Raw genomic sequence first — 115,343 nt, forward strand, 5'->3', positions numbered from 1 at the left:
GCGCTCGCGATTCACCGCGTTCGCGACCGGCGATGCCGCATACCTTCTGCGGTCGTGGCATCCAACGACCAGGCCCGCCGAGCTGGAGTTCGACTCGGAGACCCGCTGGATCAGGCTCGACATCATCGAGACCACCGCCGGCGGGCCGTTCGACTCGGACGGCGTCGTCGCGTTCGAGGCGTTCTACCGAGAAGGCGCCACTCGCGGATCGATGCGGGAGCGCAGCCGGTTCGTCCGCGAGAACGCCGGCGGGAAGAGGGCGTGGATGTACGTGAGCGGTACATTGGAATCGTGAACGCCAGCCCCGAGCACCAGCGCATCCTTCTCGACGTCGCAGACCTCGATCGACGCCTTCAGCAGGCCGAGCGACAGCGAACCGCTCCCGCCCAGGGCGCGCGCATCAACGAGCTCGCCAAGGAACGCCAGGAACAGCTCCGTGAGCTGACCGCGCTGACAGGCGCGCGTGACGACATCCGCACCGAGCTGACCAGACTCGAGTCCGACGTCAAGGTCACCGAGCAGCGCAGGACAAGGGATGCCGACCGCCTCGCGAGCTCCACGAACCCCAAGGATGCCCAGGCCCTCGAGCACGAGCTCGCCAGCCTCGCGCGGCGCATCAGCGATCTCGAGGACGCCGAGCTCGACGTCATGGGTCGACTGGAGGATGCCGAGGCTGCAGTCGCCACGCAGCAGGCGCTCATCGATACGACGACCGCCGAGGGGCAGCAGCTCACGGCTGAGGCGAAGGCGCAGATCGCGGCGGCGACCACCGAGATCGAGCACCTCACGCGCGACCGCGATGCCGTGACCGCCGACGTCCCCGCTGACCTGCTCGCCGAGTACACCCGTCGCGCTTCGCGCGGCATCGGCGTCGGACTGCTGCGCCGCGGCACGTGCGAGGGCTGCCGCATGATGCTCTCCGGCACGCATCTCAACGAGGTCCGGCAGGCCGCACCGGATGCCGTCGTCTCGTGCCCCGAGTGCGGTGCGATCCTCGTGCGCACCGACGAATCAGGGCTGTGAGCATCAGGCCGGCAGCCGATTCCCGGATCCTGCTGGCCGAGATCGGCTCGGCCGTCATCGCGGTGCGCCTCGCGCCGGACGGCGCTGCGCTCGAGACGACGGACGTCCCGGCAGCAGAGGTCGCCGAGTGGGTCGGACGGGTCGAGGTGCGAGAGCACCCCCGGTGGGTGATCCGCAGCGCGCGGGAGCTCTATCCGCCGCTTCTGATGGCGGGCGTCCAGCTCACGAAAACGCACGATCTGCTGCTGTGCCACGCGATCCTCCGCGACACCGACGTGGTCGCGCGCCCGCTCGCACCCTCGCCTGAATGGCTGCCGCACGAGCCGGCGGCCGGCGAACCCGCGCTGTTCGACGCCGACGATCGGAGCACACCGGAATCCGTCGACGAGCTCCTCGAGCAGTACCAGGCGCAGCAGCGGGTCATCGACTCCGACCGCACAGGGCGGCTCGCGCTGCTGTGCGCCGCCGAATCCGCAGGTGGACTCGTCGCCGAGGAGATGCGGGCCGGCGGGCTTCCATGGGATGCGGCCGAGCACGAACGCATTCTGACCGAGGTGCTCGGTGCCCGCCCGTCCGGCGGCGGGATGCCGGCGCACATGGCCACTTACGCCGACGCCGTGCGGTTCCACCTCGGTGATCCGGGCCTCCACCTCGACAGCCACGTCAAGCTTCTCCGTGCCCTGCATCGGGTCGGTGTCAACGTCGAGTCGACCAGCCAGCGGGAGCTCAGCGAGATCTCGCACCCGGTCATCGCACCTCTGCTCGCCTACAAGAAGCTCTCGCGGCTCATGAGCGCGAACGGCTGGGCGTGGCTGACGGAGTGGGTGCGAGAGGGGCGGTTCCGTCCCGTGTACATCCCCGGTGGCGTCGTCACGGGGCGATGGGCATCCTCGGGAGGGGGAGCGCTGCAGGTGCCCCGGATGCTGCGACCGGCCGTGCGCGCAGACCCAGGGTGGATGCTCGTCGTCGCCGACGTGGCCCAGCTCGAACCGCGGATGCTGGCTGCGATGGCATCGGACAAGTCCATGGCCGAGGCGGCGAGGGGTCAGGACCTCTACGCCGGGGTCGTCGCGTCCGGTGCGGTGGCTACGCGTGAAGAGGCGAAGTACGCGGTGCTCGGGGCGATGTACGGGGCCACCACGGGTGACAGCGGCCGTCTCGTGCCCCGCCTGCGCAAAGTGTATCCGCGGGCGATGCATCGTGTCGACGAGGCTGCTCGCCTGGGCGAGGACGGTGGAGTGGTCTCGACCTGGCTCGGCCGGTCATCTCCCAAGCCGGACGCCGACTGGCGGGCTCAACAGGCCGCGGCGACGGGAGCGGACGTCGACCCCGCCGACGTCAAGCGCGCACGGGCCAGAGCACGCGACCGCGGACGCTTCACGCGCAATTTCGTCGTCCAGGGGACCGCCGCCGAGTGGGCGCTCATCTGGCTCGCCGAGATCCGTCATCGTCTGCGACAGCTTCCGGAGGCGGAGACACCGGCACCGGCATCCGGTCCGTTCGCCCGGCACGCGCATCTGGCGTTCTTCCTGCACGACGAGGTGATCCTGCATGTGCCGGCGGAGCAGGCGGATGCCGCGGCATCCGCCGTGCGCGAGGCGGCGGCGGTCGCGACGCGCCGCCTGTTCGGGACGTTCCCGATCGATGTGCCGCTCGACCTCCGCATCGTGCACACGGCCGAGAAATAGAGCGCCGAGAAGTAGACTGAACGTGCGAATGGGGCGGCCGGACGGTCGCGTTGCGGGCGACCGCACCGAGGAACGTCCGGGCTCCGCAGGGCAGGACGGTGGGTAACGCCCACCCGGAGTGATCCGCGAGAAAGTGCCACAGAGAGCAGACCGCCGCACGTGCTTCGGCGCGTGGGGTAAGGGTGAAAGGGTGGAGTAAGAGACCACCGGGGGCCGTGGTGACACGGCCTGCCAGGTAAACCTCGTCCGGAGCAAGGTCAGACAGAGGATGATGACGCGGCTCGCCGAGTCCTCGGGTAGACCGCTGGAGCGGCACGGCAACGTGTCGCCGAGAGAGATGGCCGTCGAAGGGAGTCCTCGAGAGAGGCCCCGGAACAGAACCCGGCGTACAGGCCGCCCCATTCGCACCACGACGGGCTCAGCAACCGACTGGTCGCTGAGCCCGTCGACCTGTCAGTCGGCCGCGAGCGACGCCGCGCCGATGATGCCGGACGAGTTGCGGTGGATGGCCGGAATGATCGGGGTGTCGAGCTCGAGCAGCGGGATGAACTTCTCCGGGTGCTTCGATACGCCGCCGCCGACGACGAGCAGGTCGGGGCTGAACAGGAACTCGACGAGCTTGTAGAACACCTGCAGGCGAGCCGACCAGTCCTCCCAACTGAGGTTCTCGCGCTCCATCGCCGAGTACGCGCACCACTTCTCGATCGACGCGTCACCGATCGTGGTGCCGTCGTAGAGCAGGTGGCCGAGCTCGGTGTTCGGCAGCAGGACGCCGTCGTAGAGGAATGCGGAGCCGATGCCGGTGCCGAGCGTGGTCATGATCGTGAGCCCGTCGGTGTCGCGGGCCGCTCCGTGGCGCGACTCCGCGATGCCGGCGGCATCCGCGTCGTTGACGAAGGTGATGTCGCGGCCGAGGCCGTCCTCGAAGAACTTCTCGGCCTCGAAGCCGACCCACTCCTTCGAGACGTTGGCAGCCGAGAGGGTGCGACCGCGCTTGACGATGGCGGGGAACGCCACTCCGAGCGGGAGATCGGAGTCGCGGACGCCGAGGGTATCGAGCACTTCGTGCACGGCCTTCAGCACGTCTTCAGGCGACGCGCCCTTCGGGGTGTCGACGCGGATGCGATCCGACTCGAGCGTGCCCTTCTTGAGGTTGACGATTCCTGCCTTGATGCCTGTGCCGCCGATGTCGACGCCGATCGCTTTTGCCATGCGCAATAGCCTAGCGAGAGCGGGTGTCGCCATTAGGATCGTGACAAAGCCTTTACGAAGGGATACGCCATGTCTCGGGGAGAAGATTCGTACATGTCAAGCGGCGAGCGCAAGTACTGGTACAACACGACCTCGGGCGAGGTCGAGTACGGGTACATCTCACCGTCCGTCGATCGTGTCGGGCCCTTCGACACCGCCGAGGCGGCCTCGAACGCGTTGCAGACGCTGCGCGAGCGCTCGGAGGCCTGGGCGGTCGAGGAGCGGATCGACGACGACTGGCGCAGGGCCAGTGACGTGGATGGGAAGTAGCGGCCTCATATGAGCATGGACAAGCAGCGGGACTTCGTGCTCCGCACAATCGAGGAGCGCGGCGTCAAGTTCGTCCGACTCTGGTTCACCGACGTCATCGGAACACTCAAGTCCGTCGCGATCGCCCCTGCCGAGGTCGAGGGCGCCTTCGCCGAGGGCATCGGCTTCGACGGCTCGGCGATCGAGGGACTCACCCGCACGTACGAGTCCGATCTGCTCGCCCAGCCCGACCCCACGACATTCCAGATCCTGCCGTGGCGCGGCGAGATCGATCCGACGGCCCGCATGTTCTGCGACCTGACCACGCCCGACGGCCAGCCCGCCGTCGCCGACCCGCGCAACGTGCTCAAGCGCACGCTCGCGAAGGCCGCGGATGCCGGGTTCACGTTCTACACGCACCCCGAGATCGAGTTCTACTTGCTGAAGTCGTCTGTGATCGGGCCCGAGGGGCCGGTACCGGTCGACTCGGCCGGGTACTTCGACAACGTGCCGGGCGGCACGGCGCACGATTTCCGTCGGCGCTCGGTGCGGATGCTCGAGGATCTGGGCATCTCCGTCGAGTACAGTCACCACGAGGGCGGCCCCGGTCAGAACGAGATCGACCTCCGCTACGCCGATGCGCTGACGACGGCGGACAACGTCATGACGTTCCGCACGGTCGTCAAGGAGGTCGCGATCGAGCAGGGCGTGTACGCCACGTTCATGCCGAAGCCGATGAGCGATCAACCAGGCAGCGGCATGCACACGCACATGTCTCTGTTCGAGGGCGACCAGAACGCGTTCTGGGAAGAGGGGGCCAAGTACCAGCTCTCCAAGGTCGGCCGTCACTTCATCGCCGGCCTCCTGCGGCACGCCCACGAGATCTCCGCCGTCACCAACCAGTTCGTGAACTCGTACAAGCGGCTGTGGGGCGGCGACGAGGCGCCGAGCTTCGTCACGTGGGGGCACGCGAATCGGTCCGCCCTCGTCCGCGTGCCGATGTACAAGCCGAACAAGAGCCAGTCGTCCCGCGTCGAGTACCGGGCACTGGACTCGGCGGCGAACCCGTACCTCGCCTACGCCCTCCTGCTGGCCGCGGGCCTGAAGGGCATCGAGAACGAGTACGAGCTGCCCGCAGAGGCCGAGAACAACGTGTGGTCGCTGAGCGATGCCGAGCGCCGCGCGCTCGGATACTCGTCGCTGCCGGCCAGCCTCGACCACGCGCTCGAGTTCATGGAGGGGTCAGAGCTCGTCGCCGAGACCCTGGGCGAGCAGGTCTTCAACTACGTGCTGCTGAACAAGCGCAAGGAGTGGGAGGCGTACCGGGGTCAGGTCACGCCGTTCGAGTTGAAGAGCAACCTCGAGCTGCTCTGATCGGATGGCTCGATCAGAATCTGCCCTGTCGCGGTCGGCGCTGGCGCGACTCGGGTTCACGGGTCTGAGCACGGGAGCCGCGGACGTCGACGAGCTCTCATCGCTGCTCGGGATCGACGGTGCCGAGCTCCTGGACGGCGCGGTCGCTGCTGATCCTGACGCGGCCGTCGAGCGGATGCTGCGGATCGCGAGACGTGATGCGACCGTGCTCCGCTCGCTCCTCGGTGACAGGGAGACCCGCACGATCGTGTGGCGCGTGCTCGGCGCTTCCAACGGACTGGCCGACTTCTTCTACCGCCATCCGGCGGAGCTCGCGATCCTCGCCGACATCGGCCCGCTGGTCCCCAGCGCACCGACGCTCCGAGAGCGGATGCTCTCAGCCGTCGAGGCTGTGGACGGCGTGGCGAGCTCCGGGGGCGAGGAGGCATGGGTGGCCCTGCGGATCGCCTACCGACGCTCGCTCGCCGAGATCGCCGCGATCGATCTGACGACCCCCGAGCCGGCATCGCGGATCGCCGCGATCTCCGCGGCGCTCGCCGATGCGGCCGGGGCCGCGCTCGAGGCGTCCCTCGCGGTCGCGCGGGCCCGCGTGTCTTCGTCCTTCCCCGCCGAGGACGTCGCGTCGGCCCGACTGGCGATCATCGGCATGGGCAAGTCCGGGGCGCGAGAGCTCAACTACGTCAGCGACGTCGACGTCATCTTCGTCGGCGGCACGGCCGATGAGGAGAAGCTCGACGAAGGGCGTGCGATAGACATCGCCACCCGGCTCGCACGGGAGACGATCCAGGGCATCTCCGGCATCGAGGTGGAGCCCGCGTTGTGGGAGGTCGACGCGAACCTGCGCCCGGAGGGCAAGCAGGGAGCGCTTGTGCGCTCGCTGGGCTCGCATCTGGCCTACTACGACCGCTGGGCGAAGAGCTGGGAGTTCCAGGCGCTGCTGAAGGCGCGCCCCATCGCCGGCGATGAGGCGCTCGGCACGGCGTACCTCGAGGCCGTGCAGCCGAAGATCTGGTCCAGCGCCGCTCGGGAGAACTTCGTGGACAGCGTCCAGCGCATGCGCGAGCGCGTGACGGAGCACGTCGACCCCGAGGACGCGCCGTACCAGCTCAAACTCGGCGTCGGGGGACTCCGCGACATCGAGTTCACCGTGCAGCTGCTGCAGCTCGTGCACGGTCTCACCGATCCGAGTCTCCGCACCCGCGGCACGCTGGAGAGCCTCGATGCGCTCGTCGCCGGCGGCTACATCGGACGTGCGGATGCCGCAGCCTTCGCCGCCGACTACCGCACGCTGCGCCTCATGGAGCATCGCCTGCAGCTGAAGGACCTGTCCCGCACCCACCTCATGCCGCGGACCCAGGATGGCCAGCGCGAGCTGGCAAGGGCGAGCGGCCTGGCCGACTCCGCCGAGGGCGTCTGGGGCCTCTGGGAGCGCGTGCGGCGGGAGGTGCGCGACATCCACACACGGCTGTTCTACCGGCCCCTGCTGAGCGCCGTGGCAGGCCTCCCGGAGGAGGAGCGGACGCTGTCCACCGAGCAGGCGCACGACCGCCTCTCCGCGATCGGGTTCCGCGACCCGGCCGGCGCACTGCGTCACATCGGTGCGCTCACATCCGGCATCAGCCGCAAGGTCACCATCCAGCGTCACCTCATGCCCATCATGGTCCGCTGGTTCGCCGACGGCAGCGACCCGGACTACGGACTGCTCGCCTTCCGCCGGATCAGCGAGCGCCTCGGCGACACGTCCTGGTTCCTGCGGATGCTGCGCGACTCGTCCGGCGCGGCGGAGAGCCTGACGATGCTGCTGTCGTCGTCGCGCTACATCGGCGAGCTCCTCGAGGGCATCCCCGAATCCGTGGCCTGGCTCGATCGAGCCGAGCGCCTGCGCCCTCGGAGCCCTGAGCAGCTCGACGAGGAGGCCAGGGCGATCCAGACCAGGCACGGCTCCGTCGGCTCCGCCCTGAAGGCGGTGCGGGCGCTCCGCCGTCGCGAACTGTTGCGAACCGCCATGGGCGGCGTGCTCGACGTCGTCACGATCGAGGAGGTCGCCGCATCGCTCACCGCGATCACGGATGCGACGATCCAAGCGGCGCTCCGCGCCGTTCGCCGCGAGGTCGTGCCCCCCGAGGACGAAGCGTTCGAGTTCGCGATCATCGGCATGGGCCGGTTCGGCGGCGCCGAGCTCGGGTTCGGATCGGACGCCGACATCCTGTACGTCTACGACCCGGGCGGCATAGACCCGGATCGGGCGCAGCAGCTGGCGCGCCAGATCGTCGCCGGGCTGCGCGAGCACCTGACCGACAACAAGGTGCCGCTGGATCTGGATGCGGACCTCCGCCCAGAGGGCCGAAACGGCGCCGTGGTGCGCTCTCTGACCGCGTACACCGAGTACTACCGGCGCTGGTCGGTCTCCTGGGAGGCGCAGGCGCTGCTGCGAGCTCGGGGCGTCGCCGGGACCACGAGGCTCCTCGAGCGGTTCATGGCGATGGCGGACAGCATCCGCTACCCGGAAGAGGTCGATGAACAGGGCCTGCGCGAGATCAAGCGGATCAAGGCGCGCGTCGAAGGGGAGCGGCTGCCGCAGGGAGCCGATCCGCACCGTCATCTGAAGCTGGGTCCAGGCGGGCTCAGCGACGTGGAGTGGCTCGTGCAGCTCATCCAGTTGCAGCACGCGCACCGGGTGCCGGGGCTCCGGACGACGTCGACGCTGGATGCTCTGCAGGCAGCCGTGGACGCCGATCTCGTGGAAGCCGACGATGCTGAACTGCTGCATGATGCCTGGCGGCTCGCGAGCAGGCTCCGCTCGGCGATCACGCTGCGCACCGGGAAGACCAGCGACGAGCTGCCATGGGATCGACGGGAGCTCGACGCGCTGGGGCGCCTCCTCGGGTATCCGGAGCGCTCAGCGAGCGCCGTCGAGGAGGACTACCTCGGAACGACACGCCGCGCACGGCGCGTGTTCGAGCAGCTGTTCTACGGTTGACGTCATGACTGCGACTTCGTACGGCATCATCTGGAACCCGTCCAAGATCGACGGGGACGTTCTGCGGCCTTCCGTGGAGGAGCACCTGGCTGCTGACGCTGCCGACGCAGACGTGCGGTGGTGGGAGACCACGGCCGACGACCCCGGCCGTGGGATGGCGCTGGAGGCCGTCGAGGCCGGCTGCACGACGGTGATCGCCGTCGGCGGCGACGGCACCGTCCGTGCGGTCGCTGAGGCTCTCGCGGGGACGGACGTCGCGCTCGGCATCGTTCCGCAGGGCACGGGCAATCTGCTCGCCCGCAACCTCGAGGTGCCGCTGGACAACGTCCCCGCAGCTCTGCGACGGATCAACGAGGGGGAGTCACGGCGCATCGACCTCGGGTGGGTGCGCATCGACGACGACGAGCGCGCGTTCGCGGTGATGGTCGGGTTCGGCGTCGATGCGCAGATGCTCGTGGAGACCGATGACGACCTGAAGGCTCGAGCCGGATGGCTCGCCTACGTCGAGGCGATGGGTCGGGCGATGGCCGGTACCGAGATGACCGACATCACCGTCGCCCTCGATGACGAGGAGCCGAGGGAACTCCGCGGTCACACGATGCTCATCGGCAACTGCGGCATGGTGCAGGGCGGTCTGCGGCTGCTTCCGGACGCGAAGCTCGACGACGGACTGCTCGACCTGCTGCTGGTGAGCGCCGACGGCGCCGTGCAGTGGCTGGACACCGTGCGGTCGGTGGTGTGGGAGAACGGCATACGGCGGCTGCTCACCCGCGGTGAGAAGGCGGTGAGCACGGACTCGACGCGGTTCCATTCCGCCGAGCGCGTGCGGGTCGAGCTCGCGAGTCCCCTCGAGTTCGAGGTGGACGGCGAGGAGGTCGGCACCGTGTCATCGTTCGAGGTGCGCGTTCAGGCCGGCGCGCTGCGCGTGCTCTGAGCGCCGCTCAGTCCGCGGGACGGGTGAGGTGGTCGAGCACCAGCTCGCCCGTCGCGTTCGTCGCGTGCATCATCTCCTCAAGGCGCTGAGGATCGATCGCCGGAGCCTCCTCGTCGTCGAACGAGAACAGCAGGGGCACTGAAGGGTGGATCCACGCAGTCATGCGCTTGTCGGGGCCGCCGTCGATCGGTGACCACGTCATCATGAAGCTCTCCTGGCGACGCAGCTTCGTCGCGATGATCACCTTGAGATGAGCAAGGGTCTCGTCCTCGATGTGGATGGGACCCGCGGTGTTGTCGTACTTCAGTCTTCCCATGTTGAAAGGGTATCCCGAGCCCTGCTGACGAGGGAACGCCGGCCCTCACCTTGGGTGAGGGCCGGCGTCACTCTCGGCGTTCGAGGATCAGACCCCGAAGTACAGCTCGTACTCGAACGGGTGCGGGCGCTGGGCGATCGGCAGGATCTCGTTCTCGATCTTGTAGGAGATCCAGGTCTCGATGAGCTCCTCGGTGAACACACCGCCCTCGAGGAGGAACTGGTGGTCATCGCGCAGCGCGTCGAGCGAGTCCAGCAGCGAGTTGGGCACCTGCGGGATGTTCTTCGCCTCCTCAGGCGGCAGCTCGTAGAGGTCCTTGTCGACCGGCTCGTGCGGCTCGATGCGGTTCTTGATGCCGTCCAGGCCAGCCATCAGCTGCGCTGCGAAGGCCAGGTACGGGTTTCCGGAGGCGTCGGGAGCGCGGAACTCGATGCGCTTGGCCTTCGGGTTGGAGCCCGTGATCGGGATGCGGATCGCGGCAGAGCGGTTGCCGGCCGAGTAGACGAGGTTGACGGGGGCCTCGAAGCCCTTGACCAGGCGGTGGTAGCTGTTCAGCGTCGGGTTCGTGAACGCGAGCACAGCGGGGGCGTGCTTGAGCAGGCCGCCGATGTACCAGCGGGCGATGTCGCTGAGCTGGCCGTAGCCGGCCTCGTCGTAGAACAGCGGCTTGCCGTCGTTCCACAGGGACTGGTGGGTGTGCATGCCGGAGCCGTTGTCGCCGTAGAGCGGCTTGGGCATGAAGGTCGCGACCTTGCCCCACTCCTCGCAGGTGTTCTTGACGATGTACTTGAACTTCAGGATGTCGTCCGCCGAGTGCACCATGGTGTCGAAGCGGTAGTTGATCTCCTGCTGGCCGGCGGTTCCGACCTCGTGGTGCGAGCGCTCGAGCACGAAGCCGGCGTCGATCAGTCGCAGGGTGATGTCGTCGCGGAGGTCGGCCGTCTTGTCGACGGGGGAGACGGGGAAGTAGCCGCCCTTGTACGGGGTCTTGTTGGCGAGGTTTCCGCCTTCCTCCTCGCGGCCGGTGTTCCACGCGGCCTCCTCGGAGTCGACCTTGTAGAAGCTCTCGCCGGATGTGACCGAGTAGCGCACGTCGTCGAAGATGTAGAACTCCGCCTCGGGGGCGAAGAATGCGGTGTCGGCGATGCCGGTCGACGCCAGGTACTTCTCGGCCTTCTTGGCGACCTGACGCGGGTCCTTCGAGTAGATCTCGCCGGTGCGCGGGTTGTAGATGTCGAAGATCATCACGAGGGTGCTCGCCTCGCGGAACGGGTCGACGTACGCCGTCGTCACGTCGGGGATGAGCTGCATGTCGGACTCGTGGATGCTGGCGAACCCTCGGATGGAGGATCCGTCGAAGAGCTGCCCATCGGTGAAGAACGCCTCGTCAACGGTCGATGCGGGGATGTTGAAGTGCTGCTGCACCCCCGGCAGATCGGTGAAACGGATGTCAAGGAACTTGACGTCGTTCTCCTTGATGTAGCTCAGCACCTCGGACGAATCGGTGAACATGTATCACTCCTGGATGACGCGGATCGGGGCCTTGAGGCCTTCCTGAACAGTAGGGCGAGGGGATTTCCCTCCCGTGTCCGCTTTGTTTCCGCCATGTTACAGACCGCCGGTAGGATCGAGTTGTGGCAGACGCGGTGAACACCTATCCAGGAGAGCGCCTCGGCTACCCCGCGGCGGGGCCGGGCAGCACTGCCCGTGTCGGTCGTCGGATCGGCGCTCTGGCCATCGACTGGGCCGCCGCCGTCGTGCTCTCGATCGCGTTCTTCCAATACGACTCGCTGGCCACACTGGTGATCTTCGTCGTCGTGCAGATCCTCTTCATCCCGACGATCGGCGGAAGCCCCGGTCATCGCATCCTCGGCATGCGCGTCGTCCAGGTCAACGGCGCCTGGGTCGGCCTGTGGCGACCCATCGTGCGCACCGTGCTGCTCGCCGTGGTGATCCCCGCCGTCATCTGGGATCCCGACCAGCGAGGCCTCCACGACAAGGCTGCGGGCACGGCGCTGATCAGGGCCTGAACGGTCTCTGAGCCTGTCGAAGGTCAGCCGCGCCCGCGATTGCGGCGGCGCGTCTCCTTCGGTGCTCGTCCCCCCAGGAACGAGCGGGCAGGATCCACGATGAAGCCTCGTCGCAGCGCCTCGCGACCGATCAGCATCCGGAAGCCCATCTCATCCCTGTTGCTCAGCGTCACCTCCGACACCACGAGCTGGTCGACGAGACGGATCGCCAGCAGCACGACAAGTCGCTGCTGCGTATGGCCCGACGAACTGCGCACCTCGCGCCGATCATGGACCGGGCACTCGACGATCGTGGCATCCGCGTCGGTGTCCTGCCACGGGTTGACCCTGAACCGCACCCACGCCTCGTCCTCGCGGTCGAATTCGACGACGTCGAAGGCGTGCAGCGAAGACGTGCGGGCACCGGTGTCGATCTTGGCCTTGATCCAGTCCACACCGGCATCGGGCAGGCTCACCCATTCACGCCACCCCGTAAGAGTGTTTGAATGAGATGTCCTAACCACGCGATACATCTTGGCAGGAAAACTACGTGAAGCTCGCCGTTCTCTCCCGTGCCCCTCAGGCGTATTCGACCCAGCGGCTGCGTGCTGCAGCGATTCAGCGCGGACACGACGTGAAGGTGCTCAACACTCTGAAGTTCGCGATCGATCTCACAGCCGATGAGCCCGATCTGCACTTCCGGGGCAGACCGCTCAGCGACTACGACGCGATCCTGCCCAGGATCGGCAGCTCGATCACCTACTTCGGCACCGCCGTGGTGCGTCAGTTCGAGCAGATGGACGTCTACACGCCCAATACGGCCAACGGCATCTCCAGCGCGCGCGACAAGCTGCGCGCGAGCCAGATCCTGTCGCGACACAACATCGCGATGCCGGCGACCGCGTTCGTGCGCAACCGGGCGGACGTCCGCCCGGCGATCGAACGGGTCGGCGGAGCACCGGTCGTCATCAAGCTCCTCGAGGGCACGCAGGGCATCGGCGTGATCCTCGCGCCCCAGGTCAAGGTGGCTGAGGCCATCATCGAGACGCTGCATTCGACGAAGCAGAACGTGCTCATCCAGAAGTTCATCTCCGAGAGCCGTGGACGCGACATCCGCGCTCTCGTCGTCGGCGACCGCGTCGTCGCAGCCATGCGACGCGTCGCCGCCGGGGATGAGTTCCGCTCGAACGTGCACCGCGGCGGCAGCGTCGAGCCGGTGCAGCTCGACCCGGCGTACGAGGAGGTCGCCGTCCGCTCCGCGCAGATCATGGGCCTGCGCGTCGCCGGTGTCGACATGCTCGAGGGCGATGACGGACCGCTGGTGATGGAGGTGAACTCGTCACCGGGGCTGCAGGGCATCGAGCAGGCGACGAAGCTCGACGTCGCGGGCGCGATCATCGACTACATCGCCGGGCAGGTCTCCTTCCCCGAGATCGACGTCCGCCAGCGGCTGACCGTCTCCACGGGCTACGGGGTCGCCGAGCTGAGTGTGCACAGCGCCGTGGAGCTCGTCGGAAAGACCCTGGGGGAGTCGGGCCTCTGGGAGCGCGACATCACCGTTCTGACGCTGCACCGCGGTGTGAGCGTCATCCCCAACCCTCGTAAGCACGTCGTGCTCGAAGCCGACGATCGTCTGCTGTGCTTCGGCAAGCTGGACGAGATGCGGTCGATGATCCCCGAGCGCCGGCGCCGACGGGCGAAGGTGCGCAGGCTCCCCAAGCAGCCCTTGAACTGACCGCTAGCGCGGACGCTGGGCGCGGACCTTGGTCGGGTCGATGCCCTTGGGGATCGGCAGTGAGCTCACGGACTGCGAGACGGAGTCGATGCGACGGATGACTGCGGCCATCGTCGTCTTGTCGATGGCGGTGGGAAGCTTCTTGATCGTCTTCGAGAGGTCGGCGATCGTGACGTCGTCGTCGCCGTGACCGACGTAGTAGACGTTGACGGGAACGCCGTTGGCGACGCGCTGAGCCTTGGAGCGCTCCTCGTTGATGAGCCGGGTGAGGCGACCTCGTGCGCCCTCGCCCACGACGACGATCCCACCGCGACCGATCGCGCGGTAGACGGCCTCCTGCGTCTTCGGGTTTATGCCGACCGGGGTCTCCGAGGCCTGCCACTTGCGTCCGAGGCTCGTGCTGAGGATGTGACCCGTCGCGCCGGGCATGCCGTCGATCTTCTTGTACATCGCCGTCGTCGACAGGCGGGTCATGAGGAAGAGCGAGCCGAGCACGCCGAGCATGAGACCCGTGATGGCCCAGAGGATGAGCGACCAGATCTGGAACGGCGGGATCAGGTAGCCGACGACGAGCCCGATGAGGATGCCGCCGATGAGGATCCCGATCTGCGCCCAGGGCAGCCACGGGTAGACCTCACGTGTGAACCGGAAGAGGGACTTGATCTGGGAGAAGAACCCAGGACGCTTTTCGGGTTCGGGAGCACGCTTAGCCATGCGTACCAGGATACCGAGTCCGGCGCGCCCCGATGCGCGCGTTCGCGGGCGGCGCACTCGCTCTGCACATCGATGCCGCGTCGCAGGCTGTGCACATTCGCGTCCGACGCAGCGCGGGCGATGGCGTCAGTGCGGTTCGATGATGCGATGACTGAGATGGATGCCGATGTCGATCGCGGTGCTCTGGTGCCGGGATCCCACCGTCTGATCCGTGCTGTCGGCAGTGCGGAGGGCCCGTTCAGCGGCGCGTTGGTCGGCCACGATGACGGGGTCGCGGTCTGCATCGACGTCGCCGACCTCGTCGACTGGCGTGGATGGGCGCACTCCGGGGATGAGCACGTGTGCGGCGTTCTCGACGTGCGACGACGGGCAGACGGGCACGATGCCCTCCTGCCGTGGTGCACGCAACAGGTGGAGAAATTCCTCGGACGACGGCGGGGCGCGGACGAACCGCTGTCGGCCGGAGAGCTCGGCACACTTGTCGTGAGTCTGCTCCGCGGCATTCGTGAGCTCGGCGACAGCGCGTCGGACAACTGCGGCCAGTGGTGGCTCACGGGCGACGGGCGGCCGCTGTTCGTGATCGGCGACGGCGGGAGCGCACGTGCCCACACCGCCGGCCTCATCGGCCGGATCGGCGATCACACATCCGACCGCCCGACGATGAGGGTGCTCGAGGAGATCGCCTCGGCTCTCAGGGAGCGACGGCACCATGTCGACGACGATGCGCGTTGGGAGCAGGCGCTGCTCACGATCGCCGCCCCGCGGGCACTGCGTCTGGATGTGTTCGCCCCGGAGAGAGTCGCCGATCTCGCCTCGCGTCGCTCGGCTCGTGCGACCCCGGATGCTGCGTCGCGAGTGCGTATGCGCCGGTCAGTCGAGCGCGCCGAGCCGGACTCATTCTGGGCAGCGCTGCGAGCAGCGCCCGCAGCAGTCGTCGCGCGGGTCGTGGCGCTGCGCGACCGGAGCGAGCGGGCCAGGGGCGAGCGGGTTCGGCGTGAACGTGGCCCAGATGGGCGGACCCGCGCGGCGGCGGCGAAGGCAGGATCGGCTCGAGGGGCGCCCCGGCGCTCGCACCGGCGTCCGCTGATCCTCGCCGGGTCGCTCGTGGCCGTCATCCTCGCCGTGGGACTGTTGTGGCCACAGGGCGACGATGCCGATCCTGCGGAGGCCGCCCAGCTCACGATTCCAGCCTCGGAGACGCACGACCAGGAGACCGTGGGCGACGCCGGCGCCGTGGAAGATCCGGGGGAGAAGCCCGTCGAGACTCCAGCGCCGGCCGAGACCACCCCGCCCGCTGAAGACGGCCTGTCGGCTGTACCGGCCCTTCTCGACGTGATCGCCGAATGCACAGAAGCGGCGGCCCCCGACTGCCCCGCGGCTCTCGTGGACGGACTCGTCGCACCCGACAGCGGCCTGGCGACGCGTGGAGCTCAGGCGAGCGTGGCAACGCTCGTCGACGACTACGGAGATGTCGCCGTGATCAAGCTCGTCTCAGCCGATGACGATTCCGGCGAGAGCTCGACCGCGCAGATGCTCGTGCTCGAGCGCAGGGAAGAGAAATGGCTGGTGCGCGACGTCTACGACGTCGCGCACCAGCCGGATTGAGCGGTGTCTGAACTCAGGCGCCCAGGTTGCCGGCGAAGTTCGCCGCTTCGAGGCGGGCCTTGACCGCGCCGAGGAAGCGCGCGGCGTCCGCGCCGTCCACGATGCGGTGGTCGTACGAGATCGCCAGGTAGACGTACGAACGGATGGCGATGGCATCCACACCGTCGACGGTCACGACGCCGGGGCGCTTGAAGACCGTACCGGTGCCGAGGATCGCCGACTGCGGCAGGAACACCAGCGGGGTGTCGAACAGGGCACCGCGCGAGCCCGTGTTCGTCACGGTGAACGTGCCACCGGCGAGCTCGTCGGGCTTCAGCTTGTTGTCGCGCGTGCGGGCGGCGAGGTCCGCGATCTCGTGAGCGAGCTGAGCGAGGTTCTTCGTCGCCGCGTCGCGGACGACAGGGGTCAGGAGTCCGCGCTCGGTGTCGACGGCGATCGAGATGTTCTCAGTCGCCGGGTAGACGATGTTCTCGCCGTCGACTGTCGCGTTGATGACCGGGAACGCCTGCAGCGCCTCGGCGGCGGCCAGGGTGAAGAACGGCAGGAAGGAAAGCTTGTCGCCGGTCTTCTTCTGGAAATCGTCCTTGACGCTGTTGCGGTAGTTCGCCAGAGCGGTGACATCGACCTCGACGAACGTGGTCAGTTGCGCCGTCTGCTGCATCGAGGCGACTGCGCGCTCAGCGACGACCTTGCGCAGACGCGACATCTTCTGCGTGGTGCCGCGCAGCGGCGAGATCTCGAGCGGAGCCGGGGCCGGAGCAGCCGCGGCTGCAGCCGGGGCCGCGCCCTTCGACTCGGCGGCCTTGAGCACGTCCTCCTTGCGGATGCGCCCGCCGACACCGGATCCGGTGACCGTCGACAGATCGACACCCTGCTGCGAGGCGAGGCGACGCACGAGCGGGGTCACGTAGAGCGAACCCTTGTCGTCGCCGGCCTTGTCCTCGGCGGTCGGCTCGGCTGCGGGGGCAGTCTGTGCCGGAGCGGCCTGTGCTGGAGCGGCCTGCGGGGCCGGAGCGGCCGGTGCCGGAGCGGCCGGTGCCGGAGCCTCGGCAGCCGGAGCCTCAGCGGCCGGTGCCGGCTCAGCGGCCGGTGCCGGTGCCTCGGCGGCAGGCGCTGCGGGAGCCGCACCGGAGCCGACGCGAGCCAGGACGCCGCCGACCTCGACGGTCTCGTCTTCGCCCGCGACGATCTCCTGAAGGATGCCGGCGACCGGCGAAGGGATCTCGGTGTCGACCTTATCGGTCGAGATCTCGAGCAGCGGCTCGTCGACGGCGACCTCGTCGCCGACCTGCTTCAGCCAGCGGGTGACGGTGCCCTCTGTGACGCTCTCGCCGAGTTCGGGGAGACGGATGTCGGTGGCGTCGCCGGCGGCAGCGGCGGGTGCCGCCTCAGCAGCGGGTGCCTCTGCGGTCGGTGCGGGCTCGGCCGGTGCCTCCTGCGCGGGGGCGGCCTCCTCAGCGGGGGCGGCCTCAGCAGGGGCCTCGGCGGGGGCGGATTCCGCTGCCGCTGGGGCATCCGATGCCGGCGCTGCGCCGCTGCCGTCGCCGATGCGCGCGAGCAGCGCGCCGACCTCGACGGTCTCGTCCTCGGCGACGAGGATCTCCTCGATGACGCCGCTGACCGGCGAGGGGATCTCGGTGTCGACCTTGTCGGTCGAGATCTCGAGCAGGCCTTCATCCGCCTGAACGGTGTCTCCGACCTGCTTCAGCCAGCGGGTGACCGTACCCTCTGTGACGCTCTCACCGAGAGCGGGGAGGACCACGGATGTGCTCATGACGGAGTCTCCTTCAAGAATGTTTATGACGTATTCAGCTTAGTGACCCTGACACCGGTTGGTGTTCAGAGGGCGTGCAATGGTTTTCCGGCGAGTGCGAGGAATGCCTCGCCGAGAGCCTCGCTCTGCGTCGGATGCGCGTGGATGAGCGGGGCGATGTCCTCAGGGTGAGCTTCCCACGCCACCGCGAGCTGCCCCTCGGTGATGAGCTCGCCGACACGATCTCCGAGCAGGTGCACACCGAGGACGGGACCGTCCTTCAGGCGGACGACCTTGACCAGACCCGTCGTGCCGATGATCTCGCTCTTGCCGTTGCCCGCGAGGTTGTACTCGTACGCGACGACAGCCTCTGCGCCGTGCTCGCTCACGGCCGCCTCCTCCGAGACGCCGACGGACGCGACCTCTGGGTTGCAGTACGTGATCTTCGGGATCTGCGATTCGGGGATCGGCGCGGGGGAGAGTCCGGCGATCCGCTCGGCCACGGCGATGCCCTGCAGGAATCCGCGGTGAGCGAGCTGGAGCCCAGGGACGATGTCGCCCACGGCCCAGAGACCGGGGACGCCGGTGCGCAGCTCGTCGTCGACGGTGACGAAGCCGCGATCGAGCGTGACCCCGGCTTCCTCGAAGCCGAGGTCGGCCGTCGCGGGGCCCCGGCCGACGGCCACCAGCAGGTAGTCGCCGGTGAACGTCTTGCCGTCCTCGAGCGTCACGGTGACGCTCGCGTCATCCTGCGTCGCGGTCTGGAAGCGGGTTCCGAGCGAGTACTGGATGCCGCGACGGCGGAACGCGCGTTCGAGTCCCTTGCTCAGCGCGATGTCCTCGTTGGGCACCAGGTGCGGCAGCGCCTCGATGATCGTGACCTCTGCGCCGAACGAGCGCCACACGCTGGCGAACTCCACGCCGATGACGCCGCCGCCGAGCACGAGAACGCGCTCTGGTACCTCGTCGAGCGCGAGCGCCTGCTCACTGGTGAGAATGCGTTCCCCGATGTCGAGACCGGGCAGTGAGCGGCTGTACGAGCCCGTCGCGAGAACGACATCAGTGCCGGCGTAGACATCGTCGCCGACGGACACCGTGCGGTCGGCGTTCAATCGACCGGTACCGGCGACCGTCGTGATCCCGCGGGCCTTGATCAGACCCTCGAGACCCTTGAACTTCTTCGCGACGATGTTCTCGCGGTACGTCCGGACCCCGGCGGCATCCACGCCGTCGAATGTCGCGCCGATGCCTACGGACGCGGCATCACGTACGTGATCGGCGACCTCCGCTGCATGCAGGAGTGCCTTGGTCGGGATGCACCCTCGGTGCAGGCACGTGCCCCCGACCTTGTCCTTCTCGATCAGGGCGACGCTCTTGCCGAGTTCGGCGGCTCGAAGAGCTGCGGCGTACCCGCCGCTGCCTCCGCCGAGAACGACGATGTCGAAGGTGTGCGTGGTCATCGAGCCTCCTTGGCGCGTGCTTCAGCGAACGCGACGAGTGAGCGGACGGTCGCGCCGGTAGCGCCCTTGTCCGTGAATCCGTACGGGGAACCGCCGTTCTCGGACGAGCCGGCGATGTCCAGGTGCACCCAGGGGATGCGAGGCGCGTCGTCCGCGTCGCCGTCGCGTCCGACGAAACGCTGCAGGAAGAGCCCCGCGAACATCGATCCGCCCGCACGGTCGCCCATGTTGGCGTTGATCATGTCGGCTATCGGGGAGTCGAGCGAGTCCTCCATGTACTCCGGCAGGGGGAGCGCCCAGGCGAGCTCATCCGCAGACTCGGCCGCAGTCAGGTACTCGGCCACCGCGTCGTCGTCGCCCATCACTCCGGTGTGGCGGTGGCCGAGGGCGACGAGGATCGCGCCGGTGAGAGTGGCGACATCGAAGATCACGTCGGGCTTCTCTCGGCTGGCGGCGACGAGGCCGTCGGCTAGGACGAGTCGTCCCTCGGCATCCGTGTTGAGCACCTCGACGGTCTGGCCGTCCAGCATCCGGAGCACGTCGCCGGGGCGGATCGCGCTGCCCGAGGGCATGTTGTCGGTGATGCACATCCACGCCGTGACGCGGACGGGGAGTCGCAGCTCCGCGATCGCACGGAGGGTCGCGAGGACGGTCGCGGATCCTGCCATGTCGAACTTCATGCCCACCATGGATGCCGCCGGCTTGAGCGAGAGACCGCCTGTGTCGAAGGTGATTCCCTTGCCGACCAGCGCGATGTGGGCCGCGGCTTCTGCGGGGGCGTAGTCGAGGTGGACGACGCGCGGCGGACGGTCGGACCCCTGCGCGACGCCGAGCACGCCGCCGAAGCCCTGTTCGGCCAGTGCTTCTTCGTCGAGCACCTCGACGGCGACGTCGAGATCGGCGACGGCATCAACGGCGCTCTGCGCCAGGTCTGCCGGGCTCTGCCACTCGGCGGGCACCGAGACGAGGTCCTTGATCAGGGCGAGGGCTTCCCCGAGGACCCTGGCGCGCTCGATGTCCGCATCGCCGACGGTCGTGCTGTGGATCGTGACGGCATCGGCACGGCTCTTGCCGGGCTTGGCGCGGTACCCCTCGAAGCGGTATCCGCCGTACGCGGCGCCCTCTGCGGCAGCGGCGGCGTGCTCCTCCAGCGGACCGGCCGCGGCCAATGCCACGTTCGCGAAGCCCGTCAGGGAGCGGAGGGCGACGCCTGCGGCGTCACGCACCGCAGCGGCGTCTGCTGTCTTGCCCGCACCGACGACGGCGAACGGCAGATCGGTGACGTCCGGCGCGTGCACGCGGGTGAACGACGAGGTGCCGCCGGTGAATCCGACGGCGGTGAGCACGTCCTTCAATCCGGAGTATGCGTCCAGCGCATCGGGGAACGCCTCGAGATCCGGGACGACGAGCACTGCGGCGTCGGCAGCGCTCCCTGGGAATGGATTATCGGTGTGCGAGAGCGCAGGAAGCGTCATGGTTCCATCCTAGGCATCGAGTGCCCCGCGAGCCTCAGCCCGTGTTCGCTCTGAGCAAGACCGAGCCGCGCCCCCGGTCCGCTCCGGCTCGTAGCATGGAGTCATGCCCGTCTCCGGAGAGCTGTACGAACGCGTCGTAGGCGCACCCGCCGTCCCGCACGGGCTGCCTCTTGTGATCCTGCTGACGGGGTTCACGGATGCCGGCAGTGCAGTGTCGGGGCTGATCGATCACCTTCGCGACGTCGCCGACCCGCAGCCCATCGCGGTCTACGACAACGATGTGCTGCTCGATTACCGCGCGCGCCGGCCGATCTTCGTGTTCGAGCAGGACCACCTGACCGAGTACCGCCCTGCCAGACTCGAGTTGTCTGTCGCGCACGACGCGCTGGGGCAGCAATTCCTCCTGCTCTCCGGCTACGAGCCGGACTTCGCCTGGAACGCTTTCGCGCAGTCCGTCCTCGACTTCGCCGACGAATTCGCCGTGTCGGGTGTGAGCTGGGTGCATTCGATCGCGATGCCTGTTCCGCACACGCGCCCCATCAGCACGACGGTGAGCGGCAATCGCAAGGAGATCACCGCGAGCCTGTCGGTGTGGCGCCCTCGGACGCAGGTGCCCGGAACCGCAGGGCACCTGCTCGAGTACCGATTCGCCGAACGAGGCGACCGCATCGTCGGTTTCGTTCTGCTCGTTCCGCACTACCTGGCAGAGACCGAGAACCCCGAGGCGGTGATCGCCGCGGCAGATCGCGTGATGGGTGCGACGGGTCTCGTCCTCGCGCTCGACGATCTTCGCGAGAGCCGCGACGAGTTCCTCGCCAAGGTCGAGGAGCAGGTCGCGGGCAATGATGAGCTGCGTCAGATGGTGCACACGCTCGAGAACCGTTATGACGCGTACATGGCTGGGCGCGATCCGGAGGACACCGACCGGTTCGATGAAGGCGGCTTCGACGAGCGGGACCTCCCCAGCGCGGACGAGCTGGCGGCCGAGCTCGAGCGCTATCTCGCGACTCGTCCTCCAGGTGACGACGACAAGCGCTCGCGCTCCTGACGCGACTTTCGGCCGGATGCATCCGACCGTTCATTCGTGTGCGATACTGGTAATCCGACCCGTTGTCAATGGTTCGCGCTCGCGCTGCGGACTTGACAAGGGTCTTACTAGTGTCCGAAATGTCCCGGGGCTGCGCGCCCGCCCCGTGAAAGGCGAAACGTGACTCCTGCCGCGACCAAGAACTCCCGGACGAAGAAGACGACCGAACCTGAAGCAGAGGTCGTCGAGACCGAAGCCGTCACTGCTGCGGCGAAGAAGCCGGCTGCGAAGAAGGCTCCTGCTGCGAAGAAGGCTCCCGCAGCCAAGAAGGCTCCCGCTCGCCGCAAGAAGGCCGACGACATCGTCGATCAGGCTCAGGCCGAGGCGGACGTCGTCCCCGAGGATTCCGAGGAAGACGACAAGAAGCCGGCCTTCACCGAGCCGCTGCCCACCGGCGCGATCGTCCTCACGTCCAAGGACGAGGACGACGTCCCCGTCTACTCGACGCAGATCACCGGTGCGACTGCCGACCCGGTCAAGGACTACCTGAAGCAGATCGGAAAGGTCGCGCTTCTGAACGCGGCCGAAGAGGTCGAGCTCGCGATGCGCATCGAGGCCGGTCTGTTCGCCGAGGAGAAGCTGTCGGCGATGTCCGCTGCCGAGAAGACCGGCCAGCTGGGACTCGACCTGCAGTGGGTCGCCCGCGACGGTCAGCGCGCCAAGAGCCACCTGCTCGGCGCGAACCTCCGCCTCGTCGTCTCACTCGCCAAGCGCTACACCGGTCGTGGCATGCAGTTCCTGGACCTGATCCAGGAGGGCAACCTCGGCCTCATCCGCGCCGTCGAGAAGTTCGATTACACCAAGGGCTTCAAGTTCTCGACGTACGCCACGTGGTGGATCCGTCAGGCGATCACCCGTGCCATGGCCGACCAGGCCCGCACGATCCGCATCCCGGTGCACATGGTCGAGGTCATCAACAAGCTCGCACGCGTTCAGCGGCAGATGCTTCAGGACCTGGGACGCGAACCCACTCCTGAGGAGCTCAGCCGCGAGCTCGACATGACCCCTGAGAAGGTCGTCGAGGTGCAGAAGTACGGTCGCGAGCCCATCTCGCTGCACACCCCGCTCGGCGAGGACGGCGACAGCGAGTTCGGTGACCTCATCGAGGACACCGAGGCGGTCGTTCCGGCCGATGCTGTCGGATTCACCATGCTGCAGCGTCAGCTCGAGCAGCTGCTCGACTCGTTGTCCGAGCGCGAAGCAGGCGTCATCCGCATGCGCTTCGGCCTCGGCGACGGCCAGCCCAAGACTCTCGACCAGATCGGCGACACGTTCGGCGTCACGCGCGAGCGCATCCGCCAGATCGAGTCGAAGACGATGGCGAAGCTGCGCCACCCGAGCCGCTCGCAGTCGCTGCGGGACTACCTCGAGTGATGCAGGCGAGCGACGGTAAGGCGAATGAGGGCAAGGCGCTCGAGACGGACGTCGACGGCACGAGCTACGCCCGCATTCCGCTGAAGACCAAGGTCGTCATGCCCGAGGACGACCTGGATGCCGTGATCACCGAGTACGCGGCGGATGCCGTTCAACCGGGCGACGTGCTGTTCGTGACCGAGAAGATCGTGGCGATCACGCAGGGCCGGTCGTACCGTCTCGACGAGATCAAGCCCCGCAAGCTCGCGCTGTTCCTGTCGAAGTACGTCACCCGCACGCCATACGGCATCGGCCTCGGCATGCCCGAGACGATGGAGATGGCGCTGCGTGAGTGCGGAACTCCGCGCATCCTGTTGGCCGCTGCCGTGGCGGCCGTCACCAAGGCATTCGGACGCAAGGGCGACTTCTACCGCATCGCCGGTGACAAGGCCAGGGCCATCGACGGCCCGACCTCCGGCACGATCCCGCCGTACAACCAGGCGGTCGTGCTCGGCCCGAAGAACCCGCGCGGCGTGGCCGCGCATGTTCAGACGCTGATCGGCGGGAAGGCCGAGGTCGCCGTCGTCGACATCAACGACCTGGGTGGCAACATCCTCGGCTCGACGCTCGACCGCGCCGGCGAGGACCGCCTCGTCCGCATCCTCGAGGACAACCCGCTCGGGCAAGGGCATCAGTCGACCCCGATGGGCATCATCCGCGCCGTCTGATGTGCTGAGGCCGCAGAGGCCGCGCTCGGACTTCACTGGGAAGGGTCTCGATGGGAATCGGACGCGCCAGCGCGATGATCGCTGCCGGGACGCTCGTGTCTCGATTGACGGGTCTACTGCGTGCAGTCGTGCTGGTCGCGGCGATCGGCTCTGTCGGCATGGCGTCTGACGCCTTCGCCGTCGCCAACCAACTTCCCAACAGCATCTACCAGGTGATTTCGGCCGGTGTCCTCACGGGCGTCATCGTGCCGCAGGTCGTCCGAGCCACCGCACACAACGACGGCGGGCACGCCTTCCTCGCCAAGCTGTTGACGCTCGGCACCATCATCGTCGGATCGATCACATTGGTGGCGACGCTCGGCGCGCCCGTGCTGATCGACCTGTATTCCGACTTCGGGCCGGCGCAGTCGGCGCTTGCGATCCAGTTCGCATACTGGTGCGTGCCGCAACTCTTCTTCTACGGCATGTTCGCTCTGCTGGGCGAGATCCTCAATGCGCGGCGTGTATTCGGCCCGTATGCCTGGGCGCCGATCGTCAACAATGCCGTATCCATCGCCGGTTTCGTGCTGTTCATGGTTCTGTTCGGCCAGAGTCGCAGCGGGCTCGGCGGCTGGAACACGGAGATGATCGCGTTGCTCGGCGGCACGGCCACCCTCGGCGTGATCGCGCAGATGGTCGTCCTCGTGCTCTTCTGGCGTCGGATCGGCATCCCGCTGCGGCTCGACTTCCAGTGGCGCGGCATGGGGCTGGGTCGCATGGGCAAGCTCGCGTTCTGGACATTCCTCACGACGCTGGCCGGCCAGCTGGTCGGGCTCGTCCAGTCCAGGGTCGTCACGCCGGCATCGGGCGAGAACGCGTCGGTCGCGGCATCCCAGTACACCTGGCTCGTGTTCATGGTCGCCTACTCCACGATCGTTCTCGCGATCGGAACGCCGTACTTCACGAGGATCAGCGAAGAGGTCGCGGCTGAAAAGGGGGATGAGGTCCGGGAGACCGTTCGCCAGGCGATCCGCATCCTCGGCCTGCTCGTCGTCGTCGCGATGGCGGCGATCGCCGTGGCGTCGATCCCCGCCTCCCGCATCTTCAGCAAGTCGGCAGCCGAGGCCGTCCTCATTGCGCCCCTGCTACTGGCATATCTTGTGAGTCTCCTGCCACTGGCGGTGCTGTTCGTCGTGCAACGCACCTTCTACGCCTACGGCGACGCGCGCACCCCTTTCATCTACACGCTGATACAGGCCGCTCTACTCGTCGTTCTGACCTTGGTCGTGGCAGCCACCACGCCCCTCGAGCAGCGGGCCGCGATGGTCGCCCTCGCGCAGTCGGTGGCGAGTGCCGTTCAGACCGTGATCGCCGCGATCATGCTGAAGCGCAAGTTCGGATCGTTCGGTCTCGGCGGCACGATCCTCGCCCTGGGTCGCTTCGTACTGCTGGCCGTGCCAGCTGCTGCGGCCGGCTGGGGCGTCTTCCTTCTCGTCGGCGGAGTCGACAGCTGGATGCTCTCCGGCATGCTGCAGGGAGCCCTGGGCGCTGCCCTGATCGCCGTCGTGACGGGCGTCGTCTTCGTGGCGCTGCTCGCACTGTTCCGCGTGCCGGAGCTGACGACGGCTGTACGGATGCTGCGTCGACGCTGAGGACGGCGTCGGCGAGCGCGGGGCTCAGAACCCGATCGCGGCGCGGTAGCGGGGCTTGTTGCCGGTGCGGATGCCCGACACCGATGGCTTGTTCTCGTACACGCCGGCGCCCCAGTTGCCCTCGACCAGCACAGGGCCGTCCGGGCCGATCACGATGTCCCAGCCCACGTACTGGATTTGGGGGACCACGCGCGCGACGGTGTCGACGAACGCGACCATCTCATCGAAGAGGGGGAGCTGGAAGTCGGCGATGCGGAACCCGGAGTCCGGGTGGTCGACGTGCACGTGGCCGTGGGAATCGTACCCGGCCGAGCGCGCACGCCCTGTTTCGGGGTCGAGCATCGTGTAGAAGCCGCCGAAGGACATCTGGTCGCTGACCTCGCCGCGCCCGAACTTCTGCGCGACGGCCAGGATGTGGGTCTTCTGTCCGTCGAAGAATGCGGTCACGCGGGTGGTGTTGACCGTCCCGGGGCAAACGGCCGCAAGGTCGGCGTGCTGCGGGATCACCTGCTCGATGACCACCTCGCCGCGCGTGAACAGGCCGCGGTGGAACTCGGACCAGTCGTCCACGTCTGCGGCGTGATACCGCTTGACGCCGCTGCCGGCCTGGCCCATGCGCGTCTTGGCGATGATCGTGCCGTGCCGGCGGGTGAACTCCTCCAACTCGGCTGCGTTGTCGCTCGTGACCTCGAGCCACTCACGACGCAGGAACTCGTCGAATACGCGATTGAACGCGAGCTTGTCGTGGAACGTCGGGCGGTACGGCTCGGCGTCGTACCGCTGCGAGAGCTGATTCGACACCGGGTGAGTCATATAGGTCGCGCGCTCCGCGCTGTTCAGCGTCGCGAAGTCGTAGTCGACGTAATCCTGGAAACCCACGTTCTTGAATGCCGCACTCCACAGCATGTCGACGACCACCACCGGGACGGCCTTGCCGTGCTGGTCGCGAACCTCGCGGGCGCGCGTGAACACCGATCCGACATCGATGCGGCGTGCGCGGTTGGCGAGGTATCGCAGGCGGGGCATGACGCCCAGGCCGTTGGCAGGCATTCGTTCTCCAGATTCGTCGCGGACACACCATTCTAGGCGGCGACGCCCGAACGCCCGCCTTCAGCGGCGGCGCACGACACGGCCCGTAGACTCGATGAGTGGTCACTCTTCGCAGCACGGCAACCCGCGCCGTGATCTCTCGTTCTGCGCTGACAGCTCATGCGAAGGCGGCCGTCGCGGCCGGTGGCCGCGTCGCGGATCTGCGTCGTGACGCGTACGGACACGGCCTGCATCAGGTGGCCGACGCTGTGCTGCTGGCGGGGGCCGACGGTGTGCGCGTCGACGATGCGGAGACGGCGCGGATGCTGCGCGCCGATGGCCTGGATGCGAGCGCGACAACTGAACCGGACATCGACCCTGCGGCGCTCTACGGGTTCCCCACCGGCGCAGGCGCTGACTCCGTGGATCGACCGGTGATGCGGCTGTCAGGACGTGTCATGTCGATCAAGCCCCTGCGACGAGGGGAGGCCGTCTCGTACGGCTACACGCACCGCGCGGAGCGCGACACCACGGTGGCCCTCGTCACGGGCGGCTACGCTCAGGCCGTCGTGCGGGCACTCGGCAACCGCGCGCATGTCGAACTCCGAGGACGCGTGCATCCGATTGTCGGACGCGTGGCGATGGATGTGTGCGTCGTCGACCTCGGTGCGACGGACGCGGCGGCCGATGAAGGCGAAGAGGTCACCTACTTCGGGGGAGGCGGCCCAGCCGCCGGCTTCCTCGCCGAGTGGTCCGCGGTGACAGGTCTCACCGCAGCGGAACTCGCCTGCGCCGTCGGCCTCCGTGCCGCGAGAGCAGAGGAGGACTGATGTCCGCCCGCCTCGAGGTCCGCACCCAGACCTTCCTCGACAACATCCAGGCGGTAGCCGAGCGCATCGCCCCCGGCGAGATGATGCTCGTCACCAAGGACGACGCGTACGCGCACGGGCTGGACTGGGCGGTGCCGGCGGCGCTGTCCGCCGGAGTCCGATGGTTCGGTTCGTACGATGTGCCGTCGGCTCTGCGGATCCGTGCGGCGGCTCCCGAGTCCCGGATCTTCGCCTGGGCGACGTCTGCGGCTGACGAGGTCGCCGAGGCGATCCGTGCGGACGTGGACCTGGGCGTCGGCACTGCCGCCTATCTGCGACGGGTGATCGCCGAGGCCGATCGCGCTGGGCGTCGGGCGCGGGTGCACCTCAAGATCGACACCGGCCTGCACCGCAACGGCATCAGGCCGGAGGACTGGGGCGACACGGTCGCTGAAGCACGTCGCGCAGAAGACGCCGGCCTGCTCCACGTCACGGGCGTGTGGAGTCATCTCGCCGAGGCCAGCGACGGCGAGGACGACGCGGCTCAAGTGGAGTTCCTGACCGCCGTCGACGCGCTCCAGAAGGCCGGAGGTTCACCTGAGCAGCTGCATCTGACCGCGTCCGCTGCATCCTGGGCGCGACCGGAGCTACGAGGATCGCTGAGCCGGATCGGCGCGTTCTGCTACGGCATTCGCTCTGCCGATGGACCGGAGCTCGACGGCATCCGTCCTGTCGCGTCACTCCGAGCCGACGTCGTCGACGTCAGCGACGATCGCGTTCGGATCGACATCGGAGCCCTGGACGGACTCCCGTCGACCCTTGCTGGAGCGCACCTCGGCGATCCGGCGACGCGGCGCATCCTCCACATCGACGGAACCTGGACCGACCTCGCCCGCTGGGACGCGGCTGCCGTCGGGGACACTGTGACGGTGTTCGGCGATGGCGGTCCGAGCGCGACCGATCTCGCCGAGAGGATCGACACCGTCGGCGAGGAGATCCTCACCCGCGTGTCACCGCTGATCGCCCGCAGATACAGCTGACGCGCGGAGCGTCTGCTCCGCGCGTCGGTGAAGACTCGGGTCGGATCAGACCGTGTCCACGAGGCGTGCGGTCTCGTCGTGCCACGAGGTCGCGATGCTGCGCAGCTTCTCTTCGTACTTGCGTCCGTGGTGTGCGCAGAACAGCAGCTCGGAACCGTTCACCTCTGCGGCGATGTAGGCCTGCGCTCCGCAGGAGTCGCAACGATCCATGGCCGTCAGGCGGTACTCGACGGTGGAGGTCTCACGTTCGGTTGTAGCGTTCATCTCGGTGCCTCCTCGGGTATCGGCGTCCGTTTCGGGATGTGCTCAATACAACCACGCCGGGCTGGGAGTCATGCCCGGATGGCGGCGTGTTTCGCTCACCGCGTACGCGGGCGCGCTGAGTACGGCTGCACAGGGGAGTGTCTGCGAGGCCGAAGACGGCTCCGCGAATAGAATCGATCCTTGTGACCGCCGAGTACTCCGCCCATCATCTTCAAGTCCTCGAAGGGCTCGAAGCGGTCCGCAAGCGCCCGGGCATGTACATCGGGTCGAACGGTTCTCCCGGACTCATGCACTGCTTGTGGGAGATCATCGACAACGCCGTCGACGAGGCCGTCGCCGGGAACGGCACGCGCATCGAGACGATCCTGCACGCCGACGGCAGCGTCGAGGTGCAGGACAGCGGCCGAGGCATCCCCGTCGACATCGAACCGCGCACCGGGCTCACCGGAGTCGAGGTGGTCTACACGAAGCTCCACGCCGGCGGAAAGTTCGGCGGCGGATCCTACGCGGCGTCGGGTGGTCTGCACGGCGTCGGCGCCTCCGTCGTGAACGCGCTGTCCGAGCGTCTCGACGTCGAGGTCGATCGCGGCGGCAAGACGTACGCGATGTCGTTCCACCGCGGTGAGCCCGGCCTGTTCACGGACTCCGGTGAGAAGCGGCCCGACGCCCCGTTCGCCCCGTTCGAGAAGAGCAGCGAGCTGCGGGTCATCGGCAAGACCGCGCGCGGTGTCACCGGCACGCGGGTGCGGTACTGGGCCGACCGTCAGATCTTCACGAAGGATGCCGCGTTCCAGCTCGGCGAACTCGAGACGCGTGCACGTCAGACTGCGTTCCTCGTCCCTGGGCTGGAACTGACGATCCGCGATGAGCGCGAGGAATCGCGCGGCGAGGACGGTGCGGCCAAGGAGACGTCCTTCCACTACGAGGGCGGAATCTCGGAGTTCGTCGAGTACCTCGCGATGGATGCTCCCGTGACCGACACCTGGCGCATCCAGGGGTCGGGCACGTTCAAGGAGACCGTCCCTGTGCTGCAGGCGGACGGTCACATGGTCTCCACCGAGGTCGAGCGCGAGTGCCGCGTCGATCTCGCCATGCGCTGGGGGACCGGCTACGACACGGTCACCCGCTCCTTCGTCAACATCATCGCGACGCCCAAGGGCGGTACGCATCAGCAGGGCTTCGAGCAGGAGCTGCTCAAGGTTCTGCGGGCGCAGGTCGATCAGAACTCCCGGCGCCTGAAGGTCGGCAACGACAAGCTCGAGAAGGACGACGTGCTGGCCGGTCTCACCGCCGTGCTCACCGTCGAGGTGCCGGAGCCGCAGTTCGAGGGGCAGACCAAGGAGGTCCTCGGGACCCCTGCTGTCCGTCAGATCGTCGCGCAGGTGCTCCGGAAGGAGCTCGGTGCGCGCTTCACCTCCACCAAGCGCGACGACAAGAACCAGGCGAGCCAGCTGCTCGACAAGGTCGTCGCCGAGATGAAGGCTCGAGTCTCTGCCCGCGCCCACAAGGAGACGCAGCGTCGCAAGACCGCCCTGGAGTCCTCGTCGCTCCCGGTCAAGCTGGTCGACTGCCGCTCCAACGACGTGTCCCGCAGCGAACTGTTCATCGTCGAGGGCGACTCCGCGCTCGGTACGGCACGTCGCGCCCGCGACAGCGAGGTTCAGGCGCTCCTGCCGATCCGCGGCAAGATCCTCAATGTGCAGCGCGCATCGATCGGGGACATGCTCTCCAACGCGGAGTGCGCAGCGATCATCCAGACGATCGGCGCCGGATCCGGCAGGACCTTCGACCTCGATCAGGCGCGGTACGGCAAGATCATCCTGATGAGCGACGCCGACGTCGACGGCGCGCACATCCGCACTCTCCTGCTCACGCTGTTCTTCCGCTACATGCGGCCGCTGATCGAAGAGGGTCGTGTTTTCGCCGCCGTTCCGCCGCTGCACCGGGTGATCGTCATGAACCCCGGTTCCAAGCCGAATGAGACGATCTACACCTACAGCGAGCAGGAGCTGCACACGCTGCTGGCCAAGCTCCGCAAGGCGAACAAGCGCTGGCACGAGCCGATCCAGCGCTACAAGGGGCTGGGCGAGATGGATGCGGACCAGCTCGCGAACACGACGATGGACAAGGCAGGTCGTCTGCTGCGCCGAGTGCGCATGGAGGATGCCGAGGCGGCCGGCCGCGTCTTCGAGCTGCTGATGGGCAACGAGGTCGCCCCGCGCCGCGAGTTCATCGTCGACTCGTCGGATCAGCTGTCCCGCGAGTCGATCGACGCCTGAGCGTCGGCAGGGTTCGAGCCCGGCTCAGGCGCCGAGTTGTGTGCCGACCGAACCGATGACCGCGTCCAACGGCTGACCGGACGCGTCGCGCTTCGCGCCCGTCTCGGGGAGCGCACGAGCAGCACCGTCGGTTCCGACTGCCAGCGCAGTCCGAGGGCCGGCCCACGCGAGTCGCAGCCGATCCTCACCCTTGAGGAACGAATGCGCGCGAACGCCTCCTGTCGCACGGCCCTTGGCGGGGAACTCGCCGAACAGCGAGACCTTCGCGCGCCCGGCATCCGTCCCGGCGATCGTGCCGTCGGCACCCGAGATGGTGACGACGATCGCGTCCTCCTGGTTCGTGATCACCGAGAACGTGATGATCTCGGCGCCAGACGCCACCTTGACACCGGCCATGCCGCCGGCCGGGCCGCCCTGGGGCCTCACCGCCGAGGCGGAGTAGTGCAGCAGTTGGGCATCCGAGGTGACGAAGACGAGCTCAGCGGTGTCGGGCGCGGCTCCCGCTCCCACGAGGCTGTCCCCGGCCTTCAGACCGATGACTTCGGTGTCGGGGCGCACGGGGAGCGCTGAGGGGATGATGCGCTTGACGACGCCGGTGCGTGTCCCCATCGCGAACGGGGTGTCGTCGTCGAAGCGGAGCAGGGCGATGACGCGTTCGCTCTTGTCGAGCAGTCCGACGTAGTCGCGCAGCGCGACTCCAGCGGACAGGTGCACGGACGACGAAGGCACCGATGGCAGATCGACGGGGGAGAAGCGCAGCACGCGACCCGCTGTGGTCACCGCGCCGATCTCGCTTCGGGTGGTCGTGGTGAGGGTCGCCAGGACGGCGTCGTGCTTGCTTCGACGTGCAGCGGGAGCCAGCGTCTGCCCGTCGGCGAGGTCGACGCGCACGGCCTTCCCCGTGGTGGAGAGCACGACGACGGTGGGGCTGTCGGCGATCTGCAGGTCGACCGGCGCCTTCGAGCTGCGCGGCTTCGGGGGAGCGGCGTTCAGCAGCAGCGTCCGCCGCGGGGTGCCGTATGCCTCTGCGGCGGCATCCAGTTCGCGTGCCACCTGAGCACGCAGCAGCACCTCGCTGCCGAGCAGCTCCCGCAGCTCGGCGATCTCGGCCTGCAGCTTGTCGCGCTCGGCCTCGAGCTCGATGCGCGAGAACTTGGTCAGTCGACGCAGCCGCAGCTCGAGGATGTACTCCGCCTGCAGATCCGACAGGTCGAAGACCTGACGCAGGCGACCGCGCGCCTGATCGGAGTCGTCGGACGAGCGGATGACCTGGATGACCTCGTCGATGTCGAGGATCGCGATGAGGAGGCCCTCGACGAGGTGGAGCCGCTCTTCGCGGCGAGCGAGGCGGTACCGGCTTCGGCGGGTGATGACCTCGAGACGGTGGCCGACGTAGACGCTCAGCATCTCCTTCAGGCCGAGCGTGCGCGGTTGCCCCTCCACCAGAGCGACGTTGTTGATGCTGAAGGAATCCTCCAGCGGGGTCAGCCGGTACAGCTGCTCGAGAACCGCGTTCGGGTCGAAACCGGTCTTGATGCCGATCTGCACCCGCAGGCCGTGCTGACGGTCGGTGAGGTCGTTGACGTCGCTGATGCCCTGCAGCTTCTTCGCCTGCACGGCATCCCTGATCTTCTCGATCAGTCGTTCAGGACCGACCATGTAGGGCAGCTCGGTGACGATGATCCCGGTGCGGCGCGGTCCGATCTGCTCGACCGAGACCTTGCCGCGCACGCGCAACGCGCCGCGCCCGTTCGCGTAGGCGTCCTTGACGCCGTCGAGACCCATGAGGATGCCGCCGGACGGGAAGTCCGGGCCCGGCACGTACTCCATGAGCTCCTCCGTCGTGGCATCCGGGTTCTCGAGCAGATGGATGGCTGCGGCGACGACCTCGATGAGGTTGTGCGGCGCCATGTTCGTGGCCATGCCGACCGCGATGCCGCTGGCGCCGTTGACGAGGAGGTTCGGGAAGGCGGCCGGCAGCACCGATGGCTGCTGGAACTGCCCGTCGTAGTTCGGGATGAAGTCGACGACGTCCTCGTCGAGGCTCTCGGTCAGAGCCAGCGCGGGGGGAGCGAGACGCGCCTCTGTGTAGCGGGAGGCCGCGGGTCCGTCGTCCAGCGAGCCGAAGTTCCCGTGGCCGTCGACGAGGGGCACGCGCAGGGCGAAGTCCTGGGACAGACGGACGAGAGCGTCGTAGATCGCCGAATCGCCGTGCGGGTGCAGCTTTCCCATCACCTCGCCGACGACGCGCGCACTCTTGACGTGCCCGCGGTCGGGCCGCAGGCCCATCTCGGCCATCTGGTACAGGATGCGTCGCTGGACTGGCTTGAGGCCGTCGCGTGCATCGGGCAGCGCGCGGGAGTAGATCACCGAGTAGGCGTACTCGAGGAATGAACCCTGCATCTCGTTGGACAGGTCGATGTCCTGGATGCGCTCCTCGGCGGGCTCGGCTGATTCGGTGCGGGGCATGGACTTCCTGGGACGTCGCTGAGCCTGTGGAAGACTGGCTCGGATGTCTTCGATTCTACCGACCGTGCCGACGACAGCCCGGATCATCAGCGGGGTGGCGGACGACCTGCTTGCCGCGCTGGAGGGTGGATCCGGCGCTCTCGCACCCGCGCGATCCGTCGTGGTCGTCATCGTGGACGGTCTGGGGGCGATCCAGCTCCGCGCGCACGCCGGCCATGCTCGGCACCTCGTGGCGGGGGTGGGCAAGAAGGACGTGGCCCACTCGGTGTTCCCGACGACGACCGCCGCGGCGCTCACCTCGATCCTCACCGGCGTCGAGCCCGGGTCCCATGGTTTGGTCGGCTACCGCGTCCTGGATCGTGACCGCGATCGGCTCGTCAATCTGCTGTCTGGCTGGGAGTCGGACGGAATCGATCCGCTCGTCTGGCAGCCGCAGCCGACGATCTTCGAGCGCGCGACAGCCGCTGGACACCCCGCGTACGCCCTGGGGATCGCGAAGTACGCGCGCAGCGGCTTCACGAAGGCCACGCTGCGCGGCGCGGAGTTCGTCGCAGCCAGGACCGCAGCCGAGCGGGTCGCCGTGGCCTATCAGCTCGCCGCAGACGATCCGGGTTCGCTCGTCTACTGCTATCTGCCCGAGGTCGACAAGGCCGGCCACCAGCACGGTGTCGATTCGGCGGAGTGGATCGCGGCTCTCGAGGAAGTCGATCACGCCCTCGCAGTCGACCCGCCACGACAGGTCGGCGTGCTGGTGACGGCCGACCACGGCATGGTCGACGTCCCCGCGCACCGGCACGTCGTGCTCGACGAAGGGGATGCGCGTCTGGACGGCATCCGTCATGTCGGCGGAGAGCCGAGGATGCTGCACGTCTATCTCGAAGCAGACGCCGATCGTTCCGCGGTGCTGGACACCTGGCGCCGGCTGAGCGAAGGGGACGCCGATGTTCTCAGCCGGGCGGAGGCGGTGTCATCGGGCATCTACGGGTCCACGGTCGCGCCCGATGCGGATCGCCGCATCGGCGACCTCGTCGTCATCGCGCGCGGGAACAAGGCGTTCTACGACGGCACGGCCGAGGATCAGCGTTCGCGCGGGATGATCGGCCAGCACGGCGCTCTCACGCCGGAGGAGCGGCAGGTGCCCTACATCCGCCGAGGGGTGTTCGCGATCTGACCGTCAGTCGTCCGTGCGGGCGCCGAAGACGATCTCGTCCCACGACGGCATCGCATTGCGGCGACGCTTGCGACCGCCGGCGTCCTGAGGCGTCTCGTGGGCGACGGGGCGCTCCTCGGGCTCATCGTCGGACTCGAGCGAGTCGAACAGCGCGATCGGATCGGATGCGCGCGCCGGCTCGGCGTCCTCGTCGATGTCCGAGACGACCGGGGCGCTCTCGCGCTGGCCACGACGACGCCGGAGCGCCTCCAGAAGGTCGGCTGTCTCGGCGCTGGTCGTCGTCTGATCGGGAGCGCGATTGACGGCGGCCGCCTGTGCGGCGGGCCCGGAGCGCTCCGGCATGAGGGGCTCGTCGACGTCGCCCTCTGGAGCAGGCAGAAGCCGGGGACCGAAGGCGCCGGAGTCGAAGCGGCTGTCGTCCTTGTAGGGAGATTCCGTCCGAGCGCCCTCCACGGCGCGCAGACGGGGGATGAGCCCATCGGGGAGCGAGCCCTGGCGGGAGAGCTGCGTGGCATCCGCGTTCAGCGGAGACAGGGCGCTGCGGCGCGGGTCGAAGCTCCATCGTGCGTCGTGGGCGACTTCGTTGGCGGTGAACTCCAGCTTGACGATCCAGCCGGAATCCTCCTTCCAGCTCGCCCAGCGCTCCGCGCTCGCGTCGAGATCGGAGAGCTTGGTGCGGATGGCCGTGCCGAAGGTGGGCTGAGCGTCGGGCTCGACTTCGCTGCCTATGAGAACGGGAACAGCAAGGGCCTGGCCGACGACGTGCTCGCGCTCCGCGAGCACCGGGCTCTCGAATCGCGTGACCACGTCGATGCCGACGCCGAGCAGTTCAGCGGTCTCTGCCGCAGACAGGCCGGACCTGATGTGCGCCTGGATCTCGCGAGGGCTGACGGTGACGCGCGGCTTCTCATCGTCGTCGCGCCGGCGCGCACGGCGGATCTCTCGTTGCAGCACGTCATCGATGGCGAGCGCGAACCTCTCGCCTGAACCGGTGGCGAGGATCAGGAGGTCGTCTTCCGTGCCGACGATCGTGACGTTTTCCATGCGAATGCCCCTCTGATGGCTGTCCGATCATGGTGCCACGGGCGCACTCAGGACGCCGGGAATACACCGGGCGCGCCGTCAGTTTGATCTGTCGCACGGACCGGCATTTGCTTATCGCGCCGCCATCGTGCAAACTATGGCCGCCGCTTACCCGACGGCGCCCCGCCCACTAGCACCATGAAAGTGGAGATCTACCGCATGGCAACCGATTACGACGCCCCCCGAAAGAGCGAAGACGACTCCGAGTCGATCGAAGCCCTGAAGGAGCGTGTGCCGGACAAGTTGTCCGGCACGACCGGGGATGAGGACTCGGACAACCCGTCGAGCTTCGACCTCCCTGGTGCAGACCTCTCTGACCTCGAGCTCGACGTCGTCGTTCTCCCGGCACAGCAGGATGAGTTCACCTGCATGAGCTGTTTCCTCGTGAAGCACCGCTCGCAGTTGGACCACGAAGGTGCAGATGGTCCCATCTGCAAGGAGTGCGCCGCCTGACAGCAGACGCACTCACGCTCATGCGCCCCGGCCTCTCGGTCAGGGGCGCATTGTCGTTTTCAGGGTCGCATTGTCGTTTCTCGTGCCTCGCGGATCGCGGCGGCCAGTCGGTCGGGCGTGCGCGTGGAGATCGTCCAGTTGGTCGCCGGATCAGCCGGATCGATGTTCTCGACGACCACCACGCCGTCGATTCCGCCGCGGATCAGATGCCATCCCCTGGCGGAGAGCCCGGCTCCGCGCGCGATGCGCGCGTCTTCGCCGGAGAGCTCGGTGACCTCACCGAGCCACCGTGCGTCGATGTGCGCGCGTCCGGCACGCAGGATGGTCCCGTCGATGCGGATGCCGGGAGAGCCGGCGATCATCAGGACGATCAGTGCCAGCGCGACCGCCACGCCGATCAGCAGCGCGGGCAGCGACCCGAGCGGCGTGAACGTCAGTGTCAGCATCGGTGCGGCGACGGCCGCGGTCACCAGCATCCACAGGCTCGGTGAGAGACGCTCGCGGTAGCGAACGCGCGTATCGGTGGTGGGGTTCTGCATTAGCCTCGTGGGGTGAGCGATTCCGTTGATCTCCCCATTATCGCGTCGATGATGCCTTCCTACGCCCATCCCGGTGATGCCGGCGCCGATCTCGTCGCCGCAGAGGCCGTTCATCTCGAGCCAGGAGAACGTGCGCTGGTGCCCACCGGCGTCCGCATCGCACTGCCGGACGGATACGCCGCATTCGTCGTGCCTCGCAGCGGGTTGGCCGCCAAGCATGGGATCACCATCGTGAACTCTCCCGGGACGGTGGATGCCGGGTACCGGGGCGAGATCAAGGTGAGTCTGCTCAACACCGACAGGTCGAGCGCGTACGATGTGGCGGTCGGGGACCGGATCGCACAGCTGATCATCATGCCGGTCACCAGGGCGAACTTCATCCCGGTCGACGAGCTCGAAGACAGTGCGCGCGGTGCCGGCGGGTTCGGCTCGACGGGATACCAGGCGCCCAGCGCCGAGCAGGCAGGAACAACGAAATGACTGAAGAAGAAACCACCCAGCCGTCGTCCAAGTCGGCGCCGGCGAACCGTGCCAGTGAGGGCCCGTTCGATGAATCCGAGGCGAACCCGGTTCGCCCGTACATCGACCTCGGCGGCATCAAGATCCTCCCTCGGGAGGGGCTGAACCTCCGCCTCGAGGTCGAGGAGCAGTCCAAGCGGATCGTCGCTGTCGGGCTCGATTACGCCGACTCGTCGCTTCAGGTGCAGCCGTTCGCCGCGCCCCGGACGCTCGGACTCTGGCACGAGACGCGCATGCAGCTGGTCGACCAGGTCCGTCAGCAGGGCGGTCGTGTCGAGGAGCGCGATGGTCCACTGGGCAAGGAGCTGCTCGCCGAGGTCCCCGGCCCCGCTTCCGAAGGATCGAATCTGCGGCTCGCGCGTTTCGTCGGTGTCGACGGACCCCGCTGGTTCCTGCGCGGCGTGATCGGGGGAGCGGCGGCGTCCGACCCCGAAGCCGGGGCGAAGGTCGAAGACCTGTTCCGTTCGATCGTCGTCGTCCGCGGCGGTTCCCCCATGCCTCCGCGCGACCTCATTCCGCTGAAGATGCCGGCCACGCCGGGCTCCGCGTGAGCGCGGCCGACGAGCAGCGCCCGGAGCAGGCACCGTCCTCGGCGTCCGAGGTCATCGGGGCCGCCCTCGGAGTTGCTGCGCGCAAGGCCGGGCTCGACCCCACCGAGGAGTCCAGCACGCAGAAGGTCGTCTGGTCGGCGATGGGCGGGTGGCGCGGCATCCTTGAATCGGTACTGCCGAGCCTCGCGTTCGTCATCCTCTTCACCCTCGCCCCCGATCCGCTGATCCTGTCCCTCGGCGTCTCGGTCGGGCTCGCCGCGGTCTTCACGATCGTGCGGCTCGTGCAGAAGTCGCCGCCCTCGGCTGCTCTGGGCGGACTGATCGCGGCCGCTGCGGCCGCCGCGCTCGCGCTGTGGACCGGGCGCGGTGCCGACAACTTCGTCCCCGGGCTCATCACCAACGCCGTCTACGGCACGGTGTTCCTCGTCTCCGCGCTCATCGGCTGGTCGCTGATCGGCATCGCCGCCGGGTTCCTCATGGGGGATGCCAGCGGTTGGCGCTCCGACCGCCGGAAGCGCCGGGCGTTCCGATGGCTCGGCATCGCCTGGGCTGTGCTGTTCTTCGCACGCCTGGCGGTTCAGCTGCCGCTGTATCTGACCGACCAGGTGACAGCGCTCGGAACCCTGAAGCTCATCATGGGCCTCCCGCTGTTCGCGCCCCTCATCGCCGTCACCTGGCTGGTGGTGCGAGCGCTCTATCCGCGCGCGTCGCCGCAGGACCCGGCACCCAGCGCGTGATAGATTTATCTTGACATCAAGATAAATTGCGGACTTTCGCCGAGGCTCAAACGGGCGCACACTGTTAGGTGCGCCTTGCTAGCCTCCGGCAGCCCAGGCGAGCAAGATGGAAGCGCCTGTCGCTCGCATCAGACTAGAAGGAGACGGATTCGTGTCCACGGTGAACAGCTTCGGTGCCAAAAGCACCCTGACGGTCGGCAGCACCGACTACGAGATCTTCAGGATCGACACGGTTCCCGGCTTTGACAAGCTGCCGTTCAGCCTGAAGGTGCTCCTCGAGAACCTGCTCCGCACCGAGGACGGCGCGAACGTCACCAAGGCGCAGATCGAGGCTCTCGGCTCGTGGGATGCCGCGGCCGAGCCCAACACCGAGATCCAGTTCTCGCCTGCCCGCGTGGTCATGCAGGACTTCACCGGTGTCCCCTGCATCGTCGACCTCGCCACCATGCGCGAGGCCGTCACCGCTCTCGGCGGAGACCCGAACAAGATCAACCCGCTCTCGCCCGCCGAGATGGTCATCGACCACTCGGTCATCGCCGACCTGTTCGGCAGCGAGAACGCCCTCGAACGCAACGTCGAGATCGAGTACGAGCGCAACGGCGAGCGCTACCAGTTCCTGCGCTGGGGCCAGACCGCGTTCAACGACTTCAAGGTCGTGCCCCCCGGCACCGGCATCGTCCACCAGGTCAACATCGAGCACCTGGCCAAGGTCATCTACGACCGCACCAACGGCGGCGTTCTGCAGGCTTACCCCGACACCTGCGTCGGCACCGACTCTCACACGACGATGGTCAACGGCCTCGGCGTTCTCGGCTGGGGCGTCGGCGGCATCGAGGCGGAGGCGGCCATGCTCGGCCAGCCCGTCTCCATGCTGATCCCGCGCGTCGTCGGCTTCAAGCTGACCGGCGAGATCCCTGCCGGCGTCACCGCGACCGACGTCGTGCTGACGATCACCGACATGCTGCGCAAGCACGGCGTGGTCGGCAAGTTCGTCGAGTTCTACGGTGCCGGTGTGGCGTCGGTGCCGCTGGCCAACCGCGCCACGATCGGCAACATGTCGCCGGAGTTCGGTTCGACGGCCGCGATCTTCCCGATCGACGACGTCACGACCGAGTACCTGCGCCTGACCGGCCGCGACGAGCAGGCTGTCGCCCTCGTCGAGCAGTACGCCAAGCTGCAGGGTTTGTGGCACGACGCGGACAACGAGCCCGTCTTCAGCGAGTACATGGAGCTCGACCTCGGCACCGTTGTGCCGTCGATCGCCGGCCCCAAGCGCCCGCAGGACCGCATCCTCCTGTCCGAGGCGAAGACGCAGTTCGAGCAGGACATCGTCAATTACGCCGACCCGTCCACCTCCGACTCGCTCGTCGACCTCGAGTCGAAGCACTCGTTCCCGGCATCCGACCCCGGCGCCGGTCCCGGCGACGAGGACCACGACACCCGTCCTGTGCACATCTCCAGCGGGGTCAACGGCACCTCCAAGCCGGTTCCGGTGACCACTCCTGATGGCGAGAGCTACATCCTCGACCACGGTGCGGTCACGCTCGCGGCGATCACCTCGTGCACCAACACGTCCAACCCCTCGGTGATGATGGCCGCGGGCCTTCTCGCCCGCAAGGCGCGCGAGAAGGGCTTGAAGCAGAAGCCGTGGGTCAAGACGACGCTCGGACCCGGCTCCAAGGTCGTCACCGATTACTACGAGAAATCCGGTCTCGACAAGGACCTCGAGGGCCTCGGCTTCTACACCGTCGGCTACGGCTGCACGATCTGCATCGGCAACTCCGGTCCACTCATCGATGAGGTCTCCGCCGCGGTCAACGACCACGACCTCGCCGTGACGGCCGTCCTCTCCGGAAACCGCAACTTCGAGGGTCGCATCAGCCCCGACGTGAAGATGAACTACCTCGCCTCGCCGCCGCTCGTGGTGGCGTACGCGCTAGCCGGCTCCATGCACTTCGACTTCGAGACCGATGCGCTCGGCAAGGACACCGATGGCAACGATGTCTTCCTGAAGGACATCTGGCCCACGCCCGCCGAGATCCAGGAAGTCATCGACTCGTCGATCTCGCGCGAGCAGTTCATCAAGCAGTACGCCACGGTCTTCGACGGCGACGAGCGCTGGACGAGCCTGCCGACCCCGACCGGGCCGGTCTTCGAATGGGACGAGAAGTCGACCTACGTGCGCCGTCCTCCGTACTTCGAGGGCATGAAGATGGAGCTGACCCCCGTCGCGGACATCACCGGTGCCCGCGTCATGGCGACGCTCGGCGACTCGGTCACCACCGACCACATCAGCCCGGCCGGAAACATCAAGATCGGTACACCGGCCGCGAAGTACCTCGAGGAGCACGGAGTGCGCCAGAAGGACTTCAACTCGTTCGGATCGCGCCGTGGAAACCACGAGGTGATGATCCGCGGCACGTTCGCGAACATCCGCCTGAAGAACCAGCTCGTCCGCGCCGTCAACGACGGCGCGGAGGTCGAGGGCGGCTTCACCCGTGACTTCACGAAGCCGGATGCTCCGCAGTCCTACATCTTCGACGCCTGCCAGAACTACGAGGCTGCCGGTACGCCGCTCGTCGTGTTCGGCGGCAAGGAGTACGGCTCCGGATCATCACGTGACTGGGCGGCCAAGGGCACCAGCCTGCTGGGCGTCAAGGCCGTCATCACGGAGAGCTTCGAGCGCATCCACCGCTCGAACCTGATCGGCATGGGCGTCGTTCCGCTGCAGTTCCCCGCCGGCGAGAGCTGGGAGTCGCTGGGTCTTGACGGCACCGAGGTCGTCTCGATCACGGGCCTCGAGGAGCTCAACAACGGGACCACGCCGAAGACGGTCCGCGTCACGGCGGAGCCGAGCGAGCACTCGCCCGAGGGCAAGCAGACGATCGAGTTCGACGCCGTCGTCCGCATCGACACCCCCGGCGAGGCAGACTACTACCGCAACGGCGGCATCCTGCAGTACGTGCTGCGGTCGCTGGTCTGACACCGATCGAGGGGTCCGGGTGCTTCGGCATCCGGGCCCCTTAGCGGTTCGTCCTCGGGGTATTCCCTGGCGTCGGCGGTACCATCGGAAGGTCGTCGTCCATCACGAGGAGACGACCAGTGAAGACGTTCAGGAGGTGCTGATGCCCATTCTTCCCGGCATCAACGGACCGCGCGATCTCGACACCCTCAGCTCCGCGCAGCTGAGCGATCTGGCATCCGAGATCCGATCGTTCCTCGTCGAGAACGTCTCCCGCACCGGTGGTCATCTCGGGCCGAATCTGGGCGTCGTCGAACTCACGATCGCCCTGCACCGCGTGTTCGAATCCCCGGACGACCCGTTCATTTTCGACACGGGGCACCAGTCGTACGTCCACAAACTGCTCACCGGGCGACAGGACTTCTCCGCGCTGCGCGTGCGAGGGGGACTGGCCGGTTACCCGCAGCGCAGTGAGAGCCCTCACGACGTCGTCGAGTCATCGCACGCCTCGAGTTCGCTCAGCTGGGCGGACGGGATCTCCCGTGCCCTCTCGGCCACCGGCCGCGACGACCGGCACGTGGTCGCCGTCGTCGGAGACGGCGCTCTCACCGGTGGCATGACCTGGGAAGCCCTCAACAACATCTCCGACGACAACGACCGCAACCTCGTCATCGTCGTTAACGACAACGGCCGGTCCTACGCGCCGACCATCGGGGGGATGTCCCGCTATCTCAACCGGGTGCGCACCGCAGCGGCGTACAAGGACCTGCACCACCGCTCCGACCGTTTCTTCCGCCTGTTCGGCCCGGCGGGCCGTGCGCTGTTCCGCGGCGTGCGAGGCGGCACGCACGGCTTCCTCTCGCGCTTCACGAACAACGAGGCGCTGTACTCGAATCTCGACATCAAGTACCTCGGCCCCGTCGATGGCCACGACATCCCGGCGCTGATCGAGACGCTCGAGCTGGCGAAGTCCTACGGTGCGCCGGTCATCGTCCACGCGATCACCGAGAAGGGTCGCGGGTATCAGCCGGCCCGAGACGACGAGGCGGACCAGTTCCATGCGGTCAACCGCATCGACCCCGCAACGGGTGAGCCGCTGGGGTCGAGCAGCACTGGGTGGACCGATGTGTTCTCCGATGCGCTCGTGCGCGTGGGGGAGCGCGATCCGCGTGTCATCGCCATTACCGCGGCGATGCTGCGACCCACGGGTCTCGCCCCGTTCGCCGAGCGGTTCCCCGAGCGGGTCTACGACGTGGGAATCGCCGAACAGCACGCGGTCGCCTCGGCTGCCGGCCTCGCTTACGGCGGGCTGCATCCGGTCGTGGCGCTGTACGCGACTTTCATGGGGCGCGCGTTCGACCAGGTGCTGATGGATGTCGCGCTGCACAAAGCCGGTGTGACCTTCGTCCTCGACCGCGCGGGTGTCACCGGCCCCGATGGTCCGAGTCACCATGGCATGTGGGATCTCGCGATGCTGCAGATCGTCCCGCACATCCGCATCGCAGCCCCGCGTGACGGCGCGCGCCTCGCCGAGGCGCTGGATGAGGCTGTTGCCGTGGACGACGCGCCCACCGTCATCCGGTTCCCGAAGGGCGGCGTCGCGGCAGACATCGAGGCGATCGAGCGTCTGGATGACGGCGTCGACGTGCTCTCGCGCGGCGAGAGCGAAGATGTTCTCATCGTCGGGATCGGCCCGTTCGCCGCACTCGCGATGGATGTCGCCACTCGGCTGCGCGCGCAGGGAATCGGCGCGACCGTCGTCGATCCGCGCTGGGCGATCCCTGTGCAGCCGTCGATCGTCGCGCTGGCGCGGCATCACCGTCTCGTGATCACTCTCGAGGACGGCATCCGCGTCGGCGGCATCGGCACCCGCGTGCGGCAGGTGCTGCGCGAAGCAGGCATCGACACCGCCGTCGACGAGCTCGGTCTTCCCGATGAGTTCATCGATCATGCGTCGCGCGAACAGATCCTCGCGGATGCCGGGCTGACCGCCTCCAAGATCGCGCAGGACGTCGTCGCTCAGGTGCTCGGCACACGCATCCCCGTCGCACGCAACGCGGGCGAGACCGGTGCGATCGATCTACCGCTGCACGAGCGGCGCTGAGCCCTCGCGTGCCGCTCAGTTCAGGGCGTGCAGCGCCGCGACGGCCTCGTGGTTGCGGTCTGTTGCGCGCATGGCCTGCGAGAGCAGATGACCGTCGGTGAGCGCGTCACCGGTGATCATCACCGAGAGGACTTCGACACCGCAGGCGTGCAGGGTCTTCTCGGCGCATTCCTGAAGCACTCGGATGCCGAGCTCGGAGTTGTGGGGGAGTTCATTGCCGTCCAGCGTGCGGATGACGTCGCGCAGGGCCGCCCCGACGATGTTCGCGGCGCGCTCCTTCACGTTCACGACGTCGAGTTCGAAGACGCGCAGATCACGACCCGTCGCGATGGGACGCCACTCGAACGACGCGTGCACGAGATGCTGGTGCCCTGTGGCGCCGGTGAGCTGCCGCGCCGGGAGGTCTGTTGAGCGAACACGCACGTCGATGAGCTTGTACCAGTAGAACATCGGGAACGCGCCATGGGTGCCTGGTTGCAGCACCACGACCTCTCCGGCGGTGCCGCGGCCGGTGCGCACCATCCGAGAGCCGGCCTTGCGGATGATGGGTTTCCCGTTCCGCGTCCGGATCGCCGCCCACCCCTCGTCGACCGTGACGATGAAGAGCTTGAGCAGCATCGGAACCACCAGCAGCGTGGTCAGCACCGCGGTTCCGCTCTTCACAAGCGTGGACATCCCTGAACTGCTGAAGATCGAGAAGAACGCGTCCATGGCTCCACTGTCGCGCATCCGGCAATCCCCAGCAGACCACAAGCGCCCTCGAGCCGAGGAGTTCACCATCATTTTCCCCGGCGTTACGCAAGAAGGGTGGGGCCGGGCTCACCGCCCGACCCCACCCTTCGCCAGCATGTGTCAGTCGCCGATGCCGCGGATCTGCGGAGTGTGGAAGCTCGCGCCGAACACGCGCTCCGATGCACCCTCGCGGTCGAGGTACGGTGAGGCTCCACCGTCGATGAACGGCCAGCCCGCACCGAGGATCAGGCAGAGGTCGATGTCCTCGACCTCCGGCACGACCTTCTCGTCGAGCATGAGCTTGATCTCCTGCGCGAGGCCGTCCTGCACGCGCCGGAGGATCGTCTCCGCTGACGCCGGCGTCGATCCGACGGCACCCTTGAGAGCCTTCTCCGCCGCCTTGGTCCAGCCGGTAACGCGACCGCCCTTGTCCTTCTCGACGACCTGGGCGAGTTCCGCGAGCGCGTGGAAGTTCTCGTTCGCGTAGAACCGGTCGGGGAAGTGCCGCACCATCGTGTCCTGCACGTGCGCGGCGACCTTCCAACCGACGAGGTCGATGAGCTGGAACGGTCCCATCGGCAGTCCGAGCGGTCCGAACGCCTTCTCGACGTCGGCGACCGGAGTGCCTTCATAGACTGCTCGGGCCGCCTCGCCCATGACCTTCGCGAGCAGGCGATTCACGACGAAACCGGGAGCGTCTGCAGTGAGGACGGCGTTCTTTCCGAGCCCCTTCGCCACGACGAACGCGGTCGACAGCGTCTGCTCGTCGGTCACGGGCGTCTTGACGACCTCGATCAGCGGCATGACCGCGACAGGGTTGAAGAAGTGGAAACCGACCAGACGCTCGGGGTGAGCGAGCCCCGCGCCGATCTCCTCGACGGAAAGCGACGAGGTGTTGGTCGCGAGGATCGCGTCCTCGGCGATGATCTTCTCGATCTCGCCGAACACCTGCTGCTTGACGCCGACCTCCTCGAACACTGCCTCGACGACGAAGTCGCAGTCCGCGTACAGGCTCTTGTCGGTCGTCCCGGTCACGAGCGCGCGGAGCTTGTTCGCCGAGTCGCCGTCGAGACGACCCTTCTGCTCGAGCTTGCCGATCTCCTCATGGATGTACTCCACGCCCTTGTCGACCCGAGCCTGGTCGAGGTCGGTGATCAGGACCGGCACCTGCAACTTGCGCACGAACAGCAGAGCGAACTGGCTGGCCATGAGACCGGCACCGATGATGCCGACCTTCGTGACCTTCTTCGCCAGCGCCTTGTCGGGTGCGCCGACCGGGCGCTTGGCGCGTTTCTGCACGAGATCGAACGCGTACATGGATGCCGCGAACTGATCTCCGGCCACGAGCTCGGCCAGCGCCTCGTCCTCACGGGCGAAGCCTTCGGACTTCGTGCCGCTCTTGGCCTTGTCGAGCAGCTCGAGCGCCGCATAGGGCGAGCGCGGCATGGTGCCGATCTTCGACTCGAGCATGCCGCGCGCCATCTTGATGGCGATCGGCCACTTGGTGAGACGCTCGATCTTGCCCGGCTCGTTCTTGCGGTCGACCTTGGTCTTGCCGCTGAGCACGCCGTCGGCCCACGCAAGCGAGTTCTCGAGGTAGTTCGCCGCGGGGAAGATCGCATCCATGATCCCCAGGTCGAACGCCTGCTGCGGCTTCAGCATGCGGTTCTGCTTCAGCGGGTTCGATATGACGACCTCGAGGGCGTTCTCGATGCCGATCAGATTCGGCAGCAGGTATGCGCCGCCCCATCCGGGGATGAGACCGAGGAACACCTCGGGCAGAGCGACGGCGGCGGCCGAGGCATCCACGGTCCGGTATGTCGAGTTCAGCGCGATCTCCAGGCCTCCGCCGAGGGCCAGACCGTTCACGAACGCGAAGCTGGGGACACCCAGATCGCTGAGCGATCCGATGACCTTGTGTCCGAGTTGGGCGATCAGCCGTGCGTTGTCCTTCGACCCGACACGGCTGATGTCGGACAGGTCGGCGCCAGCAGCCAGGATGTATTGCTTGCCGGTGATGCCGACAGCCTGGATCTCGCCGGACGAGGCGCGGGCCTTCAGCGTCGCCAGCGTCTCGCCGAGCTCTGTCAAGGTGCCGGGACCGAGCGTGTTGGGGCGCGTGTGGTCACGACCGTTGTCGAGCGTGATGAGCGCCAGTGTCTTGCCGGACGCGAGGCGGATGTCGCGCACCGTGGAGTGCGTGACGACCTCGTCGTCGGCGAGCGCCTGGATGGGGGAGAAGTCGATCGTTTCGTAATCAGTCATTCCTGCATCCCTCACTTGCGCTTCTTGCCGTCGTAGAACGGGTTCTCCCAGATGACCGATCCGCCCTGGCCGAGGCCGACGCACATGGCGGTCAGACCGTAACGGACATCGGGCCGTTCGGCGAACTGCGCGGCGAGCTGGATCATCAGGCGCACACCGGATGCCGCCAGCGGGTGCCCGAGCGCGATCGCGCCGCCCCACTGGTTGACACGGGGATCGTCGTCGGCGATGCCGAAGTGGTCGAGCAGCGAGATGACCTGGATCGCGAAGGCCTCGTTCAGCTCGAACAGGCCGATGTCGGAGATGTCGAGACCAGCCTTCTTCAGCGCCTTCTCGGTCGACGGGATCGGGCCGATGCCCATGATCTCGGGCTGCACGCCCGCGAACGCGAACGAGACGAGCTTCATCTTCGGCTGCAGACCGAACTCCTTGACGGCGCCGCCGCCGGCGAGCAACGACATGGTCGCACCATCGGTGAGCGGCGATGAGGTACCCGCTGTGACACGGCCGTGCGGGCGGAACGGCGTCTTCAGCGCAGCCAGATCCTCCATGGTCGTCTGCGGGCGTCGGCCCTCATCCTCCGTTGCCAGACCCCACGCGCCTGCGGCGTCCTTCACAGCGACCGACACGAGATCGGGCTGGATCTTGCCGGCGTCGTACGCGGCCTGCACCTTGTGCTGGCTGAGCATGCCGAAGCGGTCGGAGCGCTCCTTGGTCAGGTGCGGGAAGCGGTCGAAGATACGCTCCGCGGTGACGCCCATGTTCAGGGCACCGGGGTCGACCATCTTCTCGGCGACGAAACGCGGATTCGGGTCGGCGTTGCCGCCGATCGGGTGGTGACCCATGTGCTCGACACCGCCGGCGAGGGCGAAGTCGTACATGCCGATGCCGATCGACGCGGCCATGGTCGTCACGCTGGTCATGGCGCCGGCGCACATGCGCTCGACGGCGAGGCCGGGGACGGTGTTGGGGAGACCGGCGAGGATCGCGACGGATCGTCCGAGAGTCAGCCCCTGATCACCGGTCTGCGACGTCGCTGCGATGGCGACGTCGTCGATGCGGTCCGCGGGAACCGCGGAGTTGCGCTCCATGAGACCGATCGTCGCCTTCACGGCGAGGTCGTCCGCACGGGTGTTCCAGTACATGCCTTTTTCGCCGGCGCGCCCGAACGGGGTGCGCATGCCATCGACGAAGAAGACGTCCGAGATCTCGGCCACTCTGCCTCCAAGGGTTGGGATTGAGTTCAGCCTAGGAGCGCGGTCATGGCGAACGGAATCGGTTGGATCGAACCTACGATTCCGAAGCGAGGGCCGGGTCGGGCGATTGAGCAGCTTCTACAAAGGCATCCACGATCTTCTGTGCAGTGTGCTCAATCTGCCACGGGCGAGCACCGAGTGCTTCCAGCGCCCCGGCGACAGCATCCGTCGTAAGAGCCGGGGGCGTCCAGGCGAGTCTGCGCAGCGTCTCGGGCTTGAGCAGGTTCTCGGTGGGCATGTGCAGCGCCTCCGCGACCTCCTCGACAGCCGGACGTGCAGCCTTCAGTCGTGCGTCGGCCTCAGGATTGCGCTCAGACCATGCCCGGGGCGGAGGCAATGCGTCGCTGGGGACGCGCGTCTTGGGCAGGTCTTCCGTCTCACGCCCTCGGACGATCGCCTTCCACCAGCGGTCGAGCTCCGACCGGCTTGCGCGGCCGTTGAACGCCTGCACGCCTGCCAGAGCCTGCTTCGACTGAGGGCTCGCCAGCACGGCGGCCACCAGAGCGCGGTCAGGCACCAGGCGCCCGGGGGAGGTGTCCTGCTGCTGCGCATACTCTTCGCGCGCTTCCCACAGCGACCTGGCGACGGCGAGGTTTCGAGCACCCTTCACCTGGTGCAGACCGCTCAGGCGGCGCCAGGGGTCCTCGCGAGGCGGTCGAGGCGGCTGGGCGAGCGTCGCGGCGAACTCCTGCGCGGCGTACTCCGTCTTGTCCTGCTCCTCCAGCTCGGCGGCGATCTTGTCGCGGACGTCGATGAGGTGCAGCACGTCGAGGGCGGCGTACTCCAACCAGGACTCGGGGAGGGGTCTGGTCGACCAGTCGGCCGCCGAGTGCTCCTTCTTCAACGTGATGCCGATCGTGTCCTCGACGACGGCGGCGAGACCGACGCGCTCATGGCCGAGCAGGCGCGCTGCAAGCTCGGTATCGAAGATCACCGCCGGCTCGAGTCCTAGCTCGCGCAGCGACGGCAGATCCTGGCTGGCGGCGTGGAAGACCCACTCGACGTCCGCGATGGCCTCCTGCAGCGGTGCGAAGTCGCCGACGGCAGGAGGGTCGAACAGGAACACGCCGGCATCCCTGCGGAAGACCTGCACGAGATACGCGCGTTGCGAGTACCGGAACCCTGATGCGCGCTCGACGTCGACCGCGACGGGGCCGGTGCCGGCGGCCAGGGTGCGGCATGCCTCTTCGAAACGGGAGAAATCGTCGATGACGGAATACTCAGTCACGACCTGCCTTTCGCGCGCCGAACACGGCGATGTTCTCGGAGCCGGGCGGGAGACCGGCGAGCATGCCGACCAGTTCGGCCCATGCTTCAACGTGCGGCCGGAACGGCTCTTCCGGCGTCCAAGAAGAGCGTAGTTCGATCTGGGCGCCATCGCCTTCTGACGCGAGAGATCCGAATCCCTTGGAGATCGTCTTCGTCGACGTTCCGGATGCCGAGTGATACTGCGCATCGCGGGAATCGAGGGCGTCCACGAGCCACGACCACGTGACGTCGGACAGCAGCGGGTCCGTGCCGATCTCCGGCTCGAGCGGCGCCTGGGCGAACGCGACGATGCGCCAGGGGCCGCCCCACGCCGACGGTTCATCCGGATCATGCAGCAGCACGAAACGGCCGGTGCCGTAGATCGACGTGCCGTGCTCGTCCGGTCGGACGTCTGCGGCGAGCGCGATCGAGAACGGCGCGAGACCCTGCGGTGCGGTGATCTCGCGCACCACGATGTCCGTGCGGAACGTCGTCGCGCGAAGTTCGTCGGCAACGCGCTCGAACTGCGCTCCGGCGTCGGGGTGTGCGCTCACGGTGTCAGGCTAGAGTCAGGAAGCGATGAAGAGTCTCAGGCACGCCGTTGCTCTGCTGGTACCCGCGCTGCTCGCGTTCGCCGCGGGAGCGGCCCTTCTGGTGTTCTCCATCGGGCGTCGGGTCGTCACCCCGAAGTCGCGGGTGGCGGACACCGAGATCCTCGCCGTCGACACGGGAGCGCAGACGATCGAGCTGCGCAGGACCCCCGATACCGAGCTCCCGGGCCGCTACGGCCTGTTCACGACCGGAACATACGGATACGTGAAGCTCGGCGCGGTACTCAGCACCGACGCGAAGAGCGTGCGCCGCAAGCTCCTGACGAAGATCGAGCCCGGCGCGCAGATCGACCGCGCAGCAGGTTTCAGCGGCTGGTACTACTCGTCGCCGACCGAGCTGCATCTGCCCTGGGAACCGGTGCTGATCGGTTCGCCTGCCGGGCCGTGCCCGGCGTGGTTCTTCCCCGCTGCGTCGTCGACCTGGGTGATACAGGTGCACGGCCGCGGTGTCACGCGGGCCGAGTGCCTGCGGGCGGTTCCGGTGTTCCACGCCATGGGGCTGCCGAACCTCGTCGTGTCCTACCGCAACGACGGCGAAGCGCCCCGCAGCCGCGGTGGCTCCTATGCGCTCGGCGCGTCGGAATGGCGCGATGTGGATGCCGCGATCGGATACGCCCTGCGTCACGGCGCTGTGCGGGTGGTGCTCATGGGCTGGTCGATGGGCGGCGCCATCGCGCTGCAGACGGCGCTGTCGTCCGGCAACCGTCAGGCGATAGCAGGGCTCGTCCTCGACTCGCCGGTCGTCGACTGGCGCACCGTGCTCAAGTTCCAGGCGCACGCCACCGGGATCGTCGACCCGCTGCCGGCGCTGGCGATGAACGCGCTGTCCTCACCTCTCACCGCTCGACTGAGCGGTGCAGAGGACGCGATTCCGTTCGACAAGCTCGACATGGTCGCGCGGGCTCAGGAGCTGACGATCCCGACGCTGATCCTGCACAGCGATGACGACGGGTTCGTGCCGGCGGACGCCTCGCACGCGCTGGCGGCTGCGCGTCCGGATCTCGTCACGATGCCGCCGTTCTCCGTCGCCAGGCACACCAAGATCTGGAACTACGACCAGATCGGCTGGACCGCCGCGATCACCGAGTGGATGAGCGCCAACGGGTTCAGCGCGTCGGGCTGAACGCGATCAGCGCTTGTGCGAGACCTGACGCTTGACACGCATCAGCATCCCCGTCATCCCGCCGATCCGAAGCGGTGAGACCGCGCGGGTCAGGCCGATCGACTGCGGGTAGTCGTCGGGGATCGATAGGACCTGATCGGCGGTGAGCCCGGTGATGCCCTGGACGAGGATGCTGGCGAAGCCGCGTGTCGTCGGGGCTTCCGGCGGCGCCGTCGCGTGCATCGTGACGATGTCGTCGTGCACCTCGACGTAGATGTACACCGGGGACTGGCACTCAGCGACCCGTTCGGCCATCTCCGGGTGCGCGGCGACCTCGTCGGAGACAGCGGGCAGCTCCTGCGAGAACTCCAGCAGAAGCTGAAGGCGCTCGGCCTCGGGGAGCTCGAGGAAGTCGTCTCGGATCTCCGCGAGGGCGTCTGGAACCTGGGTGCTGCTCATTCCAGCAATCATTCCACGGTCAGAGCGTGCCGGGCTCGCTTCCCGTGACGATGGGAACGCGCACGGCGCTGCCCCACTCGGTCCAGGATCCGTCGTAGTTGCGGACGCTGTCGAAGCCCAGGAGGTGCTTGAGGACGAACCAGGTGTGGCTGGAGCGTTCGCCGATCCGGCAGTAGGCGACGATGTCGTCCCCCTCGGCGATGCCTGCGCCGTCGCGGTAGATCGCGTCGAGCTCGGCACGGCTCCTGAATCCGCCGTCCTCGGCGACGGCCTTCGCCCATGGCACGCTCTGCGCGGTGGGGATATGCCCTGCACGCAGCGTGCCCTCCTCCGGGTACGCGGGCGCTGTCGTGCGCTCACCGCTGTACTCCTCCGGCGAGCGGACATCGATCAGCGGCCCCTGTCCGATGAACCCCACCACGTCGTCCTTGTACGCGCGCAGCACCGAGTCGTCCCGCTCGACGACCGGGTAGTCGGTCGGTGCGGGAGTGGAGACCTCGGTCGTGATCTCGCGGCCCTCGGAGATCCAGCGGTCGCGACCGCCGTCGAGCAGACGCACGTCCTCATGCCCGAACAGCGAGAACACCCACAGCGCGTACGCGGCCCACCAGTTGTTCTTGTCGCCGTATATGACCACGGTGTCGTCGCGCGAGATGCCCTTGCGGCTCAGCAGCGCGGCGAATCCCTCGCCGTCGACGTAGTCGCGGACGACGGGGTCGTTGAGTTCGGTGTGCCAGTCGACCTTCACCGCGCCGGGGATGTGGCCGGTCTCATAGAGCAGCACGTCCTCGTCGGACTCCACGACGACCAGCCCCGGCTCCCCGAGGTGAGCGGCCAGCCACTCGGTGCTGACGAGCCTGCCGGGCTCGGAGTACTCTGCGAACTTCGGGACGCTCGTGTCGAACGCGATGGTCATGTGACGCTCCTCGGGTGGATGGGCCTCAGGGGTGACGGCGTAGTGTTGAGCCGTCCCCTTCGACATTAGAGCCGTTCGGTGCGCCCGGCGCCGGATCCGTAAGACTTCGACACAGGAATCGCATGACCGAACCGATCCACCTCACCTCGCGTGAACCCGTCGTCACCGGACCCGAGATGCTCGCCAGCCTCGTCCCGCCGCCGCAGTTCGACGGCGCCACGTTCGAGAGCTACCGATCGGATGACGCGTACCCGTCACAGGCCGAATCGAAGCAGCTGCTGCAGCGGTTCGCCGGGCGAGGAGGCCCGGCCAAGAAGGGCGGCTTCTTCAGCCGTGCCAAGAAGGAGCCGGACCTCAAGCCCGGCGTCTACCTGGACGGCGGTTTCGGTGTCGGCAAGACCCACCTGCTGGCGTCGATCTACCACGCGATGCCGGCCCGTCGTAAGTACTTCGGCTCCTTCATCGAGTACACCGCGCTCGTCGGCGCCCTCGGGTACAAGAACACCGTCGATCTGCTGCGAGGTTCCGACCTGCTGTGCATCGACGAGTTCGAGCTCGACGACCCGGGCGACACGATGGTCATGACCCGCCTACTGGGCGAGCTCGTGGCATCCGGCACCCGACTCGCCGCCACCTCGAACACGCCGCCGAACGCACTCGGAGAGGGACGGTTCGCCGCGCAGGACTTCCTGCGCGAGATCCACGCCATGTCGGACAGCTTCGAGACGATCCGCATCGACGGCACCGACTTCCGGCAGCGGGCGCTCGACGGCAAGGCCGTCGTCCTCTCGGACGCCGAGTACGAGAGCGCGATCGCGTCGACACAGGGCGTGGCATCCGATGATGTCTTCGGCGATGTGGTCCGGCACCTCGCCAAGGTCCACCCGTCGCGATACATCCGGCTGATCGACGACATCTCGCTGGTGGGGTTGCGCGACGTTCACGTGCTCACCGATCAGTCCGAGGCGCTGCGATTCGTCGCGTTCGTGGACCGCGTCTATGACGCGCAGGTGCCGATCGTCGCCACCGGCGTGAGCCTCGACCAGGTGTTCGCCGAGGAGATGCTCGGCGGCGGTTACCGCAAGAAGTATCTGCGCGCCATATCCCGGCTAAACGCTCTGACGCATTCTGCGCAGGTGCAGAGCACCCCGTAACGCGATGTTCACACGGCGGTGCGTGGTGTAACAGCGCCGAAACAGGAGACGTGCATTCCGGAAACGGAGCCTCGACACACTGAAGCTCTCAACTACTTCGGATGTGAGGTTTTCCTATGGATGCTCCCGGCAACATCTCGTGGGGTATTACCGCCACGGCGCTCGTGCTCCTCATGACGCCAGGCGTCGCGTTCTTCTACGGCGGACTCGTCAAGGCCAAGAGTGTCGTCAGCATGATGATGATGAGCTTCGGCTCGATCGGTCTCGTCGCCGTGCTGTGGATCCTGTTCGGCTTCTCGATGAGTGCGGTCGACAGCCCGACGGCTTTCGCCGGCAACCCGTTCGCGGACTTCGGCCTCAGCGGCCTGGCTGCGGGAGACGGCTCCAACGTCGCCCTCCTCGGCGTCGCCTACGGTGCGACCTTCGCGATCATCACCATCGCCCTGATCTCCGGTGCGATCGCCGATCGGGCGAAGTTCGGCAGCTGGCTGATCTTCGCCGGTGTGTTCGCGACGGTCGGATACTTCCCGATCGCGGCATGGGTGTGGGGCGGCGGATGGATCATGAACCTCGGCACCTTCCTGTTCGGGGAGGACAGCGGTATCGGAGTGATCGACTACGCCGGCGGTACAGCAGTGCACATCAACGCCGGTGCGGCGGCTCTGGCTCTGGCGCTCGTCCTCGGCAAGCGCATCGGATTCCAGAAGGGCATCCTCAAGCCGCACAACGTGCCGCTCACGCTGCTCGGCGCGGCTCTCCTGTGGTTCGGCTGGTTCGGCTTCAACGCCGGTGCGGAATGGCTCGCGGATGACATGGGCGGTGTCGGCCTGATCGGCCTGAACACCCTCGGTGCCACCGCGGCCGCCATCCTCGGCTGGATCCTCGTCGAACGCATCAAGGACGGGAAGGCCACGTCGGTCGGCGCGGCGTCCGGTGCTGTCGCCGGTCTCGTCGCGATCACCCCGGCGTGCGCGAATCTGACGCCTGGCTGGTCGCTGCTGCTCGGTGCTCTCGCTGGTGTCGTCTGCGCCCTCGCCGTGGAGCTGAAGTTCCGGCTCGGCTTCGACGACTCGCTCGATGTCGTCGGCATCCACCTCGTCGGCGGTCTGCTCGGAACCGTGTACCTCGGCTTCTTCGCCACAGGCACCGGACTCTTCGTCGGCGGTGACGCCCGTCAGCTCGTGGTCCAGGTCATCGCCGCCTTCGGAGTGCTGATCTACGCGTTCGTGGTGGCCTACATCATCGGCTTCGCGATCCAGAAGACGATCGGATTCCGGATCACGAACGAGGACGAGATCGCCGGAGTCGACTCTGTCGTCCACGGCGAAGAGGGGTACGCACTCGTCGACGCATGATCAGGCAGGATGCCGGTCGGTAGGGTGACGGGGTGAGTTCTTCCCCGAGCATCCTCCGTCAGCTGGCGGACCTCGTCATCAGGGCATTGTCGAGCAGAACGTCCCGGACTCCCGCAACGGAGCCGGGACGTTCTGGCGCGTCGGGGCAGGCGGAGCCAGGAGCGGGGCGCTCGCAGGGGAGCGGGACCGTGCAGGTCGACCCCGACCGCGTACCCGGGCTCCAGGTCGACTACTCGCCGTCGAAGGACGGAATGCCCGACTCGGGCGAGGTCATCTGGACCTGGGTGCCCTACCAGGAGAACGATGGGCGCGGCAAGGACCGTCCGGTCCTGGTGATCGGCAGACAGTCCGCCGATCGCGTGTACGTCGTGCGGATGACGAGCAAGCCTCATGAGCACGATCGCGACTATCTCTCGATCGGCCGCGGCGACTGGGACTCGCAGGGACGCGAGTCATGGGTCGACATCGAGCAGCTGTACAGCGTGCACGCGCGCGGGATGCGGCGCGAAGCAGCCGTCCTCGACCGTGGGCGTTACGACCGAGTGTCCGAAGCGCTCGTCCATCGGTACGGGTGGGCGGTGCGCTGAGTTCCTGACGCTCGCTACCAACACGGACGTGCCGGCGCAATCCCCTCAACAGCCGGACGAGCGGCGCGTAGGTTCGGAGACATGTCCGGCGAAGATATGACTTTCGAAGAGAAGCGCCACGATCAGCTCACGGCGGCCCCTGACGCGACCGAGGCCGACGCCGCGCCCCGCGTCGAGGTTACGGAGCACGATGGGGTGAAGCGGGTCGACGTGGCAGAGGACGCGGCCGTGCGTCCTGGCCCGGGGCCTGGCATGCCGGAAGCGGACGGCGAGGCCGACTGAGCGTTCTGCCGGTGTGCGGATCCGGGAATATCCGATCCGAAACCCGGAGCGCACCGAACCTTCTGTGACACCGCGCAACGCGGTGGTACTCAAGGAGGAAATCATGCGCTTCATCCCCACAAAGGTCCACGGCGTCCTCGACTACATCGTCGGCATCGCCTTGATCGCCGCACCCTGGCTCTTCGGATTCGCGAGCGTCGGCGGTGCTGCTGTCGTCATCCCGATCGTGCTGGGCATCGGGCTCATCGTGTACAGCCTCTTCACGAAGTACGAGTGGGGTCCGTTCGGGTTCATCCCGATGCCGGTGCACCTCGTCTTCGACATCGTCGCGAGCCTGTTCCTCGCGCTGTCGCCGTGGATCTTCGGATTCGCCGGTGAGGCATTCAACGTGTGGCTCCCGCACGTGGTGGTCGGTGCCGCCGTGATCGTCGTGGTGGTCTTCTCGAAGCCACAGCCGGCGAGCACTGCGACGCGTACCGCCGCGCGCGCCTGAGATCGGGGGCCCGACGCGCATCTCCCCGTCAATCGGACAGGGGAGATGCGCGTTGTGGTGCGCGATTCCGCGTGGTCAGACGCGCTCGGACGCCGCTTTCGCAGTCAGCATCGGGAAAGCCGCGAGCACCATGTCGACCAGCGCACTCAGCGGGCGGGTCAGCGGATCTGTCGCAGGTACGCCGATCTCCAGTTCGATGGCGTCGATGGCCGCGGCGATCTGCGTGACCGACAGGTTCTCGTGATTGACCGTCACGCCGATCACGCGGGTCTCGGCGAATGCTTCGATGAGCGCGACCTCACTGGCGATAGTGGGCATCGGTACCATGGGGAAATCCCCGAGAACCTCTCTGCCCGGGGCGTGCTGCACGATCACACCGGCGGGTCTGCTGCCTCGAAGGATGTGCGCGGACGTCAGATATGCAGGATGGCTCAGCGCTCCCTGTCCCTCCACGATGATGATGTCGGGGTCTTCACCTTCAAACGCGGCGACGACCTGATTCTCGACCTCGCCCGAGCAGAACTGCGGGACGAGCGCGTCCAGAGCGACCCCGTAACGACCGCCCTGGATGATCGTCGTCTGCCCGGTGCCCACCATGACGGCGCGGATACCCCGCTCGTTGAGCGCCTGGACGAGGAGCGTCGCGGTGGTCCGCTTGCCGATTGCGCCGTCGGTCCCGAGGACGGCGATGCGCGGGCAGGTCACATCGAAGATGCGCCCCGAGAACAGGTGGAGGTCCTTCGTGTCTTTCGGACGTCGCACGTCGGTGATGGTCACGCCCGCGAGAAGCGCTGCGGCGACGAACTCCGCATCATCGTTCAAGAACTCGTGCAGGCCGTTGATGATGTGCATTCCGTCGACGATGCCGTCAAGCAGGACGATTCGCTGGGCGGGGGAGAGGAGTCCGTTGGCCGGTGCGACGCCGCAGATGAGGTAGTCGGGAACCGTGCCCGCATGTGCGAGTGCTTCGGCCAGACTCGCGAATATCGGGATGCCGCTGGGCTTGCCGTCGAGCTGCGCACCGGCGTCCGCACCGGCGAGGCGGCTGTCGATGACGCTGAGGATCTTGTACTTCTCCGAGTGTCGGACAAGGCCGTTCGCCGTCTTGCCATCCTGTTCGCCGAATTGGCCTTCGCAATACACGATCGCGGTCGAGCCGATCGGAAGCGCAGGGCCTGTGGGCACGTTGTTGGGCAGGGTATGCGAGTGCACTGAAATCGGGTCTCCTCATGATCATCCAGAGGAGGCGACGGAGAACGAAATGGCCGGATACGGCCCGTTGGTCGACAAGAAGTCTTCCCTGACGTCGACGACGTGCCGACGCAGCCACCGTATCAGCGTCGGCTGCGCGTGGGCCGAGTGCCCGTGCTCCAGAGCGCCCAGGCGATGAGGACCGGCTGGAGGAACAGGCGGACGAACCGCTTGGTGTCGGTGTCGAGGCCCGGAGCGGAGCGGTGGGTGCGCCACTGCTCGACGTTGCCGGGGAACACGGCCACGAAGAACGTCGCGGTCGCCCAGCCGATGCGATGGCGTTCCTTGGGAAGCGCGATGAGCGCTGCTGCGAGCGCGAGCTCAGCGGCGCCGGACGCGATGACGACGCCGTCCTTGTCGAGTCCCGTCGCGCGGGTCGCCCAATCGGGGATGAGTCCGCGGAAGCCTCTGGTCTGAACGAAATGCAGTACACCCATGAAGGCGAGGCCGAGAGCGAGCGCCCAACGCGCGATGTGTCGGATCATCCGTTCACGGTACCCGCTCGCAGGGCGCCGCTGAGCCAGCGGGCGTAAAGGAGCCAGGGCTCCCCGGCTCGTCGGAGCTCGGTCGTGTGCGCCTCGAGCTCTGTCGAGAACGTGAACCACTCGCCGCCCTCACGGATGGCGGCGAAATCGCGGTGGCGCTGCTGCTCGAGGTTGCGGTCGCCGCGTTCGAACGCGAGGAGCTCGTCGTGCCGGATGCTGGCGAGCCGCTGTTTCGGACGTCTGCTGGTGCCGATCTTCACACGGCGGTCGAAGCGCAGGTAGTAGACGACGTCGATGCGGGGGAGTGGCAGGTCGGCGTCCGGGACATCGCCGTAGCGCCACTCGCAGGAGGCGCATGTCCATCCGCCGTGGGTACGGACTCCCCGGAGACCGCCGCAGAGCGAGCAGGGACCGGGCAGTGATTCTACTTTCGGCACGCGCAGAACGATACGCGCGGATGCCGACATCGACGTGCGAGACGGAGATGAGATGGTGGGCGATGCCGGACTCGAACCGACGACCTCTTCCGTGTGAAGGAAGCGCGCTACCAACTGCGCCAATCGCCCAAGACCCATGGGGTCAGGAATCGATACTACCGGACGGTTTCAGCGCCCCAGGACCATTCCTATGGACACGCGCGAGATCCGTGTCGAGTTTTGCGCCTCGGGAATCTTCGGCTAATGTTTTACAAGTGCCCGGGACGCCGGAACACGAAATGCGGATGTAGCGCAGTGGTAGCGCATCACCTTGCCAAGGTGAGGGTCGCGAGTTCGAATCTCGTCATCCGCTCGAGTGCAGAGAGTCTCTTCCAGAGGCTCACGGCACGTGGGGTCAATCCACACGGTGGCGTGGCCGAGCGGCTAGGCACCGGCCTGCAAAGCCGTTTACACGGGTTCGAATCCCGTCGCCACCTCACCGTACAACTGAACAGCCCCAACGGGCGCGATTGGCGCAGCGGTAGCGCGCTTCCCTGACACGGAAGAGGTCACTGGTTCGATCCCAGTATCGCGCACAGACAAAACCCTCGGTCTCACCGGGGGTTTTCGTGTTTCATCGATCGTTCTCCGCGAGCTTGGACCATACGGGCTCTCTGCGCAACCCCTGTGGACCATAGCTGTTCGGGTCCTATCGTGAACGCATGATCGATGACGCCAGAGTCGCGCAACTGGAGGCGTGGTGGCGCGCCGCGAACTATCTCAGCGTGGGGCAGATCTACCTGCAGTCGAATCCGCTGTTGACCGAACCGCTCGTGAAAGAGCATGTGAAGCCCCGGTTGCTGGGGCATTTCGGCACGGTGCCGGGACTGAACCTCGTCTACGCGCACGCCAACCGGCTCATCCAGGATCGCGGGCTGGATGCGCTCTACATCACCGGACCGGGTCATGGGGGGCCGGGCATGGTCGCCAACGCGTGGCTGGACGGCACCTATTCGGAGATCTACCCCAGCATCACAAGAGATGAAGAGGGCATGGCCCGCCTCTTCCGGCAGTTCTCCTTCCCCGGGGGTATCCCCAGTCATGCCGCTCCGGAGACGCCGGGCTCGATTCATGAGGGCGGTGAGCTGGGATACTCCCTGAGCCACGCCTACGGCGCGGCGTTCGACAACCCGGCACTCACGGTGTTCTGCGTGATCGGCGACGGTGAAGCCGAGACCGGGCCGCTGGCCACTGCCTGGCACGCGAACAAATTCCTCGACCCCGTCACCGACGGCACGGTGCTGCCGATCCTGCACCTGAACGGCTGGAAGATCGCCAATCCGACGGTGTTGGATCGCGTCCCTGACGACGAGCTGCTGGACCTCATGCGCGGGTACGGGCACGATCCGCTGCTGGTCGAGTTCTCTGCAGACGATGAGCACGGCGACGTGCACCGACGGTTCGCGAAGACGCTGGACCTGGCGGCGGATCGCATCGCCGAGATCCGCACCGCCGCTCGCGAAGGGGACTCGGTGCGCCCTCGCTGGCCGATGATCATCCTCCGTTCGCCCAAGGGCTGGACCGGACCCGAGTTGGTGGACGGACTTCCCGTCGAAGGCACGTGGCGGGCGCATCAGGTCCCCCTACCAGGGGCCCGCGAGAACGTCGGGCACCTGCACCAGTTGGAGGAGTGGCTCAGGTCATACGATCCCGTCGAGCTGTTCGGCGCCGAGGGAACCCCGAACAGGGAGATCGACGGTCTCGTCCCGGACGCCGACCGGCGGATGTCCGCGTCCCCGCACGCCAATGGCGGCGTGCTCCGGGAGGACCTGGATCTTCCGGAGTTCCGAGACTTCGCCGTGGATGTCGACCGCCCCGGCGCCTCGGATGCCAAGGCCACCGAGGTCCTCGGCGGCTATCTGGCGGACGTCATCCGCCGCAATCCGCACACCTTCAGGATCTTCGGTCCGGACGAGACCGCGTCCAACAAACTCGCACCCGCCGTGTACGAGGCGACGGACAAACAATGGAATGCTCAGACCAGCCCGCTCGACGAGCATCTCGCCCGCGCCGGGCGGGTGATGGAGGTGCTCAGCGAACACCAGTGCCAGGGATGGCTCGAAGGGTACCTCCTGACGGGGCGCCACGGAATCTTCAACTCGTACGAGGCATTCGTGCACATCGTCGACTCGATGTTCAACCAGCACGCCAAGTGGCTGGAGACCTCCCGGTCGATCGAGTGGCGCCGTCCCGTCGCGAGTCTGAACTATCTGCTCTCGAGCCACGTCTGGCGTCAGGATCACAACGGGTTCACCCATCAGGATCCCGGTTTCATCGACCTCGCGATGAACAAGAGCGCCGACGTCGTTCGCGTCTATCTGCCGTTCGACGCCAACACGCTTCTCAGCACATACGATCACTGTCTCCGAACGGTCGACTACGTCAACGTCGTCGTCGCTGGAAAACAGGACGCTCCCCAGTGGCTCACCATGGACGAGGCCGTGAGGCACTGCACGCGAGGTGTCGGCATCCTGGAATGGGCAGGTTCGGAGACGGACGAGCACAGCGCGGACGTCGTCCTCGCCGCGGCAGGCGACGTCCCCACGCTCGAGGTGCTCGCCGCGGCGGCCATCCTCCGTGAGGAAGCGCCCGAGATCGCGCTGCGAGTCGTGAACGTCGTCGACCTGATGAAGCTGCAGGCCGAGGATCAGCACCCGCATGGCATGTCGGACGATGACTTCGATGCGACCTTCACCGCAGACAGGCCGATCGTATTCGCCTACCACGGTTATCCCTGGCTCATCCATCGACTGGCATATCGCCGCCGGGGCCACGCGAACCTTCACGTGCGCGGCTATGTGGAGAAGGGCACGACCACGACGCCGTTCGACATGGTCATGCTGAACGACCTCGATCGTTTTCGGCTCGCCGCCGACGCTCTTCGCCGGCTCCCCGACGGCGAATCGACTTACTCGACGCTGATCGCGGATCTGCTCGCCCGCCGTGAGCGTGCGCGCGACTACACGAGGCAGCACGGTGAAGACAGCCCTGCGGTCAGCGAATGGCGGTGGCCTTTCGCCGAAAGTCAACGGGCGCGGCGAATCTGAAGCAGAACGCAAGACTGATGTCCCGCACAGGATGAACGGAGCACGACATGTCGAACCCCATGGACGAGCAGAAGGACGAACGACCGACGGTGGTCGGGACCGACCCGGACTTCAACGTCGGCGATGAGGATCCAGCTGCGTCGGAACGGGCAGACGGCGAGGAAAACGACGAGGATGAGGTCGACGTCGAAGACCTCCCGTAACCGCGTCACCTCCTCCTTCACCGGATGGGGCCGCGAGGCCACCAGCGGTGACCGTCTGCTGCTCGCAGCCAAGACGGCGATCGCCGCCGCGATCGCGTGGTACCTCGCGCCGTTCGTGCCCCTGGCCGACAGCGAGTACTCGTACTACGCGCCACTGGGCGTGCTCATCAGCATGTATCCGACCGTGGTCGGATCCGCGCGTGCTGGCGTCCAAGCCCTCATCGGTCTCGCGATAGGCATCGTCCTGGGGCTCGGCGGGCTCCTGCTCGTGTCGACCGGTGCTCCAGGCGTGGTCGCGGTCGCGATGGTCATCGCCGTCGGAATCGCCCTCGGTGGGATCGCAGCGCTCGGCGATGGGCGGGATTGGGTCGCGATCGCCGGACTGTTCGTGCTGCTGGTCGGTGGACCGGCGGGTGACGACTTCACGCTGTCGTATCTGTTCACGACCGCATTCGGCGTCCTCGTCGGAGTGGCGATGAACCTCATCGTCGTCCCGCCGCTGTTCCTGAGAAGAGCCGGCGAGCAGCTCACCGGCCTGCGCGAGAAGTTGCGGGGCGCACTCGAGGAGATCGCGGATGCCGTGGCCGAGGACCCTGTTGACGCAGAACGGCTCGCCCGCGCGACGGACGATCTGCCTGCGATGCTCTCCACCGTCGAGGACGAGGTCCGTCAAGCGGACGAGAGCAGCCGGGCGAATCCACGCGGGAGACGGCGCGCAGCGGACAAAGAGCTCAACACACTGCGGATGTCGGCGCTGGCTCGAACGAGCGACGCCGCTCGGGACCTCGCGGTCGTCCTGATCCAGGCAACCGATGAGGGCGAGTCTCCTGATGCCGCAACAGCGCAGGCCCTGGCCGATGCGGTTCGCGCGTGCGCGGACATCGTCGGTGCGGTCACGGATGACCCGGAGGCCGGTGCAAAGCTCGCTCGAGCGGCCGATGCGGCTGATGCGGTACTCCGCCGACTCGAATCCGCACCGATCGCGCAATCGGCTTACGGACCTGCATACGCGTACACGGCGGCAGTCTGTCTGCGACGCATCGTGCTCGCGTGCAACCACTTCGTGACGCACACGTGAGCGCACGGGCCACCCCCGCGAGGCGAGTAGCCTAGAGGGCGACCCAGATGGAGTGACCTGTGCCTGAAATCGACGAGTCGAACGCCGCCCCCCGTGACGGCTTCGCCCTGTTCTCTGACCGATCCGTCGTCGCCATGCGTGTGAACGGCGAACTCAAGGATCTCGCGACCACCGTGACCGAGACCGACGAGGTCGAGCCGGTCACGATCGACAGCGAGGACGGCCTCGCGATCCTCAGGCACTCGACCGCTCACGTCCTCGCCCAGGCGGTGCAGCGCATCAACCCGCAGGCGAACCTCGGCATCGGCCCGCCCGTCACCGACGGCTTCTACTACGACTTCGGCGTCGAGACTCCGTTCACCCCCGAGGACATCAAGGCGATCTCCAAGGAGATGCAGCGCATCGTCCGCGAGGGCCAGCGCTTCGTCCGCCGCGTCGTCACCGACGACGAGGCGCGCGCCGAGCTCGCGAACGAGCCGTTCAAGCTCGAGCTCATCGGGCTCAAGGGCGGCGGCAAGGAAGCCGCCGAAGGAGCTTCCGTCGAGGTCGGCGCCGGCGAGCTCACCATCTACGACAACACCACGCGCGACGGCGAGGTCGTCTGGAAGGACCTCTGCCGCGGTCCGCACCTGCCCAGCACACGCATGATCGGGAACGGGTGGGATCTCACCCGCATCGCCGCGGCCTACTGGCGCGGCAGCGAGAAGAACCCGCAGCTGCAGCGCATCTACGGCACGGCGTGGCCCACCAAGGATGAACTGCGCGCGTACCAGCACCGTCTTGAAGAGGCAGCCAAGCGCGACCATCGACGCCTCGGCAAGGAGCTCGACCTGTTCTCCTTCCCGGAGGAGATCGGCTCCGGGCTCAGCGTCTGGCACCCGCGCGGCGGGATGATCCGCGGCGAGATGGAGCAGCACGCGCGCAAGCGCCACATCGAGGGCGGCTACACCTACGTGTACACGCCGCACATCTCGAAGGAGGATCTGTTCCTCACCTCGAACCACCTCGTCACCTACAAGGACGGGATGTTCCCGCCCATCGTCATGGACGAGGAGCGCGACGACGAGGGCAACATCACCAAGCAGGGCCAGGACTATTACCTGAAGCCCATGAACTGCCCGATGCACATCCTCATCTACAAGGAGCGCGCGCGCAGTTACCGCGACCTGCCGCTCCGATTGGCTGAGAACGGCACGGTCTACCGCAACGAGCTCTCCGGCGCGCTGCACGGCCTCACCCGGGTGCGCGGCTTCACTCAGGACGACTCGCACCTGTTCGTCACCCCCGACCAGCTCGAAGAAGAAGTCGGCAAGGTCCTGGAGTTCATCCTCTCGATGCTCCGCGACTTCGGTCTGTCGGACTTCGAACTCGAGCTGTCGATGAAGGACGATGAGAAGTCCAAGTGGATCGGCTCCGACGAGTTCTGGGAGAGCTCGACCGATGCGCTGCGACGCGTCGCACTGGCATCCGGCCTCAAGCTCACCGAGGTACCAGGCGAGGCGGCCTTCTACGGCCCCAAGATCGACCTGAAGACCCGCGACGCGATCGGACGCACCTGGCAGCTCTCCACGGTCCAGGTCGACCCGAACCTCCCGGAGCGCTTCGACCTCGAGTTCATGGACAAGGACGGGCAGAAGAAGCGTCCGATCATGATCCACCGGGCGCTCTTCGGTTCGATCGAGCGTTTCTTCGCGATCCTGCTCGAGCACTACGCCGGCGACTTCCCGGTGTGGCTCTCGCCCCTGCAGGTCGTCGGCATCCCCGTAGCGGATGACTTCGCCGACTATCTCGGCGAGGTCATCACGACGCTGCGGGACAGCGGTGTCCGTGCTGAGCTCGACACCTCGGATGGCCGGATGCAGAAGAAGATCCGCAACCACACCACCGGCAAGGTGCCGCTGATCCTCATCGCGGGGGAGAAGGACCGGGATGCCGGAACCGTCTCGTTCCGATTCCGTGACGGCACGCAGGAGAACGGCGTGCCGGTCGCGGATGCCGTCGCCCGCATCCGCGCGGCGATCGAGTCGCACGCACTCGTGCACACCGTGGGTGACCTGCCGTGACCGAGGGGGATGCCGCCGAGGATGCCGGGCACCTCGCCGGCGTCCCTGACGAGTTCCAGCGGCTGTGGACCCCGCACCGGATGGCGTACATCCAGGCGGGCCCGGAGCCGCTGCGCGAGGAATGCCCGTTCTGCGAGGCTCCGAAGCATCCTGATGCCGAGCGCCTGATCGTCGCACGCGGCGAGACGGCGTACGTGCTGCTGAACCTGTTCCCGTACAACTCCGGGCATCTGCTCGTGTGCCCGTACCGCCACATCGCCACCTACGACCAGGCGACGCCCGAGGAGGTCGCCGAGATCGGCGCGCTCACCCAGGTGGGCATGCGGGTGCTGCGGGAGGTGTCGAACTGCGACGGCTTCAACCTGGGCATGAACCAGGGGGCCGTCGCCGGGGCTGGTGTCGACGCGCACCTGCACCAGCACATCGTTCCGCGGTGGAAGTCCGATTCGAACTTCTTCCCGATCATCGCGAAGACGAAGGCGCTCCCGCAGCTCCTCGGCGAAGTGCGTGAGGCCGTCGCCAACGCCTGGCCGGCGAGCTGACTCTTCGACAGGCTCGGGAACCGGTCAGCGCACCTGACGTGCTGTGAACTGGAGCTTCGGGTGGGCGTAGGACTCCTGCGCCTCGATGAGCTGCAGCTCCCGCTCTCCTGAATCCAGGGTCAGCTGCAGCAGATCGAACACGCTCGACGCCGTGCGCTCGAGCGCGACCTGCGCGCTGCCGGTCTCGACGTAGTGCGCGGTGAACAGCGCCGCCGTGACGTCGCCGGAGCCGTTCGCCTTCATCGGCAGGAACGGCGTCTGCACGATCCACGCTCCGGCGTCGTCGACGGCGAGCATCTCGATGGTGCCCTCCTCGCGATCGGGTCGTTCGACGCTGGTGACGAGCACGGTCCGCGGGCCCATCGCGCGAGCGAGGTCCACGGACTCCAGCGTCGACTCGAGCGTGTCTGGCTCGGTGCGGGTGAGGAAGCCGAGCTCGAACTGGTTCGGCGTGATGATGTCGGCGACGGGCACGACCCTCTCGCGCAGGAGCTCAGGGATCGCCGGTGCGACGAAGCATCCGGATTTCGCGTTGCCCATCACCGGGTCGCACGCGTACAGCGCTCGGGGGTTCGCGGCCTTCACGCGAGCCACGGCGTCGATGATCACATCGCCGATGCCTTCGCCGCCCTGATACCCGGACAGGATCGCGTCGACCTGCTCGAAGACGCCGCGCTCTTCGATGCCGGTGATCACATCACGGACGTCGTCCGGGTCGATGAGCGGACCGCGCCAGGCCCCGTAGCCGGTGTGGTTGGAGAAGTTCACCGTGTACACCGGCAGGACGTCGACGCCGATGCGCTGCAGCGGGAAGACAGCGGCCGAGTTGCCGACGTGTCCGTAGGCGACGGCGGACTGGATCGAGAGGATCTTCATCCCTCGATCTTCTCACCTGCGCCGCACGATCACCGCACGGCTGTGCTGATGTCAGCGGCCAGCTGCTCGGCGTCCACATCGCTCAGAGCGTGCACGGTCAGGCGCATGTGATGGGAGGGGCCGGCGGCCTCGTCGAGGAGGAACTCGTCACCGGTGCGGGCCAGCCACCCCCGTCGCATCAGCCGTTCCGAGACGGAGCGGGCCGGACGGGGAAGCCGCACCCACAGATTCATGCCGTCGACGTATTCGGCGTCGATTCCGTGGTCTCGGAGGCGAGCGGCGAACGCGCGGTTGCGTTCCGCGTAGTGGGCGCCGGCCGCGCGGATCGTCGTCGCAGCCGTGTCATCGGTGAGCATGCCGATCGTCAACCGCTGCAGCAGATGACTCACCCACGTGGTGCCGGGGCTCAGGCGCATCGCGAGGCGCTCGGCCGTCTCGGGATCCGTCGCTGCGATCGCCAGGCACATGTCAGGACCGAGGAACTTCGACACCGATCGCAGCAGCGCGAACCGTCGGTGCCCGGGCCCGATCAGGCTCTCGTACGGCCGCTCCGACAGCATCGAGAAGTGGTCGTCCTCGATGATGAGGACGTACGGATGCTCCGCGAGCAGTGCGCGCAGGGCAGCCGCCCGCTCGGGGGAGAGGCTCACGCCCGTCGGGTTCTGCGCCCGCGGCGTGGAGATGACCGCTCGTACTCCGGCATCCAACGCCGCGCGGAGTCCCTCGACAGTCATGCCCTCGTCGTCGACGGGTACGGGGACGGCGCGATAACCGCCGAGACGCACCGTGTGGATGCTGGCGAGGAAGCACGGATCCTCGAGCGCGACCGCGTCGTCGCGCATCAGTGCCTGTGCGAGCAGCCGTTCCACGGCATCCACAGCGCCGCTCGTGATCGTGACACGGAAATCGGATGCCGGCAGATCGGGGGCGATCCAGTCACGCGCCCAGGCCTCGAGCGACGGATCGATGACGGGCTCGCCGTAGAGAACAGGGCGACCGAGCACGCCGCTGAGCACCGAGAACGGATCCGGGATCAGAGTGGGGTCCGGGTTGCCGGTTCCGATGTCGCGCAGCACGGTGTCCTGCGCGTACCCCTCCTGAGCCACGGCGTCGTGTTCGACGAGCATCGTCCCTGCGCGGCCCCGGGTGACGACGATTCCGGCCTGCGACAGCTGGCGGTAGGCGGCGACCGTGGTGTTGCGGTTGACGCCGAGCCGAGCCGCGAGCTCGCGGACCGGCGGCAGCAGAGTGCCGGGGGAGAGCACACCGCGTTCACGCAGCGCGCGCACGCTGGTGGCGATCTCGCTGGCCGTCCGCCCGGTGATCTGCTCGTTCACGACACCTCCCGTCATCCGAGTCTAGGGTGCGCCCGCACGGTGATATCTTTTGGCATAGATCAAAAGCACGATTGGATGCACGGAAGGATCCACCATGGCCACGGCTGAGAAGAGCGACGAGAACACCACCACTGGATCGGCACGCGTCAAGCGCGGTCTCGCCGAGATGCTCAAGGGCGGCGTCATCATGGACGTCGTCACCGCAGAGCAGGCGAAGATCGCCGAGGACGCCGGTGCCGTCGCCGTCATGGCGCTCGAGCGCGTCCCGGCGGACATCCGCGCCCAGGGCGGCGTATCGCGCATGAGCGACCCCGACATGATCGACAGCATCATCGACGCCGTCTCGATCCCGGTGATGGCGAAGGCGCGCATCGGGCATTTCGTCGAGGCGCAGGTGCTGCAGGAGCTCGGTGTCGACTACATCGACGAATCCGAGGTGCTCTCGCCGGCCGACTACGTCAACCACATCGACAAGTACGACTTCACGATTCCGTTCGTGTGCGGCGCGACGAACCTCGGCGAGGCTCTGCGTCGCATCAACGAGGGCGCTGCCATGATCCGCTCCAAGGGCGAGGCCGGCACCGGCGACGTGTCGGAGGCGATGAAGCACATCCGCAAGATCCGCGGAGAGATCGCCGCTCTCGCAGCGCTCCCCAAGGACGAGCTCTACGTCGCGGCCAAGGAGCTGCAGGCACCGTACGAGCTTGTCGCCGAGATCGCGTCCACAGGCAAGCTCCCCGTCGTGCTGTTCGTCGCCGGCGGCGTCGCCACCCCGGCGGATGCCGCGATGATGATGCAGCTCGGTGCGGACGGCGTCTTCGTCGGATCCGGCATCTTCAAGTCCGGCGACCCGGCGGCTCGGGCGAAGGCGATCGTGAAGGCCACGACGTTCTACGACGACGCCAAGGTCATCGCCGAGGTGTCCCGCGGCCTCGGCGAGGCCATGGTCGGCATCAACGTGTCCGACCTGCCGGCGCCGCACCGGCTCGCCGAGCGTGGCTGGTAGTCCACGCGTCGGCATCCTGGCCCTGCAGGGCGACGTGCGCGAGCACGAGCACGTCCTGCAGGGGCTCGACGTCGACACGCTGCGCGTCCGCCGCGCCGGCGAGCTCGCGCAGGTGGATGCTCTGGTGATCCCCGGCGGGGAATCCAGCGTGATCGACAAGCTCTCACGTGCGTTCGAGGTCCGTGAGCCGATCCGCGACGCGATCCGAGACGGGATGCCGGTGCTCGGCACCTGCGCGGGTCTCATCATGCTCGCCGACACGGTCGTCGACGCCATCGACGGGCAGCAGTCCTTCGGCGGGCTCGACGCCGTCGTCCGGCGCAACGCCTTCGGTCGGCAGGTCGACTCCTTCGAGGCCGAGCTGCGCGCTCCGGCGATCTCGGGTGCACCCGTTCGCGCCGCGTTCATCCGCGGCCCGCTCATCGAATCGGTCGGACCGCGTGCCGACGTGCTGGCGCAGCTCGAGGACGGACGCATCGTCGGCGTCGAGCAGGGGGCGCTCATCGGGCTGAGCTTCCACCCGGAGATCAGCGGCGAGGCTCGGTTCCATCGCCGACTGCTGGCCGCGGTCGGCTGATCCGCACGCGCCACGGTAGCGTGGCGGGATGCGCCTGCCGATCGGATCCACGAGTGTCAGCGCGAGCGGTGGCAACGCCACGCTCATTGGGCGGCGAGGAGAAGGCTGGGAGCGCATCTGCGACGACGACATGTCGATCGACGAGGCGATCGCGCTCCTCGAGGACGCAGGACACGGCTCAGCGCACGAAGACCCCGCATTCGATCACGCTGTGCGGTCCGAGCGGGCCGGTGCACCCCGGTTCGCTCCGGACGACAGCATTCTGTGGCGCTACGGACGACACATCGAAGCGGTGCGCGTCGTGCGCGACGATCCGCGCGGGCTCGTCATCTGGATCCCGTCCGGTTCGGCCAGGCTGGAGCCGGTGCCGGCCGACGGGCGCCGACACAGAGATGTGCCGTTGGACGAGCGCTTCACGACGCCGTGGGTGATGGCCGAGAACGCATGGACAGGACCAGGGGTGGTGAGGGTCGCGCCGGCGGGGCGCCCGTGGTCGGTGTGGTTCTTCCGCCGCCCTGACGGCACGCCCGACGGCGCGTACGTGAACCTCGAGCTTCCGCACCGGCGGGTCGCCGGAGACAGTCCGGCGGTGTACTCCCGCGACCTCGTGCTCGACATCTGGATCGACGCCGAGCACGCCGGCTCGGAGGACATCTGGTTGAAGGATGCCGATGAGCTCGACGCCGTCGTCGCGCAGGGACGCTTCAGCGGAGCACAGGCCGCGGCTGTGCGGTGCCTGGGCGAGTACGCGGTCCGCGAGTTCATCGCCGACGGCGGCTGGCCGCTGGACGAGGGGTGGGCGCAGTGGCAGCCGGACAGGGCAGCGGATGTGCCCGTGCTGCTCCCGTCGACGCCGGCCGTCGATGCCGCGCGGCGACGATCCGGGAGCACCAGCCTCGAGGGCTGATCCGAGGCTGCTAGGTCAGTACAGCTAGGTGAGGACGAGTCGGGTGATCGCCGCGATCGTGCGATCGACGTCGTCCCCTGTGGTCGCCCAGGAGGACATCGAGCAGCGCAGCGTCGCCCTGCCGCGCCACTCGGCGCCGGTGACGGCCGCGGTCCCCTCAGCGAGGATGGCTTGTCCCAGCGCTGCTGTCGCGTCGTCGTCACGCAGCCGGAACATCACCTGGGTGTAGTCGACGTCGTTGACGATCTCGACGCCGTCGATCGCGGCGAGTCCCCTCGCCATCGCTGTGGCGTTCGCATGCAGACGGTCGAGGAGGGTCTCGATCCCGGAGCGGCCGAGACTCCGCATGACAGCCCACGCCGGCACGCCCCTGGCACGACGGGACAGCTCGGGCGTGACGTCCCACGGGTCGAGCCCCGAGTAGATGAGGTAGTCGCCACCTGTCCGGAATGCGGCGATGGAATCTGCCGGATCCCGCACGATCGCCATGCCGCAGTCGTAAGGGACGTTCAACGTCTTGTGCGCATCGGTCGCCCAGGAATCGGCATCCGCCATACCGGCCGTCAGCGGACGGAGCGACTCTGAAGCCGCGGCCCAGAGCCCGAATGCTCCGTCCACGTGCACCCAGGCGCCGTGTGCGTGCGCGATCGGGAGGAGCGCGGCGAAGTCGTCGAATGCGCCGGTGTGGACTTCGCCTGCCTGCAGGCACACGATCAGCGGGCCGCGCCCCTGGTCCAGTGTGTGCTGGAGGGCATCGGGGCGCATCCGGCCCTGATCGTCGGATTCGACGACGGTCAGCTCGGCGCGGCCGAACCCGAGGAAGCGCGCTGCGCGGTCGATCGAACCGTGGCGGTCTGCTCCGACGACCACACGGATCCGCGGTGCTGTTCGGAGCCCGCGCTCGGCGAGGTCCCAGCCCACGCGAGCGAGGACGGCGCCTCTGGCGGCGGCCAGACAGGTGAAGTTCGCGAGCTGCCCTCCCGTGACGAATCCGACGCTCGCCGACGAAGGAAGACAGAACAGCTCGAGCATCCACCTTCCTGCGATCCGCTCCATGGCCACGGTCGTCGGCGTCAGTCGTGATGATCCGGAGTTCTGATCCCAGGCCGACACCAGCCAGTCCGCGGCGAGGGCAGCAGGGTGCGTGCCGCCGATGACGAAACCGAAGAACCGGCCGCCGGGGATCGCGACCAGCCCGGGATCTGCGAGACGGGCGATCTCGTCGACCACTTCGGCCGGATCCGACCCGGCTTCCGGCAGCGGCCCGCCGAATGCCGTCAGCATCTCTTCGAGGCTCGCACGCGGCCACACCGGACGGTCGTCGAGCGTGTCCAGGAACTCGGCGGCGCATCGGTGCGCGGTGTCGAGAGCTCGCTCCCGATCGTCCATGGGCGTCAGTCTCCCACTGCGGTCGGGCAGCGACAAGGCGTCCTCCGCGCAGTTCGTTAGAATGGACGACGCCCTTGGCGAGGCCTCGGGCGGATTCGACGAGCGGAGACATATGTCCGGGCACTCCAAGTGGGCGACAACCAAGCACAAGAAGGCAGTCATCGACTCCAGGCGCGCGAAGTCCTGGGCCAAGCTCATCAAGAACATCGAGGTCGCCGCGAAGCTCGGCGGTGCTGACCTCGCAGGCAACCCGACCCTGTACGACGCCGTGTTCAAGGCCAAGAAGATGTCTGTCCCGAAGGACAACATCGACCGGGCCGTCAAGCGCGGCGCCGGCATCGGCGGCGAAGCCGTCGAGTACACCTCGATCATGTACGAGGGCTACGGACCCAGCGGCGTCGCGCTCATGATCGAGTGTCTGACCGACAACAAGAACCGGGCGGCCGCAGAGGTGCGCACCGCGCTCAGCCGCAACGGCGGCAACCTCGCTGATCCCGGCAGCGTCGCCTACAACTTCAGCCGCAAGGGCGTCATCGTCGTCGGCGCGGAGGGCACGACCGAGGACGACGTCATGGAAGCCGTGCTCGAGGCCGGGGCCGAAGAGGTCGAGCCGCATGGCGATGGCTTCGGCGTGATCACCGAGGCGACCGACCTCGTCACCGTGCGCACGGCCCTCCAGGAAGCGGGGATCGACTACGAGTCCGCCGACGTCGAGTTCGTGCCGAACCTCAAGGTCGAGGTCGACGCAGCCACGGCACGCAAGGTCTTCCGTCTCATCGACGCTCTGGAGGACAGCGAGGACGTGCAGAACGTCTACAGCAACGTCGACCTGACCCCTGAGGTGCAGGCCGAGCTCGAGAACGACGAGTAAGTCGACCAGAGCCTCTGCGAGTCTGCGAAGCCGCCGCTCCCCGCGCGCATAGCCTGGGGGAGTGGCGGCTTCTTCTCTGCGTGTGCTCGGGATCGACCCCGGCCTGACCCGCTGCGGTGTCGGTGTCGTCGACGTCGATCGTTCCCGGCGCGCCAGCCTGGTCCACGTCGGGGTGATCCGCACGCCGCCGGAGGCTCCGATCGGCGAGCGACTGGCCGCGGTCGCCGAGGGCATCCGCTCGGTCCTCGCGCAGCACAGTCCCGATGCCGTCGCTGTCGAGCGCGTGTTCGCGCAGCACAACAGCCACACCGTGATGGGAACCGCTCAGGCGAGCGGTGTCGCGCTGCTGCTGGCCGCCGAGGCCGGCCTGCCTGCGGCGACCCACACCCCGAGCGAGGTCAAGGCAGCCGTCACGGGGTACGGTTCCGCCGACAAGAAGCAGGTGCAGGCGATGATCGCCCGCATCCTGCGCCTGGATGCGCCGCCGCAGCCGGCCGACGCCGCCGATGCGCTCGCGATCGCCCTCTGTCATGCCTGGCGCGGTGGAGCCGCTGCAGCGACGGAAACGACAGGCCTCACGCCGGCGCAGCGAGCGTGGGCCGATGCCGAGCGTGTCGCTCGAACATACATACGATCCGGATCGTAGGCTGGGAGCATGATCTCCTCGCTGCACGGCCCCGTGCTGTCCACTGGAACCGACCACGTGGTCGTCGAGGTCGGAGGCGTCGGGTTCTTCGTGTTCGTGCCCGCTGACGTCGCGCACACGGCACGGGTCGGAGAGAACCTGCGTCTGCACACGAGCCTCATCGTCCGCGAGGATGCGCTGACCCTGTTCGGCTTCGCCGATCGTGTCGAGCTCGACGTGTTCGGGCAGCTGCTCAGCGTCACGGGCGTCGGGCCCAAGTCCGCTCTGGGCGTGCTCGGGCACCTCACGGTCGATCAGATTGCCGCCGCTGTCGCCGACGACGATGATGCGCCGTTCCGACGCGTGTCGGGCATCGGTCCGAAGACGGCGAAGCTCATCGTCGTCCAGCTGGCAGGAAAGCTCCAGCCGCCCAGTTCGACGCCGAGCAGCAGGACCGGTTCGGCAGCGGATGCCGTTGTCGCGCAGGTGACCGCCGCTCTCGTCGGTCTCGGATGGTCGGAGAAGGTCGCCGGCGAGGCTGCAGCAGAGACCGCGGATGCCGCGAGCGACGCCGACCGCTCCTCCGTCCCCGCGCTGTTGAGGCAGGCGCTCGCGGCCCTCGGACCTGCGAAAGCGGGAGGCGCACGTGGCTGACGACGCGATCGCGGACGGTCGCAACCCGGCCGAAGCCATCGACGAGACCGAGCTCGCGATCGAGGGAGCACTGCGTCCGGCGAGTCTGGGCGAGTTCGTCGGGCAGCCGAAGGTGCGCGGTCAGCTGCAGCTGCTGCTCGATGCCGCACGCATCCAGAGCCGTCCGCCGGACCACATCCTCCTCGCCGGCCCTCCAGGACTAGGCAAGACGACGCTGGCCATGATCGTGGCGCACGAGAGCGAGCGACCTCTGCGGCTGTCGAGCGGCCCGGCCATCCAGCACGCCGGCGATCTGGCCGCGCTGCTGTCCAGCCTCGTTCCCGGCGAAGTGCTCTTCATCGATGAGATCCACCGGATGGCGCGCTCCGCGGAGGAGATGCTGTACCTCGCCATGGAGGACTTCCGCATCGACATCATGGTCGGCAAGGGCGCAGGGGCCACCAGCATCCCGCTGGATCTTGCGCCGTTCACGCTCGTCGGGGCGACGACGCGCTCCGGGCTCCTGCCCAACCCTCTGCGCGACCGCTTCGGCTTCACCGGCCACCTCGAGTTCTACGATGACTCCGACCTCGAGAAGGTGATCGAGCGATCCTCCGCCGTCCTCGGTGTGGCCATGCCGGACGACGCGAGGCACGAGATCGCCCGCCGCTCGCGCGGGACGCCCCGAATCGCCAACCGGCTGCTGCGCCGCGTGCGCGACTACGCCCTGGTCCACGGCGCGCAGGGCACGGCGACTGTGGCGGACGTGAACGCCGCGCTCGAACTGTACGACGTCGACCCCATCGGCCTCGACCGGCTGGATCGCGCGGTACTCGATACTCTGGTTCGCCGATTCCGCGGCGGCCCTGTGGGTCTCAGCACGCTCGCCGTCGCGGTGGGCGAAGAGGCGGAGACCGTGGAGAGCGTCGTGGAGCCGTATCTCGTGCGGATCGGCTTCCTGGGGCGAACGCCGCGCGGGCGCGTCGCGATGCCGGAAGCCTATCGCCACCTCGGTCTGCCGCACCCGGAGGGGGCGGCATTGTTCGATGACCTATAATCGCTGAAGACTTCACCCCGAACCCCCCTCTCTGCGCGTCCATCGTCGGCGTGCGCATTTGAAAGGCTCCGCCTGATGGAAATCATCCTCTTCGGCCTCCTCGCCGTGCTGCTCGTCTTCATGTTCTTCAACACCCGCAAGCGGCAGCGCCAGATGAAGGCCGAGCAGGAGGAGAAGGCGACGAAGACCGTCCCCGGCGCCAAGGTGCTCCTTCAGGGCGGCCTGTACGGCAAGATCGTCGCGTACGACCCCGAGGACCTCGACTCGCCGGCCCTCGTCGAGATCGCGCCGGGCACCGTCATCGAGGTGCACAGCCAGGCGATCCTCCGCGTCGTGGAGCCGCTGGATGCCGTCGCCGACGCAAACCTGACGGCCGACACGCACGAGTCCGTGATCGAGGAGAGCACTCCCGATGCCACGCTCGAGACTCCGGAGCAGACCCGTGCGCGCCTCGAGCGCGACGCCGACGACAAGTGACCTCCCGCTGATCCTGACCGGTCCGATCGGATTCGCAGAAAGCTGAACGTACGTGGCCTCATCCTCTCCTGTCCGCCATGCGTGGAAGGTGCTCCTCGGTCTTCTCCTCGTGACCGCGGCTCTGTTCGGCATCAACGCACTGGGCGTCTACGGGTTCCAGAAGAGTTCCTGGGCTCCTGAGCTCGCTCTCGACCTGCAGGGCGGCACGCAGATCGTTCTCAGCGCTGCCACCGCCGACGGGTCGGATCCGACGCAGGAGCAGCTCGACCAGGCCGCGTCGATCATCCGCCAGCGCGTCGACGCCTCCGGCGTCGCCGAGGCCGACATCACCACCGAGGGCGGCCGCAACATCGTCGTCCAGATCCCGGGCGTCGCCGACGAGGAGACCCGCAACCGGATCCAGGCGAGCGCACAGCTCGAGTTCCGCACAGTCCTCTACGCCGGTGACCCCGCGACCGAGTTCGTCGGCGAGGACGGCAACGCCACGCCGTACCCGACCCCCGACCCCACGCTGCAGGCGACGCCGACGGCCACGCCGACGAACGGCAGCGACATGTCGTGGATCACTCCGAAGCTGCAGGCCGAGTTCCTCGCCTATGACTGCGCGAACCCGGAGAACAACGCCGGCACCGCGGATCCCACGCAGCCGCTGATCACCTGCGATGACACGCGGTCCGTGAAGTACATCCTCGGCCCGACGGAGCTCACCGGTGATGCGATCGACGACGCGACGAGCGGCCGCGATCAGCAGTCCGGCGCCTGGACAGTCAACCTGACGCTCGACGGCAACGGCACCGAGGTGTTCGGCAAGATCAGCCAGCGCCTCTACCAGAACAAGCTCGCGCAGCTCAGCCCGCGCGACCAGTTCGCGTTCGTGCTCGACGGCGCCGTCATCTCCGCTCCGCAGATGAATGCGCAGATCCTCGACGGCCGCCCCAGCATCTCCGGCAACTTCAACCAGGAGTCCGCTGAGGCGCTGGCCGATCAGCTCAAGTACGGCGCGCTGCCGCTCAGCTTCAACACCGAGAGCTCCGACACGATCTCGGCGACGCTCGGCACGCAGCAGTTGCAGGTCGGTCTCATCGCCGGTCTCATCGGTCTCGCCCTGGTCGCGCTGTACTCGTTGTTCAGCTACCGGGCCCTCGGCACCGTGATCATCGCGTCCATCGCGGTGATGGGTGTGCTGACCTACATCATCATCTGCATCCTCGCCTGGCGCATGGGATTCCGTCTGTCGCTTGCGGGCGTCGCCGGTCTGATCGTGTCGATCGGCTTCACGGCCGACTCGTTCATCGTGTACTTCGAGCGAATACGAGACGAGCTGCGCGACGGGAAGTCCATCACCAGCGCCGTCGAGGACGGCTGGGGGCGCGCGAAGCGCACGATCTACATCTCGAAGTCGATCAACATCCTGGCCGCTGTGGTGCTGTACATCCTCGCCGACGCGACGGTGAAGGGCTTCGCCTTCACTCTGGGTCTGACCACGATCATCGACGTGTTCATCTTCGTGATCTTCACGCACCCGGTGATGCAGATCCTGGCACGCACGAAGTTCTTCGGCGGCGGACACAAGCTGTCGGGACTCGACCCGGACGCGCTCGGTGCGGTCTACCACACCCGCTCGCAGTTCCGGCAGGTGACGCCCGCCACGGGCGGCAGAGCCGCGAAGAGCAGCCGCTCGCGCGGTGAGGCGGAGCGTCGCCAGACGATCGCGGAGCGCAAGCGCGCCGAGGCGCTGGCGGGCGACAGGACCTCGAGCGACAGAACCACGGACGCCGGAAGCGAGGGAGAGCGCTGATGGCCTCCATGAATGAGTTCGGCAACAACCTGTATACGGGGAAGACCTCCTTCCCGTTCGTCGCGAAGCGCCGCCTGTGGTTCATCATCGCGATCATCCTGGTCATCGGTTCGGTTCTCGTGCCGCTGATCCGCCCTGTGCAGTTCTCCATCGAGTTCACCGGCGGATCGCAGTTCACGGTCCTCGCGCCGGAGTCGACCGATCAGACCAGAGCGACGGATGCCGTTCAGTCGGTCGTCCCTGACTCCACCGCGAAGGTCGTCATCGTCGGCGGCACCGATGTGCGCGTCCAGACCTCCCAGATGTCGCAGAGCGAGACGCTCGCCGTCGCGAACGCTCTCGCCGACACCTACTCGGTGGACCCGGAAGAGGTCACCAGCTCGTTCATCGGGCCGGCCTGGGGCGAGAACGTCACCCGGCAGTCCCTGTGGGGCCTGGCGATCTTCCTGGCACTGACCTTCCTGATCCTGGCGATCTACTTCCGCACGTGGAAGATGTCTGCGGCGGCGATCCTCGGTCTGCTCGACGTGCTCGTGATCACCGTCGGCGTGTACGCGCTGGCAGGATTCGAGATCTCGCCGGCGGCCGTGATCGGATTCCTGACGATCCTCGCGTACTCGCTGTACGACACCACTGTCGTGTTCGACAAGATCAGAGAGAACACCACCGAGGACGGGGAGAACTCTGCCCGCACGTTCGGTGAATCGGTCAACCTCGCCGTGAACCAGACGCTGGTGCGCTCGATCAACACGTCGATCGTCGCCGCCCTTCCGGTGGGCGCGATCCTGTTCATCGGCGCGTTCTGGCTCGGCGCCGAGACGCTCACCGACATCTCGCTCTCGATCTTCGTCGGCATCCTGGTCGCGACCTACTCGACGCTCTTCGTCGCCGCGCCGCTGTACTCGCTGTTCCGCGAGCGGGAACCGCAGATCGTCGAGCGCGACCGTCGTGTTCTGGAGCTGCGCGAGCGCGCAGCGGTCCAGTCCTGAGGCGTTCAGGGGCGGGTCTGCGATCCCGCCGTACGCGTAGGATGATCTGACCCGGAGGTGAAGTGATGGCGGAGGCGACAACGTCGACGCAGGGATCGAGCCTGAGACGACTCGTGCCCCGCATCTTCTCGCGCGCGCCCCGCATCAACGACCTCGACAACCTCATCCGCTCCGTTCGGGTCAACCATCCCAAGGGCGATCTTGCGATCATCGAACGCGCCTACCGCGTCGCCAAGGAGAAGCACGAGGGGCAGAAGCGGCGCAGCGGCGAGCCGTACATCACGCATCCGCTCGCCGTGGCGCAGATCCTCGCCGAGATGGGTCTCGGTCCCCGGGCGATCGCGGCTGCCCTTCTGCATGACACGGTCGAGGACACGGGCTACGCGCTCTCCGAGCTGACCGACGCGTTCGGCGACGAGGTCGCGATGCTCGTCGACGGGGTGACGAAGCTCGACAAGGTCAAGTACGGCGAGAGCGCGCAGGCCGAGACCGTCCGCAAGATGATCGTCGCGATGTCCAAGGACATCCGCGTGCTGCTCATCAAGCTCGCCGATCGCCTGCACAACGCCCGCACCTGGGGCTTCGTCCCCCCGGAGAAGGCGGAGCCGAAGGCACGGGAGACTCTGGAGATCTACGCGCCGCTGGCCAATCGCCTGGGCATCCAGACGATCAAGTCGGAGCTCGAGGATCTCTCGTTCGCCGTCCTTCATCCCAAGATCTACGCCGAGATCAACAGTCTGATCGCGCAGCGCACCCCGCAGCGAGAGAAATACCTCAAGCAGGTCATCGAGTCGATCAACGAGGATCTGCACGACCTGCGCATCCGGGGCAAGGTCGTCGGCCGCCCGAAGCAGCTCTACTCCGTCTACCAGAAGATGGTCATCCGCGGACGCGAGTTCGACGACATCTACGACCTCATCGGCATCCGGGTCCTCGTGAACTCCGTGCGCGACTGCTACGCGGTGCTCGGCGCCATCCATGCGCGGTGGACTCCGCTGCCCGGGCGGTTCAAGGACTACATCGCCACACCGAAGTTCAACCTGTATCAGTCGCTGCACACCACGGTGATCGGGCCGAGCGGACGAACGGTCGAGATCCAGATCCGCACGCACGAGATGCACCAGCAGGCGGAGTTCGGCGTCGCCGCGCACTGGATGTACAAGGAGCGGATGAACGGCGGCAAGGCCGTCGACGGTCCGTCCGACACCGACATGACGTGGCTCGCCCACATCTCGGACTGGCAGGCCGAGACCGCTGACCCGAGCGAGTTCCTCGACTCGCTGCGCTTCGAGATCGGTGCGAAGGAGGTGTACGTCTTCACGCCGAAGGGCCGGGTGATCGGGCTGCCCGCCGGTGCGACGACCGTCGATTTCGCGTACGCAGTGCACACGGAGATCGGTCACCGCACGATGGGGGCCAAGGTCAACGGGCGTCTGGTGCCCCTGGAGACCGAGGTTCGAACCGGCGACGTCGTCGAGGTGTTCACCTCGAAGAACCCCGATGCGGGTCCCAGCCAGGACTGGCTCACCTTCGTCAAGAGCACCAGGGCGCGGAACAAGATCAAGGGCTGGTTCACGAAGGAGCGCCGCGAAGAGGCGATCGAGCAGGGCAAGGAGGCGATCGCTCGCGCGCTGCGGCGCCAGAACCTGCCGCTGCAGCGGATGATGAGCCAGGACTCGTTCTCCGAGGTCGCCCATCAGCTGCACTACGAGGACGTCTCCGCGCTGTACGCCGCTGTCGGCGAAGGCCATGTCTCGACGCAGTCGGTGATCGAGAAGGTCACCTCCCTCGTCGCGGCGAACGACACGAGCACCGGCGCCATCGCGCTGCCCGCCCCCGGGCGGCCGCATGAGCCGAAGGCGGGGGATTCCGGCATCCTCGTCCGCGGGGCAGCCGACATCCTCGTCAAGCTCGCCAAATGCTGCACGCCCGTACCCGGTGATCCGATCGTCGGCTTCGTGACCCGCGGCAGCGGTGTCTCGGTGCACCGCTCGGACTGCGTCAACGTGAAGGCGCTCAGCGATCAGGAGCAGCGTTTCATCGAGGTGGAGTGGGCGCCGACGACGAAGAGCGTCTTCCGCGTGCAGATCCAAGTGGAGGCGCTGGATCGCTCCGGCCTCCTGTCTGACGTCACACGCGTGCTCAGCGAGCATCACGTGAATATCCTGTCCGCCACCGTCAACACCAATACCGAGCGGCTGGCGATCAGCCGGTTCGTGTTCGAGATGGGCGACTCGGTACACCTCGATCGGGTGCTCAACGCGGTGCGGCGGATCGACGCCGTCTACGACGTGTACCGGGTGACCTCTTCCTGACGTTCCCGTTCGCGCTCCAGTTCGTCGATCCTCGCGAGCGCCGCGCGCTTGCCCGGCATCCTGTGGCGTGATGCGAGGATACCGCGCACCTGAGGCACCAGCTCGGGTGCCGTGGCGGCGAGCCGGTGCATCCACTCGGCCGTGCTCTCGTCAGCGTCGGCGCCGAGAACCAGGTCGACGAGGGTCCGCACCCTGGTGGTCACAGGGACGTCGTCGATCAGCTCTATGTCGCCCGCTGCAGTCGTCCGCTCGTGCAGCACGACGTTCAGGGCGCGCTCGACGCGGGGGCGGTGGGCGCCGATGCGCTGGAGATGATGGCGGATCGGCGGTGCGTCGCCGGCGCCGTGAACCCACGCTGCACTCGGCCCGCTCAGGGCGTAGCCGGAGACGAGGACAGGGGAGAGGGAGCGTGCGCGAGCGGCGTCGTCCTCTGGCAGGTCGGGCGGCATGTAGCCTTCACCGACCTCGATCAGCACCCCGTCGATGCGTGCAGCACCCAGCTCGGGCTGCGACAGCAGCGCCCCAGGGCGGAAGAACAGCGATGGATGCACACCTTCAGTGTGGCCCGTCGTCCTTCGCCCTGGGGCGTCTGTGGATAAGAGGTCAGCTGCCGAGGGCGCTGAGCCACGTGCGCCGCGCCTCGAGAGCGTCGGCGGCTTCCTTGGCGGCCTTCTTGTTCCCCGATTTCTCCGCCGCAGCCAGCTCGGCCTCGAGCTTCTCGATCGCGTCCTGAAGCTGCTGGCTCATGTCGTTCGCGCGAGCCTTGGTCTCGGGGTTGTTGCGCTTCCAGTCGACGTCTTCACGCGACTTGAGCCCCTGCTCGATCACGCGCAGCTTGTCGTCGAGCGCACGCTCCTGCTCGCGCGGGAAGATACGACCGACCTCGTCCCACTGACGCTGGATCTTCGTCAGCAGTGCACGGGCCTGCTTGATGTTCGACTCATCCGCGACGGCCTTCGCTTCTTCGAGCAGCGCCTTGCGGGCCTCGATCTTGGGAGCGGACTCGGCCTCTTCGGCGGCGGACTGCTCTGCGCGCGCGGCGTAGAGCGCGTCACCAGCGGCCTTGAAACGAGCCCAGAGTGCATCGTCAGCCTTGCGGCCGGCACGGCCGGCGGCCTTCCAATCGTCGAGCAGGCCGCGGTACGCCGGGATGCCGTCGACACCCTTGGGCGCAAGCGCCTCGGCGCGCTCGATCAGCGCGTTCTTGCGGTCGCGGGCGGACTTGTGCGTCTCGTCGAGCTCGGCGTAGAACGCGCGGCGGCCCTTGTCGACGACGGCGCGGGCATCGCGGAATCGCTTCCAGAGCTGCTGCGAGATGCCCTTGGGCAGACGCGGACCGTTCTGCTGGTGGGACTGCCACGTGTCGAACAGCGAGGACACCTCTTCGGTGACCTGCTTCCACTGAACCTTCGTCAGGTCCCGCGCGGCGATGGCCTCGATCGATTCGACGATCACCGTGCGTTCGGCGATCGCCTTGTCGACGACCTCCTTCGCCTCCTTCGCCTCGGCTTCGCGCGCCTCGGAGAGGGTCTCGGTGAGCGTCGACAGACGCCCCTGCAGTGAACCGAGATCTCCGACCGCCGCGGCGCCGGTGACCTCGGTGACGAGCTTCTGGGCCTGGTTGGTCAGGTCGCTTGCGGATGCGCCACCGGCCTGGTGCCGCTGCTCGAGCGTGTGCACCTTGAACGCCAGGTCGTCGAACTTGCGGACGAAGTAGGCGAGCGCCTCTTCGTGCGTGCCGTCCGGGTACTGGCCGACGACACGCCAGTCGTCGCCCTCGCGGACCTCGACCGTTCCGTCTTCTGTCACACGTCCCCAGTCGGCCGAATCGACGGCGGCGACGGGCGATGCCGGTGCCGCGGGGGCTGCGGCGACAGCCGGGGTGCGCGGTGGCATGGGCACGCGCGGCGGCGCGGGGACGGGCGGGGTCGGCTTCGGGGTCTCGTCTGCAGACACGATGTGCTCCTTGCGCGGTCAACCCGCGTGAGGGTGGAAAGGACTTCGTTCAGCCTAGTACGAGGGGAGGACCCCGATGGTGCCGAGATCTCACCGCGCCGTTATCCGTTTGTGAGCAGAACGTTCGATGCGCGTAACAGGTGCCGCACGGTCCGCGAAACATGACCTTCATAGTGTCTGGTCATCCCCGAACGACAGGAGACCCCGTGAACGTGAGCACCGAGATCGTCGTCGTGGGAGCGGGCATGGTCGCGCATCGGTTCGTGGAGAGCATGCTCAGCGTTTCTGATCCGAACGTCCGGATCACCGTGATCGGCGATGAGAGCCGGCTGCCGTACGACCGTGTAGGGCTCACCGGCTACTTCTCCGGAGCCACCCCGACCGAGCTCACGCTCGACGAGGGCGCGCTCGACGACGAGCGCGTGACCGTCATCACCGGAGACCGCGTGATGAGGATCGATCGAGAAGCCAGGACCATTACGTCTCGATCGCGGCGAGTGTTCCGATACGACGGACTCGTGCTCGCGACGGGCTCCTACGCGGCACGGGTCGCTGTGGACGGTGCCGATCTGCCCGGATGCTTCGTCTACCGCACCCTCGACGACGTGCAGGGGCTTCGCCGGTTCGTCGAGAACCGCTCGGCCGAGCTCGGTCGTCCGTTGCGCGGAGCAGTCATCGGCGGGGGCCTGCTCGGGCTGGAGGCCGCAGGGGCCCTGCAGAGCCTCGACGTCGACTGCACGGTGGTGCAGTCATCCGAACGTCTCATGTCGGCGCAGCTCGACGCAGCCGGTGGCGGGATGCTCCGCCGCCTGATCGAGGACCGGGGCATCGCGGTGCGGACGGAGTCGCGCACCACCCGCCTCGACCCCGACGCGTCTGGCAGCGTCGCAGCGCTGGAGTTCCAGGACGGCAGCATGCACCGCGCCGACGTCGTCGTCTTCACTGTGGGAGTACGCCCGCGCGACGAACTGGCCCGCGCGTCGCAGCTCGCCGTCGACCCGCGTGGCGGTGTGGTGATCGACGAACGGTGCCGGACCAGCGATCCGGCGATCCTCGCGATCGGAGAGGTCGCCAGCTTCGCCGGTCGCAGCGTCGGGCTCGTCGCACCCGGATATGCGATGGCGGAGGTCGCAGCGACTCGTCTCGGCGGCGGCGACGCGACGTTCGGCGGGTATGACGAGTCGGCCAAACTGAAGCTGTCCGGTGTCGACGTCGCGAGCTTCGGCGACGCGTTCGCCCGGACCCCCGGCGCCCTCGATGTCGTCTACGCGGACCCGGTGGCCGGGGTGTACAAGAAGCTCGTGCTGTCGGATGACGCGCAGACGCTGCTCGGCGGCATCCTCGTCGGCGACGCGTCTGCATACGGAGCGCTGCGCCCACTGGTCGGGGCGCGCCTCGGATCCGACCCCGCCGCCTACCTCCTGCCGGCAGGAGGGGTCGAAGCCCCGGGCGGTGATCTCCCCGACGAGGCCGTCGTCTGCTCCTGCTCGAACGTCACTGCCGGCCGCATCAGGCAGGCGGTCCACGATGAAGGGTGCGCGGACGCCGGCGCGGTGAAGGCGTGTACGCGAGCGGGCGCGACCTGCGGCTCGTGCGTGCTCATGGTCAAGAAGGTCGTCGGGAAGGAGCTCGCCTCCCTCGGCCGGACCGTGTCGAACGCGCTCTGCGAGCACTTCGACATGACCCGCAGGCAGCTGTTCGACGCGGTTCGCGTGTCGGAGCTCGGCACCTTCAGCGCGATCATCGAGCGCTTCGGGCGCGGGCGCGGCTGCGACGTCTGCAAACCGGCCCTGGCCAGCATCCTGTCGGTCCTGGTGGGAGCGCACGTCCTCGATGGCGAGAACGCGACGCTGCAGGACACCAATGATCACGTCATGGCGAACCTCCAGAAGGACGGCACCTACTCGGTCGTGCCGAGGATGCCCGGCGGCGAGGTCACCCCTGCCGGGCTCATGGTCATCGGGCAGGTCGCTGAGGACTTCGGCCTCTACACGAAGCTCACCGGAGGGCAGCGCATCGACATGTTCGGTGCACGCCTCGAACAGCTGCCGCTGATCTGGCAACGGCTCGTCGACGCCGGATTCGAGTCCGGGCATGCGTACGGCAAATCCCTGCGCACCGTGAAGTCCTGCGTCGGATCGACGTGGTGCCGGTTCGGCGTGCTGGACTCGGTCGGCATGGCCGTACGGCTCGAACTGCGCTACCGAGGCCTGCGGGCCCCGCACAAGCTGAAGATCGGAGTGTCAGGATGCGCTCGCGAATGCGCCGAAGCCCGTTCGAAGGACGTCGGCGTGATCGCGACAGAGACCGGCTGGAACATGTACGTCGGCGGCAACGGCGGCTTCACACCGCGTCATGCCGAGCTGCTGGCCTCCGGCCTGTCGGACGACGAGCTCATCTCGGCCATCGATCGCTTCTTCATGTATTACATCCGCACGGCCGACCGGCTGCAGCGCACAGCGCCGTGGTGCGAGGACCTCGAGGGCGGGCTGGACGGGCTGCGCGCGGTCATCTTCGACGACAGCCTCGGCATCTGCGACGACCTGGATGCGGCGACGAGCCGCCACGTCGACGACTACGAGGACGAATGGGCCGCCACCTTGCGGGATCCGGACAAGCTGGCCCGCTTCCATTCGTTCATCAACGCCGCCGACACACCCGATCCGTCGCTGTCCTACGTCGCCACCCGCGGGCAGGTGCGGCCGGCGACGGCCGAGGACCGGCAGGACGGGAGCGTACTCATCGCAGGAACCACGTTGGCGGTGCTGCGATGACCGGGATCGCCCTGGCCGTGACGTCGATCCGCGTGTGCAGCATCCGCGATCTCGAGGTCGAACGAGGCAGAGCGGCCCTCATCGGATCCGAGCAGGTCGCGCTGTTCCTGCTGCGCGACGGCACCGTGCACGCCGTATCGAACCACGACCCGTACAGCGGCGCCCATGTGATCTCCCGCGGCATCGTCGGCACGAAGGGCGATGCGCCGACCGTCGCGTCGCCGATGCACAAACAGGTGTTCGACCTCCGCACCGGCGTATGTCTGGACACGCAGGGCAAGCCGGACGCTCGTCTGACCGTGTGGCCGGTGCGGATCGACGGCGACGACGTACACCTGCAGCGGCCCGCATCCACCGGAGAGGTGGCGTGAGATGACGACCATCCTCGGAGTCTCGTTCACCGGGCGGCAGGTCGTGTTCGTCGGCGGGGGAGCGGTCGCCGCACGTCGGCTCGGGCGCTTCATCTCTGACGGCGCCCGCATCCGCATCATCGCACCGCTCCTCGCGCCGCAGACCAGCGCACTCGTGCTCGCGCACGAGATCGAATGGGTGGAGCGGGAGTTCGCCCCCGATGACGTCGCCGACGCCTGGGTCGTGCACACGGCCACAGGCGACGCCGTCACAGACAGGGCAGTGACAGCCGCTTGTGAGCATCACCGGGTGCTCTGCATCAATGCGTCGGACGGCGTTCATGGCAGTGCGCGGATGACGGCGCAGACCGGCTCGGGCGACGTGATCGTCGGCGTCGCCAGCGACGTGGGCGTGGATCCCAGACGCGCGGTCGCCGTGCGCGACGCGATCGACGCCATGCTCGTCGGAGGCCGCATCCCCGTCCGACGACGGCGTGCGGCGACCATGGGACGCGTCGACTTGATCGGCGGCGGCCCCGGACCGATCGATCTGATGACGGTGCGCGCACGTCGGTTGCTCGCCGAGGCGGACGTCGTGATCGCCGACCGACTCGGCCCGACCGCCGAGGTCCTCGCAGAGCTCGACCCCGATGTGCTCGTCATCGACGTCGGCAAGCGTCCCGATCATCACCCGGTGCCGCAGCAGCAGATCAACGCGCTCCTCGTCGAGCACGCGACGGCTGGGCGAAGGGTGGTGCGGCTCAAGGGAGGCGACCCGTTCGTGTACGGCCGCGGCGGCGAAGAGGTCATCGCGTGCCAGGCGGCAGGGATCCCCGTCGACGTGACCCCCGGTGCATCCAGCGCGATCTCGGTTCCGCAGGCCGCAGGCATCCCCGTCACTCACCGGGGAACGGCATCCGGGCTGCACGTCGTGAACGGACAGGGGGATGTGTCGGAGACGACGCTGCGAGCCCTGGCGGACCCTGAGGTGACGACCGTGATGCTGATGGGCGTATCCGCGCTGCCGAGGGTGGTGCGTGCCGCGCGCGACCACGGCATCGGCGACGATCTGCCGGTCGCCATCGTCGAGAACGGGCACACGCCGCAGCAGCGCACCACGAGAAGCACCCTGGGCTCCGTGGTCGAGGCGGCGGCGGATGTCGGCGTGCGCAACCCGGCCGTGATCGTCTTCGGCGCTGTGGCCCGCGCCGGGCTGCTCATGCCGAGCAGCATCCGATCGGGGGAGACCAGTCGGTGACCCAGCGCAGACTCCTCGACGCTGCGCTCACCGGCTGCACCATCGTGATCGCGGCGGATCGGCGCGCCGGAGATCTGGCGAACGCGCTCGAGCGGCGAGGAGCCAGTGTGTACCGGGCGCCGGCGCTGAGCATCATGCCGAACGCCGACGACGAAGAATTGATGCGGCGCACGCGAGAGCTGATCGCGAAGCCGCCGGACATCGTCGTCGTGACGACCGGCGTCGGCTTTCGCGGGTGGATGGATGCCGCGCACGAGAACGGGCTCGCCGAGGAGCTCTCAGAAGCCCTGAGCAGGACGTTGTTCGTGGCGCGGGGGCCGAAGGCGCACGGGGCGATCCAGCAGGCAGGGTTCGTCGCCGACTGGGTGGCAGAGTCCGAGACCGCCGCAGAAGTCGGGGAGTACCTGCTGACGACTGCTCTCGATGGCATGCGCGTCGCCGTGCAGCATCACGGGTCGGGCGCCGATGGACTGGATGCCCTGCTCTCGACCGCCGGAGCGGACGTGGTTCCGCTGACGGTATACCGCTGGGGGCCGCCCCCTGACCCGCGACTCGTGGAGCGATCCGTAGAGCAGGCAGCTGCCGGCGAGGTGGATGCGGTGGTGTTCACATCCGCGCCAGGAGCGTCGGAGTGGGTGCGCACGGCCGGCAGGCTCGGCGCCCTCGACGCGCTCCGCGAGCGCGCAGCCCGAGGGCGACTGCTGCTCGCCTCCGTCGGGCCGATCACCGCCTCGCCGCTCGAGAGCGCCGGGGTCAGGACCGTTCAAGCCGAACGAGGCAGGCTCGGTTCGCTTGCGCGCTGCGTCATCGCCTTCTTCGCCGTGGGCGGCGATGCGCCCGTCCTCCGCACCACGGCCGGGGTCGTCTCGATGCGCAGCGGGGGCGCCGTGATCGCCGGCGAGTTCGTCCCGCTCTCGAGGACGGCTGCCGGCGCGCTCGGTGCGCTCTTCGACGGGGGAGGGCGCGTGCTCTCCCGCGACGAGATCGCGGCATCCGTGCCCCGCGCCGGGCAGAACGCCCACGCGGTGGAGATGGCCGTCGCGCGGCTGCGCGAAGCACTGCGCGGATTCGAACTCGTGCAGACCGTCGTGAAACGGGGCTATCGCCTCGCTGTGGAGGAGCACGCTTGACGACTCTCATCGCCTGTTCGCACGGCACAGCAGATCGTGCTGGGCGTTCCGCCGTGCAGTCTCTGATCGATGACGTCCGGCGGCTGCTGCCTGACGTTCGGGTGGTGCACTCCGTGGTCGACGTCGAGCATCCGCAGATCGGCGACGTGCTGGCCGCCGAAGCGCTGCGCGACAACGTCATCGTCGTGCCCTTGCTGCTGTCGGTCGGATACCACACCGCCGTCGACATCTCGGTGGCCGTGGCCACGCACGCCAACGCCAGGCAGACACCGCCGCTCGGCGTCCACCCGCTCGTCACGGACGTGCTCGTCGACCGGCTCGCCGCCGCTGTTCCGCAGGGATGGCGACCGGGCGACCACGTCGTCCTGGCTGCTGCCGGCTCCAGCAACCCGGACGCGATGAGCGACGTCGAGACCGCCGCAGCACGCCTCCGGACCCGCATTCCGGTACCCGTCAGCGTCGGCTATGCCTCGACATCCACGCCTCGCATCGGCGACGCCGTCTGCGCGGCCCGCGCAGTCGGAGCGGTGCGGGTCATCGCGGCGAGCCATGTTCTCGCGCCCGGCTTCTTCGCCGGACTGGTCGGTCGAGCCGGCGCCGATGTCGTCACGGCGCCTCTCGCACCCGATGCGCGGATCGCCGCGGTCGTGGCTGAGCGCTTCCGCGCCGCGACCATCCGTTCCTGAACGCCGTCTCGGCGCGTGGAAAGGCCCGGTGAGCTACGGTCTCACCGGGCCTTCGCGATGTCCGATCAGCCGACGCTGATCGGTTCGCGCTCCACACCGCTGCCCGCGGCGGTCTCGACCTCGGCGATGGCCACTGGCGCCACCGGGGCCGAAGCGCTCGTCTTCGTGCTCTTGCGACGTGTGCGCCGTGCGGCAGGACGGCCGTAGGTGAAGTACAGAGGCAGGCCCACGAAGAGCAGGCCGCCGACCAGGTTGCCGATGACGGTCGGGATCTCGTTCCAGATCAGGTAGTCCATCAGGGTGAAGTCGGCGCCCAGCAGTAGGCCGGAGGGGAACAGGAACATGTTCACGATCGAGTGCTCGAAGCCCATGTAGAAGAACAGCATGATGGGCAGCCACATCGCGAGGATCTTGCCGACGACGTTGTCCGAGACCATCGACAGCACGACACCGGTCGAGACGAGCCAGTTGCAGAGCACGCCGCGGATGAACAGCGTCAGCATGCCGGCCGCTCCGTGGTCGGCGTATCCGACGGTGCGTCCGTGGCCGATCTCTCCGATCGCGTGGCCGACGGCACTGGGCTCGGTCGAGAACCCGTACGTGAAGTAGATCGCCATCAGGATCGCGATGAAGAAGGCACCGCCGAAGTTGCCGACGAACACGAGACCCCAATTGCGGAACATCGCGCCGACGGTCGCACCCGGACGCTTGTCGAGCACGGCCAGGGGACCGAGCGTGAAGACGCCGGTGAGCAGGTCGTAGCCGAACAGGTACAGGATCACGAAACCGACCGGGAACAGGACTGCACCGAGCAGCGGCTGCCCGGTGTTCGTCGAGATCGTCACGGCGAAGGCCGCGCCGAGGGTCAGGAATGCGGCTCCCATGAAGGATCGGATCAGAGTGTCGCGGGCGGACAGCTGGAGTTTGTAGGCGCCGGCGTCGACCATGCGGGTGACGAGTTCGGCTGGTTTGACGTAGGACACGGGCAACCTCCACGGACGTATCGGATGAGCACAGCTGCTGGGTTGGTTCCAGCGTTGCTCACGGGAGTTTCCGGGAGAGGCGCCCTGCGTTACGACTGCGGTGCGATTCGCTCACACCGGCCGACGGGTGATGTGAGATCGCTACGGCGTCGCGGAGCCGGTCGAGAACAGGTCGGCGAACGGGTTCTCCACCGGACCGGGGGTCGAGGTCTCAGTCGGCTCCGGCGCCGGGCCGGCGACCACGGCGTGAACGGATTGGCTCACGATCGCACCGACGACGATGAGCGCGCCGATGATCACGGCGGCGGTGTTGTCGCGCACGCGGCGGCTGATCTGGCCTTCGTGCCACGAGGTCCGTGCCGCGTACAGCCGCGCGCGCTCGCTCGACGCCTTCGTGCGCTGTGCGCTCTTCGATCCGCGAGCGGCCATGATGATCCTTCCCTCGGCGCTTCCTGCATGCGCCACAGGCGAGCCTACCGGCGAGCAGTGTCGGCGAAGCGCATTAGCCTGGACGGATGACATCCGCGCCGTTGCTCTCGGGACAGACGCCCCTGGCTGTGCGCATGCGTCCCGTCTCACTCGATGAGGTCGCCGGTCAGCAGCACCTGCTTCGTGCGGGGTCCCCGATCGTGGCGCTGGCAGATCCGGATGCCGCATCCCCTGGTGCCGTATCCATCATCCTGTGGGGGCCACCCGGCACAGGCAAGACCACGCTCGCGCAGGCCATCGCCCGATCATCAGGACGCCGTTTCGTCGAGCTGTCGGCCATCACCGCAGGTGTGAAGGACGTCCGCGAGGTGATGCAGGAGGCGATCAATCAGCGCGACCTGTACGGGCAGACGACCATCCTGTTCCTCGACGAGATCCACAGGTTCACGAAAGCTCAGCAGGACGCTCTGCTCCCCGGCGTCGAGAACGGCTGGGTCATTCTGATCGCCGCGACGACCGAGAACCCCTCGTTCTCGGTGATCTCCCCGCTGCTGTCACGGTCGCTGCTGCTGACGCTTCAGCCGTTGACCGACGAGGACATCGCCCTGCTCGTCGACCGCGCAGTCACCGACGCCCGCGGCCTGAACGGCGGGGTCGAGATCGAGGAAGCCGCGCGCGGCGCTCTGGTGCGTCTGGCATCCGGCGACGCGAGGCGTGCGCTCACCGGTCTCGAGGCGGCGGCCGCCGTCGCGGCCTCCAAGGCGGCCGACGACGACGCGGTTCCGTCGATCACCGACGACGACGTCGCGCAGGCCGTCGACCGCGCTCTGCTGCGATACGACCGCCAGGGCGACGAGCACTACGACGTGATCAGCGCGTTCATCAAGTCGATCCGCGGTTCTGATCCCGATGCAGCCCTGCACTACCTCGCCCGCATGATCGAGGCCGGGGAGGACCCGCGGTTCATCGCCCGCCGTCTCGTGATCTCCGCGTCCGAGGACATCGGGCTCGCCGACCCCCAGGGGCTCGTAATCGCCACGGCGGCGGCCGACGCCGTCGCCTTCATCGGTATGCCGGAGGGGAGGATCCCGCTCGCCGAGGCGACGGTGTATCTGGCGACCACGGCGAAGTCGAACGCCGCCTACGCCGGCATCAACGCAGCGATCGCCGACGTGCGCGCCGGCAGCTTCGGCCGGGTGCCGCCGCATCTGCGCGACGCGCACTACGCCGGCGCGAAGCGACTCGGGCATGGCAAGGGCTACGTGTTCCCTCATGACAACGAGCACGGCATCGTGCCGCAGCAGTACCTCCCCGATGAGCTCGAAGGTCGGCGGTACTACCAGCCGAAGAACCTCGGAGCCGAGCGCGACGTGTCTGCACGACTCGAGCGCATCCGCCGTATCCTCGACGGTCGCTGACCCTTCGACCCGCTCGACCGAGCTCAGGAATCGGTGCGATGACCGGTCTGTTAGACTTGAGCGGCTCGAAACACAGTTTTCGGGCATCTCTTCGTTCACACCCCACCTTCTGCGCGCCCCGGCGTGCGCGCATCAGGCAGAGCGAGGGAGATACGTCCGTGAGACGTGAAAGACACGTCCACGTCATCGGAAGGAATACTTCGTGGTCACGAAGTCCCAGGACCGCCGCAAGGTCCGTCTGTCCCGCGCCCTCGGCGTGGCACTCACCCCGAAGGCCGCCCGCTACCTCGAGAAGCGTCCCTACGCTCCGGGTGAGCACGGCCGCACCAAGCGCAAGGCTGACAGCGACTACGCCGTCCGCCTCCGCGAGAAGCAGCGTCTGCGCGAGCAGTACGGCATCCGCGAGAAGCAGCTGCGCATCGCGTTCAACGAGGCACGCCGCGTCGACGGCCTGACCGGTGAGAACCTGGTCGAGCTGCTCGAGATGCGTCTGGACGCCCTCGTGCTCCGTTCGGGCTTCGCCCGCACCACCGCACAGGCCCGCCAGATGGTCGTGCACCGTCACATCATGGTCGACGGCCAGCTCGTCGACCGCCCGTCCTTCCGCGTGAAGCCGGGTCAGCTCATCCACGTCAAGCCCCGCAGCGAGGGCACCGAGCCCTTCCAGGTGGCAGCAGCCGGCGGTCACGCCGAGGTCCTGCCTCCCGTTCCCGGCTACCTCGAGGTCGAGCTCGACAAGCTGCAGGCACGCCTGGTTCGTCGTCCGAAGCGCGCCGAGGTCCCCGTGACCTGTGAAGTGCAGCTCGTCGTCGAGTACTACGCGGCTCGCTGATACAGCGTCCAGGACAAGAGGCGTCGGGTTCATCCCGGCGCCTCTCGTCGTACCCCTGGCCGTTTCCGCCTACGATGGAAAGACCGCGCTCTGCGGGCCCAATCGCAAGGATGACGACATGAAGAATGTGCTGTGGTTCCTGATCGGCGTGATCGGCGGATTCGTCGCCGCCCACTTCATGAACAAGGACCCTCGCGGCCACGATCTCCTGGCTGACGTGGATGCGCGCATCAACGAGTTCACCGCGATCCTGGGCGATGCGTACCGCGACCAGGAAGCCCGGCTCTTCTCAGACAAGGACACGCAGTAACCCCATGAAAACCGCGGAGATCGCGCAGCGTTACCTCAACTACTTCGAGAAGAACGACCACCTCGTCGTTCCCTCGGCATCCCTGGTCAGCGACGATCCGTCGCTGCTGTTCACGGTCGCCGGCATGGTGCCGATGATCCCGTACCTGACCGGAGTCGTTCCTGCGCCGCATCCGCGGATCGCCGATGTCCAGAAGTGCATCCGCACCAACGACATCGAGGAAGTGGGCCGCACCGCCCGTCATGGCACCTTCTTCCAGATGCTGGGCAACTGGTCCTTCGGCGACTACTTCAAGGAAGGCGCGATCCGCTACGCGTGGGAGCTGCTGACCTCGTCCGAGTCCGACGGCGGTCTCGGCTTCGACGAGAAGGATCTCTGGGTCACCGTCTATGAGACCGACGACGAGGCCGAAGCGATCTGGCGCGACATCATCGGGTTGAAGCCCGAGCGGATCCAGCGGCTCGGCCGGGCCGACAACTACTGGAACACCGGACAGCCGGGTCCCGGCGGCCCTGATTCGGAGATCTTCTTCGACCGCGGGCCCGCGCACGGCAAGGACGGCGGACCCGCGGTCGACGACACGAGGTTCCTGGAGATCTGGAACCTCGTGTTCATGCAGGACTTCATCGAGAACATCCGCGGAAAGACCGAGTTCGACATCGTCGGCGAACTGCCGATGAAGAACATCGACACCGGCATGGGGCTCGAGCGCGTCGCATTCCTCAAGCAGGGCGTCGAGAACATGTACGAGACCGACCAGGTGCGTCCGGTTCTCGACCGCGCGATCGAGCTCTCCGGTCGTCGTTACGGTGCCGCCCACGAGGACGATGTCCGTTTCCGGGTCATCGCCGACCACGTGCGCTCCTCGCTCATGCTGCTCTCCGATGGCGTCCGGCCGTCGAACGAGGGGCGCGGGTACATCCTTCGCCGCCTCATGCGGCGCACCGTCCGGGCGATGCGCCTGCTCGGCGTCGATGAGCCGTCCTTCCCCGAGCTGTTCTCCGCATCGCGCGATGCGATGAAGGCGACCTACCCGGAGCTGGAGACGGAGTGGTCGGTGCTGTCTTCGGCTGCCTTCGCCGAGGAGGAGACCTTCCGTCGCACGCTCGCACAGGGCTCGACGATCCTCGACCTCGCGCTGGACCAGACCAAGAGCGCCGGGGGGAGCACGCTCAGCGGCCCCGAGGCGTTCCTGCTCCACGACACGTACGGGTTCCCGATCGATCTGACCCTCGAAGTGGCTGAGGAAGCGGGTCTGTCCGTGGATCGCTCGGCCTTCGACGCGCTCATGCAGGAGCAGCGTCAGCGCGCCAAGGAGGACGCCCGCAACCGCAAGCGCCAGCTCGCCGACGTCTCGGTGTACCGGGACTTCCGCGCCCTCGGCGAGACCGCCTTCGCCGGGTACACCGATCTCGAGACGGAGTCGCGTGTTCTGGGCATCCTCGTGGACGGTCAGCCGGCCACGTCCGCGACCGAGGGCCAGGTCGCTGAGATCGTGCTCGCCGAGACGACCCTGTACGCCGAGTCCGGCGGACAGGTCGCCGACAAGGGCACGATCGTCGGCCCCGGCTACGAGCTGGAGGTCCTGGACGTCCAGAAGCCGGTGCCCGGCCTCATCAGCCACACCGTGCAGGTGAGCACGGGAACAGTGGCGATCGACGACCGTGCGACGACCGTCGTGGATGCAGCGAACCGTCGCGCAGCCCGTCAGGCGCACTCCGCGACCCATCTGGTGCACGCCGCACTACGGGACACACTCGGAACCGGTGCGACCCAGGCCGGGTCGCTCAACCGCGCCGGCTACATGCGATTCGACTTCTCCTGGTCGCAGCCGCTGTCGACCGACACGCGCACGGAGATCGAGGAGATCACCAACCGCGCCGTGCAGGACGCCCTTGAGGTGACCACGCGCATCGTCTCGCTCGATGAGGCGAAGGAAGCGGGCGCCATGGCGCTTTTCGGCGAGAAGTACGGCGATGTCGTGCGCATGGTCGACATCGGCGGCCCGTGGTCGCGTGAGCTCTGTGCAGGCACCCACGTCACCTCCAGCGCCGAGATCGGTCTGGTGAGCGTCGTCGGTGAGTCATCGGTCGGCGCATCCAACCGCCGGATCGAGGCGCTCGTCGGTCAGGACGCGTTCCGCGAGCTCGCGGCAGAGCGGGCGATCGTCTCGCAGCTCACTTCGGCTCTGAAGACGCCGCGCGAGCAGCTTCCGGATCGCATCGCAGAGATCGCTGCGAACCTGAAGAGCGCCGAGAAGCGCATCGCTCAATTCGAGGCGAAGGAGCGCGAGGGTCGGGTTCCGGCGATCGCCGAAGCTGCCGAACGCATCGGCGCCTTCCGCGTCGCTGCGGTCTCCGTCGGCGAGGTCGCGTCGGGCGATGACGTGCGCGGTCTGGCGCTCAGCGTTCGCGAGCGCCTCGGCTCGGACCCGGCGGTCGTCGCCCTCGGCGGAATCGTCGGCGGCAGGCCTGTTGTCGTCGTCGCCACCAACGACGCAGCCCGTGCGGCCGGCGCGAAGGCCGGCGTGCTCGCGAAGCGCGCCGCCGGTGTGCTCGGCGGCGGCGGTGGTGGACGCGATGACGTCGCCCAGGGCGGTGGAACGGATGCTGCGGCCCTGCCCGCTGCGTTCGACGCGATCACGACCGACCTGCGGACCGCGTGACCGGGTTCCGTCGCGGCGTGCGACTCGGCGTCGACGTCGGCAAGGCCCGCGTCGGCGTCGCTCGTTGCGACCCGGACGGGATGCTCGCCGTCCCCGTGGAGACCGTGCCGCGTTCGGATGTCTCGCTCACGCGTCTTGCGGAGATCGCCGCCGAGTACGAGCCGCTCGAGTTCGTCGTCGGTCTGCCTGTGAACATGCAGGGGGAGGACACGCCGTCGACCTCGGACGCGAGGGAATTCGCAGCGGCGCTGCAGCGCCTCACCTCGGTGCCGGTGCGTCTGGTCGATGAACGGCTGAGCACGGTCTCTGCGCACGCGGCGCTGAGATCATCGGGGAGAACTCAGCGGAATTCTCGTAGCATTGTCGATCAGGTCGCCGCTGTGGTTCTGCTGCAGCACGCGATCGACACGGAGAAGAGCACCGGCAACCCGGCCGGGTCCGTGGTGCCCCCGACCGAGGAGCCCTTCTGAGCATGCCCGAACGCGAGAACCCAGAGCCGAGTTCGCACAGTCTGTCCGACGACCTGTTCGCGAAGCTCCCAGAGCCGTCGCACCGTGCTCCGGCGTCAGACTCCACTCCGCCCGTCCCCGGTTCGCGCCGTGCCCGGCGAGAGGCGGCGCAGACCGGCCAGCAGGCCGGCTCGTTCACACCGAAGACGGGCGGCGACCCCGAACCCGCTCCAGAGCAGACAGCGGCTCAGCAACCCACAGGTGAATCGACGGCGACCACGGCCGGCCCTGAGACTTCTGCCGCTGAGACCCCTGCTCCTGAGACCGCTGCCGTTGAGCCCTCGACCTCCGCAGCCGTGCCGGGCGCCGCGACGCTGGACGATCTGTTCGAGGCGGACCACACCGAAGTCGGACACACCAAGAAGGCGAAGAAGAAGCGTCGCACCGGATGCCTGGTAGCGCTGGCGATCGTGCTGGCGATCCTGGGCGGCCTCACTGCCGGCGGGTTCTGGGCCTGGAACACCTACGGCGACAAGATCAGCGACGTGATGGGCTGGGGCCCGCCCGCGGACTGGGAGCCCGGCATCGCCACCGGTGAGGTCTTCGTGACGATCCGCGACGGCGACACCGGCGGCCCAGTGTCCACCGCGCTCTACGAAGCGGGCGTGACCCGAACCGAGGACGTGTTCTACGACTATCTGGTCGACGAGAACATCGCGGTCACCTTCTATCCCGGCGTGTACAAGCTGCAGGAGAAGATGACGGCCGAGGCCGCGCTCACGGCGATCCAGGATCCGGCGAGCAAGGCTGAGAACACGGCGTCCGTGCCGGAGGGATCGACGCTGGAATACTTCCTGCCGACCATGGCGGAGAGCCTCGGCATCCCGATCGAGGACTTCCAGGCCGCCGTCAAGGACCCGAGCGCATACGGCGTGGAAGCCGACAGCCTCGAGGGCTGGCTGTTCCCCGCTGTCTACACGTTCGACCCCGAGGTCACGGCGAAGGACGTGATTCAGCGCATGGTCGATCGCACGCGTGAGTCCCTCGCAGCGGCCGGCGTGCCGGAGGGCGACGAGCAGCGTGTCCTGACGATCGCATCCATCATCCAGCGCGAGGGTCACACCGAAGACTTCCCCAAGGTCTCCCGCGTCATCGTGAACCGGCTCCAGCCGGGCAACGACGAGACGCACGGTCTGCTGCAGATGGACTCCACCGCGCAGTACGGGGTCGGGGAGCTCCACGCCGGCTCCGCCGGTTCCTCGGAGAAGGCTCTCACCGATCCGAACCCGTGGAACACCTACATCCACCCCGGACTGCCGAAGGGTCCGATCGCCACCGCGAGCGACGCCGCGATCGATGCGGCCATGCACCCGGCTGACGGACCGTGGTTCTACTTCGTCACGGTGAATCTGAACACGGGTGAGACGGTGTTCTCGGCGACGTACGCGGAGCAGACCCAGGCCGAGAAAAAACTCCACGAGTGGTGCCAGGCCAATCCTGACTCCGGCTGCTATGCCGGCTGATCGGACGCGTCCGCCGGCGACGGCGATGCGTTTCGCGGTGTGGGGCGACCCGATCGAGCACTCGAAGTCCCCGCAGCTGCACGAGGCCGCGTATCGCGCCCTGGGACTCGACTGGCAGTACGACCGGCGTCAGGTGGCGGCGGCAGGTTTCGGGGACGCGCTGGCGGGCCTCGACGACACGTGGCGCGGGCTCTCGCTCACCATGCCGCTCAAGGAGCAGGGGTACCTGGCCGCTGTTACGCGCGACCGGCATGCCGAACTGACCGGGGCGGTGAACACCCTGCTGCTGGGCGACGCTTCCACCGGCTTCAACACCGATGTCGGCGGCATCATCGACGCCCTCGCCGAGCAGGGGATCACGCGGCCTCGCTCCGTGCGGATCCTCGGCGCGGGCGCGACAGCGGCGTCCGCGCTGGTCGCCGCGAGCGAGATCGGCGGAGCGGACATCGACATCCGTGCGCGGCGCCCTGAGCGTTCGGCGCCGCTCGTCGAGCTGGGTAGCCGCCTGGGCATCCGGGTCACCGCGAACACGTTCGACGCTCCCGCGACGCCTGTCGACCTCACGATCGCCACGCTCCCGAGCGGGACGGTTCTCGATGAATCAGTCTCCGAGGAGCTCGCGACCCACGGGGGCGCGCTCTTCGACGTGGCCTACGCGCCGTGGCCCTCGGCACTCGGCGCGGTGTGGACCGCCGCCCCCGTGATCTCCGGCCTCGGGATGCTGCTGCACCAGGCGCTCCGGCAGGTGCGCGTGTTCCTGCACGGGGACCCCGCCGTGGAGCTGCCGGAGGAACAGCGCGTCCTCGCGGCCATGCGCGACGCTCTCTGACGCGCCGACCGCACGCCCGACACACGGGCGAAGCAGTGCGCCGAGACATGGGAGACTGGAGCAATGCTCCGCGTGCTCACCGCCGGCGAATCGCACGGCCCCGAACTCATCGCCGTCATGGAGGGTCTGCCCTCCGGCGTCCCGATCTCCTCCGAGGCGATCCAGGCCGACCTCGCGCGTCGCAAGCTCGGCTATGGCCGAGGCTCGCGCATGAAGTTCGAGCAGGATGAGCTCACGATCTCCGGCGGAGTCCGCCACGGCAGGACCCTCGGCAGCCCGATCGCCCTGCGCATCGGCAACACCGAGTGGCCGAAGTGGATCGAGGTCATGAACCCCGAGCCGACCGAGATCACCGACAAGTCGCGCGGACGCTCGGCGCCGCTGACGCGCCCCCGCCCCGGTCACGCCGATCTCGTCGGCATGCAGAAGTACGACTTCGACGAGGCCCGTCCGATCCTCGAGCGAGCCAGTGCCCGCGAGACGGCAGCACGAGTCGCTCTCGGCGCTGTCGCGCGCGCGTTCCTCAGCGAGCTCGGCATCCGCCTCGTCAGCCACACGCTCTCGATCGGCCCCGTGCAGGTGCCGGAGGGCCGCCCAGTCCCGAACCCGGACGACGTGGATGCGCTGGACGCCGATCCGCTGCGCTGCTTCGACGCCGAGACCTCAGCCCGCATGGTCGACGAGGTCGACGCCGCGCGCAAGGACGGCGACACGCTCGGCGGCATCGTCGAGGTACTGGCCTACGGGCTCCCACCAGGACTCGGTTCGCACGTGCACTGGGATCGCCGGCTCGACGGTCGCCTGGCGCAGGCGCTCATGAGCATCCAGGCGATCAAGGGCGTCGAGGTCGGCGACGGCTTCGAGACGACCCGTCGACGCGGCTCCGCAGCCCACGACGAACTCTTCGTCGCCGACGACGGCATCACCCGCGCATCGGACCGCGCCGGAGGTACGGAGGGCGGCATGTCCACCGGCACCGTCCTGCGCGTGCGCGCCGGCATGAAGCCCATCGCGACCGTGCCGCACTCGCTGCGGACGATCGACGTCGCGACAGGCGACGCTGCGACCGCACACCACCAGCGTTCCGACATCAGCGCCGTTCCCGCCGCCGGCGTCGTCGCCGAGGCAATGGTCGCCATCGAGCTGGCGAACGCCGTGCTCGAGAAGTTCGGCGGCGACAGCGTTCGCGAGACCAGGCGCAACCTCGAAGGATACCTGGCGGCGATCCCCGCCGAGCTCCGCACGGCTCCCGCCTCCGAGGCGGCTCTGATCGCCCACGATGAGCAGTCCTGAGCTGCTGACACTCGTGCTCGTCGGTCCGATGGGCGCGGGCAAGACCAGCGTCGGACGCCGAGTCGCGAAGAAGCTCGGCGTCGGGTTCATCGACACCGATCGGCGCATAGTCGCCGCACACGGACCGATCCCCGAGATCTTCGCCGTGCGCGGTGAGGACGGCTTCCGGGCGCTCGAGACAGAAGCCGCGGCGACCGCGTTGTCCGAAGGCGGCGTGATCTCACTCGGCGGGGGCGCGGTGACGTCGTATTCCACGCGACAGCTGCTGCGACAGCATCCTGTCGTGTTCCTGACAGTCAGCCCCGAGGCGGTCGCGCACAGGATCGGCGGCGGCGGAAGACCCATGCTCGCCGGCGATGAGGATCCGGTGACCCGGTGGAAAGAGATCTACGAACAGCGCCGCGGCTGGTACGAAGAAATCGCAGACGCGACTTTCGACACTTCTCGACGGCCGATGCAGCGCATCGCCGAGGAGATCGCGGCATGGAGGAGAGAGCAGGCATGAGCACCACCACGATCAGCGTGAGCGGCCAGGCGTCGTACGACATCACGGTCGGCCGGGGCATCCTCGACCAGGCCTCAGCGGTCCTCGACCCCGGGGTGCGCAAGGTCCTCGTCGTGCATCCGCCTACGCTCGCCGCTCGGGCAGCTGAGTTCCGCGACAGGCTGCTCGCCGATGACGCGAACGGACAGCGCGAAGTGCTGCTGGCCGAGGTGCCGGACGCCGAGCAGGGCAAGCGCATCGAGGTCGCCGCCTTCTGCTGGCAGATCATGGGGCAGTCCGACTTCACCCGCACGGACGCCGTGATCGGCTACGGCGGGGGAGCGGTCACCGATCTCGCCGGATTCGTCGCGGCGACGTGGTTGCGCGGAGTCCAGGTCGTCCAGGTGCCGACGACTGTTCTCGGTCTGGTCGATGCATCAGTGGGCGGCAAGACCGGCGTCAACACCGCCGAGGGAAAGAACCTCGTCGGTGCGTTCTGGGCGCCGCGTGCCGTGATCGGCGATCTCGACGAGCTCGGCAGTCTCAGCGCCCATGAGGCCACCGCCGGCTACGCCGAGGTCGTCAAGGCCGGCTTCATCTGGGCTCCCGAGATCCTCGACATCATCGAAGCGGACCCGGCGCGCGCGGTCGACACGTCGACGGACGAGTTCCGTCGCACCGTCGAGCTCGCGATCGACATGAAGGCGAACGTCGTCTCGGAGGACTTCCGCGAGGCGGGGCAGCGCGAGATCCTCAACTACGGCCACACCCTCGGTCACGCGATCGAGCACGCCGAGCGCTACCGCTGGCGACACGGTGCCGCGATCTCGATCGGCATGATGTACGCGGCCGAGCTGTCGCGACTGGCCGGCCGTTTGTCCGACGCGGCAGTCGATCGCCACCGTTCGATCCTCGAGTCCCTTGGCCTGCCCACGACGTATCGGGCCGGCGCCTGGTCGACGCTGCTCGCCTCGATGCAGCGTGACAAGAAGACACGCGGCGGGATGCTGCGGTTCATCGTCCTCGACGACATCGCCAAGCCCACCGTCCTGCAGGCGCCGGATGAGTCCTTGTTGTTCGCCGCGTATCAGGAGGTCGGCGCATGACTCGTCGTCTGCTGCTCGTCAACGGCCCGAACCTGAATCTGCTCGGCGTCCGCGACCCCGCCGTCTACGGCACATCGACCCTGGCCGATGTGGAGCGGATCGCCACGGATGCCGCGGCCGAGGCCGGCTTCGAGGTGCGCAGCATCCAGTCGAACCACGAGGGCGTGCTGATCGATGCGATCCACGCGGCGCGTGAGGACTGCGTCGGCGTGATCATCAACCCCGGTGGGCTCACGCACACCTCGGTCGCCCTGCGCGACGCGCTCACCGGAATCAGCCTGCCGTTCGCCGAGGTGCACATCTCAGACGTGAACAACCGCGAGGAGTTCCGCCGGTTCTCCTACCTGCACGACGTCGCCGCCGTGCGGATCATCGGGGAGGGCGTCGACGGCTACGCGACGGCTGTCGCACGGCTTGCCGCCCTGATCCCGTAGAATCGACTGTCGGCCGACCTGAGCCTGCTCGAAGGGTCGATCGCCCGCATACTCAACGGAAACGGAACTTTCGCGCATGGCATCCACCGCAGACATCAAGAACGGCGTCGTCCTCAGCATTGACGGACAGCTCTGGAACGTCATCGAATTCCAGCACGTCAAGCCCGGCAAGGGCGGTGCGTTCGTGCGCACCAAGCTGAAGAACGTGGTCTCGGGCAAGACCGTCGATCGCACGTACAACGCCGGTGCCAAGATCGAGATCGAGAACGTCGACCGTCGCGATTTCACCTACCTCTACGCGGACGGCGACGGGTTCGTGTTCATGGACGCCACGGACTACGACCAGATCACCGTCGGCGCCGCCACCGTCGGCGACGCCAAGAACTTCCTGCTCGAGAACCAGCAGGTCACGATCGCGCTGAACAACGGCAACCCGCTGTACATCGATCTGCCGGCATCCGTCATCCTCGAGGTGACGTACACCGAGCCCGGTCTGCAGGGCGACCGCTCGTCCGCAGGCACGAAGCCGGCGACCGTCGAGACCGGCTACGAGATGCAGGTGCCGCTCTTCGTCGAGACCGGCACGAAGATCAAGGTCGACACCCGCACCGGCGACTACCTCGGTCGCGAGAAGTAAGGCGTGGGCGCCCGTACCAAGGCGCGCAAGCGCGCGCTCGACATCCTCTTCTCCGCTGACGTCCGCGGAGACGACATCGCGGTGACCCTCGCAGCGGAGGCCAAGCGCGCCGCCAGCGAACCGGCACGCGAAGCCTCTTGGCTCTACGCACGCGAGATCGTGGACGGCATCCTGGACCACAGCGATGACATCGACGAGAGCATCGTGACGCACAGCCGTGATTGGAAGCTCGAGCGGATGCCGACGGTCGACCGGGCGCTGCTGCGCATCGGAGTATGGGAGATCCTGTACAACGAGGCGGTTCCCACGGCTGTGGCGATCGATGAGGCTGTCGAGCTCGCCAAGGAGTTCTCCACGGACGACTCCGGCGCGTTCGTGCACGGCGTGCTCGCCCGGGTGGCCCGCGCCAGCTGACTCTCCACATGCCCGCCCCGAGCATCGACCTGTCCATCCTGCGACGGGTGACGGACGCGGGCAGCCTCGAGCGCGGACGGGCGTATGCACGCGCCGGCATGGTGAGACGCACCGCCTGGAACGCGGACTTCACCATGCTCACGGCCGAGGTCCGCGGGTCGGGCGAGAGCGACTACCGATGCGTCGTCCGCGTCACCATGGGGCGCGAATCGGCCGAGATATCGTCGACGACGTGCACGTGCCCTGTCCGGTTCGGATGCAAGCACATCGTCGCGACCGTTCTCACGAGCAACGCCGACATCGAGGCGTCTCCGGTCCCGGCCTCCCCGCTGCCGCCCGAATCGGCGGCGCCGACCTGGCGTGTACTGCTCGAATCGCCGCCGGCGGCGGCCCGTGCCGTACCGCTCGCGCTCGGCGTCGAGGTCCGGCATCGCGCTGCACGCGGAGTCCACCAGTGGGCGCCGCGCCCTGTGCGCACAGCCACCGTTCGCGATGTCGTCAAGGGCGGGGGCGAGCTGCTCCTCGGCATCCGCCCGCTCATGCGCAGCGGCGCCACAGGGTCATGGATTCAGGGGACGGCGTCCTGGGACGCCATGCGTCGTCCTGGCACGCAGTTCGCTCCGGAGCAGTTGCGATGGTTCGCCGAGCTGCTGAGCATCGCGCGCGACTCGCTGCTCTCCGGTACTGCGGGGGACTGGCTGATCCTCGACCACGTGGAATCGGGTCTGCTGTGGCCGCACCTGCGTGCGGGCGCAGCGCACGGCGTTCCGCTGGTCACAGCGCAGAAGAGTTTCACGGTCGCGTTCGCGGAATCCGGTGAGGTCACTGCGGCGATCGAGCGAACCGATGACGGCCTCTCCGTGTCCGCCGACGTCGTCCTCGACGGGCACGCGGTCGATCCCCAGACGGCTTGGACGATCGGTCACTCCGGTGTCTACGCGGTCACGCCTCTCGGCGCCAGAGCGCAGGTGACGCTCGCCGAGGTGCCGCTGAGCTCCACGGTGCACGCACTGATCACGGCGCGGACGCCGCTGGTCGTTCCGGCGGCCGAAGAAGGCGCGTTCCTGCGCGACGCCTATCCGGCGCTCGCGCGCCGCGTTCCGATACGAACCGTCGGGGCGGTCGAGCTGCCCGCTGTGCCGACGCCCGTCGCGACGCTCGTACTCGTCCACCGACCCGGAGACCGCATCGACTACGCCGTCGAATGGGCGTATCGCGGTCACGGTCGCTTCCCGCTGACGCCGACCGCCGATGCCGTCCGCGACGAGGACGCCGAGCAGGAGGCTCTTCGAGAGGCCTCTGCGCTGTGGGAGTCGGTGACCGGGGAGGATTTCGCGCCGTCCGGCACGTTCCTCGATGTCGACGCCGCCGAGTTCGCGACACACATCGTGCCGGCGCTCAAGGCCCAGGGTCTGTCCGTCGTCATGACGGGCAGACCCAAGACGTATCACGAGCTCAGCGGTGCGCCCGAGATCACGGTGTCCACGGTGGAGAGCACCGACCCTGACTGGTTCGACCTCGGGGTGATCGTGAAGATCGACGGCCGCAGCATTCCGTTCGCCCCGCTGTTCACGGCTCTGAGCATGCGCCGCACGAAGCTGCTGCTCGTCGACGGCAGCTGGTTCTCGCTCGCACATCCGGCGCTCGACTCGCTCCGCGAGCTCATCGACGAGGCCACCGAGCTCGCCGAATGGGAGACCGGCCCCCGCATCAGCCGGTACCAGACCGACCTCTGGGAGGAGTTCGAGGATCTGGCCGATCAGGCGGTGCCCGCGACGAGCTGGCGCGCCACGGCTGAGGGCCTGAGAGAGGCGACCGGGGTTCCCTCGGCGCCGCTGCCCACGGGGCTGCAGGCAGAGCTGCGTCCGTATCAGAAGACCGGATTCGACTGGCTCGCCTTCCTGTGGCGGCACCGGCTGGGCGGCATCCTCGCCGACGACATGGGACTCGGCAAGACGATCCAGTTGCTGACCCTGATGCTCCACGCCCGCGCCTCAGGCGAACGACGGCCGTTCCTCGTGATCGCGCCGACGTCTGTGCTGTCGACTTGGAGCGAGGAGGCCGCGCGCTTCGCGCCGTCGCTGAGCGTGCGCGTCATCGAGGGGACGCGAACCCGCCGCGAAGGATCGATCGCAGATGCCGCGCGAGACGCCGACCTCGTGGTGACGTCGTACACGCTGGCGCGATTGGATGCCGAGGAGTACGCCGCTGCGGACTGGGCAGTGCTCGTGCTCGACGAGGCGCAGTTCGTGAAGAACCCTGCGACCAAGCAGCACCGCGCTGTGGCATCCATTCCGGCCGGCGTCACGTTCGCGGTCACCGGAACCCCGATGGAGAACAGCCTCGGGGATCTGTGGGCGCTGCTCAAGCTCACCGCGCCCGGGCTGTTCGCGTCGGCCAGGAAGTTCCGGCAGGACTACGTCCAGCCGATCGAACAGGGGAAGGTGCCGGAGAACGAAGAGGGCGGGGAGTACCGGCAGCGCCGGCTGGAGCGGCTGCGGCGTCGCATCCGGCCGCTCATGCTGCGGCGTACGAAAGAACTCGTCGCCACCGATCTTCCCGAGAAGCAGGAGCAGCTGCTGCACGTGGAGCTCAGCGCGTCGCATCGGGCGGTGTACGACACCGTGCTGCAGCGCGAGCGGCAGAAGGTGCTCGGGCTGCTGAAGGATCTCGACCGCAACCGATTCATCGTGTTCCGATCGCTGACGATGCTGCGGATGCTGAGTCTCGCACCTGGGCTCGTCGACGAGGCCGATGCGAAGATCGGCTCGCGCAAGCTCGACGCGCTCATCGAACGCGTGATGGAACTCCACGCCGAAGGGCACCGAGCGCTCGTGTTCAGTCAGTTCACGTCGTTCCTGCAGCTCGCCGCCGCGCGGCTCGAACAGGCGGGCATCCCGTACGCGTACCTCGACGGCTCGACGCGCAAGCGCAAGGAGGTCATCGACGGGTTCCGCACGGGGGAGCAGCCGGTCTTCCTCATCAGCCTGAAATCCGGCGGGTTCGGGCTGACGCTCACCGAGGCCGACTACGTGTTCATGCTGGATCCGTGGTGGAACCCCGCCGCCGAGGCCCAGGCCATCGACCGCACGCATCGCATCGGCCAGCGCAACCCCGTGATGGTGTACCGCATGATCTCGTCCGGCACGATCGAAGAGAAGGTTCTCGCGCTGCAGCAGCGCAAGGCGCGCCTGTTCACCGCGGTGATGGATGACGAGGCGCTGTTCGCACAGTCGCTCACAGCGGACGACATACGCGGGCTGTTCGACAGCTGAGGGTTTCCACGGCCGTGCTCGGCTGACGCGAAGGGCGCCGCCGGTAGAATCGAGCGGTCCACCTCAGGAGGAGTGCAATGCGGATCACCGGACTCGGCCACGCCGGGATGTTCATCGAGACCGTCGGCGGAAACATCATCTGCGACCCGGTCCTCGGACCCTCGTTCTTCGGCTCCTGGTTCCCGTTCCCCGACAACCGCGGCCTCGACTGGGAGAAGTTCGGACGGGATGCCGACTTCCTCTACATCTCGCACCGCCACCGCGACCACTTCGACCCGAAGCTGCTCGAGCGCTACATCCGCAAGGACATCGAAGTGCTCCTCCCGGAGTACCCCATCGACGACCTCGAGCGGGACATCCGGGCGCTCGGCTACACGAACATCACGTACGCGCCGGCCGGTCAGGTCATCGAGCGCGGCGACCTGAAGATCATGATCACGCCGCTCCGCGCGCCGAGTGACGGTCCGATCGGCGACTCCTCGCTGAGCGTCGACGACGGCACGGCATCCGTGCTCAACCAGAACGATTCGCATCCGCTGGACCTCGAGAAGCTGCTGAGCTTCGGCACACCTGATGCGTATTTCACGCAGGTCTCCGGAGCGATCTGGTGGCCGATGGTCTACGACCTCCCGATGGACGCCAAGCAGAACTTCGCGAAGCTCAAGCGCGACGCCCAGAACAAGCGCGCGATGTACTACATCGAGAAGGTCGACGCACCGCACGTGTTCCCGATGGCAGGGCCTCCCATGTTCCTGCGCGACGACCTGTTCGACTTCAACGGACTCGGGCGAAACGGCGAGTCGATCTTCACGGATCAGAAGCAGTTCCTCGCGCACATGAAGGAGCTCGCACCGCAGTACGACGGCCGGCTCTTCGTTCCTGGCACGGTCGTCACGCTCGAGAACCGCGAACTCGTCGCTGTCGAGCAGACGCTGTACACGCCGTCGGAGCTCGAGCACATCTTCGACGAGAAGTGGGACTACCTCGAGGAGCAGCGCGCGAGCCGTCAGCAGGAGATCCGGGACGAAGAGGCGGAGCGGGCACCCGTGCTGTCGTCGGAGGAGATCCTCGCCGAGCTCAAGGCGTGGTGGGAACCGCTGATGAAGAAGTCCCGCACCATCCGGCTCGGCGTCGGCGGCTGCGTCCGATTCCACATCGGCGACCTCGACATGGTCGTCGACTTCCCGCGTGCCAAGGTCCGCGAGTACGCAGGGGAGGACTGCATCTACTGGTACACGATCCCCGCCGATCTCGTCTCGACGAACATCCGTGATCGCGAGATCGACTGGTCGAACTCCATCTTCCTGTCGATGCAGTTCTCGGTCGGTCGCAGCGGCAAGTTCAACGAGTTCCTGACGACGTTCCTCAAGTGCCTGTCCGTCGACCGGATCGAGTACGTCGAGAACTGGTACTCCGAGCAGACCGATCAGACCGAAGACGCCGAGGTCGGCGACTGGGTCGTCCAGCGCCGCTGCCCGCACCTGCGGGCCGACCTGACCAAGACGGGCAAGGTCGACGAAGATGGCATCCTCACGTGCAGCATGCACGACTGGAAGTGGGATCTGAAGACCGGCAAGTGCCTCACCACCACCGGCCACGAGATCCGCGCGGAGCGCTGCGCCGTCACGGAGGACGCACTGAAGCTCGGCTAGACTCGAACCGCAAGCAACCTTTAACCCCGTCCAGAGAGGCGGAGAAGGGAGCGGCTGATGAGCGCACGCACCGTGCTGCAACAGGCCGATATCTCGCGGGCACTGACCCGCATCGCCCATGAGATCCTCGAATCCAACAAGGGTGCGGCAGGTCTCGTGCTGCTGGGTATCCCCACCCGCGGCGTCGCCCTCGCCGAGCGACTGGGGGCACTGATCGCCTCGATCGCCGACACCGAGGTTCCGATCGGCTCGCTCGATGTCACGCTCTTCCGCGACGATCTCGCCAAGCATCCGACTCGTTCGCCGCAGCCCACCGAGATCCCCGCCGGCGGCATCGACGGCAAGACGGTCGTGCTCGTCGACGATGTGCTGTTCTCCGGTCGAAGCATCCGCGCTGCCCTCGACGCGATCCAGTCGATCGGGCGTCCCTCGATCGTGCGCCTCGCGATCCTCGTCGACCGCGGACACCGCGAGCTGCCGATCCGCCCCGACTTCGTCGGCAAGAACATCCCGTCAGCGCGCACCGAGCGCGTCAACGTGCGCCTGAGCGAGAACGACGGCGTGGATGAGGTGACGATCGGCGCATGAGGCACCTTCTCGACACCCACACGCTCGACCGCGAGACCGCGCTGCGGATCCTCGACGTCGCAGAGGACATGTCCGACACGCAGTCCCGCGAGGTCAAGAAGCTTCCGACCCTGCGCGGCAAGACCGTCGTCAACCTCTTCTTCGAGGACTCCACCCGCACCCGCATATCTTTCGAGGCTGCGGCCAAGCGTCTGTCCGCCGATGTCATCAACTTCGCGGCCAAGGGCTCCAGCGTCTCGAAGGGCGAGAGCCTGAAGGACACCGCGCAGACCCTCCAGGCCATGGGCGCCGATGCCGTCGTCATCCGGCACTCGGCATCGGGCGCTCCCCGCACTCTCGCCACCAGCGGCTGGATCTCTGCCGGGGTCGTCAACGCCGGCGACGGCACGCACGAGCACCCGACGCAGGCGCTGCTGGATGCGTTCACGATCCGCAAGCGCCGCTTCGGCGCCGACAGTCGAAGCCGCGACCTCGCCGGTATCCGCGTCGTCATCGTCGGCGACGTGCTGCACTCGCGCGTTGCCCGATCGAACGTCTGGCTGCTCACCGCGCTCGGGGCCGAGGTCACCCTGGTGGCACCCCCGACGCTCGTCCCGCAGAACGTCTCGCAGTGGCCGGTGCGAGTCGCCTACGACCTCGATGAGGCTCTGGCCGAAGGACCGGACGCCGTCATGATGCTGCGCATCCAGCTCGAGCGCATGGGGGCCGCGTATTTCCCGAGTGAGCGGGAGTATTCCCGTACCTGGGGGCTCGACGCCGTGCGCGCGGCGTCCCTGCCGAGCGATAGCATTGTGATGCACCCCGGACCGATGAATCGCGGCTTGGAGATCTCCTCCGCTGCCGCGGATTCGCCGCGCTCGACAGTGCTCGAGCAGGTGACGAACGGAGTGTCGGTTCGGATGGCCGTACTGTATCTGCTGCTCGCAGGCGAACGACACGACGAACGAGGGAGAGACCTGTGACCGAGACCCTCGTGATCGTCGGAGCGCGGATGCTGGGAGCAGACGGCGCCGACATCCTCGTCAAGGACGGTGTGATCGCCGAGATCGGTTCCGGTGTGCGCAGCGCGGGAGCCCGCGTCATCGACGCGGACGGCCTCGTCGCGCTCCCCGGTCTCGTCGATCTGCACACGCACCTGCGGGAGCCGGGCTACGAAGCATCCGAGACGATCCTCACCGGGACCAGAGCGGCGGCTGCTGGCGGCTTCACCGCCGTCTTCGCGATGCCCAACACCTCGCCGGTCGCCGACTCAGCCGGCGTCGTCGAACAGGAGCTCGCCCTCGGTGAGGCCGCTGGCTACGCCACGGTGCAGCCGATCGGCGCCGTCACCGTCGGTCAGAAGGGCGAGCGCCTCGCCGAACTCGGCGCGATGGCGAACTCGCGAGCGAAGGTGCGCGTCTTCAGCGACGACGGCTTCTGCGTGTTCGACCCGCTGATCATGCGTCGCGCCCTGGAATACGTGAAGGCGTTCGGCGGCGTCATCGCACAGCACGCGCAGGACCCTCGTCTGACGGAGGGCGCCCAGATGAACGAGGGCGTCGTCTCCGCCGAACTCGGACTCGCCGGCTGGCCCGCGGTCGCCGAGGAGTCGATCATCGCCAGGGATGTGCTCCTCGCCGAGCATGTCGGATCACGGCTGCACGTGTGTCACCTCTCCACTGCCGGTTCGGTCGACATCATCCGCTGGGCCAAGAAGCGCGGGGTCGACGTGACCGCCGAGGTCACCCCGCACCACCTGCTGCTGACGGACGAACTCGTCCGCGGTTACGACGCGCGCTACAAGGTCAATCCCCCGCTTCGCCGTGAGGAGGACGTCCTCGCGGTGCGCGAGGGGCTCGCCGACGGCACGATCGACATCGTCGCGACCGACCACGCCCCGCACCCGAGCGAGAGCAAGGCCTGCGAGTGGCAGGCTGCGGCCAACGGCATGGTGGGGCTGGAGAGCGCGCTGCGCGTCGTGCACCAGTCGATGGTGCAGACGGGGCTCCTCGAGTGGGCGGATGTCGCGCGCGTCATGAGCACAGCCCCTGCTCGCATCGGCATGCTCGACGGCCACGGCACACCTCTCGAGGTCGGACAGCCGGCGCAGATCACGTTGTACGACCCGAACATCACCGGCACGTTCACGACGAACGACCTGCGCGGCCGCAGCGAGAACTCGCCGTACCTGGGCCGCGAGCTCCCCGGTCGCGTGGAGTGGACCATCCACGGCGGCACGGTCACCGTGGCATCCGGAACCGTCGTAGAGGAGTTGAACTCGTGAGCATGCGGGATCTCGCCGTGGCCATCACGATCGGCGTCGCCGTCCTCGTGCTGCTCGCGATGGCGTTCGCCTGGCGACGACGACTCCGACGCGACTCCGTATCCAGCGCCCCGCTGGGCGTTCCGGAGCACGCCGAGGTGCTCAGCCGCCACGCGGTGCTCTACGTGTCGACCACTCGACACGATGAGCCATTGGAGCGTCTGGCGATCACGCCGCTCGCGTACCGGGCGCGTGGTGAGCTCGCCGTGACCGATCGGGGCGCGGCGCTGTGCCTCGACGGGGCGCCGACGGTGTTCCTGTCGAAGGACAAGCTCGCCGGCGTCGACCGCGCCACCGTCACGATCGACCGGGTCGTCGAACCCGGCGGTCTCGTCCGCCTGTCCTGGAACGTGGATGCCGACACCATCGTCGACTCCTACCTGCGCCCAACGGGCGGAACACCCGAAACCCTCATCTCTGAACTTCAGCGGCTCATCCCCGCAGGCGACAAAGGAGCAGCGTCTTGACAAGCTCAACCACTTCCGCGGGCCAGATGCCGGCACCAGCCGTCCTCGTGCTGGAAGACGGCACGCGCCACCGCGGCCGCGCATACGGTGCCGTGGGCACCACGCTCGGCGAGGTCGTCTTCGCCACCGGCATGTCCGGATACCAGGAGACCCTGACCGACCCGTCCTACGCAGGGCAGATCGTCCTGCAGACCGCGCCGCACATCGGCAACACCGGCATGAACGACGAGGACACCGAGTCCCGCCGGATCTGGGTCGCCGGCTACATCGTGCGCGACCCCTCGCGCGTCGTGTCGAACTGGCGCGCGAACGCCTCACTCGATGAGACGCTCGTGCGCGACGGCATCGTGGGCATCAGCGGCATCGACACCCGTTCCATCACCCGCCACATCCGCTCCGCCGGTTCCATGCGCGGCGGGATCTTCTCGGGCGCAGACGCTGCGATCGACGCCGAGGAGCAGCTGCGTCTGGTGCAGCAGGCGCCGGAGATGAGCGGTCAGAACCTCTCCGCCCAGGTGTCGGTCGAGGTGACCACGGTGACGACGGCCCTCGGCGAGCGCATCGGCAACCTCGCCGTGCTCGACCTCGGAGTCAAGCAGGCCACGATCGACAACCTCGCCGCTCGCGGGTTCGAGGTCCACGTGCTGCCGCAGAACGCCACGATCGACGAGATCCGCGCCATCGACCCGGTGGCGGTCTTCTACTCCAACGGACCAGGCGACCCCGCAGCATCCGGCGATCACGTCGAACTGCTCCGCTCCGTGCTCGACGAGGGTCTGCCGTTCTTCGGCATCTGCTTCGGCAACCAGCTCCTCGGCCGCGCGCTGGGGCTCGGAACCTACAAGCTGCCGTTCGGCCATCGCGGCATCAACCAGCCCGTGCTCGACAAGTCCACCGGCAAGGTCGAGATCACCGCCCACAACCACGGCTTCGCCGTCGACGCACCCCTGGAGGGCACGTTCGACAGCCCGAACGGCTACGGCAAGGTCGAGGTCAGCCACGTGGGCCTCAACGACAACGTGGTCGAGGGACTGCGCGCCCTCGACATCCCGGCGTTCTCGGTGCAGTACCACCCCGAGGCCGCCGCGGGCCCGCACGACGCCAACTACCTCTTCGACCGGTTCGCAGAACTGGTCATCTCCACGCAGAAGGACGCCAAGTAATGCCGAAGCGCGACGACATCAACTCCGTCCTCGTCATCGGGTCCGGCCCGATCGTCATCGGTCAGGCCTGCGAGTTCGACTACTCGGGAACCCAGGCGTGCCGTGTGCTGCGCGAGGAGGGCGTCCGGGTCATCCTCGTCAACTCCAACCCGGCCACCATCATGACCGACCCCGACTTCGCCGACGCGACGTACATCGAGCCGATCACCTGGCAGGTCATCGAGACGATCATCGCCAAGGAGCGCCCGGATGCGATCCTCCCGACGCTCGGCGGTCAGACGGCGCTGAACGCCGCGATCGAGCTCCACAACCACGGGATCCTCGAGAAGTACGACATCGAGCTGATCGGCGCGAACTTCGAGGCGATCAACAAGGGGGAGGACCGTCAGATCTTCAAGGAACTGGTCCTCGAGGCGGGCGCGGATGTCGCAGCATCCGTCATCTGCCACACCATGGACGAGCTCATCGCCGGCGCCGAGAAGCTCGGTTATCCGCTCGTCGTGCGCCCCAGCTTCACGATGGGCGGGCTCGGCTCCGGGTTCGCTTACGATGAAGCGGATCTCCGCCGCATCGGCGGTGCCGGGCTGCACGATTCGCCCACCACCGAGGTGCTGCTCGAGGAGTCGATCCTCGGGTGGAAGGAGTACGAGCTCGAGCTCATGCGCGACACGGCCGACAACACCGTCGTCGTCTGCTCGATCGAGAACGTCGACCCCGTCGGCGTGCACACCGGCGACTCGATCACGGTGGCCCCGGCTCTGACGCTCACCGACCGCGAGTACCAGAGGCTCCGCGACATCGGCATCGACATCATCCGAGCGGTGGGCGTCGACACCGGAGGCTGCAACATCCAGTTCGCGGTGAACCCCGAGAACGGGCGCATCATCGTCATCGAGATGAACCCGCGTGTCTCGCGTTCGTCCGCGCTGGCCTCCAAGGCGACCGGCTTCCCGATCGCGAAGCTCGCAGCCAAGCTCGCGCTGGGCTACCGGCTCGACGAGATCCCGAACGACATCACCGGCGTGACGCCCGCGAGCTTCGAGCCCACGCTCGACTACGTGGTCGTGAAGGTGCCCCGCTTCGCGTTCGAGAAGTTCCCTGCGGCCGACGCCACCCTGACGACGACCATGAAGTCGGTCGGCGAGGCCATGGCGATCGGACGCAACTACGCCACGGCGCTGCAGAAGGCGCTCCGCTCGCTCGAGAAGCGCGGCTCGAGCTTCCACTGGGGCGAGGAGACCCGCTCGGTGGAGGAGCTGCTCGAGATCTCGAAGACTCCGACCGACGGGCGGATCGTCGTCCTGCAGCAGGCGCTGCGCAAGGGTGCGACGATCGAGCAAGCGTTCGACGCCACGGCCATCGATCCCTGGTTCCTCGACCAGATCGTGCTGATCAACGAGGTCGCCGAGACCGTCCGCACCGCGGGGGAGTTCGACGCCGACGTGATCCGTTACGCGAAGGAGCACGGCTTCTCCGACGCTCAGCTGGCTGAGATCCGAGGCATCAGCGAGGCCGAAGTCCGGGGTGTGCGCCATGGGCTCGGCATCCGTCCCGTGTACAAGACGGTCGACACCTGCGCGGGGGAGTTCCCGGCTCTGACCCCCTACCACTACTCGAGCTACGACTTCGAGACCGAGGTGGCACCGTCCGAGCGCACCAAGGTGGTCATCATCGGGTCCGGCCCCAACCGCATCGGCCAGGGCGTCGAGTTCGACTACTCGTGCGTGCATGCGTCGTTCGCCCTGTCGGATGCCGGGTACGAGACTGTCATGGTCAACTGCAACCCCGAGACGGTGTCCACCGACTACGACACCTCCGACCGGCTGTACTTCGAGCCGCTCACGCTCGAGGACGTGCTCGAGGTGCTCGATGCCGAAGCCGCCAGCGGCACCATCCTCGGCGTCGTCTGCCAGCTCGGCGGCCAGACGCCGCTCGGGCTGGCCAAGGGCATCGAGGCTGCGGGCTACACGGTGCTCGGCACTAGCCCCGCCGCCATCGACATCGCCGAGGAGCGCGAGCTGTTCTCGCAGCTGCTCGCCCAGGCCGATCTCGTCGCACCGCGCCACGGCACGGCCACAGGCGTCGACGGCGCCGTCGCGATCGCGGAGGACATCGGCTACCCGGTGCTCGTCCGCCCCAGCTTCGTGCTCGGCGGCCGCGGCATGGAGATCGTCTACGACACCCCGAGCCTGCGCGACTACTTCGTGCGCACAGCCGGAGAGGTCATCGTCGGACCCGGCACGCCGCTGCTCGTCGACCGCTTCCTCGACGACGCCATCGAGCTCGACGTCGACGCGCTGTACGACGGCCACGAGCTGTACATCGGCGGCGTCATGGAGCACCTCGAGGAGGCCGGGATCCACTCCGGCGACTCGAGCTGCACCCTGCCGCCCATCTCACTCGGCCGCAGTGACGTCGATCGCGTCCGCGACGCGACCCTCGCGATCGCCGAGGGCGTGGGCGTGCGCGGTCTGCTGAACGTGCAGTTCGCGATCAGCGCCGGTGTGCTCTACGTCATCGAGGCGAACCCGCGTGCGAGCCGCACCGTCCCGTTCGTGTCGAAGGCGCTCGGCATTCCGATGGCCAAGGCCGCCAGCCGCATCATGGCCGGTGCCACGATCGCCGAGCTGAAGGCCGAAGGGCTGCTGCCGGCTGCCGACGGATCCCGCGTACCGATGGACGCCCCGGTGTCTGTGAAGGAGGCGGTCCTGCCCTTCAAGCGGTTCCGCACCAAGGACGGGAAGATCGTCGACTCCGTACTCGGCCCGGAGATGCGGTCGACCGGCGAGGTCATGGGCATCGACAAGGACTTCCCGACCGCGTTCGCGAAGAGTCAGGCCGCGGCCTACGGCGGGATGCCGACCTCCGGCACCGTGTTCATCTCCGTGGCCGACGCCGACAAGCGCGCCGTGATCCTGCCGGCGCACCGTCTGCAGCAGCTCGGCTTCACACTGGTCGCGACAGAGGGCACTGCCGAGATCCTCTCGCGCAACGGCATCACTGTTCAGGTCGTGGCCAAGTACAGCGAGACACAGGACAGCGGCGCGCAGAACATCGTCGACCTCATCAACGACGGCGCGATCGACATCGTCGTGAACACGCCGTCCGGTGGTGCGGCGCGTGCCGACGGATACGAGATCCGTGCGGCCGCCGTCGCTGCCGACAAGGCGCTGTTCACCACGATCGCCGTGCTCGGCGCCGCCGTGAGCGGTATGGACGCCGCCGACGAGGGCTTCGACGTCAAGAGCCTCCAGGAGTACGCACTCGACCGTCAGGCGGCACTGTGAGCGCAGACGGCTTCGGAGAGAGGGTCCGTGCAGCTCTGGCCACACGAGGCCCGCTCTGCGTCGGCATCGATCCGCACGCCGAGCTCCTGACGGCCTGGGGGCTGGGGACCTCGGCGGGCGGGGCGCGCGAGTTCGGTCTGCGGACGGTGGATGCCGCGGCCGGCCGCGTCGGGGTCGTCAAGCCGCAGGTGTCGTTCTTCGAACGGTTCGGATCCGCCGGGTTCGCGGCTCTCGAGGACGTCCTCTCGGCGGCCAGGGATGCCGGGCTCATCGTGATCGCCGACGCCAAGCGCGGCGACATCGGCACCACGATGGACGCGTACGCGACGGCGTGGCTGACTCCGGGGGCGCCGCTCGAGGCGGACGCCATCACTGTGAACCCCTACCTCGGCGTCGGAACGCTCGAGAGCACGTTCGAATTGGCGCATGAGCACGGCAAGGGCGTCTTCGTCCTCGCCGCGACGAGCAATCCGGAAGCCGCAGACGTGCAGCGCGCCGAGACCGCGGCGTCGCAGACGGTGTCGGCGGAGATCATCGCCCAGGTGAGCACGCGCAACGCCCAGCACACGGACGCCGGCAGGTGGGGGAGTCTCGGCTTCGTCATCGGAGCGACCGTCGACTGGACGGATGCCGGGCTCGCGCCGTTCGCGCCATCCGCCCCGATCCTCGCACCCGGATTCGGGGTTCAGGGTGCAGGTCCTGCGGACCTGCACGCGCGCTTCGGCGTCTCCTCCCCGATGGTGATCGCCTCGGAGAGCCGGAGCATCCTCTCGGCCGGCCCCGACGGCCTCGTCTCGGCGATCGACGCTCGCA

General features: G+C 67.7%; 103 protein-coding genes, 4 tRNA genes and 1 other RNA gene (2 of these 108 cut by a window edge). 77 read left to right on the forward strand and 31 right to left on the reverse strand.

The annotated features are described in order from the left end of the window. From KHB019_RS01695 to rnpB, 4 genes are all read left to right on the forward strand, one after another. On the forward strand, positions 1-295 hold the 3' portion of the coding sequence (locus KHB019_RS01695; RefSeq protein WP_337457961.1) for a YchJ family protein. It extends 95 nt beyond the left edge of the window; 295 of the gene's 390 nt are visible here — the last part of the coding sequence; the start codon falls outside the window, past its left edge; it ends in the stop codon at positions 293-295. Further along, positions 292-1,023 carry a zinc ribbon domain-containing protein gene (locus tag KHB019_RS01700; protein WP_337457962.1) on the forward strand — a complete coding sequence of 244 codons (732 nt, stop codon included), beginning with the start codon at positions 292-294 and terminating at the stop codon, positions 1,021-1,023. Before KHB019_RS01695 ends, KHB019_RS01700 begins: the two co-directional genes overlap by 4 nt. Then, on the forward strand, positions 1,020-2,711 hold the full coding sequence (locus tag KHB019_RS01705) for a bifunctional 3'-5' exonuclease/DNA polymerase (protein ID WP_337457963.1): 1,692 nt from the start codon (positions 1,020-1,022) through the stop codon (positions 2,709-2,711). The genes KHB019_RS01700 and KHB019_RS01705 overlap by 4 nt, the downstream gene beginning before the upstream one ends. A gap of 29 nt (positions 2,712-2,740) precedes the next feature. Further along, positions 2,741-3,116, forward strand: an RNA gene (gene rnpB, locus KHB019_RS01710) — RNase P RNA component class A. A 48-nt stretch (positions 3,117-3,164) separates the two neighbouring features. On the opposite strand, the gene ppgK is transcribed toward rnpB, so the two are convergent. After that, entirely contained in the window at positions 3,165-3,923 is a 759-nt protein-coding gene (gene ppgK, locus KHB019_RS01715; protein WP_230102778.1) for a polyphosphate--glucose phosphotransferase, read from the reverse strand. Between the two features lie 93 nt (positions 3,924-4,016). Here ppgK and KHB019_RS01720 point away from each other — a divergent pair, with 93 nt between their 5' ends. The 4 genes from KHB019_RS01720 to KHB019_RS01735 are packed head-to-tail and all read left to right on the forward strand — an operon-like array spanning position 4,017 to position 9,499. After that, positions 4,017-4,232 (forward strand): SPOR domain-containing protein, encoded by a 216-nt coding sequence (locus tag KHB019_RS01720; protein WP_230102777.1) that lies wholly within the window; start codon positions 4,017-4,019, stop codon positions 4,230-4,232. Between the two features lie 15 nt (positions 4,233-4,247). After that, a complete protein-coding gene (locus KHB019_RS01725; protein ID WP_230103117.1) occupies positions 4,248-5,585 on the forward strand; it encodes a glutamine synthetase family protein in 1,338 nt (445 codons plus the stop codon). Positions 5,586-5,589: 4 nt separating this feature from the next. Continuing rightward, positions 5,590-8,565 carry a bifunctional [glutamine synthetase] adenylyltransferase/[glutamine synthetase]-adenylyl-L-tyrosine phosphorylase gene (locus KHB019_RS01730; protein WP_337457964.1) on the forward strand — a complete coding sequence of 992 codons (2,976 nt, stop codon included), beginning with the start codon at positions 5,590-5,592 and terminating at the stop codon, positions 8,563-8,565. 4 nt (positions 8,566-8,569) lie between these two features. Beyond that, positions 8,570-9,499 (forward strand): diacylglycerol/lipid kinase family protein, encoded by a 930-nt coding sequence (locus KHB019_RS01735; RefSeq protein WP_230102775.1) that lies wholly within the window; start codon positions 8,570-8,572, stop codon positions 9,497-9,499. Between the two features lie 7 nt (positions 9,500-9,506). On the opposite strand, the gene KHB019_RS01740 is transcribed toward KHB019_RS01735, so the two are convergent. Continuing rightward, the gene (locus tag KHB019_RS01740) at positions 9,507-9,815 is read right to left on the reverse strand and encodes a DUF7882 family protein (RefSeq protein ID WP_230102774.1); all 309 of its coding nucleotides are present in this window, start codon (positions 9,813-9,815) and stop codon (positions 9,507-9,509) included. 87 nt (positions 9,816-9,902) lie between these two features. Further along, a complete protein-coding gene (glnA, locus tag KHB019_RS01745) occupies positions 9,903-11,327 on the reverse strand; it encodes a type I glutamate--ammonia ligase (RefSeq protein ID WP_230102773.1) in 1,425 nt (474 codons plus the stop codon). A 122-nt stretch (positions 11,328-11,449) separates the two neighbouring features. Between glnA and KHB019_RS01750 the strand changes: the two genes are divergently transcribed. After that, positions 11,450-11,845, forward strand: a complete 396-nt coding sequence (locus KHB019_RS01750) for an RDD family protein (protein WP_230102772.1) — start codon at positions 11,450-11,452, stop codon at positions 11,843-11,845. Between the two features lie 23 nt (positions 11,846-11,868). On the opposite strand, the gene KHB019_RS01755 is transcribed toward KHB019_RS01750, so the two are convergent. Then, positions 11,869-12,357, reverse strand: coding sequence for an ATP-dependent zinc protease family protein (locus KHB019_RS01755; RefSeq protein ID WP_230102771.1), 489 nt, complete (start codon positions 12,355-12,357; stop codon positions 11,869-11,871). Between the two features lie 17 nt (positions 12,358-12,374). On the opposite strand from KHB019_RS01755, the gene KHB019_RS01760 reads away from it, so the two are divergent. Next, positions 12,375-13,559 (forward strand): RimK family alpha-L-glutamate ligase, encoded by a 1,185-nt coding sequence (locus tag KHB019_RS01760; RefSeq protein ID WP_230102770.1) that lies wholly within the window; start codon positions 12,375-12,377, stop codon positions 13,557-13,559. A 3-nt stretch (positions 13,560-13,562) separates the two neighbouring features. Here the strand turns inward: KHB019_RS01760 and KHB019_RS01765 are convergent, their stop codons facing one another. Further along, positions 13,563-14,273, reverse strand: a complete 711-nt coding sequence (locus KHB019_RS01765) for a DUF4191 family protein (protein ID WP_337457965.1) — start codon at positions 14,271-14,273, stop codon at positions 13,563-13,565. Between the two features lie 147 nt (positions 14,274-14,420). Between KHB019_RS01765 and KHB019_RS01770 the strand changes: the two genes are divergently transcribed. Continuing rightward, positions 14,421-15,878 (forward strand): hypothetical protein, encoded by a 1,458-nt coding sequence (locus KHB019_RS01770; protein WP_337457966.1) that lies wholly within the window; start codon positions 14,421-14,423, stop codon positions 15,876-15,878. 13 nt (positions 15,879-15,891) lie between these two features. Here KHB019_RS01770 and sucB read toward each other — a convergent pair whose 3' ends face one another. The 3 genes from sucB to KHB019_RS01785 all read right to left on the reverse strand — a co-directional run bounded on the left by sucB (position 15,892) and on the right by KHB019_RS01785 (position 20,566). Next, positions 15,892-17,652 carry a 2-oxoglutarate dehydrogenase, E2 component, dihydrolipoamide succinyltransferase gene (sucB, locus tag KHB019_RS01775; protein ID WP_337457967.1) on the reverse strand — a complete coding sequence of 587 codons (1,761 nt, stop codon included), beginning with the start codon at positions 17,650-17,652 and terminating at the stop codon, positions 15,892-15,894. Between the two features lie 65 nt (positions 17,653-17,717). Further along, complete coding sequence (gene lpdA / locus KHB019_RS01780; RefSeq protein ID WP_337457968.1) at positions 17,718-19,091, reverse strand: dihydrolipoyl dehydrogenase; 1,374 nt, start codon at positions 19,089-19,091, stop codon at positions 17,718-17,720. Further along, positions 19,088-20,566, reverse strand: coding sequence for a leucyl aminopeptidase (locus tag KHB019_RS01785; protein WP_337457969.1), 1,479 nt, complete (start codon positions 20,564-20,566; stop codon positions 19,088-19,090). The genes lpdA and KHB019_RS01785 overlap by 4 nt, the downstream gene beginning before the upstream one ends. Positions 20,567-20,669: 103 nt before the next feature. Between KHB019_RS01785 and KHB019_RS01790 the strand changes: the two genes are divergently transcribed. The 4 genes from KHB019_RS01790 to murJ all read left to right on the forward strand — a co-directional run bounded on the left by KHB019_RS01790 (position 20,670) and on the right by murJ (position 25,365). Continuing rightward, a complete protein-coding gene (locus KHB019_RS01790; protein ID WP_337457970.1) occupies positions 20,670-21,614 on the forward strand; it encodes a proteasome assembly chaperone family protein in 945 nt (314 codons plus the stop codon). Positions 21,615-21,773: 159 nt separating this feature from the next. Beyond that, a complete protein-coding gene (locus KHB019_RS01795) occupies positions 21,774-23,027 on the forward strand; it encodes an RNA polymerase sigma factor (protein WP_337457971.1) in 1,254 nt (417 codons plus the stop codon). Beyond that, a complete protein-coding gene (locus tag KHB019_RS01800; RefSeq protein WP_337457972.1) occupies positions 23,027-23,734 on the forward strand; it encodes a coenzyme F420-0:L-glutamate ligase in 708 nt (235 codons plus the stop codon). Before KHB019_RS01795 ends, KHB019_RS01800 begins: the two co-directional genes overlap by 1 nt. A gap of 50 nt (positions 23,735-23,784) precedes the next feature. Further along, positions 23,785-25,365 (forward strand): murein biosynthesis integral membrane protein MurJ, encoded by a 1,581-nt coding sequence (gene murJ, locus KHB019_RS01805; protein WP_337457973.1) that lies wholly within the window; start codon positions 23,785-23,787, stop codon positions 25,363-25,365. A gap of 24 nt (positions 25,366-25,389) precedes the next feature. Here the strand turns inward: murJ and KHB019_RS01810 are convergent, their stop codons facing one another. Further along, entirely contained in the window at positions 25,390-26,415 is a 1,026-nt protein-coding gene (locus KHB019_RS01810; protein WP_337457974.1) for a sugar-transfer associated ATP-grasp domain-containing protein, read from the reverse strand. A gap of 98 nt (positions 26,416-26,513) precedes the next feature. Between KHB019_RS01810 and KHB019_RS01815 the strand changes: the two genes are divergently transcribed. Together KHB019_RS01815 and KHB019_RS01820 are read left to right on the forward strand one after the other, a co-directional pair. Continuing rightward, entirely contained in the window at positions 26,514-27,224 is a 711-nt protein-coding gene (locus tag KHB019_RS01815; protein WP_230103147.1) for an alanine racemase C-terminal domain-containing protein, read from the forward strand. Next, positions 27,224-28,243 carry an alanine racemase gene (locus tag KHB019_RS01820; RefSeq protein ID WP_337457975.1) on the forward strand — a complete coding sequence of 340 codons (1,020 nt, stop codon included), beginning with the start codon at positions 27,224-27,226 and terminating at the stop codon, positions 28,241-28,243. Before KHB019_RS01815 ends, KHB019_RS01820 begins: the two co-directional genes overlap by 1 nt. A 45-nt stretch (positions 28,244-28,288) precedes the next feature. On the opposite strand, the gene KHB019_RS01825 is transcribed toward KHB019_RS01820, so the two are convergent. Then, positions 28,289-28,507, reverse strand: a complete 219-nt coding sequence (locus KHB019_RS01825; RefSeq protein ID WP_194419646.1) for a DUF7455 domain-containing protein — start codon at positions 28,505-28,507, stop codon at positions 28,289-28,291. 182 nt (positions 28,508-28,689) lie between these two features. Here KHB019_RS01825 and KHB019_RS01830 point away from each other — a divergent pair, with 182 nt between their 5' ends. Further along, positions 28,690-30,786 (forward strand): DNA gyrase/topoisomerase IV subunit B, encoded by a 2,097-nt coding sequence (locus KHB019_RS01830; protein WP_325470689.1) that lies wholly within the window; start codon positions 28,690-28,692, stop codon positions 30,784-30,786. A 24-nt stretch (positions 30,787-30,810) separates the two neighbouring features. On the opposite strand, the gene KHB019_RS01835 is transcribed toward KHB019_RS01830, so the two are convergent. Then, positions 30,811-33,255, reverse strand: a complete 2,445-nt coding sequence (locus KHB019_RS01835; RefSeq protein WP_325470688.1) for a DNA gyrase/topoisomerase IV subunit A — start codon at positions 33,253-33,255, stop codon at positions 30,811-30,813. Positions 33,256-33,298: 43 nt separating this feature from the next. Here KHB019_RS01835 and KHB019_RS01840 point away from each other — a divergent pair, with 43 nt between their 5' ends. After that, positions 33,299-34,426, forward strand: coding sequence for an alkaline phosphatase family protein (locus tag KHB019_RS01840; RefSeq protein WP_230103151.1), 1,128 nt, complete (start codon positions 33,299-33,301; stop codon positions 34,424-34,426). A gap of 3 nt (positions 34,427-34,429) precedes the next feature. Here KHB019_RS01840 and sepH read toward each other — a convergent pair whose 3' ends face one another. Further along, positions 34,430-35,470: a septation protein SepH gene (sepH, locus tag KHB019_RS01845; RefSeq protein WP_230103152.1), complete on the reverse strand. Its 1,041-nt coding sequence runs from the start codon at positions 35,468-35,470 to the stop codon at positions 34,430-34,432. Between the two features lie 198 nt (positions 35,471-35,668). Here sepH and KHB019_RS01850 point away from each other — a divergent pair, with 198 nt between their 5' ends. Next, positions 35,669-35,962: a DUF4193 domain-containing protein gene (locus KHB019_RS01850; protein ID WP_144796210.1), complete on the forward strand. Its 294-nt coding sequence runs from the start codon at positions 35,669-35,671 to the stop codon at positions 35,960-35,962. A 59-nt stretch (positions 35,963-36,021) separates the two neighbouring features. Here KHB019_RS01850 and KHB019_RS01855 read toward each other — a convergent pair whose 3' ends face one another. Further along, positions 36,022-36,501: a DUF3093 domain-containing protein gene (locus KHB019_RS01855; protein WP_325470687.1), complete on the reverse strand. Its 480-nt coding sequence runs from the start codon at positions 36,499-36,501 to the stop codon at positions 36,022-36,024. Positions 36,502-36,513: 12 nt separating this feature from the next. On the opposite strand from KHB019_RS01855, the gene dut reads away from it, so the two are divergent. From dut to dxs, 5 genes are all read left to right on the forward strand, one after another. Further along, positions 36,514-36,981 (forward strand): dUTP diphosphatase, encoded by a 468-nt coding sequence (dut, locus tag KHB019_RS01860; protein ID WP_230103154.1) that lies wholly within the window; start codon positions 36,514-36,516, stop codon positions 36,979-36,981. After that, entirely contained in the window at positions 36,978-37,571 is a 594-nt protein-coding gene (locus KHB019_RS01865; RefSeq protein WP_325470686.1) for a DUF3710 domain-containing protein, read from the forward strand. Before dut ends, KHB019_RS01865 begins: the two co-directional genes overlap by 4 nt. Then, positions 37,568-38,308: a DUF3159 domain-containing protein gene (locus KHB019_RS01870; RefSeq protein ID WP_337457976.1), complete on the forward strand. Its 741-nt coding sequence runs from the start codon at positions 37,568-37,570 to the stop codon at positions 38,306-38,308. The genes KHB019_RS01865 and KHB019_RS01870 overlap by 4 nt, the downstream gene beginning before the upstream one ends. 151 nt (positions 38,309-38,459) lie before the next feature. Further along, positions 38,460-41,291 carry an aconitate hydratase gene (locus KHB019_RS01875; RefSeq protein ID WP_290368259.1) on the forward strand — a complete coding sequence of 944 codons (2,832 nt, stop codon included), beginning with the start codon at positions 38,460-38,462 and terminating at the stop codon, positions 41,289-41,291. 142 nt (positions 41,292-41,433) lie between these two features. Then, entirely contained in the window at positions 41,434-43,374 is a 1,941-nt protein-coding gene (gene dxs / locus KHB019_RS01880) for a 1-deoxy-D-xylulose-5-phosphate synthase (protein ID WP_337457977.1), read from the forward strand. 15 nt (positions 43,375-43,389) lie between these two features. Here dxs and KHB019_RS01885 read toward each other — a convergent pair whose 3' ends face one another. From KHB019_RS01885 to KHB019_RS01905, 5 genes are all read right to left on the reverse strand, one after another. Beyond that, positions 43,390-44,103 (reverse strand): SPFH domain-containing protein, encoded by a 714-nt coding sequence (locus KHB019_RS01885; protein ID WP_230103159.1) that lies wholly within the window; start codon positions 44,101-44,103, stop codon positions 43,390-43,392. Between the two features lie 123 nt (positions 44,104-44,226). Beyond that, on the reverse strand, positions 44,227-46,371 hold the full coding sequence (locus KHB019_RS01890; RefSeq protein ID WP_337457978.1) for a 3-hydroxyacyl-CoA dehydrogenase NAD-binding domain-containing protein: 2,145 nt from the start codon (positions 46,369-46,371) through the stop codon (positions 44,227-44,229). An 11-nt stretch (positions 46,372-46,382) separates the two neighbouring features. Further along, positions 46,383-47,588 (reverse strand): thiolase family protein, encoded by a 1,206-nt coding sequence (locus KHB019_RS01895; protein ID WP_230103161.1) that lies wholly within the window; start codon positions 47,586-47,588, stop codon positions 46,383-46,385. 73 nt (positions 47,589-47,661) lie between these two features. Beyond that, positions 47,662-48,855 (reverse strand): ribonuclease D, encoded by a 1,194-nt coding sequence (locus tag KHB019_RS01900; protein WP_337457979.1) that lies wholly within the window; start codon positions 48,853-48,855, stop codon positions 47,662-47,664. Further along, on the reverse strand, positions 48,848-49,429 hold the full coding sequence (locus KHB019_RS01905; RefSeq protein WP_337457980.1) for a DUF3000 domain-containing protein: 582 nt from the start codon (positions 49,427-49,429) through the stop codon (positions 48,848-48,850). Before KHB019_RS01905 ends, KHB019_RS01900 begins: the two co-directional genes overlap by 8 nt. 25 nt (positions 49,430-49,454) lie before the next feature. Between KHB019_RS01905 and KHB019_RS01910 the strand changes: the two genes are divergently transcribed. Beyond that, positions 49,455-50,609: an alpha/beta hydrolase family protein gene (locus tag KHB019_RS01910; protein WP_337457981.1), complete on the forward strand. Its 1,155-nt coding sequence runs from the start codon at positions 49,455-49,457 to the stop codon at positions 50,607-50,609. A gap of 6 nt (positions 50,610-50,615) precedes the next feature. Here the strand turns inward: KHB019_RS01910 and KHB019_RS01915 are convergent, their stop codons facing one another. Beyond that, positions 50,616-51,047 (reverse strand): SufE family protein, encoded by a 432-nt coding sequence (locus KHB019_RS01915; RefSeq protein WP_325470680.1) that lies wholly within the window; start codon positions 51,045-51,047, stop codon positions 50,616-50,618. 19 nt (positions 51,048-51,066) lie between these two features. After that, complete coding sequence (locus KHB019_RS01920; RefSeq protein ID WP_337457982.1) at positions 51,067-51,963, reverse strand: sulfurtransferase; 897 nt, start codon at positions 51,961-51,963, stop codon at positions 51,067-51,069. A gap of 122 nt (positions 51,964-52,085) precedes the next feature. Here KHB019_RS01920 and zapE point away from each other — a divergent pair, with 122 nt between their 5' ends. From zapE to KHB019_RS01945, 5 genes are all read left to right on the forward strand, one after another. Further along, entirely contained in the window at positions 52,086-53,117 is a 1,032-nt protein-coding gene (gene zapE, locus KHB019_RS01925; RefSeq protein WP_325470678.1) for a cell division protein ZapE, read from the forward strand. A 116-nt stretch (positions 53,118-53,233) separates the two neighbouring features. After that, complete coding sequence (locus tag KHB019_RS01930) at positions 53,234-54,472, forward strand: ammonium transporter (protein WP_230103168.1); 1,239 nt, start codon at positions 53,234-53,236, stop codon at positions 54,470-54,472. Between the two features lie 188 nt (positions 54,473-54,660). Next, the gene (locus KHB019_RS01935) at positions 54,661-55,059 is read left to right on the forward strand and encodes a type II toxin-antitoxin system PemK/MazF family toxin (RefSeq protein WP_230103169.1); all 399 of its coding nucleotides are present in this window, start codon (positions 54,661-54,663) and stop codon (positions 55,057-55,059) included. A gap of 81 nt (positions 55,060-55,140) precedes the next feature. Beyond that, positions 55,141-55,341, forward strand: a complete 201-nt coding sequence (locus KHB019_RS01940) for a multidrug transporter (RefSeq protein WP_230103170.1) — start codon at positions 55,141-55,143, stop codon at positions 55,339-55,341. Between the two features lie 103 nt (positions 55,342-55,444). Further along, positions 55,445-55,834 (forward strand): SPW repeat domain-containing protein, encoded by a 390-nt coding sequence (locus tag KHB019_RS01945; RefSeq protein WP_337457983.1) that lies wholly within the window; start codon positions 55,445-55,447, stop codon positions 55,832-55,834. Positions 55,835-55,909: 75 nt separating this feature from the next. On the opposite strand, the gene KHB019_RS01950 is transcribed toward KHB019_RS01945, so the two are convergent. The 4 genes from KHB019_RS01950 to KHB019_RS01965 all read right to left on the reverse strand — a co-directional run bounded on the left by KHB019_RS01950 (position 55,910) and on the right by KHB019_RS01965 (position 58,136). Then, positions 55,910-57,019, reverse strand: a complete 1,110-nt coding sequence (locus KHB019_RS01950) for a DUF1611 domain-containing protein (protein WP_230103172.1) — start codon at positions 57,017-57,019, stop codon at positions 55,910-55,912. A gap of 149 nt (positions 57,020-57,168) precedes the next feature. Then, the gene (locus KHB019_RS01955; RefSeq protein ID WP_230103173.1) at positions 57,169-57,570 is read right to left on the reverse strand and encodes a DoxX family protein; all 402 of its coding nucleotides are present in this window, start codon (positions 57,568-57,570) and stop codon (positions 57,169-57,171) included. Continuing rightward, positions 57,567-58,007, reverse strand: a complete 441-nt coding sequence (locus KHB019_RS01960; protein WP_230103174.1) for a GIY-YIG nuclease family protein — start codon at positions 58,005-58,007, stop codon at positions 57,567-57,569. Before KHB019_RS01960 ends, KHB019_RS01955 begins: the two co-directional genes overlap by 4 nt. Before the next feature lie 53 nt (positions 58,008-58,060). Further along, positions 58,061-58,136, reverse strand: a tRNA-Val gene (locus KHB019_RS01965). A gap of 151 nt (positions 58,137-58,287) precedes the next feature. Between KHB019_RS01965 and KHB019_RS01970 the strand changes: the two genes are divergently transcribed. From KHB019_RS01970 to KHB019_RS02005, 8 genes are all read left to right on the forward strand, one after another. Continuing rightward, positions 58,288-58,359 (forward strand) — tRNA-Gly (locus tag KHB019_RS01970). Between the two features lie 53 nt (positions 58,360-58,412). After that, positions 58,413-58,483: transfer RNA gene (locus KHB019_RS01975), tRNA-Cys, on the forward strand. Between the two features lie 27 nt (positions 58,484-58,510). Next, positions 58,511-58,582 (forward strand) — tRNA-Val (locus KHB019_RS01980). A gap of 126 nt (positions 58,583-58,708) precedes the next feature. Next, positions 58,709-61,093, forward strand: coding sequence for a phosphoketolase family protein (locus tag KHB019_RS01985; RefSeq protein WP_230103175.1), 2,385 nt, complete (start codon positions 58,709-58,711; stop codon positions 61,091-61,093). 47 nt (positions 61,094-61,140) lie between these two features. Then, entirely contained in the window at positions 61,141-61,296 is a 156-nt protein-coding gene (locus KHB019_RS01990; RefSeq protein ID WP_325470675.1) for a hypothetical protein, read from the forward strand. After that, a complete protein-coding gene (locus tag KHB019_RS01995; protein WP_337457984.1) occupies positions 61,268-62,374 on the forward strand; it encodes an FUSC family protein in 1,107 nt (368 codons plus the stop codon). Before KHB019_RS01990 ends, KHB019_RS01995 begins: the two co-directional genes overlap by 29 nt. Positions 62,375-62,508: 134 nt before the next feature. Beyond that, positions 62,509-64,437 carry a threonine--tRNA ligase gene (gene thrS / locus KHB019_RS02000; RefSeq protein ID WP_337458388.1) on the forward strand — a complete coding sequence of 643 codons (1,929 nt, stop codon included), beginning with the start codon at positions 62,509-62,511 and terminating at the stop codon, positions 64,435-64,437. After that, positions 64,434-64,979 carry an HIT family protein gene (locus KHB019_RS02005; RefSeq protein WP_230103178.1) on the forward strand — a complete coding sequence of 182 codons (546 nt, stop codon included), beginning with the start codon at positions 64,434-64,436 and terminating at the stop codon, positions 64,977-64,979. The genes thrS and KHB019_RS02005 overlap by 4 nt, the downstream gene beginning before the upstream one ends. Before the next feature lie 24 nt (positions 64,980-65,003). On the opposite strand, the gene pdxY is transcribed toward KHB019_RS02005, so the two are convergent. After that, positions 65,004-65,855 (reverse strand): pyridoxal kinase PdxY, encoded by an 852-nt coding sequence (gene pdxY / locus KHB019_RS02010; RefSeq protein WP_230103179.1) that lies wholly within the window; start codon positions 65,853-65,855, stop codon positions 65,004-65,006. A 29-nt stretch (positions 65,856-65,884) separates the two neighbouring features. Continuing rightward, a complete protein-coding gene (locus KHB019_RS02015) occupies positions 65,885-67,207 on the reverse strand; it encodes an aminotransferase class I/II-fold pyridoxal phosphate-dependent enzyme (protein WP_230103180.1) in 1,323 nt (440 codons plus the stop codon). Between the two features lie 79 nt (positions 67,208-67,286). Here KHB019_RS02015 and pdxS point away from each other — a divergent pair, with 79 nt between their 5' ends. The 3 genes from pdxS to KHB019_RS02030 are packed head-to-tail and all read left to right on the forward strand — an operon-like array spanning position 67,287 to position 69,682. After that, complete coding sequence (gene pdxS / locus KHB019_RS02020; protein ID WP_337457985.1) at positions 67,287-68,198, forward strand: pyridoxal 5'-phosphate synthase lyase subunit PdxS; 912 nt, start codon at positions 67,287-67,289, stop codon at positions 68,196-68,198. After that, positions 68,188-68,775 carry a pyridoxal 5'-phosphate synthase glutaminase subunit PdxT gene (gene pdxT / locus KHB019_RS02025; RefSeq protein WP_337457986.1) on the forward strand — a complete coding sequence of 196 codons (588 nt, stop codon included), beginning with the start codon at positions 68,188-68,190 and terminating at the stop codon, positions 68,773-68,775. The genes pdxS and pdxT overlap by 11 nt, the downstream gene beginning before the upstream one ends. Positions 68,776-68,803: 28 nt before the next feature. After that, on the forward strand, positions 68,804-69,682 hold the full coding sequence (locus KHB019_RS02030) for a DUF402 domain-containing protein (RefSeq protein WP_337457987.1): 879 nt from the start codon (positions 68,804-68,806) through the stop codon (positions 69,680-69,682). A 24-nt stretch (positions 69,683-69,706) separates the two neighbouring features. On the opposite strand, the gene KHB019_RS02035 is transcribed toward KHB019_RS02030, so the two are convergent. Then, positions 69,707-71,071 carry a pyridoxal phosphate-dependent decarboxylase family protein gene (locus tag KHB019_RS02035; protein ID WP_337457988.1) on the reverse strand — a complete coding sequence of 455 codons (1,365 nt, stop codon included), beginning with the start codon at positions 71,069-71,071 and terminating at the stop codon, positions 69,707-69,709. Between the two features lie 112 nt (positions 71,072-71,183). On the opposite strand from KHB019_RS02035, the gene KHB019_RS02040 reads away from it, so the two are divergent. The 8 genes from KHB019_RS02040 to KHB019_RS02075 all read left to right on the forward strand — a co-directional run bounded on the left by KHB019_RS02040 (position 71,184) and on the right by KHB019_RS02075 (position 79,836). Further along, positions 71,184-71,942, forward strand: a complete 759-nt coding sequence (locus KHB019_RS02040; protein ID WP_230103439.1) for a YebC/PmpR family DNA-binding transcriptional regulator — start codon at positions 71,184-71,186, stop codon at positions 71,940-71,942. Positions 71,943-72,003: 61 nt separating this feature from the next. After that, on the forward strand, positions 72,004-72,588 hold the full coding sequence (gene ruvC, locus KHB019_RS02045) for a crossover junction endodeoxyribonuclease RuvC (RefSeq protein ID WP_325470672.1): 585 nt from the start codon (positions 72,004-72,006) through the stop codon (positions 72,586-72,588). 9 nt (positions 72,589-72,597) lie between these two features. After that, positions 72,598-73,221, forward strand: a complete 624-nt coding sequence (ruvA, locus tag KHB019_RS02050) for a Holliday junction branch migration protein RuvA (RefSeq protein WP_337457989.1) — start codon at positions 72,598-72,600, stop codon at positions 73,219-73,221. A 7-nt stretch (positions 73,222-73,228) separates the two neighbouring features. Further along, a complete protein-coding gene (ruvB, locus tag KHB019_RS02055) occupies positions 73,229-74,257 on the forward strand; it encodes a Holliday junction branch migration DNA helicase RuvB (protein ID WP_230103440.1) in 1,029 nt (342 codons plus the stop codon). Positions 74,258-74,332: 75 nt separating this feature from the next. After that, complete coding sequence (locus tag KHB019_RS02060) at positions 74,333-74,734, forward strand: preprotein translocase subunit YajC (protein WP_325470670.1); 402 nt, start codon at positions 74,333-74,335, stop codon at positions 74,732-74,734. A gap of 52 nt (positions 74,735-74,786) precedes the next feature. Next, a complete protein-coding gene (secD, locus tag KHB019_RS02065) occupies positions 74,787-76,532 on the forward strand; it encodes a protein translocase subunit SecD (RefSeq protein WP_230103188.1) in 1,746 nt (581 codons plus the stop codon). After that, entirely contained in the window at positions 76,532-77,521 is a 990-nt protein-coding gene (gene secF / locus KHB019_RS02070) for a protein translocase subunit SecF (protein WP_230103189.1), read from the forward strand. Before secD ends, secF begins: the two co-directional genes overlap by 1 nt. Before the next feature lie 65 nt (positions 77,522-77,586). Continuing rightward, on the forward strand, positions 77,587-79,836 hold the full coding sequence (locus KHB019_RS02075) for a RelA/SpoT family protein (RefSeq protein WP_230103190.1): 2,250 nt from the start codon (positions 77,587-77,589) through the stop codon (positions 79,834-79,836). Here KHB019_RS02075 and KHB019_RS02080 read toward each other — a convergent pair. Both KHB019_RS02080 and KHB019_RS02085 read right to left on the reverse strand, forming a co-directional pair. Continuing rightward, positions 79,806-80,387 (reverse strand): hypothetical protein, encoded by a 582-nt coding sequence (locus KHB019_RS02080; RefSeq protein ID WP_325470669.1) that lies wholly within the window; start codon positions 80,385-80,387, stop codon positions 79,806-79,808. The two genes, KHB019_RS02075 and KHB019_RS02080, sit on opposite strands and share 31 nt — an antisense overlap. Positions 80,388-80,439: 52 nt before the next feature. After that, positions 80,440-81,792, reverse strand: a complete 1,353-nt coding sequence (locus KHB019_RS02085) for a DUF349 domain-containing protein (RefSeq protein ID WP_337457990.1) — start codon at positions 81,790-81,792, stop codon at positions 80,440-80,442. A gap of 245 nt (positions 81,793-82,037) precedes the next feature. Between KHB019_RS02085 and nirB the strand changes: the two genes are divergently transcribed. Genes nirB through KHB019_RS02110 form a run of 5 tightly spaced genes read left to right on the forward strand, consistent with a single transcriptional unit; the run spans position 82,038 to position 87,990 of the window. Continuing rightward, positions 82,038-84,566 (forward strand): nitrite reductase large subunit NirB, encoded by a 2,529-nt coding sequence (nirB, locus tag KHB019_RS02090; RefSeq protein WP_337458389.1) that lies wholly within the window; start codon positions 82,038-82,040, stop codon positions 84,564-84,566. Next, positions 84,563-84,937: a nitrite reductase small subunit NirD gene (gene nirD, locus KHB019_RS02095; RefSeq protein ID WP_337457991.1), complete on the forward strand. Its 375-nt coding sequence runs from the start codon at positions 84,563-84,565 to the stop codon at positions 84,935-84,937. The genes nirB and nirD overlap by 4 nt, the downstream gene beginning before the upstream one ends. Before the next feature lies 1 nt (position 84,938). After that, the gene (gene cobA / locus KHB019_RS02100) at positions 84,939-86,174 is read left to right on the forward strand and encodes a uroporphyrinogen-III C-methyltransferase (protein WP_337457992.1); all 1,236 of its coding nucleotides are present in this window, start codon (positions 84,939-84,941) and stop codon (positions 86,172-86,174) included. Then, on the forward strand, positions 86,171-87,304 hold the full coding sequence (locus tag KHB019_RS02105; RefSeq protein WP_337457993.1) for a uroporphyrinogen-III synthase: 1,134 nt from the start codon (positions 86,171-86,173) through the stop codon (positions 87,302-87,304). The genes cobA and KHB019_RS02105 overlap by 4 nt, the downstream gene beginning before the upstream one ends. Next, positions 87,301-87,990, forward strand: a complete 690-nt coding sequence (locus tag KHB019_RS02110; RefSeq protein ID WP_325470665.1) for a sirohydrochlorin chelatase — start codon at positions 87,301-87,303, stop codon at positions 87,988-87,990. The genes KHB019_RS02105 and KHB019_RS02110 overlap by 4 nt, the downstream gene beginning before the upstream one ends. Before the next feature lie 65 nt (positions 87,991-88,055). Here KHB019_RS02110 and KHB019_RS02115 read toward each other — a convergent pair whose 3' ends face one another. After that, positions 88,056-88,973 (reverse strand): formate/nitrite transporter family protein, encoded by a 918-nt coding sequence (locus tag KHB019_RS02115; RefSeq protein ID WP_337457994.1) that lies wholly within the window; start codon positions 88,971-88,973, stop codon positions 88,056-88,058. A 141-nt stretch (positions 88,974-89,114) separates the two neighbouring features. Continuing rightward, a complete protein-coding gene (locus KHB019_RS02120) occupies positions 89,115-89,402 on the reverse strand; it encodes a hypothetical protein (protein ID WP_230103198.1) in 288 nt (95 codons plus the stop codon). 86 nt (positions 89,403-89,488) lie between these two features. Here KHB019_RS02120 and KHB019_RS02125 point away from each other — a divergent pair, with 86 nt between their 5' ends. The 22 genes from KHB019_RS02125 to pyrF form a co-directional block, all read left to right on the forward strand. After that, entirely contained in the window at positions 89,489-90,820 is a 1,332-nt protein-coding gene (locus tag KHB019_RS02125; protein ID WP_337457995.1) for a replication-associated recombination protein A, read from the forward strand. A gap of 202 nt (positions 90,821-91,022) precedes the next feature. Continuing rightward, positions 91,023-91,652, forward strand: a complete 630-nt coding sequence (gene rpsD, locus KHB019_RS02130) for a 30S ribosomal protein S4 (protein ID WP_175986266.1) — start codon at positions 91,023-91,025, stop codon at positions 91,650-91,652. A 118-nt stretch (positions 91,653-91,770) separates the two neighbouring features. Then, positions 91,771-91,962: a hypothetical protein gene (locus KHB019_RS02135; RefSeq protein WP_230103200.1), complete on the forward strand. Its 192-nt coding sequence runs from the start codon at positions 91,771-91,773 to the stop codon at positions 91,960-91,962. A 4-nt stretch (positions 91,963-91,966) separates the two neighbouring features. After that, positions 91,967-94,627, forward strand: a complete 2,661-nt coding sequence (gene alaS / locus KHB019_RS02140) for an alanine--tRNA ligase (protein ID WP_337457996.1) — start codon at positions 91,967-91,969, stop codon at positions 94,625-94,627. Then, the gene (gene ruvX, locus KHB019_RS02145; protein ID WP_337457997.1) at positions 94,624-95,097 is read left to right on the forward strand and encodes a Holliday junction resolvase RuvX; all 474 of its coding nucleotides are present in this window, start codon (positions 94,624-94,626) and stop codon (positions 95,095-95,097) included. Before alaS ends, ruvX begins: the two co-directional genes overlap by 4 nt. Positions 95,098-95,099: 2 nt before the next feature. After that, the gene (gene mltG, locus KHB019_RS02150) at positions 95,100-96,599 is read left to right on the forward strand and encodes an endolytic transglycosylase MltG (protein WP_337457998.1); all 1,500 of its coding nucleotides are present in this window, start codon (positions 95,100-95,102) and stop codon (positions 96,597-96,599) included. Then, positions 96,589-97,428: a shikimate dehydrogenase gene (locus KHB019_RS02155; RefSeq protein WP_337457999.1), complete on the forward strand. Its 840-nt coding sequence runs from the start codon at positions 96,589-96,591 to the stop codon at positions 97,426-97,428. Before mltG ends, KHB019_RS02155 begins: the two co-directional genes overlap by 11 nt. 63 nt (positions 97,429-97,491) lie before the next feature. Continuing rightward, entirely contained in the window at positions 97,492-98,721 is a 1,230-nt protein-coding gene (aroC, locus tag KHB019_RS02160) for a chorismate synthase (RefSeq protein ID WP_230103205.1), read from the forward strand. Then, the gene (locus KHB019_RS02165; protein ID WP_337458000.1) at positions 98,708-99,226 is read left to right on the forward strand and encodes a shikimate kinase; all 519 of its coding nucleotides are present in this window, start codon (positions 98,708-98,710) and stop codon (positions 99,224-99,226) included. Before aroC ends, KHB019_RS02165 begins: the two co-directional genes overlap by 14 nt. Continuing rightward, positions 99,223-100,311 (forward strand): 3-dehydroquinate synthase, encoded by a 1,089-nt coding sequence (gene aroB / locus KHB019_RS02170; RefSeq protein WP_230103207.1) that lies wholly within the window; start codon positions 99,223-99,225, stop codon positions 100,309-100,311. The genes KHB019_RS02165 and aroB overlap by 4 nt, the downstream gene beginning before the upstream one ends. Next, positions 100,308-100,745, forward strand: a complete 438-nt coding sequence (locus tag KHB019_RS02175; RefSeq protein ID WP_230103208.1) for a type II 3-dehydroquinate dehydratase — start codon at positions 100,308-100,310, stop codon at positions 100,743-100,745. The genes aroB and KHB019_RS02175 overlap by 4 nt, the downstream gene beginning before the upstream one ends. A gap of 76 nt (positions 100,746-100,821) precedes the next feature. Further along, the gene (gene efp, locus KHB019_RS02180; protein ID WP_230103209.1) at positions 100,822-101,382 is read left to right on the forward strand and encodes an elongation factor P; all 561 of its coding nucleotides are present in this window, start codon (positions 100,822-100,824) and stop codon (positions 101,380-101,382) included. Between the two features lie 3 nt (positions 101,383-101,385). Then, entirely contained in the window at positions 101,386-101,796 is a 411-nt protein-coding gene (nusB, locus tag KHB019_RS02185) for a transcription antitermination factor NusB (protein ID WP_230103210.1), read from the forward strand. 8 nt (positions 101,797-101,804) lie between these two features. Further along, the gene (locus KHB019_RS02190; protein WP_337458001.1) at positions 101,805-105,071 is read left to right on the forward strand and encodes a DEAD/DEAH box helicase; all 3,267 of its coding nucleotides are present in this window, start codon (positions 101,805-101,807) and stop codon (positions 105,069-105,071) included. A 77-nt stretch (positions 105,072-105,148) separates the two neighbouring features. Then, the gene (locus KHB019_RS02195; protein WP_230103212.1) at positions 105,149-106,723 is read left to right on the forward strand and encodes a Rieske 2Fe-2S domain-containing protein; all 1,575 of its coding nucleotides are present in this window, start codon (positions 105,149-105,151) and stop codon (positions 106,721-106,723) included. A gap of 57 nt (positions 106,724-106,780) precedes the next feature. After that, positions 106,781-107,311, forward strand: coding sequence for a bifunctional pyr operon transcriptional regulator/uracil phosphoribosyltransferase PyrR (pyrR, locus tag KHB019_RS02200; RefSeq protein ID WP_230103213.1), 531 nt, complete (start codon positions 106,781-106,783; stop codon positions 107,309-107,311). Further along, a complete protein-coding gene (locus tag KHB019_RS02205; RefSeq protein WP_325470654.1) occupies positions 107,308-108,273 on the forward strand; it encodes an aspartate carbamoyltransferase catalytic subunit in 966 nt (321 codons plus the stop codon). The genes pyrR and KHB019_RS02205 overlap by 4 nt, the downstream gene beginning before the upstream one ends. Before the next feature lie 29 nt (positions 108,274-108,302). After that, positions 108,303-109,574, forward strand: coding sequence for a dihydroorotase (locus KHB019_RS02210; RefSeq protein WP_414684004.1), 1,272 nt, complete (start codon positions 108,303-108,305; stop codon positions 109,572-109,574). A 2-nt stretch (positions 109,575-109,576) separates the two neighbouring features. Further along, positions 109,577-110,080: a PH-like domain-containing protein gene (locus KHB019_RS02215; RefSeq protein ID WP_337458390.1), complete on the forward strand. Its 504-nt coding sequence runs from the start codon at positions 109,577-109,579 to the stop codon at positions 110,078-110,080. Between the two features lie 26 nt (positions 110,081-110,106). Continuing rightward, on the forward strand, positions 110,107-111,243 hold the full coding sequence (gene carA / locus KHB019_RS02220; RefSeq protein WP_325470704.1) for a glutamine-hydrolyzing carbamoyl-phosphate synthase small subunit: 1,137 nt from the start codon (positions 110,107-110,109) through the stop codon (positions 111,241-111,243). After that, on the forward strand, positions 111,243-114,530 hold the full coding sequence (carB, locus tag KHB019_RS02225) for a carbamoyl-phosphate synthase large subunit (RefSeq protein ID WP_337458002.1): 3,288 nt from the start codon (positions 111,243-111,245) through the stop codon (positions 114,528-114,530). Before carA ends, carB begins: the two co-directional genes overlap by 1 nt. After that, on the forward strand, positions 114,527-115,343 hold the 5' portion of the coding sequence (gene pyrF, locus KHB019_RS02230) for an orotidine-5'-phosphate decarboxylase (RefSeq protein ID WP_337458003.1). It continues 32 nt past the right edge of the window; only the first 817 of its 849 coding nucleotides appear in the window; it begins with the start codon at positions 114,527-114,529; its stop codon lies beyond the right edge, outside the window. Before carB ends, pyrF begins: the two co-directional genes overlap by 4 nt.

The sequence above is a fragment of the Microbacterium sp. KHB019 genome, from assembly GCF_037285405.1.
Taxonomy (GTDB): Bacteria; Actinomycetota; Actinomycetes; order Actinomycetales; family Microbacteriaceae; genus Microbacterium.

Excerpts from the sequence above, each read along its gene's own strand:
- KHB019_RS01740 (WP_230102774.1), bottom strand. The coding sequence starts at position 9,815 with ATGGGAAGACTGAAGTACGACAACACCGCGGGTCCCATCCACATCGAG.
- KHB019_RS02175 (WP_230103208.1), top strand. The coding sequence starts at position 100,308 with ATGACTCGTCGTCTGCTGCTCGTCAACGGCCCGAACCTGAATCTGCTC.
- KHB019_RS01820 (WP_337457975.1), top strand. The coding sequence starts at position 27,224 with ATGTCCGCCCGCCTCGAGGTCCGCACCCAGACCTTCCTCGACAACATC.
- KHB019_RS01940 (WP_230103170.1), top strand. The coding sequence starts at position 55,141 with ATGTCCGGCGAAGATATGACTTTCGAAGAGAAGCGCCACGATCAGCTC.
- KHB019_RS01730 (WP_337457964.1), top strand. The coding sequence starts at position 5,590 with ATGGCTCGATCAGAATCTGCCCTGTCGCGGTCGGCGCTGGCGCGACTC.
- KHB019_RS02205 (WP_325470654.1), top strand. The coding sequence starts at position 107,308 with ATGAGGCACCTTCTCGACACCCACACGCTCGACCGCGAGACCGCGCTG.
- KHB019_RS02215 (WP_337458390.1), top strand. The coding sequence starts at position 109,577 with ATGCGGGATCTCGCCGTGGCCATCACGATCGGCGTCGCCGTCCTCGTG.
- KHB019_RS01855 (WP_325470687.1), bottom strand. The coding sequence starts at position 36,501 with ATGCAGAACCCCACCACCGATACGCGCGTTCGCTACCGCGAGCGTCTC.
- alaS (WP_337457996.1), top strand. The coding sequence starts at position 91,967 with ATGAAAACCGCGGAGATCGCGCAGCGTTACCTCAACTACTTCGAGAAG.
- thrS (WP_337458388.1), top strand. The coding sequence starts at position 62,509 with ATGCGTGTGAACGGCGAACTCAAGGATCTCGCGACCACCGTGACCGAG.
- KHB019_RS01945 (WP_337457983.1), top strand. The coding sequence starts at position 55,445 with ATGCGCTTCATCCCCACAAAGGTCCACGGCGTCCTCGACTACATCGTC.
- KHB019_RS01930 (WP_230103168.1), top strand. The coding sequence starts at position 53,234 with ATGGATGCTCCCGGCAACATCTCGTGGGGTATTACCGCCACGGCGCTC.
- sepH (WP_230103152.1), bottom strand. The coding sequence starts at position 35,470 with ATGGAAAACGTCACGATCGTCGGCACGGAAGACGACCTCCTGATCCTC.
- glnA (WP_230102773.1), bottom strand. The coding sequence starts at position 11,327 with ATGTTCACCGATTCGTCCGAGGTGCTGAGCTACATCAAGGAGAACGAC.
- KHB019_RS01995 (WP_337457984.1), top strand. The coding sequence starts at position 61,268 with ATGAGGTCGACGTCGAAGACCTCCCGTAACCGCGTCACCTCCTCCTTC.
- KHB019_RS01985 (WP_230103175.1), top strand. The coding sequence starts at position 58,709 with ATGATCGATGACGCCAGAGTCGCGCAACTGGAGGCGTGGTGGCGCGCC.
- pyrR (WP_230103213.1), top strand. The coding sequence starts at position 106,781 with ATGAGCGCACGCACCGTGCTGCAACAGGCCGATATCTCGCGGGCACTG.
- KHB019_RS01735 (WP_230102775.1), top strand. The coding sequence starts at position 8,570 with ATGACTGCGACTTCGTACGGCATCATCTGGAACCCGTCCAAGATCGAC.
- KHB019_RS01910 (WP_337457981.1), top strand. The coding sequence starts at position 49,455 with ATGAAGAGTCTCAGGCACGCCGTTGCTCTGCTGGTACCCGCGCTGCTC.
- KHB019_RS02120 (WP_230103198.1), bottom strand. The coding sequence starts at position 89,402 with ATGGCCGCTCGCGGATCGAAGAGCGCACAGCGCACGAAGGCGTCGAGC.
- KHB019_RS01810 (WP_337457974.1), bottom strand. The coding sequence starts at position 26,415 with ATGCCTGCCAACGGCCTGGGCGTCATGCCCCGCCTGCGATACCTCGCC.
- KHB019_RS01825 (WP_194419646.1), bottom strand. The coding sequence starts at position 28,507 with ATGAACGCTACAACCGAACGTGAGACCTCCACCGTCGAGTACCGCCTG.
- lpdA (WP_337457968.1), bottom strand. The coding sequence starts at position 19,091 with ATGACCACGCACACCTTCGACATCGTCGTTCTCGGCGGAGGCAGCGGC.
- KHB019_RS01800 (WP_337457972.1), top strand. The coding sequence starts at position 23,027 with ATGCAGGCGAGCGACGGTAAGGCGAATGAGGGCAAGGCGCTCGAGACG.
- KHB019_RS01955 (WP_230103173.1), bottom strand. The coding sequence starts at position 57,570 with ATGATCCGACACATCGCGCGTTGGGCGCTCGCTCTCGGCCTCGCCTTC.
- ppgK (WP_230102778.1), bottom strand. The coding sequence starts at position 3,923 with ATGGCAAAAGCGATCGGCGTCGACATCGGCGGCACAGGCATCAAGGCA.
- nirB (WP_337458389.1), top strand. The coding sequence starts at position 82,038 with ATGGTCGCGCATCGGTTCGTGGAGAGCATGCTCAGCGTTTCTGATCCG.
- nirD (WP_337457991.1), top strand. The coding sequence starts at position 84,563 with ATGACCGGGATCGCCCTGGCCGTGACGTCGATCCGCGTGTGCAGCATC.
- KHB019_RS02165 (WP_337458000.1), top strand. The coding sequence starts at position 98,708 with ATGAGCAGTCCTGAGCTGCTGACACTCGTGCTCGTCGGTCCGATGGGC.
- KHB019_RS01725 (WP_230103117.1), top strand. The coding sequence starts at position 4,248 with ATGGACAAGCAGCGGGACTTCGTGCTCCGCACAATCGAGGAGCGCGGC.
- KHB019_RS01885 (WP_230103159.1), bottom strand. The coding sequence starts at position 44,103 with ATGCGCGACAGTGGAGCCATGGACGCGTTCTTCTCGATCTTCAGCAGT.
- KHB019_RS02195 (WP_230103212.1), top strand. The coding sequence starts at position 105,149 with ATGCGGATCACCGGACTCGGCCACGCCGGGATGTTCATCGAGACCGTC.
- secF (WP_230103189.1), top strand. The coding sequence starts at position 76,532 with ATGGCCTCCATGAATGAGTTCGGCAACAACCTGTATACGGGGAAGACC.
- efp (WP_230103209.1), top strand. The coding sequence starts at position 100,822 with ATGGCATCCACCGCAGACATCAAGAACGGCGTCGTCCTCAGCATTGAC.
- pdxS (WP_337457985.1), top strand. The coding sequence starts at position 67,287 with ATGGCCACGGCTGAGAAGAGCGACGAGAACACCACCACTGGATCGGCA.
- KHB019_RS02040 (WP_230103439.1), top strand. The coding sequence starts at position 71,184 with ATGTCCGGGCACTCCAAGTGGGCGACAACCAAGCACAAGAAGGCAGTC.
- KHB019_RS01920 (WP_337457982.1), bottom strand. The coding sequence starts at position 51,963 with ATGACCATCGCGTTCGACACGAGCGTCCCGAAGTTCGCAGAGTACTCC.
- KHB019_RS01840 (WP_230103151.1), top strand. The coding sequence starts at position 33,299 with ATGTCTTCGATTCTACCGACCGTGCCGACGACAGCCCGGATCATCAGC.
- KHB019_RS02135 (WP_230103200.1), top strand. The coding sequence starts at position 91,771 with ATGAAGAATGTGCTGTGGTTCCTGATCGGCGTGATCGGCGGATTCGTC.
- KHB019_RS01755 (WP_230102771.1), bottom strand. The coding sequence starts at position 12,357 with ATGTATCGCGTGGTTAGGACATCTCATTCAAACACTCTTACGGGGTGG.
- KHB019_RS01850 (WP_144796210.1), top strand. The coding sequence starts at position 35,669 with ATGGCAACCGATTACGACGCCCCCCGAAAGAGCGAAGACGACTCCGAG.
- dxs (WP_337457977.1), top strand. The coding sequence starts at position 41,434 with ATGCCCATTCTTCCCGGCATCAACGGACCGCGCGATCTCGACACCCTC.
- KHB019_RS02075 (WP_230103190.1), top strand. The coding sequence starts at position 77,587 with ATGGCGGAGGCGACAACGTCGACGCAGGGATCGAGCCTGAGACGACTC.
- KHB019_RS02060 (WP_325470670.1), top strand. The coding sequence starts at position 74,333 with ATGGAAATCATCCTCTTCGGCCTCCTCGCCGTGCTGCTCGTCTTCATG.
- KHB019_RS02155 (WP_337457999.1), top strand. The coding sequence starts at position 96,589 with ATGCCGGCTGATCGGACGCGTCCGCCGGCGACGGCGATGCGTTTCGCG.
- KHB019_RS02030 (WP_337457987.1), top strand. The coding sequence starts at position 68,804 with ATGCGCCTGCCGATCGGATCCACGAGTGTCAGCGCGAGCGGTGGCAAC.
- cobA (WP_337457992.1), top strand. The coding sequence starts at position 84,939 with ATGACGACCATCCTCGGAGTCTCGTTCACCGGGCGGCAGGTCGTGTTC.
- KHB019_RS01790 (WP_337457970.1), top strand. The coding sequence starts at position 20,670 with ATGCCCGTCTCCGGAGAGCTGTACGAACGCGTCGTAGGCGCACCCGCC.
- carA (WP_325470704.1), top strand. The coding sequence starts at position 110,107 with ATGCCGGCACCAGCCGTCCTCGTGCTGGAAGACGGCACGCGCCACCGC.
- murJ (WP_337457973.1), top strand. The coding sequence starts at position 23,785 with ATGGGAATCGGACGCGCCAGCGCGATGATCGCTGCCGGGACGCTCGTG.
- KHB019_RS02190 (WP_337458001.1), top strand. The coding sequence starts at position 101,805 with ATGCCCGCCCCGAGCATCGACCTGTCCATCCTGCGACGGGTGACGGAC.
- carB (WP_337458002.1), top strand. The coding sequence starts at position 111,243 with ATGCCGAAGCGCGACGACATCAACTCCGTCCTCGTCATCGGGTCCGGC.
- sucB (WP_337457967.1), bottom strand. The coding sequence starts at position 17,652 with ATGAGCACATCCGTGGTCCTCCCCGCTCTCGGTGAGAGCGTCACAGAG.
- ruvA (WP_337457989.1), top strand. The coding sequence starts at position 72,598 with ATGATCTCCTCGCTGCACGGCCCCGTGCTGTCCACTGGAACCGACCAC.
- zapE (WP_325470678.1), top strand. The coding sequence starts at position 52,086 with ATGACCGAACCGATCCACCTCACCTCGCGTGAACCCGTCGTCACCGGA.
- KHB019_RS01835 (WP_325470688.1), bottom strand. The coding sequence starts at position 33,255 with ATGCCCCGCACCGAATCAGCCGAGCCCGCCGAGGAGCGCATCCAGGAC.
- KHB019_RS01770 (WP_337457966.1), top strand. The coding sequence starts at position 14,421 with ATGACTGAGATGGATGCCGATGTCGATCGCGGTGCTCTGGTGCCGGGA.
- KHB019_RS02035 (WP_337457988.1), bottom strand. The coding sequence starts at position 71,071 with ATGGACGATCGGGAGCGAGCTCTCGACACCGCGCACCGATGCGCCGCC.
- KHB019_RS01720 (WP_230102777.1), top strand. The coding sequence starts at position 4,017 with ATGTCAAGCGGCGAGCGCAAGTACTGGTACAACACGACCTCGGGCGAG.
- KHB019_RS01765 (WP_337457965.1), bottom strand. The coding sequence starts at position 14,273 with ATGGCTAAGCGTGCTCCCGAACCCGAAAAGCGTCCTGGGTTCTTCTCC.
- KHB019_RS02015 (WP_230103180.1), bottom strand. The coding sequence starts at position 67,207 with ATGACGGGAGGTGTCGTGAACGAGCAGATCACCGGGCGGACGGCCAGC.
- pdxY (WP_230103179.1), bottom strand. The coding sequence starts at position 65,855 with ATGAAGATCCTCTCGATCCAGTCCGCCGTCGCCTACGGACACGTCGGC.
- KHB019_RS02125 (WP_337457995.1), top strand. The coding sequence starts at position 89,489 with ATGACATCCGCGCCGTTGCTCTCGGGACAGACGCCCCTGGCTGTGCGC.
- KHB019_RS01990 (WP_325470675.1), top strand. The coding sequence starts at position 61,141 with ATGTCGAACCCCATGGACGAGCAGAAGGACGAACGACCGACGGTGGTC.
- aroB (WP_230103207.1), top strand. The coding sequence starts at position 99,223 with ATGAGCACCACCACGATCAGCGTGAGCGGCCAGGCGTCGTACGACATC.
- aroC (WP_230103205.1), top strand. The coding sequence starts at position 97,492 with ATGCTCCGCGTGCTCACCGCCGGCGAATCGCACGGCCCCGAACTCATC.
- KHB019_RS01865 (WP_325470686.1), top strand. The coding sequence starts at position 36,978 with ATGACTGAAGAAGAAACCACCCAGCCGTCGTCCAAGTCGGCGCCGGCG.
- KHB019_RS01890 (WP_337457978.1), bottom strand. The coding sequence starts at position 46,371 with ATGACTGATTACGAAACGATCGACTTCTCCCCCATCCAGGCGCTCGCC.
- KHB019_RS01785 (WP_337457969.1), bottom strand. The coding sequence starts at position 20,566 with ATGACGCTTCCTGCGCTCTCGCACACCGATAATCCATTCCCAGGGAGC.
- KHB019_RS02210 (WP_414684004.1), top strand. The coding sequence starts at position 108,303 with ATGCTGGGAGCAGACGGCGCCGACATCCTCGTCAAGGACGGTGTGATC.
- KHB019_RS01915 (WP_325470680.1), bottom strand. The coding sequence starts at position 51,047 with ATGAGCAGCACCCAGGTTCCAGACGCCCTCGCGGAGATCCGAGACGAC.
- mltG (WP_337457998.1), top strand. The coding sequence starts at position 95,100 with ATGCCCGAACGCGAGAACCCAGAGCCGAGTTCGCACAGTCTGTCCGAC.